Raw genomic sequence first — 113,699 nt, forward strand, 5'->3', positions numbered from 1 at the left:
AACCAAGTTCATGATGTTTTAGGGACAATAAAAGCGTTACATCAGTACAGCAATTGGTATCAAATAATTTTCATTTGTGTGATTTTTGAGCGTATTAAATATTTTGCCTTTCGGTATCAAATGATTTGCCGCGCTATATGACGGACCTTTTTGAACGGGGCATAGAAGCAAGCCGCACTGGCAGCACCGACAAAATGCCAGAAAAGCCCGAGGAGAATTGCGCTATTCATAGAACCCTCTTGTTTTCATTCTAATCAGAGTAGGAGTACGTGTATGAACGCATCACGGGGGATGGTTCGATGGGGCAAGTGTAAAAAGTGAACGAGGGGGAGACCTTCCGCTCCGTGCCCTCACCGGTGTGTCACACGGCAAGATGCAAAAGGTGAATGCCACTGGTGTCACAAAAATTGCCAAAGGAAAGAATGAAATAGCGTTTCAAGTGGAAGGGCGTTTAAGCATTGACGAAGCACGGCACGCTCGGGTTATTCTAACGGTTTGGGATCCCAATCTGGCTGAAAGTAGAGTAAAGCAACGTGAAAATTACAGATGTCAAAACCATCCTGGCGAATCGCTACCTGTTTGTCGAAATTCACACCGATGAAGGTCTTGTCGGCATTGGTGAATCAGGCGGGGGTTTCTGGATGCCTCTATGGGGGCGGTGGAAGCGCTGAAAACCTACCTGATCGGGCAAGATCCGCTGCGTATTGAACACCACTGGCAGTATATGTACCGTTGCTGGCATTTTCGTGGGGCGGCTATCATGGGGGCGATCAGCGCCATCGACATCGCGCTGTGGGATATTGCGGGCAAATTCTACGATACCCCGGTCTACAACTTGCTGGGCGGTCGCTGCCGCGACAAGGCGAGGGTTTATGCCCATGCCGGGGGCAAAACCACGGAAGAGACCATCGCCAACCTGAAAAAGATGAAAGCGCAGGGTTTTACCGCGATTGGACACCTGACACCATTTCTGGATGAGTCGCTCGGCGATCCCTATTTCACCACCCATGCGAAAGAGATTGGCGAAGCCATTGAACGCATTGGTGCTTATCGCGAAGCGGTGGGGAATGACGTTGATCTCTGTATTGAGGTGCATCGCCGTCTGAAACCGCACGATGCTATCGTTTTTGCACAGGGTATTGCGCCTTATCTGCCTTACTTTATTGAAGATCCGATTGGTGCGGATAACTTTGATTCGATGGCGCAGGTGGCGGATAAGATTAACGTGCCGATTGCCACTGGCGAGCGTCTGAACAACCTGCAAGAGTTTGCCATGCTGATTAAGCGCAATGCCGTCTCCTACGTGCGGCCAGACGTGTGCATGTGCGGGGGGGGATTACCGGTGCGAAAAAAATCGCGGCGCTGGCTGAAGCGCACGACCTGATGGTGGTGCCGCATAACCCGCTTAGCCCGGTCTCTACGGCGGCCTGTTTGCAAATTGCGGTGAGCATCCCCAACTTTGCCCTGCTGGAGTATCCCGGTGACAACCAGCCCGCATTGTCGGAGAAGTTTGGCGCAACCGGCGTGGAAAATGGTGTATTGAAGCGCGACGTGGTCAAGAGCATCTTCAAGTGTGTCGACGGTTTTATGGAGATCCCCACCGCGCCGGGTATTGGCATAGAACTGGCGGATAACGTGGCAGAAAAATATCCCTACCGTCGCCGCCCGCTGAAAACTCGTCTTCATGTGGATGGCTCAGTGGTCGATCAGTAAACTGTGCGCTTTGCCGTCGTGTGCATGTTACGCGACGGTGGTTATTCACCTGCTAAAAGAAGAACTATGGAACGTTTTATTGAAAACCTGATGTACACCACGCGCTGGCTGCTGGCCCCGATCTATCTCGGGCTGTTGGCGCTGATGCTTAAATTTTTCCAGGAGGTGTTTCACATTCTGCCCAATGTGTTTGCGTTGGCAGAGGCCGATCTGATCCTGGTGCTGCTGTCGCTGATTGACATGACGCTGGTGGGGGGCCTGTTGGTGATGGTAATGCTTTCTGGCTATGAGAATTTTGTCTCGACGCTGAACATCGATGAGAACCGGGAGAAGCTGAGCTGGCTCGGCAAGATGGACTCCGGCTCGCTCAAGAACAAAGTTGCGGCATCGATCGTCGCCATTTCTTCCATTCATTTGCTGCGCGTGTTTATGGATGCGCGCAACACGCCGGATAACAAGCTGATGTGGTATGTCATTATCCACCTGACGTTTGTGCTGTCGGCGTTTCTTATGGGGTATCTGGATAAAACGACGCGCCATGAGAAGAAGTGATGTTAACGGTACGCCCACTCAGGCGTACCGCTTCACTTACTGTGGCGTAGTGGTTTGCGCCAGCCATTCCGGCAGGTCATTTAATCCCATCGCCTGACGCACCAGTACCGGCTTCACCCCCGGCAGGAGATCTGCCAGCGTCAGGCCGATATCACGCAGCAGTTTTTTCGCTGGGTTCTCTCCGTTAAACAGCTCTCTGAAACCTTGCATGCTGGCCAACATCAGCGCGGCACTGTGCTTGCGCTGGCGTTCATAGCGGCGCAGATAGAGATGTTGCCCGATATCCTTGCCTTGCCCTTGTAAGCGTTTGATTTCTGAGATAAGCGTGGCGACATCCATAAACCCGAGGTTGACGCCCTGCCCGGCGAGCGGGTGGATGGTGTGCGCGGCATCACCCACCAGAGCCAGCCGATGTGCGGCAAAGCTGCGCGCATAGCGCCCGGTTAACGGGTGTGTTTGCCGTGCACTGATTGTGGTGCACAGCCCAAGATGGGTATCAAAGGCGATCGCCAGCTGCTGGTCAAATGCCTCATTGGTCAGCGCCAGCATGGCTTCGGCCTGCAATGGCGGCAGCGACCACACAATCGAGCAGAGGTGTGCATCTGCCAACGGCAGAAACGCCAGAATGCCGTCGCCATGGAACACCTGTCGCGCCACGCCATCGTGCGGACGTTCGGTGCGTACTGTTGCCACTAGTGCGTGATGGCCGTAATCCCAGAAAGTTAGCGGAATATCTGCCTGCTGACGTAGCCAGGAGTGGGCACCGTCTGCGCCGACTACCAGCCGTGCGGTAAGCATGGTGCCATCGTCCAGCGTGATAAATGCGTCGTTCTCGCCCCAGGCCACCTGTTGCAATACCGCAGGTGCTATCAGCGTAATGTCTTTTGCCTGCTCTGCTCGCTGCCACAGAGCGCGTTGGATGACATCGTTTTCGATAATGTGGCCGAGACGGGAAAAGCCATAGGCATCTCCCTCGAAATGGATGTTGCCAAAGCTGTCTTTGTCCCACACGTACATGGCGTTATAGGGGCTGATGCGCTGTGCCTTGATGTCTTGCCAAACATCGAGATGACGCAGCAGGCATTCGCTGGCCGTGTTGATAGCGGAGACGCGCAGTGAATAAGCACCGTCGGCTGCCGTTTGCGGTGGCGTGCGCTGTTCCAGAACGGCAATACGCAGCCCGGAATGTTGTAGCCCACAGGCTAATGCCAGACCGATCATGCCGCCGCCCGCGATAACCACATCAAATGATTGCATAAGCACTATTTCCTGTTGCTTGCATTAACGATCGACCCAGCCCAGCGTGCGGCGCGCAAAGGTATCACGCACGGGCGCAACGGTATTCAAGGTCATCAAACCCAGATTACGGCCCACTTCCAGCGTGGTAAAACTGTTGGCGAACAGGCGCGCCAGACCGTCGGTCAGCGCAATCGTAGCCTGCTGGTCCGGCTCTCGACGCTGTGCGTAGCGGCTCAGCACGCGATAATTGCCGGCGTCTTCCTGATGCGCGGCGGCCTGCGTAAGGGTTTCTGCCAGCGACATCACGTCGCGCAGTCCCAGATTGAAACCCTGACCGGCAATCGGGTGCAGCGTTTGCGCTGCATTGCCCACCAACGCCACGCGATGAGCGATATGGCGCGCCGCCGTCACCAGCCGCAACGGATACGTGTGGCGTTCGCCGATATGGGTTATTGCTCCCAGTCGCCAGCCAAACGCGTGTTGTAGCGCAGCGCGACATTCGGCGTCACTCCAGGCAGCGACCTGTGTCTGGTTCGCCAAGGGGTGGCACCACACCAGCGAACTGCGCCCACCGCGCATCGGCAGCAGTGCCAACGGGCCGTCAGGGGTAAAACGCTCAAAGGCTTTGCCTGCGTGAGGCTGCTGGGTGCGGATGTTGGCAATAACGGCAAACTGCGGATATTCCTCTGTCACCCATTGCATACCACAAGCCTGCGCCAACGCTGAGGACGAGCCGTCTGCCGCCACTAAAAGCTGCCCGCGCAGCGTGCTGCCGTCATCCAGTTGCAGTGTGGCATCTTCTGCGCTGCGCTCAACGTGCACCACCTTGCGCGGGCAGTGCACACGCACGCCCGGCGCATTGTGGAGTAACCGAAACAGGGTTTGCCCAATCTGATGCAGTTCCACCACATAACCCAGCGCGGCGGCTCGGTAGTCGCGGGCCTGCATGTTGACCACGCCTGCGTGGCCGCGATCGCTGACGTGCACCGTGGTGATAGGTTCAGCCTCGCCCACAATGGCTTGCCAGACACCGATACGTTTGAGCTGTTGCACCGTGCCTTCCGCCAGAGCAATGGCGCGCGCGTCGAAGCCGGGATGCGCGCTGTCCAGCGGCGAGTGTGCTTCAACCACCTCGGCGGGAAGGGTGCCGCCGGAAAGGGCGGAAATGGCCAGTGCCAGTGTGGCTCCCGCCATACCACCGCCGACTATCAGGATCGTCATGGCGATTATCTCGCTGCCTGTCGTGCCGCGCTGGCCTGCGCCATCAGCGCTTCAATTTCATCGGCGTCTTTGACCACGCCAGCTGTTAACACCTCGTTACCGCTGTCAGTAATCAGAATATCATCCTCGATGCGGATACCGATGCCGCGATACTCATGGGGCACTTTGGCGTCTGGGGCGATATATAGCCCCGGTTCGACGGTGAGCACCATGCCGGGTTCCAGCAGACGACTGCGATCTGGGGCACCGTAATCGCCGACATCATGCACGTCCAGTCCCAACCAATGGCTGAGACCATGCATGTAGAACGCACGGTGCGCCTGTTCAGCGATCAGCTCATCGACGCTACCTTTCAGCACGCCGAGTTTGACCAGCCCCTCGACCATGATACGGATCACCTGCTCGTTCACTTCGCGAATGCTGACACCTGGCTTGAACAGCACCAGCGCTTTGCGTTGCGAAGCCAGCACAATGTCGTAAATCGCGCGCTGTGGGGCGCTGAATTTCCCGCTAACCGGGAAGGTGCGCGTGATATCGCCGGCATAGCCCTGATATTCACAACCGGCGTCAATCAGTACCAAATCGCCTTCGCGCATTTGCCGCTCGTTCTCGGTGTAGTGCAGAATGCAGCCGTTATCACCGCTGCCGACAATGGTGTTATAGGAGGGGGAGCGTGCGCCGTGGCGGGTAAATTCATGATGAATCTCCCCTTCCAACTGGTACTCGTACATCCCGGGTTCACAGCTTGTCATGGCACGGGTGTGGGCCTTGGCGGTGATCTCTCCGGCCCGGCGCATCAGTTCTATCTCTTTCGGCGATTTAAACAGGCGCATTTCATGCACCCAGGGGCGCCAGTCGGTCAGCGTGGGCGGAGCGATGAGACCCTGACGCGTGCCCCGCCGCAGTGTCTCCAGCGCGTTGAATACCAGACTGTCGGCGTAGTCATACAGCCCTTGTGCATGATAAATCACATCCAGTCCGTTCAGCAGCAGATGCAATTGCGCATTGATGTCGGTAAAGGGCAGGGCGCGATCGACATTCAAGAGCGACGGGGCCGCTTCTTGTCCCAGGCGGCGGCCAAACCAGATTTCCGCCGTGACGTCGCGCACGCGGTTGAACAGCAAGGTATGGTGATGGTGTTCATCGCTCTTTACCAGTAACAGCACCGCTTCCGGCTCGTTAAATCCGGTGAAGTACCAGAAATCGCTGTTTTGGCGGTAAGGATACTCACTGTCAGCGCTGCGCGTTGCCTCTGGCGCAGCGAAAAAGAGGGCTGCGCTGGCCGGTGCCATTTTTTCCAGCAACTGCTGGCGGCGGCGAGTATATTCCTGACAAAAAGCGTCTTGTTGAATCATCACCTGCCCTTGTTTGATACGCCTTCGGTGATTCCCTTCCTGTGCGGGAATCACTGGGGTAATGCCTGATGCACTTAGTGTAGCGTCGGTTTTTTCTTCTCCGGTGCGGTTTGTACCGGACGGTTATACTCGCTGTGGCAGAGAATGGCAGAGACTCTGACGTATTCGATGATTTCTTCCAGCGATTGCGCCAGCTCTTCCTGATCTTCATCTTCGTCATAGCCGAGCTGCGCAATATTGCGTAAATCGTCGATGGCTTCTTTCAGTTCGCCCTGGGCCTTGTTCAAACGTGGCTGAACGACTCCCAGCCCGAGCAGAAAGTGATTGACCCATCCGGCCAGCGCATCGGCACGATCAAATACGCTCACTGCCGTGTTGTCGTCATCCGGCAGCAGCAACTGGAATTCAAAGTCGCTCTCTTCCAGTGCCTCTTTCGTGACCTGATACAGCGTTTGCAGAGGTTGAGACACAAGGTGAGAGAACGCCAAACCATCGTTTGTCAGTTCGTGTAACAGCGTTTTCCAGCTGTCATCATTGTTGCCCCCGCACAGGATACCGCTGATAAGCCCATGCATTTCCGCTGCCGTCAGTGCAACTTGTTGCTGTGTAAGGAGCGTGTCTATGGTTTCATAGCCGGGATACGTGGTTTCTATGGACATGTGCTTTGGTCATCGTTGACGGATTGGTATCGTGTTATGCTACCACCAAGCTCTGCTGCTATGCCAGAAAGGGCTTGTTTCTTCTAAGTTGAGTTATTATAGTGGCGCCCGCGTGAATGGGCTGTTGCCAGCCAGTGATATGAATTTTTTCTGCGGGCGCAGAAAACGAAATGAGGCAGGAAAGGGGCATGTCTGCACAACCAGTAGATATTCAAATCTTTGGCCGTTCGTTAAGAGTCAATTGTCCGCCGGAACAACAGGAAGCGTTGAATCAGGCTGCGGAAGATCTTAACCAGCGGTTGCAGGATCTCAAAGTACGCACACGCGTGACCAACACGGAACAATTGGTGTTTATTGCCGCGCTGAACGTATGCCATGAGCTGGCGCAAGAGCGCCTGAAAACGCGGGATTATGCCGCGAACATGGAGCAGCGGATCCGCATGTTGCAGCAGACCATCGAGCAGGCATTGCTGGAGCAAGGGCGCATCAGTGAGCGCCATGGCACGCCCTTCGAATGAGTCAAGTGGGCGGCATGGCTACGGGTCGCGTTTTGGTTTTTTAAATTGATTTTTGCTAGTTGCCCGATGTTTTTCGCTATAAAGCGTGATAGAGTTATTCACGAGTAAAGAATAAAATTTCTCTGAGGTGTTTGTCTGTGCGGGTCAGTCCCCTGAGCCGATATTTCAAACCAACAGAATGTAACGCTCCGCAGCCGGTGAGCATGCTCGGTTCGTCCGAGAAGCCTTAAGGTTGCGACGGTATGTTCACCTTGAACCAAGGGTTCAAGGGTTACTACCTGCGGCGGCATCTCGGAGATCCCTTCTCTACCTTTCTTTATCCCTCTTATTTGCCTATGAATTCTGCATCTATGCCCATTTCGCCACAGCAACAGCGTCAGGCAATGCGCGATCGCGTGCGTCAGCTGCGTCGTGCGCTCACACCGGAACAGCAAACCCGATTTGCCTGCCAGATTGTCGAACGCGCGTGGGAGCAGCCCGAAGTGCAGCAGGCGCAGCGGATTGCGCTGTTTTTGTCGTTTGATGGCGAGCTGGATACCCAGCCATTGATTGCAAGTCTGTGGCAACAGGGAAAAGCGGTGTATCTGCCGGTGCTGCACCCGTTTTCCCCGGGGCATCTGCTGTTTTTACAGTACGATGCGCAGACGCCACTGGTGAGGAATCGCCTCAAGATCCTTGAGCCGCGTCTGGATGTGCGCCATGTGCTGCCGTTGACCCAGCTCGACGTTCTGTTTACCCCGTTGGTGGCGTTTGATGCGCAGGGGCAACGCCTGGGTATGGGAGGCGGATTTTATGACCGGACGTTGCAGGGCTGGCAGCAGCGGGGGCCATACCCCATTGGGCTGGCCCATGACTGCCAGCAGGTGGATGCCATCCCGAGCGAAGCGTGGGACATTCCCTTACCCGCCATTCTGACACCCTCTCGCCGCTGGCAGTGGTAGCGTGTAGCTAATCTCGCTGGTTGATTACAGTGTCGGTGCATCTGGCCCGCCGGACGTGTGGTGCGATAGCATTTGCTGCACCAGTTCCACACAGCGCAGGAAACGCGAATCATAGTCTGATTCAGTTACGTGTACATAAGCGACGTTGTTCTTCACCAGCATGTTCTTCAGTAGCGTTTGGAACGCGCTACGCGCGGTACTGCTACCCAGGCTACGTAAGCCATCTGCCATCCAGGGCGTATTGTTTTCCAGCAGAATCACCAGATCAAACCGATATTCGTCAATCAGCGCCTGAACAAAGGGGTGCTCGCGTCCTTCATACTGCTTGCAGAATGCCTGGGTCGTGATGAAATCGGTATCGATAAAGGCCACTTTGTTGGCGTATTTAACTGCAAAATCAATATATTGTGCCTGTCCAAGCGCGATTTTGTCGTAGTCGGAATATTGCAGCGCCATCTCATCTTCGCCCAGATGGGAGAAAACGTAATCGCGGCCAAATTCCCAGGCGCTGGTGGTGTTGAAGATATTGGCGAGCTTATTGACCAGCGTTGATTTACCGCTGGATTCACCGCCGAGGATGGCGACAGTGCGCACGAAAAAGGGTTTAACTTCAGTGGGAATGTAATCCCAGTAGCGGAACGGATCGTGACGGATCTGCGCGCCGCTGATATTCATAAATGAGCGTTCCGGGTCAACCAATACCGCATCGATGCCCAAATGTTCTCGATACTGAGGGGCATCTTTTGCTTCGCTGGTGTAGACAAAGTTGGGCTCAATCGCCTTCTCTTGCATAAAGGCTTTGATGCCGCGGCTCCATGCATCCCAGCCGTGCGGATAGGGTTCCATGCCTTCTTCGTTGAAGGCGTGAATACGGATATTTTTCTGATATTTAAAGGTTTGTAGCAGCCAACGCAGACGATCGCTCACGGTGGGCTGCTGCGACATGGCGCTGTGCTCAAACAGTAAACGGTCACGTGATTCATCATAACCCAGGATCACATGCAACTCGTCAACCTGACTACAGGCGCGCTGGATCAGGTAGATATGGCCGGTATGCAGTGGATAAAACTTGCCGAATACCACCCCGATGGTTTTGTCGTGACGGGGAAATTCCAGTTCAAGAAAGCGGTGCAGCGCTTCCAGTTTCTGGGCGCTGGGGTTTTTGATCTTGGCATTCAGCAACTGGCTGAGATAGCCCTTTGTCATGCCGGTTGCATCGGCAACCTGCTGAAGGGTAAACCCTTTCTTGCGGATGGTGGGTTTCAGGTAATCAAAAGATGACATCGTCAGGCACTCTTGGTTTAGCACGTGTGTTTAGCATGCTAAACCAAGATACCACAAGCTTGCCTAACCTGCGCGAATGTTACCGCAGATTGGCGCTACAGATCGTCGAGGATCGCCAGCGCGTCGGTCAGCTTTTTGACGCCAAACACCTGCATGTTGGCGGGTGGGCGCTTTGGCGCATTGGCATGCGGGACGATAGCGCATTTAAAGCCGTGCTTGGCAGCTTCAGAAATGCGCTCCTGACCGCTGGGCACTGGCCTTATCTCGCCAGACAGCCCCACTTCGCCAAACACCACCAGATCTTGCGGCAGTGGCCTGTCGCGCAGACTGGAAACTAGCGATAACAGCAGTGCCAGATCGGCGCTGGTTTCGGTGACTTTTACGCCGCCGACCACGTTAACGAACACATCCTGATCCGCCATTTGCAGCCCGCCGTGGCGGTGTAGCACGGCGAGTAAAAGTGCCAGTCGATTCTGTTCCAGACCGACGGCGACGCGGCGGGGGTTTGCCATCATCGAATGGTCGACCAGCGCCTGAATCTCCACCAGCAGCGGGCGCGTGCCTTCCCACACCACCATAACGGAGCTGCCGGACATGACTTCATCACCCCGGCTAAGAAAAATGGCGGAGGGGTTGCTGACTTCGCGCAATCCCTGCTCCGTCATGGCGAATACACCCAGTTCGTTGACGGCACCGAAACGGTTTTTGTGGCTACGCAGGGTACGAAAACGGGAATCTGCATCACCATCCAACAGCACGGAACAGTCAATGCAGTGCTCCAGCACTTTGGGGCCAGCCAATGAGCCATCTTTAGTGACGTGGCCCACCATCACGATAGCGACACCGCGCGTTTTGGCAAAGCGGGTGAGATAGGCGGCGGTTTCCCTCACCTGCGCCACGCTGCCGGGTGAGGATTGGATATCGGCCAGATGCATCACCTGAATGGAGTCTATCACCATCAGTCTGGGCTGCTCTTGTTCGGCAATCAGGCAAATTTGCTCGATGCTGGTTTCGGACAGCATATTGAGGTGCTGCGTCGGTAGGCCCAAGCGGTGTGCACGCATCGCCACCTGCTGTAGTGACTCCTCCCCGGTGACGTACAGGGTTTTCATCTGTTCGGAGAGTTTGCACAGGGTTTGCAGCAGCAGGGTACTTTTACCTGCGCCAGGGTTGCCGCCGATCAGAATGGCGCTGCCGGGCACCACGCCGCCGCCTAACACGCGGTCGAACTCGCTAAATCCGGTGGAAAAACGTGGTAGCGCTTCCAGGCTGATGTCAGACAGCTTTTGTACGCGGCTGATGCCCTCATGTTCGCCCGCATAGCCGGTACGACGATCGCTGCGGGACGTCGCGGCGGCAGCCAGCCGAACTTCGGTAATGGTGTTCCAGGCGTTGCAGGCGCTACATTGTCCCTGCCAGCGCGGGTAGTCGGCACCACATTCGTTGCAAACGAAGGCGCGTTTAACGGCTTTTGCCACGGTTCACCTCACTGCTGTTAGCGTTTTTCGTGCCGCAGGCTGCCGCTCAGCACGCACATCACGCCGGTTAAATCGGCGTGATGGATGCTGACGGGCGCCTGCTCATTCACTTTGGGCTTGGCATGATAGGCGATGCCGAGTCCAGATGCCTTGATCATCACCAGATCGTTGGCACCGTCACCGATGGCAATGGTCTGCTCTTCGGGGATCTCCAGCTTTTCTGCCAGTTGGCGCAGGGTTTTTGCTTTATATTTGGCATCGACGATCGGACCGACCACTTCTCCGGTCAGTTTGCCGTCGCGCAGGCCCATTTCGTTGGCCACTGCTGCAACCAGGCCGAGTTTCTCTTTCAGATGATCGGCGAAATAGGTAAAGCCGCCGGACGCGATGGCAACGTGCCAGCCTGCTGCCTGCAACTGTTCTACCATGTAGGTCAGTCCCGGCATCAGCGGCAGATTTTTACGCACTTTTTGCAGGATATCTGCATCGGCCCCCTTCAGAGTACCCACGCGTTCGCGCAGACTGGAGGAGAAATCCAGCTCACCGCGCATCGCCAGCTCGGTAATCGCTGCCACCTTTTCTACGGTGCCTGCCAGTTTGGCAATTTCATCAATACACTCAGTCTGGATGGCTGTGGAGTCCATGTCCATCACCAGCAAACCGGGCGCACGCAGCGTCGGGGTGTTGCACATCGGGGCTACATCCATCCCCAGTTCGTGAGCCAGTTTGGTGGCACGTGGCGTGAGCGAACCGGCCAAACGCACTACCTGATAATCTTCAACGTTCCAGGCGCTAACGATCACCATCGCCGCACCGAGCTTGCGCTGGTAGCGTGAGAGCAAATTTTTGTCGAGTACGTCACCGTAGAGCAGCCAGCCGGTGTCCTCTGCACGGTAGTCGAGCGGCATCACTTCATCACCGCTGAGTGATAACGGCAGTCCCGGCCAACAGTTAATCCCGTTTGGGAGATCGCGGTAGGTCTGACTATTCGGCATGGGGCATCCTCTTCTGGCAAAAATAGCGCGTACTGACGCGGGTAAACATAACAGAACATCACTCAGAAAACAGGGCAACAAGCTATCCTATCGTCAGCGCTTCTGGCAACATGAAAGTATGCAAATCGCTCAGGGATTCTCATGGCCCACACCCGGTTAAAATTCCGCTTACATCGTACCGCCATTGTGCTGATCTGCCTGGCGCTGCTGGTTGCCTTGATGCAGGGCGCATCTTATTTTCAGCCTGAGCCATCAAATGGCGCGTTCCGAGCAGGTTGAAGACATTGCGCGCACGCTGGCGCGACAGGTTGCTTTCAGCCTGACGCCTCTGATGGAAAGCAACGATGATAACAGCCAGAAAATCAGCACGATGCTGGCGCAGTTGACGCAAAATAGCCGCATTCTTGACGCAGCACTCTATCAGCAAGACGGTTCGTTGATTGCCCGCACTGGGGAAGAAGTGGTGGTTCGCGATCGGCTGGCGCTGGATGGTAAGCGGGTTGGTAGCTATTTCAACCATCAGATTGTGCAGCCCATCAACGGCAAGGATGGCCCGATCGGTTTTCTGCGCATGACGCTCGATACTCACATATTGGCGACCGAAGCCACAAGCAGGTCGACAATACCACCAATATTTTGCGTCTGATGATTTTGTTGGCGTTGGCGATCGGCATTATTCTGGCCCGTACACTGTTGCAGCACCGCCGTAGCCGCTGGCAGCAATCGCCCTATCTGCTCACCGCCAACACACCGGTGAAAGAAGATGACGTGAGCACGCCAGCGTCCGTGCCGGAGGAGAAAACGGACAAGTCCGAGTCATCGCAATAGATCGATAACGGTGGCCCGTGTTGTTACGTGCTGCCGTAGCCATTTCCCGCCTTTTGGTTCCCCTCTTCGCTTTATTGGTATAATACGTTTCTCATTAGCCTGATGTTTGTCGTATACGTTGCATTTATTTTTGTGATTTAAATCACGCGATCGCCATAGTCATTTTCCCCCATAAAAAAATATTTAATCTTCATCACAGTTTTTGGCACATTGCGGGCGCTTAATTGGTAGGGCATATTTTGTTATGGTAGTGTATGTAGAAAAGAAATGTCTGACTGATTTTGTTTTTTTATTCAATGTTGACGGGGAAAATATGAATTTCATTATTGAGGCGCTGCCCATTATATGGGTGGCTCTGGGTGTCGTTTTGCTGTTAATTTTAAATATGAAATTTAAAATAGTACGCTGGGGCATCTGGCATTAATTATTCTGTTTGGTGCCATTCTGGGTAAATTAATGGTGGATTCCGGTGCCGCGCAGCGGGTTTCATCAACGCTACTGAAAAAATTCGGGCCGCAGAAAGTCCAATGGGCCATCCTGGTGATTGGGTTGATTTTCGGTCTGGCCATGTTCTATGAAGTGGCCTTCTTGATTTTGGTTCCGTTGATTATCAGTATCGCCCGAGAAGCAAAAATCCCTTTCCTGAAGCTGGGTATCACCATGGTCGCCGCCGCAACCACGGCGCATAGCCTTTTCCCGCCTCAGCCCGGCCCCACTGCGCTGGTGACTGCATTCCATGCGGATATGGGGATGGTTTATATTTACGGTATTATCGTTGCCATTACTACCGTGATTTGCTCGGGGATACTTTTACCCAAACTTCTGGGAAATTTGGATCGTCCCATTCCTGAGTTATTAGAATTGCAAAAAGTATTTTCTGATGATGAAATGCCAAGCTTTGCGGTTAGCCTTTTGGTGCCATTGATCCCGGCCATTATTATTACTGGTGTTACGGTGCTGAAGTTGTTTATTGCCAAAAATAGCGTGGTGCTGCCTTTCCTTAATTTTATCGGCAGTGCGCAAATCAGTATGTTGATTGCCGTATTGGTCAGTCTGTTTGCATTTGGCGTTAATCGTGGCAGGAGTATGTCCGATGTCATGAAATCCTATACCGTTGCCATTGAAAAAGTGGCCATGGTGGTCTTTATCATTGGTGCGGGCGGTGCGTTTAAACAAATTATCATGGATGCCGGCGTCGGCGATTATATCGCGGATATGATGCGTAATTCATCGGTATCACCGTTAATCATGGCCTGGTTTATTACCGTGCTGCTGCGTCTTGAGACGGGGGCCGGCACCGTCTCAGCCATCACGGCGGCAGGGATTGTCGGCCCGATGATCACCACATTTAACGTTAACCCGGCGTTGATGGTGCTCGCCACCGCATCCGGGAGTAACACCCTTACGCACGTTAACGATGCCGCTTTCTGGTTGTTCAAAGAGTATTTTGGGCTGTCGATTAAAGACACCTTCAAGACCTGGGGGCTGTTGGAACTGACCAACTCTGTCGTGGGGTTACTGATCGTGCTGCTGCTTTCGCTGGTAGTATAACCCTTTCACGTGTAGTGATTGCCTCAGGCCTGCCAGTGCGGGCCTTTTCTTTGCGTGTCACTTAGCGTTTGCGCGCCACGATAAACAGACGTGGGAACGCCAGCAGGCGTTTGCCGTCGGCGTGTGGCGGGTAGGCGGTTTCTAGATGTTGGCGATATGTCTCAAGGAATGCGGCCTGCTCAGCGTCGTCAAGCGACGCTGAGCAGGCCAGTGGCGCGGAGCCAATCGACAATCGCCTGTGCGTCGTCCATCCGGTGATAGTAGGTGGTGCGCCACACGTCTACCTCGCAACCGGCATCCGCCAGAAGATCATAATAGGCGCTGCTGGTGAGCAGGCGCTGGCGCACACTTGCGGTATCGCCAATTTTATCACTCCAGTTTCCCTGTTCGGCCACAGTGCGCATCAACCGATGGCTGGGTTTGTCCAGGTTATCCGACATCTGCACCGCCAGCATGCCGCCTTGGGCCAACTGCTGTGCCAGGTGCGGAAACAGTTGTGTGTGCTCCGGCACCCATTGCAACGAGGCGTTGGCATAAATCACATCCTGTGGTTGTGCGGGCTGCCAGGTAGCGATATCCGCTTGCACAAACTGTTGTAGCGGCAGGCGCTTGCGCCAGCATGGCTGACGAGCTATCGACGCCGGTCACGGTAGCGTGCGGCCACGCCTGTGTTAACAACTCGGTGCTGTTACCCGGCCCACAGCCCAGATCGCTCACGGTGTTAGGGTTGGGATATGCGATGCGGGCAACCAGCTCCTGTGCCGGGCGGGTGCGTTCGTTGGCAAAGTGTAAATAGAGCTCGGGGTTCCAATCTTTCATCGGTGCTCCTGATCGGTTACTGACAGCGGCAGGGTAAAAAAACAGCATGCCGGATTTCTTCACTCAACGTTTGTGGGCATGCGTTGCCTTTTATTTCCAGCGTGTTGCGCGAATATGAGCCGATTGATTGTGTCTCATCAGCAAATCAGGGAAAATACTCGGCTAATACGCTTTTTTCCACTTTGCCTGACGCGAACATCCCAGTGCTGATGCTCTCGCCGGATGGTTAATATAAGAAACCTGAAAATCATGTCTCCAAGTGAATACGCCCGCGAAGTTGCGAAACGCAGAACGTTCGCAATTATCTCTCACCCCGATGCCGGTAAAACCACCATTACCGAGAAGGTGCTGCTGTTCGGACAGGCCATTCAGACCGCCGGGACGGTGAAGGGGCGCGGCTCGAATCAGCACGCCAAGTCGGACTGGATGGAGATGGAAAAGCAGCGTGGTATCTCCATCACCACGTCAGTGATGCAGTTCTCGTATCGGGATGCGCTGGTCAATCTGCTGGATACCCCGGGGCACGAAGACTTCTCCGAGGATACCTACCGTACCCTGACGGCGGTGGACTGTTGCCTGATGGTGATTGATGCGGCAAAAGGGGTGGAAGATCGTACCCGTAAGCTGATGGAAGTGACTCGTCTGCGTGATACGCTAATCCTGACGTTCATGAACAAGCTTGACCGTGATATCCGCGATCCGATGGAGGTGCTGGATGAGGTCGAGAATGAACTGAAAATCGACTGTGCGCCGATTACCTGGCCGATTGGCTGCGGTAAGCTGTTCAAGGGCGTTTACCATCTGTACAAGGATGAAACCTACCTCTACCAGAGCGGTAAGGGCCACACGATTCAGGAAGTGCGCATCGTCAAAGGGCTGAATAATCCGGATCTGGATAAAGCAGTTGGTGACGATCTGGCAGCGCAACTGCGTGAAGAGCTGGAGCTGGTGCAGGGCGCTTCCCATGAGTTCGATCAGGAAGCGTTTCTGGCGGGTTCTCTGACGCCGGTGTTTTTCGGGACTGCGTTGGGTAACTTCGGTGTCGATCATATGCTGGACGGGCTGGTTGCCTGGGCGCCCGCACCGATGCCGCGCAACACTGATACCCGTACCGTCACGGCGCAGGAAGAGAAATTCACCGGTTTTGTGTTCAAAATTCAGGCGAACATGGACCCGAAACACCGCGACCGCGTCGCCTTTATGCGCGTGGTATCGGGCAAGTATGAAAAGAGCATGAAGCTGCGTCAGGTGCGTACCGGCAAAGAAGTGATCATTTCCGATGCGCTGACCTTTATGGCGGGTGATCGTTCCCATGTGGAAGAGGCATTCCCCGGCGATATCATTGGGTTGCACAACCACGGTACGATCCATATTGGTGATACCTTTACGCAGGGTGAGGATATGAAATTCACCGGTATCCCGAACTTTGCGCCGGAGTTGTTCCGCCGTATCCGTCTGCGCGATCCGCTAAAGCAGAAACAATTGCTCAAAGGGCTGGTACAGCTCTCGGAAGAGGGCGCTGTGCAGGTGTTCCGCCCGCTTGCTAACAACGATTTGATTGTGGGAGCCGTGGGGGTATTGCAGTTTGACGTGGTGGTTGCGCGCCTGAAGTCAGAGTACAATGTGGAAGCCATCTATGAATCGGTCAACGTCTCCACTGCGCGTTGGGTTGAGTGTGCCGATGCGAAGAAATTTGAAGAGTTCAAGCGTAAGAACGAATTGCATCTGGCGCTCGATGGCGGTGACAACCTGGCTTATGTGGCTCCGACCATGGTGAACCTGAATTTGACGCAGGAACGCTACTCGGATGTCACCTTCTTTAAAACCCGCGAACATTGATTTTCTCTCGCGATTGCGTTTTAGACGGTTAAAAAACCGGCGTTTAAAAAGATTCAGGTACGCAGCTCGACTTTTTAGTCACCGGTTTTATTTTATTTATATTTATCAATGAATTCTGTGGATTTCATCTGATATTCCTTCCCCCTTTGATATTCCTTCCTCCTTTTTTCCCACGGACAGATCCGAAATGCCGTCGGAACGGGACTTTTCCTCCCTATTCCGCTAGGAATCGTCGTTCCATGCACTATAGTTAATATCGCGTTAACAATTAGTGAGTTTCACTGCTGGTGATAAATCATGTAGTTCGTTATATCGACTACAGGATATTTGGCAACGTTAAACGCTTGGTTTTTGCTGAGTTGTATTGAGTGCCAACACCCGCGTGATTGATGTCCGCGTGGACCATAGCAAAAGGAAATAATCGATGAAAAACATCCTTAACGCAAAAACGATGATGGCTGTTGTACTGGGAACTCTGCTGACGGCTGGGAATGCACTGGCAGAAGAGACGCTGGGGCAAAAAGTGCAGCAGGCGGCGACAACGACGGGCGCAAAGATTGACAGTTCTCTCCAGAAAGCTTCTGGATATATGGATGACAGCACCATCACCGCCAAGGTGAAGAGTGCCCTAATGGATGATAAGGTGATCGACAGTGGAGACATTTCAGTCTCCACCACCAAAGGTGTGGTTACGCTGACCGGTTTTGTCCCTAGTCAGGCCGTGGCAGCGCAGGCAGTCGCGGTGGCGACCAAAACTGAAGGCGTACAGTCGGTGAGCGACAAATTGCAAATCAAGGATAACGCTACTCAGTCAGTGGGTTCCTATACCGATGATGCGGTCATCACCAGCAGTATCAAAGCCAAACTGCTGGCTGACAAAATCGTGCCGTCACGCCACGTGAAAGTGGAGACTCAGGAAGGGGTCGTGCAACTGAGCGGTAACGTGAAAAACACCGCGCAGTCAGCGCGTGCGGAGAGTATCGCCAAAGCGGTTTCCGGTGTGAAAAGCGTCAAAAATGATCTGACAGTCACCCATTAATGGGCCCGTTGCCCCTTAATGCTCGCGTATTCGGTGGAGGGCAACCTCCACCATCCTCAAGCCAATTAGCACTTGGTGTCGTTAAAAAAATACAGGTGGAAACGCAGCGGTATGCGTAATTAACCTCAGGACGAGCGCCACTCACCCTCATTAAGGTAAGGAGAGCGTATGTTTCGTTGGGGCATCATTTTTCTGGTTATTGCACTGATCGCGGCGGCTCTGGGATTCGGCGGGCTGGCAGGTACGGCGGCGGGCGCAGCTAAAATTGTCTTTCTTGTCGGGATTATCCTGTTCCTGATAAGCCTATTTGCGGGCCGTAAGCGGTCTTAGCCACCCGCACGAAAAATCGCCATTTGTCTGAAATTTTAGTCTGCGCACGGGGTGTTAACGAAAATCAATCTGATCGATAATATTATTGTCATCGTCACCCCGCATACTGTTTGCGATGCTTACTGAACGTTGGTGTGATTACGGTGCGGTTTGTTCGGGAGGTTCGTGATGAATAGCGATATCATGGTAGGTCGATGGAAGCAGTTGAGAGGGAACTTCTGGGCGCTGTGGGCTGAATGGTTTGACAGTGATTGTGCCTGGCTGGAAAGCAACAATGATTATCTTTCCGGCATCTTGCAGGAAGATTACGGACTGCAAGAGGGCGACGAACAATCGGATGCTGGTGTGCAGACGAAAAAAGGTTCGGCAACGCTACATTGAGGCATGGATAATTCCCTCAGGCGCTTTTCCTTTATAGATACCCATTGTCACTTTGATTTTCCGCCTTTGATCGAAAATGAAGTGGCAAGTATTGCGTTCGCCGCTGCGACAGGGGTAACACATATCCTGGTGCCCTCGGTTGAATCCCGCTATTTTGCGCGCATTGTCGCGCTGTCTCAAACACACCCGGCGCTCTATGCCGCCCTTGGTCTGCACCCACTCTATGTTGCCCATCATCAGGACAGCGATCTGGACTTGCTTGAACAGCAGCTACGTCAACGCGATGACAGGCTGGTCGCGGTCGGGGAAATTGGGCTGGATCTGTATATGGCCGAGCCCCGTTTCGAATGCCAATGTGAACTTCTGGAAGCGCAACTGGCGTTGGCGAAGCGCTACGACTTACCGGTGATGCTGCACTCCAGACGCACTCACGATCGTTTGGCGCAGTTGCTGCGCCGTATCGATATGCCGCGCAAAGGCGTCGTGCACGGTTTTGCCGGCAGCGAACAGCAGGCGCTGGCCTTTATCAGGCTGGGTTACTGCATTGGCGTCGGTGGCACCATCACTTATCCGCGCGCAAATAAAACCCGTCAGGCGATTTCTCACCTTCCTCTCGACAGCCTGTTGCTGGAAACCGATGCACCCGATATGCTGCTCAATGGTTTTCAGGGACAACCTAACCGCCCTGAGCGTGCAGCTAATGTGTTTCACACCCTATGTGAGCTGCGTTCTGAGCCGCCTGAAGTCATTGCTGATGCCCTGTATCGCAACACCTGCCGCCTGTTTACCTTGCCTGGCGTTAACGCCAAAGGTGGGGTATCAAACGCCGTTTCTCAAAGTGAGAAATAGCAACGCCTTATCGCTACTCTCGTTAATAGTGCAAAAAATCGACGCTCTGCACCGTTATCGATCTTCCTCTCTGCACCGCTAAATCGCGCGATTGCTCGCAAACACGCTGCTCTCATGGCTGATTGATAGCGATTTATTATTGCTCAATGCCTAATAGCGGCAGTTTCTCGTTTTGAGAAGGCTCCTGTCTTAAATCAGTAACAAGCTGGTAACCCGGTTGGCGTCACTCTTGCAAAAACACCCTGAACCAGGATGAACGATGATCATTGTATTCCTCCTTTTATTCATGGTGTGGAGAATAACATGACGCGTTTACTTGCAAGACGGCTACAACAATATGTGTTAACGGCTGTGCTGATGGGAATGGCTGCCCAAAGTTACGCCGGGAAAGCCAATGATACGTTGGTCTATGCCTCTGACAGTGAGATAGAAAATGTCAGTCCCTATCATAATACCATGCGGGAAGGGGTGATTTTAGCCCGTCTGGTGTGGAGTAACCTGGTTTACCGCGATCCAAAAACCGGCGAATACAAACCGGAACTGGCTACCGATTGGCAGTGGGAATCTCCGACTGCATTACTGATGCATTTATGCAAAGGGGGTCAAATTTCATAATGGCGATGATTTCTCCGCGGATGATGTCGTCTATACCTTCGAACATGTTGCCGGACCGAATACTGACTCGGTCGTGCCGCAAAGCGTCAACTGGATTGCGAGCACCGAAAAGGTGGATGACTACACTGTTCGCCTCCATTTGGCCAAGCCTTTCCCGGCTGAGTTGGAGTACCTTTCCGGCCCTACGCCTATCTTTCCGGCGAAGTATTTTCAGAGCGTGAAGCTGGCGGGCTTTAGCCGTGCGCCGATAGGGACCGGCCCGTATAAGGTGGTGCAGGTGATCCCCGGTCAGGGGGTGACGATGGAAAAAAATCCCGATTACTTCAAAGAGAGCCCCCTTGGTCAGCCCAAGATAGGCAAGCTGAATTTTGTGGTGATCCGCGATCCGGAAACCCGTCTGGCACAGCTGAGGACCGGGCAGATGGATTGGATCTGGCGCGTGCCTTCCGATCAGGTTGAAGCGTTGTCGTCCATGCCAAACCTTGCGGTGAAAAGCGGTGAAACCATGCGCGTAGGCTTTGTGGCGATGAGCATCCACAGCGATTCGCCGGAAGGAAAGCCTTTTCAGGATGTGCGCGTGCGCCAAGCGCATCGATCGTCAAAGTATGGTGACCAACCTGGTGAAAGGCGGCAGTAAGCCAGTTTATACCGCCTGCTTCCGTGAGCAGGTGGCCTGCGATGCCAGCAAGGTGATCAATTACCCGTTTGATCCGCAAAAAGCGAAACAACTGTTGGCGGAAGCGGGTTATCCCAATGGGTTTGATACGGATATCTGGGCCTACCGTGAGCGTGATTACGCGGAAGCCATTATCGGTTATCTGCGTCAGGTTGGTATTCGCGCGCGACTACATTATGTGCAGTTTCCGGTGATGGCGGACGCGTTGATTTCCGGCAAAGCACCGATGGCGTTCAATACCTGGGGCTCGTTTTCGATTAACGATGCCACCGCCTTCACCACGCCCTACTTCGGCGGTAAGGGCAATGACATCTGGAAGGATCCTGAAGTCACCAATACCTTGCTGAAGGCCGATGAAACCATCAACATCCAGGATCGCGCTGCGTTATATGCCACCGCGTTGGGGCGCATTTCGTCTCAGGCTTACATCGCGCCGTTGTTCTCCTACTCAACTCACTATGCCTTTACCTCCGATCTGAATTTTCAGGATTGGCCGGACGAGCTGCCGCGCTTTGCCCTGTCCAGTTGGAAGTAATGCCTGTTACGGGGGAAGCGTTGTGACCAAGAAGGAGCCGCATTATGGCGAGGTACGTTTTTCATCGGCTGCTGGTGGCGCTTGCGGTGTTATTTACCGTGGCCCTGGTGAGTTTCTCTCTATTACATCTTTCCGGCGATCTGGCGGCAGCGATTGCCGGTCCTGAAGCTACGGCAGAGGTGATTGCTCAGATTCGCGTCCGATACGGGTTGGATCGGCCGCTTGCCACGCAGTTTGGCCATTGGCTCTGGGCTGCGCTGCATCTCGATTTCGGACGTTCTTTCTATTTTGAACACACCGTGATGGAGCTGATTGGGCAGCGTATGCCGGTCACCCTGAAATTAGGGGCGGTTTCTTTGCTGCTGGCGCTGTTGGTGGCGCTCCCGCTCGGCGTACTGGCGGCGGTATTCCGTGATTCCTGGGTCGATCGCAGCGCTGTGATGACTGCCGTGCTCGGGCAGGCAATGCCAAATTTTTGGTTTGCGCTGCTGCTGATCCTGATTTTTGCCGTGGGACTAAAGTGGCTGCCGGTAGCCGGTAATGCAACCTGGCAACACTTTGTTTTGCCAGCCATTGCGCTGGGCTACTACGCCATGCCCTCCCTGATGCGGCTTACCCGCTCCGGCATGCTGGACGTGCTGAACGCTGACTATATCCGTACCGCGCGCGCCAAGGGATTGAGTGGTTTTCACGTCATCGTTAAACACGGCTTGCGTAATGCAATTATTCCCGCCGTCGCGCTGGCGATGGTTGAACTGGGCTTTATGCTGGGCGGATCGGTCGTGATTGAATCCGTATTTGCGCTGCAAGGCTTAGGGCAATTGGCGTGGGATTCCATCTCACGCAATGACTTCCCTGTGGTGCGGGCCATCGTACTGATTATCGCGGTGTTCTATATCGTTCTCACCTTTTTGGCGGATGTGCTCAATGCTGCACTCGATCCGCGCTTACGTGCGCGCTAGGGGTAAGCAACATGAAAACATCCACAAAAACATCCGCATTGTGGCTATCGTTTTTTTCGCGAGGTGGCACCGTGACAGTAACGCAAACCGAAACCGGGCAATCTGGGGTATTACCACCACCGGGCCAGTGGCAACGCGCCGTGCGGCGCATCTTGAGCCACCACAGCATGACGCTGGGCGTGGTGATTCTGGGCATTGTGGTGGTGCTGGCGCTGCTGGCACCGTGGATCAGTCCACACGACCCCTATGCTCAGGATGTCAGCCGACGCCTGATCCCGCCAGTCTGGTATGAGAAGGGCAGTTGGGAGCACATTCTGGGCACCGATAAGCTGGGACGAGATTACTTAAGCCGCCTGCTGTTTGGTGCGCGCGTTTCGCTACTGATCGGGTTAGCCGCCGCAGCACTGGCAGGTGTCATTGGCATCACATTGGGTGTGGTCGCAGGCTATTTCGGCGGGCGTGTGGACGCTGTGGTGAGCTATCTGCTGACGGTACGCCTCTCGATGCCGGTGATTTTGGTGGCCTTGGCGATGGCATCGCTGGTGGGTGGTTCGGTAAAAGTGGTGATTCTGCTGCTTGGGTTACTGCTATGGGATCGCTTTCTGATCGTCTCGCGCTCCGTGACGCGCCAGCTGCGGGAAGAGGAGTTTGTCGCTGCGGCAAAAACGCTGGGAGCGTCGTCTGTCTTCATCATGGTGCGGGAAATTCTGCCCAACTTGCTGGGGCCGCTCACCGTAGTGGCAACGCTTGAGATTGTCCACGCCATTCTGCCGGAAGCCACACTCTCCTTTCTGGGGTTAGGGGTGCAGCCGCCGATGCCTTCCTGGGGATTGATGGTGGCGGAAGGTAAGGCCTACATGTTCTTTCAACCCTGGGTGATTTTGATCCCCGGCATTGTGCTGGCGGTAGTGGTGCTGGGCATCAATCTGGTGGGCGCGATATCACTGCCGTAGACGGGCGTAACTGAGGAGGTTGCCATGAGTCAGGATAGCTTGTTGGATGTCAAAGACCTGTGCGTCGATCTTCCCACGGCGCGTGGCACCTTGCACGCCGTGCGCGGTATTGATTTCTCGGTGCGCAAAGGCGAGATGCTGTGTCTGGTAGGTGAGTCTGGGTGTGGTAAATCCATGACCTCGTTGGCCCTGATGGGGCTGCTGCCGCGCAAGGCGGTGCGCAGTGCGACGCACCTGCACTTCAAAGGGCAAGATCTGCAAACGCTGAACAACAAACAGATGTCGGTGATCCGGGGCGATCAGATCGCCATGATCTTTCAAGAACCGATGACGTCGCTTAATCCCTCCTACACGCTGGGTGAGCAGCTGTGCGAGACGCTGCACGCGCACCGCAAGGTGACGCCAACCCAGGCAAGAGCGCGAGCGCTCTATTTAATGGAGCGGGTCGGTATCCCGCAGGCGGGGGACCGTCTGCGGCAGTATCCGCATCAGCTTTCTGGTGGATTGCGTCAACGCATCATGATTGCCATGGCGCTGATGTGCGAGCCAGAACTGATTATCGCCGATGAGCCGACTACGGCGCTGGATGTGACCATTCAGGCGCAGATCCTGCGCATGTTGCGCGAATTGCAGCAAGAACTGGGGACGGCGGTGATTTTCATCACCCACGATCTTGGCGTGGTGGCGCGCATCGCCGATCGCGTCGCAGTGATGTATGCCGGCCAGATTGTTGAGACTGCGCCGGTGCGAGAGCTGTTCGGGCATCCGCAGCATCCCTATACCAAAGGGCTAATGTCGTGCATTCCGGTGCGGGGAAAAACCGTTCCGGGCCAGTTGCTACAAGCGATCCCCGGCGTAGTGCCAAGTCTTATCGGTACGCAGCAAGGCTGTGCGTTTCGCAATCGTTGCCCCAGCGCGCAGGCGTGTTGCAGTGAAAAGCCGCCTTATGTTGCGGTGACGCCGCTGCAGCGCGTGTGTTGTGTGCAGGCACAAGCCTGGGAGGATGTGGCATGAGCGAAACGGTAACGGAGTTTGGCGCGGTACAACCCGCCCCCTACATTCCCGGCAACGACGATCTGGCGCTAGAGCTCTGCGCCCTGAGCCGCGAATTTCGCCTTAATCGCGGGCTGTTTGCGCGGCCCGGTATCTTTAGCGCAGTCAATAACGTCTCTTTGCGTGTGCGGCGCGGTGAAACCCTGGGGCTAGTTGGCAAATCCGGCGGTAAAAGCACGCTGGCAAAGATGCTACTGGGGCTATTGCCTCCGACCTCGGGTAACGTCCTGATTGAAGGGCGCGAAATCGATGCGAGCGATCGCAAAGCGCTGGCAACCCGTATTCAGCCGATTTTTCAGGACCCTTACTCGTCGTTGAACCCGCGCCGCACGGTGGCCGATCGTCCTACGCTGTTTCTGGGATCGCGCGGGGTGTTTATAACGTTGAGCTTCAGGTCAAGCTGCGTGAGAGCGCGCGCCACTCTGGCAACTGGGGTGGGCTATTGGCAAATCCCGGCATCCGTCTGGCCCACGCGTTGAGCAGCATTGTGGATACGCGTGGACGCATTCTGGTGCCGGGGTTGCGTCCAGCGGTGTTCTGCTACGCGATATTACTTTGGGCGCGGGTCCCAACGATCCGGCTATCGATCCTGACTGGAACGAGCCCGGTCTGACGGCGGCAGAGAAGCTCTACAGCTGGAATACCTTTGACGTGCTGGCCTTTACCACCGGTAATCCCGATAAACCGGCCCATGCGATCTCTCCGGTAGCGCGGGCGCATTGCCATATGCGCTATGTACCCGGCAGAGATGTGGATAGTTTTCCGCGTTATTTGCGTGAGCATCTGGATGCGCACGGGTTTGAAGATGTCACGATTGTCACGCCCGATCACTGCTTTACCGCGACCCGTCTCGATCCCAGCGATCCGTGGGTTGCATGGGGCTGCACGGACCTCGGGGAAAAAAGCCTCCATCCTTCCTAACTTTGGCGGCGGCCTGCCGAATGCCTGTTTTTCTGAAACCTTAGGGTTGCTGACGCTATGGGTGCCGCACTCTTACCCGGCCTGTAGCCAGCACGCACCTAACGAGCATTTGCTGCAATCGGTTGCACAGGAAGCGCTGCAACTGATGGCGGGCATGTTGTGGGATCTGACAGAGCAAGGGGCATCAGTGTGTCGTCAGCGAGAGAAGCACTCGGCTACCGCCACCGTTGCTTGAGATTGCCGTCAGGACTGTCGCGCGCGCCGGTTTTCCGGTGCGCGCGTTGCTGTTTTTAAGCGCAGGGGGATCCATGCACAATACCGAGATCCGTTACTTTATGGCCGTCGTGGGCACGGGATCGATGCGTGCCGCCAGCCAGCAACTGTTCGTGGCGGTTTCCGCCATCAGCCGCCATATCCAACGTTTGGAAAAGCGTTTGGGAATGCCGCTGTTTGAACGCAGTGCGCGCGGCATGGCTGATATGAAACTGGCGATCGCCGAACTGGAAGGGCTCAAGTCTCGGTAGCAAACCCCGATTCGTGTGGTGTGTACCGATGGCCTGGCGCTGAATTTGGTGCCGTTGTTGCTGGCGCGCTTTCGCCAGTTGCACCCTGAAGTCAATTTCCACCTGATTGTCGGCAGCGGCCAGCAGGTGCTGGAGTGGGTGCGGCACGGTGAAGGGGACGTGGCCATTAAATTCAGTCTCGCGGCGGAGCCGGGGGTTGAAGTCATCGCGTCATTTCCTGCACCGGTTACGGCATTTATGCATCGAGAACATCCGCTGGCGACGCGCGATTTTGCGTTATCCGATCTGAACGCCTATCCGCTGGTGTTGCCGGATCAGACGGCCACTATCCGACAACTGTTCGATCTTTGCTGCCGAATGAACAGCGTGTTTATCGAACCGGTTTTTACCAGCAACCAATTTTCTGCGGTGTTCGGCTATGTGCATAACGATCGAGATGCGATCGGCATCTGTAGCCATTTTTCGGTGATGGGGCACATGCTGAACGACGATCTTCAGATCCGCTGCGTTAACGTGGAACCTCTGGAACAACGCATGCTGCAAATTCAGACAGAGATCGGGCGTCCTCGAACGGAGTTGCTCGCAAGCTTTTGTCAGTTTCTCAAGCAAACTCTGACGGAAATGGACAGCCAATTGCGGCAGCGCTATGGGATGCCAGAACACTAAAATATAAGGTTAATTATATTTCTTTTATTTTGTTTTTTTGTGGTTTTTAAGTTCATTTAATTTGTTTTAACTGTTTTTATGGATTAAAAATAGAGTAAATAACGCAATTTAAATTCATTGTTAATTTGTTAGTCTGTATTCACGGCGTGAGGATATTTCCCTGAGAAATAGCAATCTCCCGTTTCTCTAATGCCATTTTATTTTGGAGCTTGATGATGAATCTGGAGAAATTTACCCGCTATCCGCTGACTTTCGGTCCCTCTCCTATCACGCCGTTGAAGCGATTTAGCGAACATTTGGGCGATGATGTTGAAATTTATGCCAAGCGTGAAGACTGCAACAGCGGCCTGGCGTTTGGCGGTAATAAAACTCGTAACATTCGAATTAGGCCGTATCGAAGCATGGGCGCTGGCGCAGTTCTGCAAAAGAACAACACATCAAGATTGCGCAAATGTAGCTACATCTTAGAATGAAGCCCACCACATGATGGACGGTGTAAACGCCGTCATGCATGGACTGGCTGAGAAAGGCATTAGCCCTCGTTGAAAGTAAGAAGCCTGACAATTAGGGGTCAGTTTGGATATCGAAAAATATTGTACGGCATACCTGTTTTTTGAACAGGCTTACGTATCGCAGTAGGGTAAACTCCCGCGCAATACCTCGTTTCTCCCGAATTTTGGCTAATGCCATAACCGGGGTTTTACGCCGGAATCGCCGAAAATTTTGTCACGTTTGTCACTAAAATGGAGGCCATTGCTGAGCTGCATGAAGCACACGCAGCACCACCAAGATGTCATTCTCATCGTCAATATGGCAAACCATCACATAGTTCGGACGTACAACAATTTCGCGGGTCCTGCGTACGCGGCCTGCCCTGTAGAGCTTTGGGTTCCGGGCGGCAATTTCTGCCTTAGCTTTGAAAGACTCATCCAGGTCAAGCGCCGCCTGAGGATTGTCTAGTGCTATATAATCAAAGATGTTTTCCCGATCAGCTTCAGCCATCGGTCGCCAGACAATCCTCATCTGTTCCCCATACGCTTGCGCAAGGCTTCACATTTTTCGGCAAATTTGGCCTCCACAGCGTCATGCGGAATACTCGGCCGCGGATCATCGATACTGGCCTGGATCTGTTCACGGAACCAGGCATCATAGGCGGCTGCCTCATGTGCTCGTTTCAGCTCTTCAGCGCGATCGGGCCGCCGGGCAGTATTGATGGCATCGGGAGTATAATTCGACGAATCCACATCGAAACGAGCAATACCGATATCCTTCAGATATGACACCAGTGTTTCAAAACGGCGGAAAAGTCGCACATTGCGACTGCGTTGTGCAGCCAGCGGGCGCTCCAGCATGCCATACCGGACCATGATGGCCCATCCGCCAGGCTGACCGACGATGTGTGCTTCTCGCACGGCACCGGCTTCAACCAGGAGAGATAATGTAGTGTGATCGATGGTTTCTGCTGACATAAAAGTGACCTCGGCAAGAAATGCAGTGCAGTTGATAGATAGCATTATCGCAAACTACTATAATTCGCACAATGACCAACAAAAGTCAGCGGTTTCTGTTTACCATAACGCCACAATTTGGAAGGATGTTAAAAAAAGGGGGGTTTGCAGGGGTCGCCTGACGATCAGATGCTGAGTGCCCTAACAGGGCAATCAGAGGACTAATCTTGGGTTCTGACGTTGGCCAAAACAGCCAGGATATTAACCCGACGTGTTTCATCGTCCACGTCGTAAAGCATATGTTGGCCGAGCAGACTGATACGGCGAACTCCCTCGCCATAGCGTTCATCAGTCTCATATAGGCGGGGATAATCAGCCAGGCGTTCAGTCGAGGCAATCAGGCGATCTGTAACGTGTCTGGCATCCCAGAGAGAGGCATTTTCGGCCAGATACTCAAACAGGGCGGCCATATCTTCGACAGCTCCCGGTCGCCACTCGATTTCATAAGTCATCGCGCAGTTCCTGATAACGTGCCTGTAGCTGCTGGCGTAGCTTCTCAGTACTCATCCCTGGCCGCTTATCGGCACGGGCGGCGGCTACCTTTGCACGTACCCGTTCATCGTATTCAGCCTGTGCCAATTCTTCGTTGGCGAGGCGTTGCAGCAGAGCGGCCTTATCTGCACTACCTTTCGGCAGGATATGGGGCAAACTCTCGGCCAGCTCGCGTAGGAAATTGGCATTTTCGTAGTGCGTGGTGTTATTCATAGTCGGCTACTCCGTTCAGTAGAGGGTAATTATAGGTTTTTTGATGCCACAAGCGTGGGCGTAACGAGTCAGTGTATCAATGCTAGCCCTGGTAATGTTATTTTCCAGGCGAGTGATAACCGGAGGCGTAACCCCCCATCCGTTCAGCAACCTGCGCTTTTGTCAGGTTGTCTTGCTTACGCCATTCCGCAAGCAGCTCCCTGAGCTTCTCTTTACGTTCTTCTATGCCATGCGGCACTATATTCTTCGTCCTGCATCCACTCTTTAGGCAGTTCTTTATTACTTACCAGTTTCATTAAGCACCTCTGCTAATCATGTAACCTCTCACCTCCAAATAACATTAACCTACAGGCTAATTTATCACGAGATAAAATTAACCTGAAAGCTAATTAAGTTGGCAGTTATCGCAGCTACCCAGTGACTGCCTGTTAGTGTTAGTTTTCATTCCACTGAGGAGTTGGCATTTATGCGCGTTAGCGCATGTAAGGCGGCAAGATGAAATAACAGATAGCGCTTATGGTTAGCCGCCGAAACCGATAGAGGATCGAAAGGGATCGCCTATCCAGCCTTTCACCCTGCAAAGCATAACCCACTAAAAGCGATTCAGGTGCTTCTATGCGCGGTCGGAGTGGTTACGGCAAGGCTTTGCCGCAGCCGGGGCGTATCTCCGCGTTGTGAGCGTAGCGAACTACGAGCGTTTGACATCCTCCCCGCCCTAAAGGACGGGGATTCCTACTACGTTTAGGCTGACGCCTGAATCATTTCGGTGGGTTCCTGATTCATTGAGCGGCCTGATTGCACCATCTCTCCACAGGCTAAAACGGCGTGCCCCGCCGCTAAAATGTTACGAGCGCCGTTTATATCGGCATTCTCTGTATATCCACATTCCAGACACTCGAACTGGCTTTGTGACTGGCGGTTTTCTTTCGATACATGACCACAACAGGCACACTTCTGACTGGTGTAGGCCGGATTGATTGCCAGTACCTGACCGCCACGCCAGAGCTGCTTATACTCAAGCTGGCGGCGTAGTTCATACCAGCCCTGCTCCAGTATCGAACGGTTTAAGCCTGATTTTGCCCGGACGTTGCGCCCCGGCTGGCTTACCGTACCCGCTGCCGACTTTGACATGTTAGCAACCTTCAGGTCTTCAATGACGATCATCGCGTGGTTTTTGCTGATTGTCGTGCTGACCTTATGAAAGTAGTCGCGGCGGAGGTTTCCGATACGGGAATGCAGGTTCTGTACTTTGCGCTTTGCCTTCTTCCAGTTATTACTGAACTTCACCTTGCGGCTCATTTCACGCTGGAGTCTGGCGAGTTTCTTCTGGTTAGATTTAAAGCTGTTTACAGGCTCAAAAATAGTGCCATCGGATAGCGTAGCGAGCTTTGCCACTCCCGCATCCAGCCCAACCATTGTTGTTGAGTTATGGGCAGGATCGGCAACCTCATATTCCGTCTGTATGCTGATGTACCATTTGCCGCATAACTGGCTAACTGTGACATTTTTCACTTTGCCAATGATTTCGCGGCTGTTGCGGTAGCGTATCCACCCCAGCTTTGGCAAAAATATACGACTATTGCCCTGATCGAGCTTCACGCCTTGCGGGTAGCGGAATGCATCGTTTTGACCACGCTTTTTGAATCGCGGAAATGCTGCACGCTTCTGGAAGAAATTCTTGTAGCCGCGTTCCAGATCCTTCAGTGACTGCTGTAAGGGCTGCGATGGTGCTTCTTTCAGCCATTGGGTATCAGGTGATGCTTTCCAACCGATGAGCCATGAAGTCATTTTCGTGTAGGGAATGAATTTTCCCCCGGACTCATGATTTTCATTCTAAAGTGCCAGTGCGCGATTAAAAATGAAACGACAAGCTCCAGCGAAGCGCCGCATATCGCGCTCCTGCTGACCATTTGGTCTTAACTGGAATTTGAAGGTTTGAAGTCTTTTCATAACTACCATTATACTTTGGTCTATGACAAAAGAAACCGATATTCGCCGGGGAAGACATTGTCTTTTCTTGATGCATGTCCACTTGGTATTCGTTGCCAAATATCGACGAAAGATATTTGATCTGGATGCCATCGAAAAGCTACGCAGTTACTTTGCCAGTGTATGTGCTGATTTTGATATTGAGTTGGTAGAAATGGACGGCGAATGCGACCACGTGCATTTGCTGATCAACTATCCGCCAAAGTTGGCAATATCTAACCTGGTCAACAGTCTTAAAGGCGTTTCCAGCAGATTACTTCGCCGTGACCGCCCCGATATAGCCCAACACTATTACTACAAAGGTGTTCTGTGGACACCGAGTTATTTTGCAAGTAGTTGCGGTGGTGCGCCGATATCGATCATCCGGCAATACATTGAGCAGCAGCAAACATCAGGTTAGTCGGAAAACCGCGCCTTATATCCCCGCCCTGAAGGACGGGGCTTTACGGCGCACTGGGTAACGATAGAATATTGAGTATCAAGATGAACAAAGCTAGGCAACAAAGCCACCATAAAACACAAGACAAGACAGGATAGTTGTAGCCACTACAAATGTGCACATTTGTAGGCCTCGCCAGCCGCTACACGTGGTTTTTGGAGGAAGGATGAAATTTATCAGTTTTAGAATATCACGTGATAATTATAACAAATTAAAGGATGCAATAATGAAATTAAGTGGAAAAACACCTGCTGCTTTTTTTCTGTTCTTGCAAATAAAATTATTTCTCAACATACGACAGGTGTCGATACTGTCTCCTGTAAAGAATCGACATTATCAAATGTAAGGCAAATCCGTTTATCTGATGAAATGATTAATCAGTTAACACTGCAAGCGGATTCCCGGCACTGGTCCGTGGCTAAAGAAATCAGATTTATGTTAAACCTTGCTATGACTACGGAGCCTGTTCTTCTGGATGAGGAAGTGGAAGAGTTACGCCGGGCAAGAAATGCGGTCAATACGGCGGGTCGTAATCTGGCGGCGATTATTCGTCAACGTCAGTATCATGATGTAAAAGAAACTGAATTATGGGAAGAAGTAAAAAAACTCAATAAGGACGTTGAGGCCTTGAAAAAAGCCGTGCGATAATTGACTAACGCCGCCGTGAATGTACGTAGCGTTAAAATCCGTAATACGCCAAAATGATAAGGTGATTTTATGTCAAAAAGAATAGGTAAAAAATCGGATGATGAATATAAAGCGCGTAAATTACGGGGGCAACAGGAACAGGCCAGACGGACACCTTATAACTTTAAAATGCGCAACGGTGGCGCGAAATATGAAAAAAACATCCAAAGCCGGATGTTGCAGCAGGGGGCGAGTCGTGAGGTAATGGTAAAAATCACCGGCAGCGCTAACCGGCCTCGCGGGGTTAAAAATGAAATAAACTATATTGCACGAGAAGGGGAAATTACCTTGCGTGATAACCATGGCGTGGAATATCACATAGCTGACCGGGAGCAACGAAAAGAAGCGTATGAATCGCTTATCGATGATGAAGATAAAAAGCAGTACACCCATGACCGTTCACCTAATCTGGTGCATAACATGGTGTTTTCATCACCAAAGATAGCGGATGTATCGAAAAAGGATATGCTTAAAGCGGCAGAGGAGACACTAAGAGAAAAATATCCTGAAAACCGCGTTCTGATGGCATACCATACGGATAAAGAACATCATCCACATGTTCATGCATTGCTTCGCATTCCTGATAATGGCGGTAAGCGGATTAATATCCGTAAAAAAAGGCCTGCGTGAGTTACGCGAAACGTTTGCCGGAAACCTACAAAAAATGGGATACAACGTCAAATGTACCCATAAATACGAGTTCGGGAAGAAAGAACAGCTTAAACGTGAGCCTGATCGCCTACGCAATCTGTTTGAAGTGGTTGAGTTCGGTCGGACCAATTACCTGTTTGACCCCAAAAACAAGCAGCAAAACTATATCACGCTGCGCACCTTGAAAAACAAAACAGAGATGACACGATGGGGCAGCAACATTGCTGATGAAATCAAGCGTGAAGGGGTAAAAGTCGGCAGTGTGATAAAAATGCGCAAGGAGGGTGAAACCACAGTAAAAGTGCCGCTGACCGATGGGAAGGGAAATAAACAGGGATGGTCAGATCACAAGCGCAATAACTGGCGCATCGAAAATCAGGGGGCAATGGGAATAAAACCCGCACCGTTTGATAAGTTGAAACCATTGGATACCTCAGAGCAGTTGTTAAAGCAACAGCGCGGTTTTTCGCTGTTTAAACAAAATCAGGAAGCGACGGTTAAACTTCAGGAAAAACAAAAGCTGGGTATTCGCGTTGGGATATTCAAATTTTGATGTGCGAGGATGGCGAGGCTTATCCTTCACGGGTATACTGCATTGATGAAAAAGACACTTTCCTACCACGACGCATTGTTTAAGCAATTCCTCGGTGATATCACCATCGCAAGGGATTTTTTTGCAAATTCATTTACCGGAAAAACTTCGTCAATTGTGTGATTTTAGTACACTGGCAATGGAATCCGGCAGCTTTATTGAGTCAGACCTGCGTAGCCAGTGCTCGGATATGCTCTATTCGGTGCAGACGACAACAGGAATGGGGTATGTCTACACCGTTATCGAGCATCAGAGCCGCCCGGAAAAACTGATGGCGTTTAGGCTTCTAAGATATGCGGTTGCCGCCATGCAGCGGCATCTTGAGCAGGGCAACGACACCTTGCCGGTGGTGATACCGCTGCTGTTTTATCAGGGGAAAACCTCGCCGTATCCCTACAGTACCCATTGGCTTGACTGTTTTTCTGACCCGGAACTGGCAAAGTCGGTTTATATGCAGGCGTTCCCGCTGGTTGATGTGACGGTTATCCCGGATGAGGAGATCGTCACGCATCGGCACGTTGCCCTGATGGAGTTAGTGATGAAGCATATCCGTAACCGCGATATGCTAGAATTAAGTCAGCAGATAGCAGGCTTGCTCAATCAGTGGGTGTTGCAGCCTGAGCTATTTCGAGGATTAATCTGTTATATTGTAGAACGAGGAAATACTTCTGATGCAAAGCAATTTTTGCATCAGATTGCGGAGAAAGCGACTGATTATCGGGAGGTAGTGATGACCATTGCAGAGCAGCTACGGCAAGAGGGCATTGTTCAAGGTCGTGAAGAAGGTATTCATCTAGGCGAACAGCGGGGCATAGAAAAGGGCATAGAAAAAGGTAGGCAAGAATCCGCCAGAACCATTGCTCGCCAGCTTTTAGCCAACGGCGTTGATCGGGCGATTGTCAAAATGTCGACTGGGCTATCTGACGCTGAGATTAATGCGCTGATGGATTAATCGATGTCGAGTAATACTATTTTACCTCGCTCATTTTATGAACGTGATACGCTTTGTGTGGCAAAGGATTTGCTGGGAAAAGTTTTAAAGTTTGCAGACTATCATGGGGTTATCAACGAAGTTGAAGCCTATGTAGGGCAGGATGATCCGGCCTGCCATGCCGCGAGAGGCTGTACGCCCCGAACAGCAGTTATGTTTGGTGCTGCCGGGTTTTCCTATGTTTATCTTATCTACGGTATGTATCATTGCCTGAATATTGTGACTGAGCGTGAAGGATTTCCAGCGGCAGTTTTAATTCGTGGCATCGATTTACATAAACCAACGCGTCTTTCTTTGGATGGGCCGGGTAAAATCTGCAAAAAATTAAATATCACAAAAAATAATAACCAGATTGATTTAACGCAGTGTCATGCGCGAACCTCCGTCATAGTGCGTCAAACGACTGCCTGCCACCGGCGGTTTTTTCAAATAGCGCCCAAGATATTTTTCCGTCTGACGGGCGTTTTTCGTCGGCTTGGCGAAGTACACGTGCCAGTAGTCCTCTCCCTTCTCATTTTTCCCCTGACTCAGGATGAAGCGCTTCCATTCGTCGTAAGTTGAACGGTATTTTTGTACTGGCTACTCAGTCACCAGAAGAAATGGTTAAGCATGAAATTTCTGCTGCCATTATTGAGCAATGTGGCACTCAGATATTTATGGCTAACCCGAAAGCCAAACAATCTGATTATGTGGACAAGCTGAAAGTGCCACAGAGTGTATTTGAAATAGTCAAGGAGTTAGACCCCGGCGCTCGCCAGATGGTGATATTAAAAACGCCATTACGGCGCTGGGAAACCCGACCTTTTATTGCTCTGACAACTCTCGATCTTTCCGGGCTGGGTAAATACACAAAATTACTCAGTGGAAGCCAGGATAATCTAGTTATTTTCGACTCTATATTTGAGTGGTAATTTCGACGCTTATATATCAAAAAGGAAGAGGACTTAATCAGGCAAGAACTACAGTTACAGGGGGGGAATCCTTTTAATTTCAATGCGTTTCTGGAAGAGTTGAATGATAATATCCCTCAGTTTCTTCCGCCAACAGTGAAAGGAAAAACACTAATAAATACATGTGATTACATAAATAATGACATAAAAAACATCATTGACGACGCAGACAAAACAATTCTCATTGGACTAAAAAGGCTTCCAGAAGAAAGTAAACCAAGAGATAAAACCCTCAGAAAGTTATATTTATATATTAACGGCCACGATAATGACATATCAGATTTTATCGAAGCCATAAAAGAAAGAAATATTACACTTGCATGGACAAATGATCCTACAAGAGCAGCCAAAACATTTGCACAACTCCTAACTGATTTTTCACGCATGTAATAATAAGCCGCAATAAATGCGGCTTATTAACTAAATATCAGATGTTAAATGCAACTCTTTTACCAGTCGGTAGCTCTACGTCCAAGCTTAATTTCCCGCCCATTGCCTCGACATAGCGTTTGAGCGTGGCAACTTTGATATCGTTCCCACGTTGCTCAATCTGAGCGATAGCTGGCTGGCGAACGCCCATTGCATCGGCCAGCGTCTTTTGTGATAACTGAAGTTCTTCACGCATTATCTGAAGCCCGACCTCTAAAACCATTTCATCAGTCATTTCTTTAATTTGGGCCTGACTCTCAGGGGAGCGGCCAGCGATTACTTCATCTAAGGTTCTCATTTTTGCTCTCCTTCTCCTGTTTAGCGAGGTGCGCTGAGAATTCATCATCAGCGATGCGTATCATTCTGTCGTAAAACCGTTTGTCATTGCTCTTATCGCCAGCACACAGCACGATAGCCTGGCGAATTGGGTCAAATGCATAAAATGCGCGGATCGGTTTGCCTGAAAACTGTACGCGAAGCTCTTTCATATTCTTGTACTGTGAGCCTTTGATGGTATCAGCATAGGGCCGGGGCAAATCCGGCCCGTACACCTTCAGTTTTCCCAAATCTGCTAACACCTTTTCCTGAAGCGTATCTTCTTGCTCACTCAGCCAGTCATCGAAACGCTGGCTTAAAATCACTGTCCACATTTATCTCTCCATATATAAACTATAGCTTATAGTCTGAGTATATAAGCTACGACTTATAATTTCAAGAAAAACGGCTCTATTTAACATAATGGCCGCTATCGGCACCACGCGAACGGCACTCACGGCAAATCCTCCCCCCTTCCCCTTCAAAAGATCACGTTTTCCCTGTCAAAATAGGCCTACTTTTATGTTCCAAATTTGTTATCAAAATCAAGTTTCCGATTTGGTTCTGATTTCACTGCCAAAGCCTCATTTTAGTAGGTTTCAGGAAAAGATATTACTTAAATGAGTAAATACATATTTTCTCATTTATACATCTTAAAAGGTGGGATAGAGTAGTTACACAAACACTCATAAACATATATGAGTAATTGAGTAAAAGCGAGGGTGCATAATGAAAGTAATTTCTTTTCTGAACCCTAAAGGCGGTAATGGTAAAACAACCAGCGTCATCAATATAGCTACCTGCATTGCGCGAAATAATAAAGTAGCCGTAGTGGATACAGATCCACAGCAAAGCCTGGCGAACTGGAACAAAGCAGAAAAAGCCAATTTTGATATTTTTACAGTTACATCAGAAAAGGACGTGTACACGATAAGGAAAGAGTTAACTGATTACCCTTACGTCATTATTGATGGAACAGGGGCTCTTTCTGTTATAACCGCAGCGGCTGTTATGGTAAGCGATCTGGTTATAATCCCCGTTACGCCGTCACCTCTCGATTTTTCCGCGTCAGGTGCAGTAATCAGCGTTCTGGAAGCACAGGCATATAATCGACCTGTAGAGTGCCGCTTTCTTATCACCCGAAAAATAGAACAAGCCACCATGCTAACTGTTTTACGAGAAAGCATTGCCGCAACAGGGATATTGCCCCCCTAAGAACCGCTATAACTCAACGTCAAAGCTACGTTAAATCGGTTTTGGATGGTGAAACGGTCTTTGACACCAATGACAGCGCAGCGAAAGGGGAAATTGAAGTTCTGGCCGCAGAAATTCTTAAGATAGTTGCATAAAAACACATTTACTCATAAACCTAAATGAGTAAATAAGTATTGGAGTAAGTATATGGCCCTGAGCAAACAGAACACTGGAACCGCCGCATCTAATAAGGTAATGACATTCGGAGAAAACCGCGATCTGGATAAAGTAATAACAACGACACCACCAGTAAGCCAAAAACGCATCAATTTCAATATGCCAGAAGATAAGCATCAGCGTCTCAAAGCAGCTTGCGCCAGAAAAGGCATTTCGATTTCTGACGTTATGAATGAGCTTACTGACGCGTGGCTAAAAGATAATGAGTAATTACTCATTTACTCAAATAATGAGGGAGGGGGTTGATATGAAGAATGGGGACGAGAAAGTAACAGTAAACTGGAGTACCTGATCCCTGAAGCGCTGGAGCAAGGGTGCTACACGTTGGTATCGATTGGCGGTATTCAATCTAACCAAATGCGGCAGGTAGCGGCCGTGGCGGCGCACCTCGGCATGAAGTGCGTGTTGGTTCAGGAGAACTGGGTGAACTATGTGGACGCGGTTTACGATCGGGTGGGTAATATCGAACTCTCGCGTATTATGGGGGCAGATATATGCCTGGATGCCGCCGGATTTGATATCGGTATTCGCCAAAGCTGGCAGCAAGCGATGGAAGAAGCGGCCCAAAACGGTGGAAAACCGTTCCCGTTCCCGGCCGGTTGTTCTGAACACCCATTGGGTGGATTAGGCTTCGTCGGCTTTGCCGAAGAAGTGCGCCAGCAGGAAAAAGAACTGGGCTTTACCTTCGATTATATCGTGGTTTGCTCCGTAACCGGCAGCGCCCAGGCGGGGATGGTGGTGGGCTTTGCCGCCGATGGACGCTCTCGTCGTGTTATCGGGATTGATGCTTCCGCCAAACCGGAACAAACCAAAGCGCAGATCCTGCGTATTGCACAGAACACCGCGAATCTGGTGGAACTGGGCCGCGAGATCACAGAAGAAGATGTGGTGCTGGATACCCGCTATGGTGGGCCGGAGTATGGCTTACCCAATGAAGGCACGCTGGAAGCCATTCGCCTGTGCGCCCGTACGGAAGGGGTGTTGATCGACCCTGTTTATGAAGGAAAATCCATGCACGGGATGATCGATATGGTGCGTCGCGGTGAGTTTCCTAAAGGCTCCAAAGTGCTCTATGCCCATTTGGGAGGCGCTCCGGCGCTGAGCCGCCTACAGCTATATCTTCCGCAACGGTTGATTCTTCTTGCGTAGCTGCTGGCCCGTTTGGGCCAGCATTATCAAAAGGGTAACTGCGTGGTTGAGAGAACCTGACGCAATCCCATAAAGGAACGTATCTGCCGCACTCCAGGCAGGAATAACAATTGCTCAGCATGTAACTTATTAAAACTTTGATTGTCTTTGGTGCGAATCATCAACATGTAATCAAACTCGCCTGTCACCACATGGCATTCCATGCATCCATTGATGTTTTGTGTTGCCAGTTCGAAATCGGCAAACGACTGGGGCATTGAGCGATCCAATACCACGCCGATGATCACCACCATGCCCGCATTGAGCGCCTCTGGGTTCAGTAATGCCACCACGCTTTTTATCAATCCGGCCTGTTTCAGGCGCTCTACCCGGCGTAAGCAGGCCGGAGGGCTAAGGTTGACTTTCTCGGCCAACGCTACGTTTGAGAGCGAGGCATCTTTTTGCAACAGTTGCAGGATGGCGTAATCGAACTTATCGAGATCGGCGGCTTTTTCTTCCACGCTGGCCGGGGAGGACGGTTTGGTTTTCATCGGGTCACCTTGGATTCACAGCGCAGCATAAAATTTTGTATTTTACCTTATATCGTTTAATTAAATCCACCCATTATCATTAATAATATTGAAAGTAAGCGTTGTGGCCTTGCCTAAAACAATATTATTAACACACTACTGTTTCTAAATAACATAAGAAAAAACGATGAAGTAACCAATAGGTGGCTGTGTTGATGTGCACAGGATATGGGAAAAGAACGTGATGAAAATCTCAGTGGTGAGGCGTCGATCATGTCAAAACGTGTTCAAGTGTGACAAAAGATGCGTATTCAGCGTGTGACCACTTTATAATCCGCCTTTGACGTTTTTCGGGCGGTCCAGCCTGAGATGAATAGTCTATCCTTGATTTTCAACAACGCATAAAAGGGAACTTCTTATGCAACTCATTATGAGTCTTATTGGCATGGCTGTGTTGGTGCTGGTCGCCATTTTACTTTCCAGTAATCGCAAGGCCATTCGCCTGCGCACCGTGTTGGGCGCATTTCTACTCCAGATCGGCATTGGTGCGCTGGTGCTCTATGTGCCCCTTGGCCGCAAGGTGTTGGCGGGGATGACCGAAGGGGCTGCCCTGATTATTGGTTACGGCAATGAAGGCGTTTCATTTATCTTTGGCGGCCTGGCCTCCGATAAGATGTTTGAGCTGTTTGGCGGTGGTGGTTTTGTGTTTGCGTTGCGGGTGCTGCCGATTATTGTCTTTTTCTCCTCGTTGATTGCTGTGCTGTATTACATCGGGGTGATGCAATGGGTTATTCGCCGGCTAGGCGGAGCCCTGCAAAAGCTGCTAAAAACGTCACGTACCGAATCGTTCTCGGCGACGGCGAATATCTTTGTCGGCCAGACGGAAGCACCGTTGGTGGTTCGCCCTTACATTGCCTCAATGACGCGCTCGGAGTTGTTTGCGGTCATGTGCGGCGGGTTGGCATCCATTGCTGGGGCGGTGATGGCGGGCTATGCACAGATGGGCGTGCCGCTGGAATATCTGATTGCCGCCTCCTTTATGGCTACACCCGGTGGCTTGCTGTTTGCCAAACTGATCGTGCCAGAGACGGAAAAAACACACGCTCATGAAACCCTGTCAGGTTTCGTGAGCGCAGATGACAAACCGGCCAACGTGATTGACGCGGCGGCCAGTGGGGCAGCTTCCGGGCTGCAATTGGCGCTTAACGTAGGGGCGATGCTGCTGGCTTTTGTGGCGCTGATTGCATTACTCAACGGTGGCATTGGTGGATAGTTTAACTATCCACAGCTCTCTATGGAGCTGATTCTGGGCTGGCTGTTTGCACCCGTAGCATTTCTGATCGGGATACCATGGCAGGAGTCGACCGTGGCGGGCGCTTTTATCGGCCAGAAACTGATTCTTAATGAATTCGTCGCCTATTTGAATTTTAGTCAGCACCTCAAAACGGATGATGCCGTGGCGGCGCTCGGGTTACGGGTGCTTTCGGATCAATCAAAAGCGATTATATCTTTTGCGCTGTGCGGCTTTGCCAATCTGTCATCGATTGCGATTTTGATTGGTGGGCTCGGCAGTATGGCACCAAATCGTCGTCAGGATATTGCGCGTTTTGGGTTGAAAGCCGTTGCTGCGGGAACGCTTTCAAACCTGATGAGTGCGACGATTGCTGGTTTCTTTTTGGCGCTTTAAGGCCTGACCCGCATCAGGGGAGAGTGTACGTTAATGACCATCTCGGCGTTTATCGGCAATATTGAATGGATGACGCTGCCTTTGCCTAACGGTGAAGCTGTGTATCCTGGGTTCTGCGCCTATTGCCGTTTTAACCCAGAGGCTTACCACGATACGCTTTACCACCGCATTAATGTTCCCTTGTCTGCGGAGTTGGCGCGCTCGGTGCTGAAACGGAGCGCTGAATTTCTTGCCGGGCGCTATCTGGCGCGTCACGTGCTGGAAAAACTTGGTATAAACCAATTTACGTTGCTGAGCGGTGAGGATCGCTCTCCGGTGTGGCCTGAAAATCTCTGTGGTTCTTTGAGCCACAATAAAGATAGCGTGCTGTGTGCCATCCATCGTCACAGTGATATGTACCGTGGTGTTGGCGTGGATGTGGAAACATTGATGAGCGATGACCGGGCCGCTTCACTGTGGCCCGGTATTATTGATGAAGAGGAACTTCAATGGCTGCAAAGGCTTGATATGCCGTTTTGCCAGGCGCTGACGCTGAGCTTCTCTGCCAAGGAGAGCCTGTTTAAAGCTATCTATCCTATGGTACAACATTACTTTGATTTTCTGGACGCGCAAATCACCGTGCTCAATCAGGCTCAACAGGTTTTCGAACTGCAATTGCAAACCACGCTAAATCTGGAGTTCCCTGCCGGTCGGCGCTTTAGAGGCGCGTATCGGATGATGGCTGATAAAGTCACAACCTTTCTCTGTCTTGAATCACCGGACATTGTCTGATTAGGAAGGCGATATTCAGGCATGCACTCATAAGAAGTTATAGCTGCCAGATATCTTCGTCGGGGTTAGCGTATCGGCATATTCAACTGAGACATGTCCCAGATACTTCTTGAACGTAAGTGCCTTGGTCTGTCGGAAATTCAGCAGCACATTGGTCAGTGATGATTTAGTCTGTGTTATTTCTCCGATACTGTAGAGGTCAAAGTTATTTAATTGATATATAACATTATTTTTAAATTTTGCTATTCGATGTTGTAGATCTTTCAGCCTTTTCTTTTCTTGAGTGTGATTCTGCGCAACCTTGTTACTCTCGAGTGTGTCTAATTCTTGTTTTAATTCCAATATTTTTTTGGTCACTGCTCGTGATGGTGTATCTTGCGACAAGATCGTGACGTAATTTTTTATTTAAACTGTTTCGGTTTTTATTGGATGCTCTGGTGGTCATTTCTTTCATTGAATCAGAGGATGTTTGTGGATACTCACTATTGTCAAAAACATGTTTAATTTTATTATTCCTTTGATAAGTGGATGGTATTTTTTCCAGTAAATTCCCTTGTAATAAATTAACCTGCTTGTGTAAATTTCGAATCACTTTTAAATGTGTAATCTTATGCATGGGAAGAATGATCTCTTCTTCTTCACGGATAGTTGCTAACATTTTGTCGATCTTTTCTATCAGTCTATGGTTATTTCGTTGCTGTATTGGCTCTTTTTTGCCCGAAATTTTGTTTTTGGGATATGTATGTTTGAAAGCGCTTTTGGTTTTTCTCTTCGAGCTATCACCGCCTTCAATAAGAGCAAGGCGATAACAGAATTGGCCATCATCATTGATAGAATAGGGGGAGAGAATATACTTTTCTCCGGCATAAAAACTGCCTGAGCCAGATAATAACCTTAATACTTTTTGTTTCTCAATCGTTGGTTGAGGTGCTAATTCTGAAGACTTCGTTACTGTTTTATTGTTGAACGAAAATACTGTGGCATTGGTTCCGGCACCACAGGCAATTCTAGGAAATTGAAGACGCATATTTTCAGTGGTATTTATTCCAAACATAGCACGCAGCTCATTAATTTTCATATCTAGGGAAAGTGATGTACCGTATTCGTTAACATGTCTTATATGTGCCGTTTTAAAATTGATGTATTGGCAATAAGGTGATTCTGATTGATCGATAAATGATTCAATTTGGGATGGAGTCAGCTCGAATGAGAAATTTAACTCTTTATTTTATATATTGATAAAATGATATTTTCTTCGAAAGGCATAATAGATAAGAAATCCACGCTGCCCCGATAGAGTAGCTTTGACTCTAAGCCTTGTCCCGTTCCTAACAGTAGAGAACTGGATGTTTTTTTCTTACGGGTAAATGCAAGTTTTATGTTACCAGTCTCTGACTTGGTTAATGTCAAACAATGTGTTTTGGTTATTGATAACATCGCTCCGGCGAACCATCCAGGATGAAAAGGTATCCCACTTTGCAATACGCTAAAAAAAAGAGAGAATTCACTCTCTTTACTCAATAGGATAGCGTCTTTTTCGGCAAGGTTCTGTAACAAATTCGATATTTTCTTTGAACATGTTTTCTCTTTATTGATCATCGCTGGCAGTTTACTGACTAACGGCGTAAGGTCATTTGCTAGATCTTTAATGAGACCTTTAGCTAATACTTCATCTGATGCATTTTTTCCTGCTTTTTTTAACAGGTCTTTAGTGACCGATATGGCTGAATTTATGCCGGGATCTGCACATTTTATTCCTCGGATGAACTTTTGCTTTTTACTTTCTTCTGTTTTGTTTTTATTAGTGGATGAGCGTATTGAATCGATGATTTGAGAAAAAAAGGTGTTAGTGAAGTGCCAAAATTCCCCAGCCTGCTTGAGGAAAATGGCTGCCCACTATAGTATTTCTCATGTATATCCCCTCCCAGGAATGAGTATAGACTTTGAGGCGGTTTATGGCTTATTCTTTTCGCACGAAGCTGCGACATAGCTATATCATTAGGATCAAGATAAAATATTCTAATTTTATATCCTTTTAGTGCTTCTATTTGTAATGTGTTTCTACAACCTTTCACTGAAGTTATTAGATATTTTTTACTGATCGATGTGTTTAATTTATATCCCATGAGGCTGTAATCATATATTTTATTGCCAATTGAGTAAGCACGCAAATATAATTCATTATTTTTTAAATGATAATGAATGGTATTCCCATCCTCTGTTTGCAGTGAAAGCGCCGTCGATAATGGTTCAGATTGTTTTCTATAAGTGACGTTGATTTTTTTTGCCGTTCCTTCAACTGTGTTGATCTCGGTATTTTTATTAAAAGTAATCGTGTAGTAAATGTTTTCACCCATGACCTTTGCTGTAAGTTCACCTAATGCATTGATGTGTAATGAATCAAATGCGATGTTTTTTTTGTCGTTACTTTGACTCATAGTATAATATTTATAATTGTTTTTACTGTTTTTTTATATAAACCGAAGAATAAATTACGGCAATGGCCTTGGATTAATATGAGCTCTCCTTCTTGATTCAAGGTTACTCCAATATCGCAAATAAGCGGCATACGGCAGCTTCCTAGAAAAATATAATTCTTTGCATTGGGCCCATTCATTGAGCTTGGTATCAATGTGACATCCATATCAATTATGTCAGGTAACCACTGATGCCGATCGTGGTTTTTTTGTTAGTGATGATGTTTTTTGCCGAGTGATGAACAAAAGAAATATTCTTAATTAATACATTGGATTTGGCTGAAAAAAATTCAGCAGGGTTTATCGCCCGCTTAGCAATGATTGCGTTTTCTACATTGAGCGGCGAATGCAATAACGTTGTCATAATCAACCTCAGGTTTTACAAATTATTTATCCTAAGAGTTAATTAATGTAGTTCATCAAACATGTTATTAATTTAATAAAACCTCAGATTTAGAAAGTAGATAAAAATCTTAATAGAACTTACATGAAAAATAAACATTTTATTCATCATTTTGTCACATTTACGTTGTGTGTGTTTTGCATAATGATTTCGTATATATGGTTAACAATCAGTCTGTTAAATATATTGTCGAAAATACTATATTAGCAATTTTAAATCAGAAACTATCCTATAAGGATATTTTGTATTTTCCTTGCTGTATTCAAATATAATGCCTTCCAAGATTATTTTTTTACATATCATCTCAAGATTGGTTAAGCACCGAATGTCATGAGTCTTCTCTATCTCCATGTCTGTTTCATTAAGTGATTCAATCACATCAGATATCGTTTTTTCAGTTTTCTGAAAAATATTTTTACCATTGCCATCCTCAAAGGATTTGTTTAGGTATGCTTGCCTGTTGACAATATTTTTACTCACTGATTCCATCAATAATGGGAAGCGGAAAGTAAAAATCATTGTTATTGATGTTTGTCGAAACTATTGGCATTATTTTATTTTCTGCAACGATCCTGGCATGTGGGGAAAATGCCTGCAACTCTACTCTTTTACTGATTTGTTCATTTTCGTCAGGAGAAGTATGACTTTCTCTCGTTTTCTTTATGGATAACATGAATCCAGTGGTATTTCTCGGTGCTACAACATAGTTTCCTGGTTCGTAAACCGTTCCCATTTGTGCTCTAAGCTCAAGCACTCTTGCTTCAATGGCTAATCTGTTAGTGAATTCATTTTTTTATTCACAGATATATTGTTTTTTATCTTCAAGAAAATTAGTTAACTCTCTTTTTTGCCTTCGTTTTACTATAAAGTCTGACAACTCCTCTTTATTGATATGCAATGTTGCATTTTTACTTTTGTCTATTTGGAATACATAAATTAGATTTGATTCAATAGGCAATAGTGTCAAATAATCAATGGTGGAAGTTTTTAATAATGTTTTTTCCAACCATTGACCGGTACCCGCTAAAAAAGCAAACAGTTTGGTTAATTTTTCATCAAACGAACAGGAAACTTCATTGTCATCCATTTTATTAAAACTAATACTAGACTTTTTAGATATTGCAGCAACACCACCAACAAAAAAACCTGGAACAAATGGCGCCCCACCTCTGGCGATACCACAAAATGCAGAGATATCGTTAGACTTAATGAGAGAAAGTCGATCTCCGTTTTTCAGGCTATTCAATATATCTGGTATGGCAATGGAGGGATCCCTTTTATTGATAACAGTATCGGGAAGGTTTTCAATAAGTGCAGTATAGTTATCATTCATGTTAATGATTTTGTCAGATATTTTTTTGTATTTTCGGATAACTTGCAACTGGATGAAACATTTTTTATCGTTGATATTATCGCGCGTATTCCTGGATCGAGGGAATTTACCATTGCGAGAACAAACTCTTTATGTTTATTTTCGTATCGATATTTTTTTGATTTTTGGACGTTTATTCGAAAATTATCTATGATATCGCCAAACAAGGGAATCCATTTACTGCTGAAATTACCACGGCGAGTTGAACTAAAGGGTTGACCAGATTCATAATGTTCGTATAGATCTGCCCCTAACGCTGAGTAAACGCTCTGTGGTGGTTTGTGCGATAAACACTTTGTGCTTATTTTGTTAATTCTATTTTATGCGGGTCTAGATAGACTATCCGTTTTTTTCATTATGAATTGTTTCAAGTTGAAGCACATTTCTTGTTTTTTTACTGAAAGAATATTGTAATTATTGAGAGGTTTTATTTTTACAAAGCAATCATGTTCAAGATTATTAATGCTGTTGTCTTTATCTTTAAATTCGGATAACTTTAATTTGTCATCTTTAAAGCTAAACGTTAATGTAACTCCATCTTTTCTTTCAAATTTCATCTCTTCCTCTATTGATTCATCCGTAGCCTGATGTTTTCAATTGATTCTACTGAAGAATAGGTTTTACTGTTTTTGTCTATATTTATAGCATATTCTTTAGTTGTGCCTTTTATCCTTCCTATCAATTTCCCACTTTCATTTATATGCAACGTATCAAATAAGTAGTCACTACTGTTAGTTATATCGTGAGCACTGTAACAGCAGTATTTTCTTTTCTTAACGTATTTATGATACATACCTAAGACGAGCCCTCTACGTTTGCCCTCGATGAAGAGGAGTTTGTCCAATGTAGCGACCATATCCATCACAAATGATGCTTCTCCACTACCCAGATAAACATAATCTTTTGCATTTATGGTCGATGTATCAGTTGTTATCAACGGGACTAATTTTATATCTACACTCACTTCTTTATCTGCATTGTAAAGTATTGTTTTATAAGATTATTTTAATTTATTAATACGACGAAGATCAAGGATGGAGTTGCGAACATGAGATATATCAGAATGCGCAGTTGGGAACGTGTTTGCTCTCTCTCATTTCTTCACAAACGTCATTGTTGACTTGGTCTAATAGGTTAGATTTTATCTCTGCAATCAACATGCAGTACCTCTACCGATTGAATAAGTGATTTGAATCGAAAACATACTGTAATCGGTAGAGCAGACGTTTACTTTTCAAGTACCGATTGTGTTTTTGTATATTTTAATTTTTTGTTTTTTGTAATAACCGTATGGCATGAATCTACTCGTTTTTGGCGATTTTGAACGTAATGATGGAATGTTTTTGATGATAAACAATTGGATATGGTGGCTTAGTGAAACCCTGGTAGGTAAGGGGGGCGTCGAGCGGAGCACAAAAAGGGTACATAGAAGCGACTAAGCACGGAGAGTTCAAAGGTGAACTCAGTCCCAGAAAAGCAAAAACCCAGCCTATGGCTGGGTTTTCTAAATAAGTGGTGCCCGGACTCGGGAACATTCAGCTTTCTATGTAAGTTGAAATGCAGCATAAATTTTAACCGTGTTGGTTGTCAAGACCCGTGGGTTGACCCTGTTTTTGGGCTTGCAGATCAGAAGTGGGTATCAACTGCATGGTCAGGTGTCCGGCTCGTTCTTTTGGTTCGATTCTCTATGCCTCAATAAAACATAATGACATCTGCGTTACGCATGCTGTATAATTACTATCCAGATGGCAGGCCGGAGGATGACATTATGCCAGCGACTCACAGCGTTTCTGTTAAACGCGAAACATTGAATTTGCGCATCAAGCCCGCGGAACGCGATCTTATTGATCGAGCTGCTAAGGCCAGAGGAAAAAATCGTACTGATTTTGTCCTTGAAGCTGCGCGTGCCGCTGCAGAGGAGGCATTGATCGATCAGCGCATCATTATGGCGGATCCTGAAGCTTATCGGGAATTCCTCACCCGCTTGGATCAGGCTCCCTCGCAGAATGCTGCACTGCGCAAAACCATGCAAACACCTGCGCCGTGGGAGCAGAAAAAATGATTTCCGCCCCGGAGCCACTCCATGCCGAGCATGAACTTTCCTCTTTCAGCTGCGGCGTGGAGTCTATGGACAACTGGCTGAAACAGCGGGCGATGAAAAATCAGATAACGGGCGCATCACGAACTTTCGTTTGCTGCGATGGCTCGAAAGTGCTGGCGTATTACTCACTGGCTTCTAGTGCCGTGGCAACATACTCAGCCCCCGGACGTTTTCGCCGCAATATGCCCGATCCGATCCCGGTCGTGGTGCTGGGCTGGTTAGCAGTAGATACATCATTGCATGGTCAGGATGTTGGTCGGGCGCTGGTGCGTGATGCTGGGTTGCGGGTGATTCAGGTTGCAGAAACGATCGGTATCAGAGGGATGTTAGTTCATGCATTGTCTGATGAGGCTAGGGAGTTTTACCTGCGGGTGGGGTTTGAGCCTTCACCAATAGATCCGATGATGCTGATGGTGACGTTGGGGGATTTGGTGGAGAGCGTTTGATGCTTAATTGGATTCCAGTATAAGCTTGGTTGCGCTAGCTTCTCCGACGTTAGTAGCTAAACAGGTTGGGATTTTATCAATTGGTTTTTCGCATACTGGCGCCGATTAACACTAGAATTGCGCTACGCGACGAACTTACTAAGTAATAAGAAAATCCCTAATCCCTAAGAAATTACGAATTGATGTATTACGTACTGATTATGATGCGGCGTCCAACTCATCTAGGATGCAACGGAATTTCACTTCTAATTCTGCTAATTCCTCGGCGCTGAGTGATTTGTCTTCGTATCCGCTTCTGGTTAGCATGATCAAAGCTCCGGTGAGCCCTCCATTGCTCATTGATTAACTTCTTCGTTTGTTTGCTCTTCCTTTGCCATTCACTGACCGCAAGTTCCTTTTCCTGTTTACGGAACACTGTGTCAGGCTCTGTCTGAAGCGCTCTAATTACGCCCTCATCCATCATGTAATACATCTGCTTGGTTTTCTTGCCGCCCGCAATAACAGATGAAGTGCTAACGTTATGGTGCTGTATAGGAATCAGGAATTTCTTTTCAAGGTCTTCAACAGCAGCAGATAAACGTAATACTTCGTGGTCGGCTTCAACATTATTTCCTGCCGTCGTCAGTTTCTCATTTTTCACCAGCGCGTAAAAAATAACTGCAAGGGAGTCCCGCATTTCATTAATTTTCGCTAGCATCGTAGGCTGTGAAGTGAAGTAAAGATGCTGCCCAAGGCTTTACGGGCAACGGAGGGATGGATATCAAGCATGGCCATAGTGGCCTCCTTCTAACTTACTGTTTAACAACAATAAGACGTTCAGGAAAACCACACGATATGTCACCATAGTACCGGATTTAAGATTTATTAAACTTAAAGTTCTGGCCACGGGTATGCTTATGCGCATAATATTATGGACAGCCTCCTGTACTTTGATGTCACAGCGATGGTCGATGAAGGCGGAGTTCAGATACAAAGTTTGGCGACTGGCTCTGATCTCCGCGTCTCCTTTCACCGTCTTCCTACTCATCACCCAGCCTGAAGATAATCTGCCCTTTCTCCATCTGGGTGTCTGAATCTTGTGAAAGCTGTTTTACTGATGCATCGTCATCTGCCGACAGACGCGGAAAGCCCGGTCGAAGCGTCAGGCGTATGGCACAGGAAGAGAACTCTCCTGCCTTATTTTTTTGTCCTGCCACCGCACCCCCCCTTCCGGGATTTTCTTAATCATCCACATAGAAGACTCGCCGTCGTAAAGGATATCTACACGATCACTAATGTTGATGCCAGTCTCATCCATTACTGAGCGGCTGATGCGGAAGCCAAGCTCTACAGCTCCAGTAGCTCCCTTGCTTTGCGTGACAGTTACGTTATTGCTTTGAGCGATACGTCCAGTCTTTGCTGCGAGATTTGATAATGATACGAAGGCCATTTCAAGCTCTGTTGTTATTTCGGTTTATTTCATTCTACGATCGATCAGATTGTGGATCAAGTCAATCTGTTCTCGTTTGTTTTCTGTGTTTTGGTTTTTTTAGTGAATTTTCGCTCATGCCTAATTTTAATATGTCGCTTATCATTTTTTCTATAGGTGTTTGGCGAGTTTTTGTAGACCACGCCGAGTTTGGTGGTGTTTTTTTCTGTGAGATTTGGTTTTCGTAACACAGTCTCGGATAAACTTGCGTTCATGGTGTTATGGACTCCACATATGTTACGAATCGGCGGCATGGTATATCCAATGCGAGTTCAAAGAGTCGCTATCGAGATCCCGCTTGATTCTCATTGAGCGCTGCATTAGCTATTAACAACTATCGTTTTGTAAGGTAGAGCTCTGCCTTCTCCTTTGTCTACTAAAAGCATCCATCAATTACTTCAAGATGCCATTGGTTATCATTTCATCCCAAGGCTCACGTTCAGTGGCTTGTGGCTTATCGTATCTGACCATAATCGCAGTCAATCGGAGACGGCCCATTGAAGATTAATAAATTATTTATTGAAATAGAGACTAGGTGCTGGTGCTCTCTCTTAAACTAATAGTTCAACGCTGTAGGCCAAGGAATGCTCCATCAAGCAATGCCCCCTATAGATGGGGGCGGTAGCGCTTCCATTGAATGTAATTAATTTGTTGTTTTAATTGCTTTATTGTCATTTCAAAAGGAGGGCGATTAAGCATAACCTCCCAACTCCAACCCCTTCAGCTCCTCAAAGGTATAAACCCGAAAAACATTGCGGTGCTTCGCTTCCAGTGGGATATGCTGATGGCTGACGATGGTGTATTTGACGCTATTGAACAGCAGTTCAATAGCCAGCTTTCTCTGCGGGTCGGGCACGATGTAGAAAACGTAAATCCAGTGTTTTTGAGTGCGAGCCAACAAATGGTGGGTGATAATCGACTGGTAACGGGCTTTGGTTTTCAGACGGCGCTCAGTTTTAACGGCGATGACGGTTCCGTCTGGTAACGTTATCATTCCATCCGGGCGATGCTTAACCTGATATCGATTGCGAAACGTTGAGCCGTTGCCGTTAATCCACCCATAGGCGCCCTTTTTCTCCAGAATGAGTCGTGCCAGTTGGTTATCAAGGTGCTGCTCCAGCATCCAGCCAGTGACTTTCGAGGGCTCAAACCGTGCAGGAAAACCATCATCATCTGGCGTGACGACAATGGCTAATCCGTCATTGGTGATCCCCCACAGAGAGACTTTCATTGTTCTTATACAAAACACCTGTTTTTGAATTAATCCCATGGCGGCGACTTTCTTAAGCAACATATAAAGCGGCTTATGATTTTTAAAATCAAAAAGCAGCATCAGGGTTTTAAAATCACTGTAGGTGTTTTCTTTCAGAAAATTGAGCAGGATCCGGATCTTTTCGCAATGACGCGTGCGGCGTTTACTGTAATCGAAAATAAGCATGCATCCTCCTTCACATTTTACTGGACTGTTCTCTGCTTCGACGTTATCGCCTCATGGCATCGGCTCATATTTCCGCGAATGGCATGGGTCTATGCGATGAGCCGAAAGCGTGGCGCTGTTGAGATGGCCGCAATACGGCCATGTGCCGGAAGGTATACTTCCAGCCCAAACGGCATGCGCCAGTTCATGCGGGCTGGACGCCCTTATTCCCTGGCACATAGGGGTAATGTTGCGGCTGGACGCCGCACCAAAACCCCCAAGGTCAAGGGCCGCACACCGTCGTGCGACGGTGTGCGGGGCAAGCCACTCACAAAAACCGGCATTCTGGGGAATGCCTTTTTGCTCGCTGGGGCGGCAAAATTTTTGCGGCTCCCCCCGGCCTGCTCGGTTCTCCTTAGGGGGAAACGCTCGCCGATAGGTTCGGGCGACGCAAATTAGCAATTTCTGCGAAATTGAATTTTCTCGCCTCACGCCACTTGTTAATTCCTGCGGAGCGCAGGAATTAACAAGCCTAAATTCGTTGTGCTCCGAGGGTATGCAGGGCTGTATTTTCTTCCCCAGTTGAAACCTGTCGTTTGGGGCATGCTAGCGAGAAAGGGAAGGCGTGCCTATAAATAACTCAATATCGAATGTGATGAGTTTTTTGTTATGCAGTTACACCAACAAAAAAGCTCTGCCTGTCGCTACTTACGGCAGAGCTTTGATGGGGAGTGCTACATTTAGCAATTTATCTTGCTGGTCAGCGCTTGCGCGCGTTCTTGCATATCGGTGAGGGCAGGGATAAGCAGACAGATAGCTGTCAGCCCATGCCCTAATTGGCACAAGCTCTCTGGTGTAGATTCGTACACCTCATTCTCGGCAAAGGTAATCAGTGCGTCACCAATAAAATTGAGGCAATGGCAAAGTCCGGCACGCGTTTCAGCACAGTAATAGGCGGCCAGCGACAGTTCATCGTTGTCCATGCTCGAGAAGTCCAGATGAGCCAGTGCGGCACTCATGGCAGAATACAGGCTATCGCACTCCGCCAGTGATTGATAAGGCGTGCACGTGTTACTATCAGCGTCAGCCATAGCATTAGTCTCCTTAATGTTGTGGTCAGAAGCCCAGTGAGTGTTGGCGCACTGCCGGGTTTCGTTTTTCACCATGAATTCGCTTCTGGTGCACATACACGTCAACGTGTTTGAAAAATATTTTCCCTTGTATAGTGTTCGTTCAGTGAAAAAGGAAAACGGCATGCCTACAGGCTCAAAAAACAAGCGTTCGACGTTTCCCGCATGAGCTCATCGAAGCAATCAATGCCAGCGTCGCGCTGGAAAAAGCGAATGATCCTGATGCTAATTTTTCAGCCTGGGTGCTGGATGCTTGCAACAAAAAGTTGGCTGCTTCACGGCATGGCAAGTCGGCTAAATCATAGCGTTACGCGAAGTTACTGACAGAACGGGAATGACAGGGAAAGCGCTCTTTGATGTGAGCCCGTGCTGCAATGGCATGATGCAACGAAATGGCTTCCGACAGGCTTTCTATTCCATAGAAAGCCTGTCGGAAGCCATTGGGGGTAACGCGTTAGCGGCAAGATCAATTCTTCTCTGTGTAACCCCGTGCATAAATATAGGGCGCGACGAAGCCCTTGCGATTTACATCCAGATAATCCGATCACCACTGCATCATTTCGATTCTGGCTTCCAGATGCTCGGCTTTATGCACATAGGCAGCCCGCACGCCGTTGCGCTCTTTGTGGCTCATCTGCCGCTCAATGGCATCCTTTGACCAGCGGCCCGATTCGTTCAGGGCGCTACAGGCCATTGTCCTGAAGCCGTGGCCGCAGACTTCGGTTTTTGTGTCATAGCCGATCACGAGCAGCGCCTTGTTGATGGTGTTTTCGCTCATTGGTTTGGTCAGGAAACGCACGCTGGGGAAAACAAATATGGAACCTCCCGTAAGCGCTTTAATCTGTTTCATTAGAGCGACGGTTTGATGTGACAGCGGCACCAGATGCTCATCCTTCATTTTTGCTCCGCGCTCGGAGAATCTTACACCTTTGATGGCCTCGCGCTGTGCGGGCACGGTCCAGATATAGGCTTTCAGGTTGAATTCATCCCAGCGAGCAAGACGTAACTCACTGGAACGCAGGAAAACATGGAGATTGAGTTCTAGCGCCAAACGGGTCAGCGTCAATCCTTTGTAGTTATCAATCTTCCCCAGCAGTTCTGGTAGGCGTTTCAGCGGTAGGGCGGGGTGATGTTGGACCGCAACCGGGTTCACAACACCATTCAGATCGTAAGCCGGATTATATTTGATCACGCCTTGCTGCACCGCGTGACGCATGATTTTGGTAAGGTGTTGTCGCACCCGTCCGGCGACGTCATGCACGCCTTTATCGTCAATCGCTTTAACCAGTTGTGCCAGATGGCGGGTTTCAACTTGAGCGATATCCATCGCGCCAATGGTGGGAAAAACGTAGCGTTTCAGGCAGGTAAGGATTTTATCAGCGTGGGCTTCTGACCAGAGTTTAAGGCTACTGGAATGCCAGTCAGTGGCGATATTCTGGATTCATCCACCGCAGCCTTTTCTGCTTTGTGAAACAGGGAAGGGCAGACGCCGGATGCCAGCAACTTACGCGCCGCGTCGCGCTTTCACGGGCTGCTGCCAATGAAATCAATGAGTAAGGGCCAAAGGCGAGGCGATTCTCTTTGCCGCCGAAGGTGTAGCGGAAATACCATAGTTTAGAGCCATGAGTAGATACTGTTAGGTAAAGGCCTAATGAATCAGTGAGCTTGTATGATTTTGCGAGATTTTTGGCTGAGCGGATCTTGCTGTCAGTTAACATGGGCGGGTCACTCCGTTCGTCGAACTGAACGACCCTCAATCTGACCCACATTTTTCCGGATACGAACGGATAAGTAGAAATGCATCGAGAAAGATTTTTACGCCACCCTGCTTACATGACAAGCGCATAGAGACTTATAGGAACGCATAGGGAGGCATAAAAAAAGAAGAAGTGGTGCCCGGACTCGGAATCGAACCAAGGACACGGGGATTTTCAATCCCCTGCTCTACCGACTGAGCTATCCGGGCAACGGGGCGCACTAAACCGTATTGGCTGCTTGTCGTCAACGGGTTTGTGCAGGAAAAGCATCAAAATGACATTGATTAACGACTTTTCAGTCAGGATGACGCATTTCTCGGCATTTTGCCATAAATGCTATCAGGTTAGCACACCGTTTTTGCGGCATAACGCAAAACGCAGGACATCCTCTGCCAGACGGCGTGCAGTCGCGATGTCATCCGCGTGGTGTTTTACCATTAAACCGGCTCAGACAGCCTTCAAGAATCAACTCCATTTGCTGAGCCACCATTTCTGGATCATCCGTTTCCAACTGTGTCAGAAGTTCGCGAGTGTATTGAAGTGATGCCTGTTTTTGGCGTTCTGCAATCTGGTGAATGGGATGATGGATATCGGGATAAAAACTGCATGCGGCAATAAACAGGCAGCCGGGATAGCGTTGGTTCAACAGCGCCTCATGCAGTACCTGATAGCGCGCCAGCAGCTTTTCCTTAACGGAGAGCGTTTCATCCAGTAAAAGCTGACGCTGCCAGGTATCAACCTGCTGGCTATGGTGCCGCAGACAATCATAGAGGAGTGCTTCACGATCTGGCCAGAAGGCCGCCATGGCCTCGGTACTGATGTTGTGTTTCTCCGCCAGAGTGTCTAACGTCATGGCGGCAACACCTTGCTGTTCCAGTAAAATCAGCGCGTTTTCAAGCACCTCGTTCCGCTGTAGTTGCATGATATCCCCCTTGATTCAGACTGGGGCAGCCACTGCTTCAGTGACTTATTGCCCCAGTTTTTGCAAATGAGCCCGGAACGCCTCGGCATTCATGAAACCCGTGACGCGTGAGTCGGGAATCTCCCGGCCATTACTGTCAAAAAAGAGTATGGTCGGTAACCCCATAACCTGAAATTTTTTTAGCAATGCATTTTGCTGTGCATTGTTGGCGGTGACATCTGCCTGAAGTAATTGAAACCCTTCCAGAGCCTGTTTTACGCCTGCATCGCTAAAGGTGTATTTCTCAAACTCTTTGCAGGCCACACACCAGTCGGCATATAAATCCAGCATGGCAGGACGCTGACTGCTCGCCAGAGATTGGTTCACCCCTTCCAGATTGTGCACCGCTGTAAATGGCAGCGTTGAGGTATGAACGGCACTTTCGCTGCTCGATGAGGGCATTATCCACTCTTGCAGGGGGCGAGCGCTTGTCAGTGCGGCAATAAAAAGCAGCAGTTGTACCACTCGAATGCCGCGCCAGTGGCTGCGTGTACTCAGTACCAGTAGCCAGGCCAGAAAGGCAAGTGCCAGCAGGCTCCACAGACGCACTCCCCAGATATCTCCTACGATGCGTTCCAGCAGAAAAATCGGCAAGGCGAGGATGACAAAACCAAAGGCGGTTTTGATGTGTTGCATCCAGGGGCCGCTGCGGGGTAAAAAGCGGTTGCTGAACACGATCACGGCGATAAGCGGCAACCCCATACCGAGTGCATAGAGATAAAGGGTTCCGCCACCTGCCATGCTATTACCGCTTTGTGCGATATAGAGAAGGATGGCGCTGAGTGGGGCGGTGGTGCAGGGCGAGCAGATAAGCCCTGCGAGTGCCCCCATACAAAATACGCCACCGAGAGACCCGCTTTGTTGTCGATTGCTCCATTGCGCCAGACGCGTTTGAATGGCTGAAGGCATCTGTAGGTTGTAGAGGCCAAACATCGAAAGCGCGAGTGCGATAAACAGCAGTGACAAGCTGATCAACACAGTCGGATGCTGTAACGCCGCCTGAAAACGCAGCCCTGCTGCTGCGACAACAATACCCAGCAGCGTGTAAGTCAGTGCCATGCCTTGTACATAAGTGAAGGCGAGTAACAGGGTGCGGCGCGATGACAATTGTTGTTTCCGGCCAAGAATCAGCCCGGAAATCAGTGGATACATTGGGAGTACGCAAGGTGTGAAGGCGACACCGATGCCAATCAATAGCGCCCAAAGCGGAGAAAATGGGAGCGGCACTACAGGCGCTGTAGCGGGCGGTGCAGTATTCGTGGGCGTTGCCTGATGGCCTGCGGTCACCTCGCTTAAGGGTATCTCCCGCGTTTCAGGTGGATAGCAAAAACCCGCATCGGCACAACCTTGATAAGTGATGCGCACTGTTGCGCCTGCATTGGCCTGTGTAATAGGGACGGTGACCGTGAGGCTATCGCGAAATATCGCCACTTCGCCAAAAAAATCGTCTTTGTGCGGCAGGCCGGCGGGTAAGGACATGTCACCTAATACTGCTTGGCCGGGAGCCAGATTGATTTTATCTCGATAGAGGTAATAGCCGGGGTGGATTTGCCAGCGTAGCGTCAGCGTCTCTTGCTGTTGCTGAAAATCGAAAGCAAATGCGCGATCCACTGTCAGGAATCGGCTGCTTTGCACCGGTGATGAAGGCGCAAACAGAGATGCCCCTGCGATGTGAGGGCTGAGCAGCGTGCTTAACAGCAGGATCAGCGTAAGGAAGCGGTTAGCCATGTCAGGTAATCTTTGTCGCCATCCGAGATCGGAACCACCAACAGTTCCGGTGTTTGATAAGGGTGTTGTTGTTTCAGGCGTTGCAGCAGCGCATTTTGGTGCAAGAGATCGCTTTTGATCACCAGTTGGACTTCTTTTTGCTGATCGAGCTTACCTTCCCAGACATAGAAAGAGTATGCGCCAGGAAGTAATGTGACACAGGCTGCCAGCCCGGCATTGAGCACGTCAGTCGCCAGCTGTTGTGCACAGCGTTCGTCAGGTGCGGTGCACAGAACAACGATGGCGGTGCAACTCGCCGTATTTTGCATGGTCACCCCATTGAAAGATGGACTGAGGGATACTATACCCTGCTTTGGGGGGCGAGGGGAATGGATGCCGGGCGGCGAACCACCGCCCGTGGTGAATACTGTCGAGGTGTTACAGCACCAGATTCCCCAGGATGAACCCAAAGGTGACCGATAGTGCGATAGCCAGAACGCCTGGAACCAGGAACGCATGGTTGAAGACGTATTTGCCGATGCGGGTTGAACCGGTGTTATCCATTTCCACGGCGGCTAACAACGTGGGATAGGTCGGTAACACGAACAGTGCCGAGACAGCAGCAAAGGATGCTACGGCGGTCACGGGCGTTACTCCCAGCAATAACGCGGCGGGCATTAGCGCTTTAGCTGTCGCAGCCTGTGAGTAGAGCAGGGTAGAGGCAAAAAATAGTACTACCGCCAGCATCCACGGATAATTTTGCAACAATGCTCCCGCCGTGCCTTGAATTTCACTGATGTGTGCTTTTACGAAGGTATCGCCTAACCAGGCCACGCCCATTACGCAGATACAAGCGCTCATGCCGGATTTGAAGGTGCTGGCCGAGAGGATTTTGGCCGTATCCAGCTTACAGGTGATGCATATCAGGGTGGCGACTGTCAGCATAAAGACCACAATGGCCTCGTTGCGCGGCAGCACCGGCTTGGCAATCAGCCCAACGGTATCGCTGATGGCTGTGGCGTAAAGCATCACGGCGACAATACCAGCAACACGGAACGCTTAGCGCCGGGTTTGATTTCCAGTTTGCTGACGCCGCGTAGCACGGTTTTACCGTTTGCCAGCCGAGCCTGATAAATCTCGTCGTCTTTCAGCTCTTTACCTAAAAAGTTGGTCACCACTGCGGTAAGCAACACCACGCACAAGGTCGTGGGGATACAGATTCCGAGCAGAAGCAGATAGCTGACGCCTTTCGGTTCAAGAATGCTGGCAACGAAGACCACGGTGGCGGAAATTGGTGAGGCAGTTATGGCGATTTGCGATGCCACAACGGCGATCGATAACGGGCGGGAAGGACGAATCCCCTGTTCTTTAGCCACTTCCGCAATCACCGGCAACGTAGAAAAGGCCGTGTGGCCGGTACCCGACAACAACGTCATGAAATAGGTGACGACAGGGGCCAAAAAGGTGACGTATTTAGGCTGACGGCGTAGCAGTTTCTCCGCCAGACTCACCAAATAATCCATTCCTCCGGCTACCTGCATGGCAGCAATGGCGGCAATCACCGCCATGATGATTTGAATCACATCGAAGGGAATGGCACCGGGTTTGATTTGAAACACCAGTGTCAGTACCAGAACACCGAGACCGCCAGCGAAACCGATACCGATCCCACCTAATCGTGCTCCGAGGTAAATAGCCAACAGAACGATAATCAACTCAAAGGCAAACATACCATGTTCCTTTTGTTAGATAAGAAATTCTTATGGTTATGGGCAAACCAGAGGCCATTAAAAAAGGCACGCCCGCAAAACGCCGACGTGTCTGTCAGGGGTAACTTTAGCGCGCTGTATTACCTTGCGCGCTGCGTTGACCGAGCAAACGCTTAAGAAGCGTCGTTGTCATCCGTGTAACGTTTGGCCTTATAGGCTGGGTGCATCAGGTTTTGCACAGAGAAAATATCATCCAGTTCGCTTTCGGTCAGCAGGCCGCGCTCCAGCACCACTTCACGCACGCTCTTACCGGTTTCAGCACAAATCTTGCCAACAATGTCGTCATTGTGGTGGCCGATAAACGGATTGAGGTAGGTGACAATACCGATGGAGTTGAAAACGCAGGCTTCACACACCGCTTTGTTGGCCGTAATGCCGTTAACGCATTTTTCCAGCAGGTTGTAGCAGGCGTTGGTGAGGATATGAATTGACTCAAACATCGCCTGGCCGATCACCGGCTCCATCACGTTGAGCTGCAACTGACCGGCTTCAGAAGCCATGGTGACGCAGGTATCGTTACCAATCACCTTGAAGCACACCTGATTCACCACCTCCGGCACCACCGGGTTCACCTTGGCGGGCATGATGGAAGAGCCGGCCTGCAACTCCGGCAGGTTGATTTCATTCAGGCCCGCGCGCGGACCGGAAGAGAGCAGGCGCAGGTCATTACAGATCTTCGACATATTCACCGCCAGACGTTTCAGCGCGCCATGCACCATCACATAAGCGCCGCAGTCGGACGTGGCTTCAATCAAATCCTCGGCGGGCACGCAGGGCAGGCCGCTCACTTCCGCCAGACGTTGAACGGCTAATTGTTGGTAACCGTCCGGTGTATTCAACCGCGTGCCGATGGCGGTCGCGCCCAGATTCACTTCCAGCAGTAATTCGCCGGTGCGCAGCAGGTTTTTGTTCTCTTCGTTAAGCAGCACATAGAAGGCGTGGAACTCCTGGCCCAGTGTCATCGGCACCGCATCCTGCAACTGGGTACGTCCCATTTTCAGGATGGTTTCAAATTCTTTGGCTTTGCGCTCAAAGCCGTCAGCCAATTGAGTAATGGCGTCTACCAGCTTCAGGATGGCACTGTACACTGCAATACGAAAGCCAGTGGGATAGGCATCATTGGTGGACTGGCATTTGTTAAGATGATCGTTGGGGTTGAGGTATTGGTATTCCCCTTTTTGATGGCCCATCAGCTCCAGACCAATATTGGCCGGCACTTCATTGGTATTCATATTGACGGACGTTCCTGCGCCCCCCTGGTACACATCGACCGGGAACTGGTCCATGCATTTGCCGTTGTTCAACACAATCATCACAGGCACGGATGATGGTATCGGCAATCGGCCGAGGGATGGTTTTTAACTCGCGGTTAGCCAGGGCGGCAGCCTTTTTGACCATCACCATGCCACGCACGAACTCAGGGATATCACTGATTTTGTGGTTACTGATGTAGAAATTTTCAATTGCCCGCAGGGTGTGAATGCCATAGTAGGCATCGGCGGGAACTTCACGGTTACCTAACATGTCTTCTTCAATACGGATGTTGTCTGACATGAGAGCTTTCTCTTGAATCCTGCAACTTGATGAGAACGCGTTTTGCTAACAATTTTAGTGTTAACAAAAAAGCGTACTAACAAACAATTGTCATTATCACGATGGTGTTACCACAAAATGTATCACCACAGGCAACAGTCGCAGAACGATTGACCATAACTGCCTCCGCTGGTGTGATGATATATTGTATAGAATCCCAAAAGCGTAGTTTCGATCACTCAATGAAGATGTGTAATTAATAAAGTAAATAAATTGCGATAGTCGTCACAGGTGATTATTTCATCGTGAAATTTTATGCTGATAGGTTGAAAATGCTCGCCCGCGCCTCTACTTATTATAAAAATTATAGGGGTTTATGTTGGATCTCAGGTGATATGTCTTCATGATGACCCGATGAACAACAGATGACGGCAACCAGCCATTGCGGCGGAGGCTGTTCGGGTTTGTTCCCTCGATAACAACCAATTCAATAAATCAGGAAAATCCAGTGCGCTGGTTACCGCTGTTCCTACTCTTTCTTTTTGCCTACATCGAAATTTCGCTGTTTATCCGCGTTGCGGAAGTGCTGGGCGTTGCGGTGACGCTGCTGCTGGTGGTATTCACCTCCTGTATCGGCGTCTCGCTGGTGCGTAATCAAGGCGTAAAAACCTTTATTCAAATGCAGCAGAAAATCGCGGCGGGAGAGAGTCCTGCGGCGGAGATGGTGAAAAGCGTATCGCTGGTGTTGGCGGGTTTTTTGCTGCTGCTGCCCGGTTTTTTCACTGACTTCCTTGGATTGCTGCTGCTGTTGCCCCCGTTGCAAAAGCGTCTGACGGTCAAACTGATGCCCCATCTCCACATTTGGCGCGGCTCTGGTGCTGCACCGTCTGGTGGTAGCGGTAACACCTTCGACGGTGAGTACTACCGTAAAGATGACGATCGCAGAAACATTGAGCAGAAAGACGATCAAGACAAATAATGACGGTGGCATGCTGATCAGTAAATCAATAATAACTACATGTTTTATCTTTTTTTTTTATTTTCTCTCATCAGTATTTCATTACATTCGTAAAAAAATATCTTTTTTTCCCTTGAAGGGAAGCGAATCGTCCCCACTTAGAAATTCACAAGGTGGGTACGAAAGCGTACCCGGTGTTAATCCAAAACTGATATGGACTTTCTCAAAGGAGAGCTATCAATGAAAATTCGTCCATTGCATGACCGCGTAATCGTCAAGCGTAAAGAAGTCGAATCCAAATCTGCTGGCGGTATCGTTCTGACCGGTTCTGCTGCGACCAAATCCACCCGTGGTGAAGTACTGGCTGTCGGTCATGGCCGCATTCTGGAAAATGGCGACGTGAAACCGCTGGATGTGAAAGTTGGCGATATTGTCATTTTTAATGATGGCTATGGCGTGAAGGCCGAGAAGATCGACAACGAAGAAGTCCTGATCATGTCTGAAAGCGACATCCTGGCGATTGTTGAAGCGTAATCATCTGAACTGAAAGAATTTAAGGGAAATACACCATGGCAGCTAAAGACGTAAAATTCGGTAATGACGCGCGCGTAAAAATGCTGCGCGGCGTGAATGTTCTGGCAAACGCAGTAAAAGTGACTCTGGGCCCGAAAGGCCGTAACGTGGTTCTGGACAAATCCTTCGGTGCACCGACCATCACCAAAGATGGTGTGTCCGTAGCGCGTGAAATCGAACTGGAAGACAAGTTCGAAAACATGGGTGCCCAGATGGTAAAAGAAGTTGCCTCCAAAGCGAATGACGCTGCGGGCGACGGCACTACCACTGCAACCGTACTGGCTCAGGCTATTGTAAACGAAGGTCTGAAAGCCGTTGCTGCGGGTATGAACCCGATGGATCTGAAACGCGGTATCGATAAAGCCGTTATCGTCGCTGTTGAAGAACTGAAAAAACTTTCTGTACCTTGCTCTGATACCAAAGCCATTGCTCAGGTGGGTACCATCTCTGCCAACTCCGACGACACTGTGGGTAAACTGATCGCCGAAGCCATGGAAAAAGTGGGCAAAGAAGGCGTTATCACCGTGGAAGAAGGCTCCGGCTTGCAAGATGAATTGGCCGTCGTGGAAGGGATGCAGTTCGATCGCGGTTACCTCTCCCCGTATTTCATCAACAAACCGGAAACTGGTTCTGTTGAGCTGGAAAGCCCGTTCATCCTGCTGGCTGACAAAAAGATCTCCAACATCCGTGAAATGCTGCCGGTGCTGGAAGCCGTTGCCAAAGCAGGCAAACCGCTGCTGATCATCGCAGAAGATGTTGAAGGCGAAGCGCTGGCTACGCTGGTAGTTAACACCATGCGTGGTATCGTTAAAGTTGCTGCCGTGAAGGCACCGGGCTTTGGCGATCGTCGTAAAGCGATGCTGCAAGACATCGCTACCCTGACTGCCGGTACTGTTATCTCTGAAGAGATCGGTCTGGAGCTGGAAAAAGCCACGCTGGAAGATCTGGGTCAGGCAAAACGCGTTGTGATCAACAAAGACACTACCATCATCATCGATGGTGCGGGTGACGAAGTGACTATTCAGGGTCGCGTTGGCCAGATTCGTCAGCAGATCGAAGATGCGACTTCCGATTACGATCGCGAAAAACTACAAGAACGCGTAGCCAAACTGGCGGGCGGCGTTGCAGTTATCAAGGTTGGCGCGGCGACTGAAGTCGAAATGAAAGAGAAGAAAGCACGTGTTGAAGATGCGCTGCACGCAACCCGTGCTGCTGTTGAAGAAGGCGTGGTTGCAGGTGGTGGCGTAGCGCTGATTCGCGTAGCCAATGCCATTCGCGAACTGCAGGCTGAAAACGAAGATCAGAACGTGGGTATCCGTGTTGCGCTGCGCGCCATGGAAGCACCACTGCGTCAAATCGTTGAAAATGCCGGTGAAGAGCCGTCCGTTGTGGCTAACAACGTAAAGGCAGGTGAAGGTAACTACGGTTACAACGCGGCAACAGAAGCCTATGGCAACATGATCGACATGGGTATTCTGGATCCGACCAAAGTCACCCGTTCTGCACTGCAATACGCTGCATCTGTTGCTGGCCTGATGATCACCACCGAATGTATGGTGACCGAGCTGCCGAAAGATGATAAAGCCGACTTAGGCGCTGCTGGCGGTATGGGTGGTATGGGTGGTATGGGTGGTATGATGTAATCAACGCCAGGCATGAGTACACAGTGCTGATGTCTGGATTGATAGCACTCACACGCTTTTAGACCCAACACGAACACTATCTGGTATTTCGCCAGATAGTGTTTTTTTATGCCTCTTCTATGTCGTTTTTCTGAGCAAACGGCGATCAAATTTTGCCAATGCGCTGTCAAAGATTAAAAAAATGTTATCATATTACGCACCCAACGGTGGCTGGGTGTGCCAAGGCGTGACGTTTCTGCGCTACAATAGGTGCCGCGTTATGCTCTTCACCAAACCAGACCAACAATACTGAAATCACTGGCGTGAATGATGAAAGCACGGCATATCGGAGCAGTATCGATGACCATTGTCATGCATTAACCGCCACCATTGGAGTAGGGATATGTCCGATGCAGCGTTAGCATTGCTGCGCACCATAGAATGGTTGCACGCGACCGATTGGTTAAAAGAAACACCGATGGCGTTGCCATCCCCTGTAGATACCTGGTTGACAGAGACCGGTTCAATGACGCAGCGGCTGGAACGACATTGCACACAGTTGACGGTAGTGCCGTACTATAATGACTATGTTACTGCCGACATGCTGGGTGATGAAAAGCGCGAGTTGCCTGACAGCGAGCGTTATTGGTTGCGTGATGTGATTATATACGGTGATGGGCAGCCTTGGTTGGCCGCCAGAACCTTGATTCCTCCTTCAGCGCTTGAGACGTCTGTTTCGGCGCTGACAACGATTGGCGATACACCGCTCGGGCACTATTTGTTCAAGCAGGATTCCCTGCAACGCGATTACATTCATATCGGGCGCTGTGAAAACCTGTGGGCTCGGCGATCCCGTTTGTGTCTGTCAAATCAGCCAATATTGCTGACCGAATTGTTTTTGCCCTCGTCCCCTGTGTATGGTTTTCCAGGTGTTGACGGGGGTAACCGTTAAGGAGAAATAACGTTGGAACGAAGTATGACAGCGGGAAAATGGGGCGCTTACTGTCGGTTAATGCGTATTGATAAACCGATAGGTTCCCTGCTGCTACTCTGGCCAACCCTCTGGGCTTTATGGCTGGCGGGCGGCGGGGTGCCGCAGCCGTGGACGCTGCTGGTTTTTGTCGCGGGCGTATTTCTGATGCGTGCAGCGGGATGTGTGATCAATGATTATGCTGACCGCCATTTTGATGGTCATGTGAAGCGTACCGCGTCTCGCCCGTTACCTAACGGTCTGGTGAGCGAACAATCGGCAAAAGTGCTGTTTGTGGTTCTGGTGCTGATGGCATTCGCTCTGGTGCTGACCCTGAACCGCATGACCATTTGGCTCTCCGTAGCGGCGTTGGCATTAGCATGGATTTACCCCTTTATGAAACGCGTTAGCCGTCTGCCGCAGTTCGTGTTAGGTGCCGCATTTGGCTGGTCAATTCCCATGGCTTATGCTGCTGTAAGCGAATCCCTGCCCGGGAGCGCCTGGATCATGTTTTTGGCCTACATCTGTTGGACTGTGGCGTATGACACGCAATATGCCATGGTCGATCGCGATGATGACCTCAAAATTGGCATTAAATCCACCGCGATTTTGTTTGGGCGCTTTGATACGTTGATCATCGGCTTGTTACAGGCGAGCATGCTGGCGTTGATGGTGGTGTTAGGTATCCAGATGAAGCTGGGCGCGGCATTTTACATCACGGTATTTATGGCGGCTGGCTTGTTCGGTTATCAGCAATGGCTGACATCCGGGCGTGAGCGTGATGCCTGTTTCCGAGCCTTCCACAACAATAACTACGTGGGCATGGTGCTGTTTGCGGGGATCGTGCTGGGGCTGTGAAATGACCCGGCATCACACATCGCATGTGATGATCGCATGTGATGCCGGAGCAAAGCGGCAAGACCTGGTACCGTAGCGTAAAACTACTCTTCTGCCACTTCCTGTTTTTCTTCTTCGGGTTCTGCGCTGGTAGGCGTACTGGCGCTTTCAATCGTCAACCTGACTTCCGGTGTGATCGAATCGCTCAGAATACGGTAGAGCTCCAGCGTATTGCGTGTATCCACGCTGCTGCTATCGCTGATATAGCCTTCCTGACGCAGCGTTGCGACCAGAGTTGAGAACACCGCCTTATCAAAGAACTCTGGTGCGTTAATGCCATGCAGCACAGACAGACGCTGGGCCATATTGCGGCTCTCTTTCTCCAGTGTGCCACGGTTCATTTCCGGGTTAGCACCGAGTAATGCAAGCGGGATGGCGTAGCGTTGCAAGGTTTCCCGCACACCGGCGGCCAGCAGTTGAAGTGTACGGATGCGTGGCGGATTCAGCACCAGCGAGTCTTGCTTGACGACAATCAGCTCCTGGCGCACTAGCTCTGCGGTTAATGTTTCAATGACGGCAGGCAGGGTTTCTTTGCTGAAATGCAGGAACAGTTCGGCTTGAATTAGCGGATAAATCAATAACATCTGACGTGCTAACTCGTCCGGCGTGATCCGCCCACGGTGCATGACAATGCTGGAGATCATGGAGGGCAGCACCAGCAAGTGCTGGATGTTATTGCGGTAATACGTCATCAAGACGGCCTGCTCACGCGGCAGAATAATGATGTCGCCAATGTTGTCTTGTTCGACTTCGAATTTGTTCATTGCCAGTGCGTGTTCCAGCAGCTCTGGCACCGTCCTTTTCGGTGCGGTGACATCTTTGCTGTATGGCACGTTGCGTAACAGTTGTAAATAGCAATCCAACTGCTCATGCATTTGCTCACGCGTCAGTGCGCGCTGACGTGATGCCAGCAGTGCCGTGGAACACAGGTTCATGGCGTTTGCCGCTGCGGCATTGTTAATACGCACCATGATGATATCGGCAATATCCTGCACTGTCGGCGTAAGCCAGGTCGGGCGCTGTGCTTCAATGGGATCGATAGCCTCGCGCCACTGAGGAACATGCTGATTGAGGTAAGGCGTCAGCGACAGCGGCTCGCCGAAATTCACATAGCCTTGCCCCAGATTGCGCAGTTTGCGTAACCCACGCACCATCTGCATGAAACCTTCTTTCTCTTTGGTGGCACCGCGCAGTTCTTTAGCATAGGTGCCGACCTCCATCACATGCTCATAACCCACATAAATGGGCACCAGCGTAATCGGTCGCGTGCCGCCGCGCAGCATCGCCTGAAGGGTCATGGCCAGCGTGCCGGTCTTGGGCTCCAGCAAACGACCGGTTCGCGAACGACCACCTTCCATAAAGTACTCAACGGAATAGCCGCGAGAGAATAGCTCGCCGAGATATTCACGGAAAATGGTGGAGTAGAGCTTGTTGCCTTTGAAGGTACGGCGAATAAAGAAAGCACCCAGACGGCGGAAAATCGGGCCTGCTGGCCAGAAGTTCAGGTTGATGCCTGCCGCAATATGCGGGGGCACCAGACCCTGATGATAAAGCACATAGGAGAGCAGCAGATAGTCCATGTGGCTGCGGTGGCAAGGCACGTAGACCAGTTCATGGCCGTCCTCCGCCAATTGGCGCACCCGCTCGGCATTATGCACGTTGATACCCTGATAAAGCCGGTTCCAGGTCCAACTCAAAATGCGATCGGACAGCCGCACGGCTTCATAGGAGAAGTCAGCAGCGATCTCTTCCATCAGTGCGATGGCATTTTGCTGCGCTTTCTCATGGGAGATTTCCTTGCTGCGCGCCTTATCCTCAACCGCTTTTTTGATCGCCTTCGAGTCCAGCAACTTGTGGAACAGCTCCTGGCGTACTGGCAAACGCGGCCCCACGGCCGCAAGGCGTTGGCGGGCAAAGTGCATGCGAGCGACACGGGCCAGTTTGTGGGCTATGGTTTTGTCAGTGCCGTGTTCGGTTGCCATGTGACGCAGCGACACGATACTGGAAAAGCGTACAAAACTGTCGCGTCCCAGCCAGAGCACGGCGAAAAACTTCTCGACGCCGTTCAGCAGGCGTAGATGCGGTGTGGCACCGTGCTGTCCTTCACGACCCGGAGAGCGGCCAAACATGACAGAAACCGGCACCATCTGCACATCGAGATAGGGATTGTTGCGGTGCAGGTCCAGATAATCGTGGAACAGTTTGATGGATTCCTGCTTCGGTGTGTAATAGCGGAATACGCGCGGGCCATCGTTGATAAACACGTGGCTCGGCAGTGATACACCGTCAATTTCCGTGGGTTCCAGCGGATCGGGCAGATCCAGCGCCTGGCATTTTGCGCGCAGCGTCAGTAAATCCGCCTGTGAGTTATAAGGCAGCACATAAAGAATGGGGCGAGATGGATCAAGCCCTAATTCCGCCACAGGGTCGTTAGGAATTATCTTGCTTTTCACTAACAATTTAAGTGGTAAATTCAGTAAGTTATAGTAAATTTTACGCCAGCCGGACATAACAACCAGAAGCCTCTTGAGTAGCAATGCGCCGCAAGGATACCAGAAAGTACACGGGAGATCTGTGGTGTGAGACAACGGTGTTACGGGAAAATTGCAAAAAATCTCTGATAAACAGGTGAGAAAACATGAACAAGGCTACCGGAGTGACCCGAATTATCAAAGCAACCGGGTATTCCCTCAAAGGGCTGAAACAGGCATGGCAGCACGAAGCCGCGTTTCGGCAAGAGCTTATGCTGCTGGTGGTGGCGTGTTGGTTGCCGGTGTCATTGCTGGAGCGGCTGCTGTTGATCGGCGTGGTGGTGCTGATGGAACTGCTCAACAGCGCGATAGAGGCAGTGGTGGATCGTGTGGGAACGGACTACCACGAGCTGTCGGGGCGTGCAAAGGATAGATATTGGATCGGCTGCGGTGTTTGTGGCCTTGGTCTTTGCGGCCGTTGTCTGGGTAAGCATTCTGTGGCCTCTGGTACTGGGATGATTTCAGCATGATTTCGGGGTAAAGGTCATAAAAACGCAGGTATTTGTCTCTCTGTGATTCCCAAGCTGCGATGACCTGCATATACTCACAGATAAACTGTATAAACAACCAGGGGGCGGGATGAAAGCATTAACTACCAGACAGCAGCAGGTCTATGATCTGATTCGCGATCATATTGCGCAGTCCGGCATGCCGCCAACGCGTGCCGAGATTGCCCAGCAGCTGGGCTTCCGCTCACCTAACGCGGCGGAAGAGCATCTGAAGGCGCTGGCGCGTAAAGGCGTAATTGAAATCGTCTCTGGCGCATCACGCGGGATCCGCTTGTTGATGGAAGACGAAAATGCTGGCCTACCGCTGATTGGTCGCGTTGCTGCCGGTGAACCTCTGCTGGCGCAAGAGCACATCGAGTGCCACCATCAGGTCGATCCGGCGATGTTTAAACCGCACGCAGACTTTTTACTGCGCGTCAGCGGTATGTCGATGAAAGATATCGGTATACTGGACGGTGATTTGCTGGCGGTACATAAAACGCAAGAGGTGCGCAATGGTCAGGTTGTCGTGGCGCGCATTGAAGATGAATTGACCGTTAAGCGCTTGAAACATCAAGGGAACATAGTGCATCTTCTGGCGGAGAATGAGGCATTTTCTCCTATCGTGGTTGATTTACGCGAGCAGAGCTTCACCATTGAAGGACTGGCTGTCGGCGTTATCCGCAACGGCGAGTGGAGCTGACCGCCGTTAGCCGACAGGGCGTTTCTCTCAAGGGAAAGCCTTTGTCGGTGTGGCGTTTCGGGACGTCAGACTCAACGACCAGGTTTCGCATTCTTGATGGGCACTGAATGGTCGTGGTGGCAGTGCCCTTGTTCGCGGCAATCAGCCACTTCCTGGCAGGCTTCACACAGGCCGTGTGCCTCAACCACGCTGTGGCGGAGCGTGAAATTGGCGCTTTGCGCCAACTGCTGAAGGATCGCCTCAATCCCTTCCGTCTGACGTTCCGCAACTTGTCCACAGCGATCGCAAATGAACAGCGCTGAAGTATGGCTATGCTCTTCAATGTGGTGGCACATGACATAGCTGTTGGTGGATTCAACGCGATGGATAAACCCTTGCTCTAGCAGAAAATCGAGTGCGCGGTATACGGTTGGCGGTTTTGCTTGCGGTTTTGCTTGCGGTTCTGAGGCGCGCAGCAGATCCAACAGATCGTAAGCACTGATGGCGCCGTGTTGCTGTGCCATCAGCCGAAGCACTTCGAGTCGCTGTGGCGTAAAGCGTACATTGCGCTGCTGGCAAATGCTTTCCGCCTGGGCAAGGAGTTTGTCTTGGTCGCTTGAATCCATTGGCATGATCCTACCGCATGATGATGAACACTTCTTTCATCTTACCATGTAAGGCGCGGATCGCGCTGTGATAATCCATCAAAGCACCGAGAAAGCGCTTCAGGCGACCAGATCGATAAGCAGCGCGCGTAGTGGGGCTTTGGCACGGATAGTCAGCTGTTTTTCCTGCTGAATGAATGCGCCGTCTCCGCACTGCAATGTTGTTGCTTTCTCTTGCGGCGTCATGGCTTCCATTGCACCGTGAATCACCTGAAAGTAGGCTCGGTTGCCGTTGAGCGTAAAGGTGTGTTGCTCGCCCTCGTCCAATTGCAGATGATGTACCCAAACCTGCTGACGGAGTTGCAGACTGCCGTTTTCACCTTCCGGCGAGGCGAGCAGTTTGATCTTTGAATCGCACAGGGTAAGCCGTTGCAGCGCGCTGTTTTCCCGTGAAGGGCAGGCATTGAACCACAACTGCAAACGTGTCAACGGCGTTTCATCGCTAATGCTGTGTTCGCTATAGCTTACTGCTGGCTGTGCGGCTAATAATAGGACGTCGCCCGCTTTCGCGCGGATATGCCCGCCGTTACTGTCGCGATATTCCGCTTCACCTTGCGAAAGAATATTTAAAATATCGACCTGCGGGTAGGTGCGTGGCTGAAACGTTGATCCAGGCTTAAGCACTTCCTGGTTCAGCACGCGTAGCGAGGCAAAGCCTAATAACTCGGGATCGAAATAATGGCCGAAGGAGAAGGTGTAGCGCGCTTGCAGCCAGCCGTAGTCAGCTTGACCGCACTGTTCCGCTGTTCTGCATATGATCATGGTTCTGCGCCTCAAAAATTATACTAAACAAATAGTAATTGTGTGGACGTTGGATTGTTAGCTAGTTAATCTGGTGGGTATATTCAAAATTCCTGAATGAGTGAATAAATGGCAAAAGAACGGGCATTAACGCTGGAAGCGCTGCGAGTGATGGACGCCATCGATCGCCGTGGCAGCTTTGCAGCGGCGGCGGATGAGCTGGGGCGCGTGCCGTCGGCGCTGAGCTATACCATGCAGAAGCTGGAAGAAGGGCTCGATGTCGTGCTTTTTGATCGCTCAGGGCACCGCACTAAATTTACCAATGTGGGGCGGATGTTGCTCGAAGCGGCAGACAAACTCACCACCGATGCGGAAGCACTGGCTCGTGGTTGGGAAACGCACATCACCATCGTGGTGGAAGCGTTGATCCCCACCGAGAAACTGTTTCCCTTGCTGGATAAGCTGGCGCTAAAGGCCAATACTCAGGTTTTATTGCTGACGGAGGTGCTGGCGGGTGCCTGGGAGCGTCTGGAGCAGGGGCGAACTGATATCGTGATTGCGCCTGACATGCACTTTAGCGCCTCTTCCGAAGTGAATACGCGCAAGCTATACACCATGAACAACGTTTACGTTGCCAGCCCGGATCATCCTATTCATCAGGAACCTGAGCCGCTGTCGGATGTGACGCGCATTAAGTATCGCGGGATTGCCGTAGCGGACACCGCCCGTGAACGGCCGGTATTAACTGTGCAACTGTTGGATAAGCAGCAGCGTTTAACGGTCAGTTCTATCGATGATAAACGTCGTGCGCTGCTGGCTGGGTTGGGTGTCGCCACCATGCCTTACCCGATGGTTGCCAAGGATATCGCCGAAGGACGCCTGCGCGTGGTTAGCCCGGAATATTCCATGGAGAGCCAGATTATTATGGCCTGACGTCGTGACAGCATGGGCGAAGCAAAATTCTGGTTCTTGCGCGAACTGCCCAAAGTGTTGAACCAGGCGTGATGCAACGTTCGCCCCCACACTGTTTGTCGCTCGCTAGTTAATCTTGTCGCGCCCGTGCGGTGCGTCCAGATCGCACTCAGGCCCAATAGAAATAATGCCGTGCGGATTGATCGTCCCATGGCTGCGATAGTAGTGATGGCGGATATGCGCGATGTTCGCGGTGTCCGCAATGCCGGGGATTTGATAAATATCGCGCAGGAAGCCAAACAGATTCGGGTAGTCAGTCAGTCGACGTTTGTCGAACTTGAAATGGGTATGATAAACCGGATCGAAGCGCAGTAACGTCGTCCACAGACGAATATCCTGGTTGCCAGTCAGGTAACGTTGCTGCGCCAGGCGGGTTTCCAGCGAATCCAAAGCGTCAAATACGCTATTGACTGCCTCATCATACGCGCTTTGTGAGGTAGCGAATCCAGCTTTGTACACACCGTTATTAATAGTTGGATAAATCCACTCGTTTAACGCATTGATGTCAGTCTGAAGCGCTGGCGGGTAGTAATCGCCAGGCGTTGCCCCAATGCCATCAAACGCCGAATTGAACATGCGGATAATGTCGGCGGATTCATTGCTGACAATGGTGTGGCGTTCTTTATCCCACAGCACGGGGACAGTAACGCGTCCGCTGTAATCGGCGTTGGCATGCAGATACAGCTGATAGAGAAATTCGTGCTGAGAGAGGGAATCACCAGTGGTGTCGGGAAAATCAATGCCGAAAGTCCAGCCATGATCCAACATCAGTGGATGCACCACGGAGACGCCGATGTGTTCCTGTAGCCCTTTAAGCTGGCGCATGATCAAGGTGCGGTGTGCCCAGGGGCAGGCGAGAGAAACATAGAGGTGATAGCGATTGGGCTGCGCTTCGAATCCGCCTTCGCCCGTGCTGCCCGGTGCGCCATCTGGCGTTATCCAGTGGCGAAATTGTGAGGTGGTACGTTTGAAGTGACCGCCCGTCTTGCTGGTGTCATACCAGGTATCGTGCCATACGCCATCGATCAACTGTCCCATAGGTCCTCCGTTATCAATGTAAAAACCAGGTCGCAGAGAACCGCGCCGCTGGTGCGAGGGTTATGCCTGGTGTTGGCATCAATCTAACGGTATTACCACTTTTTATTCAAAATACGGTCGATGCTGAACGCGCCCGGGCCCGTTACTGTCAGCAGCAGATAGCCTCCTGCGATGATCAGGTTCTTCAGGAACATCAACTGGTTTACGCCTTCTGCAAAGTTAGTGTGAAACAGCAGGGCAGTAAGCAGCGTGAATCCAGCAGTGAAAATCGCCACGGTGCGGGTCAGAAGACCGAACAGCACCGCCAGACCGCCAACCAACTCCAGCAGGATTGTCAGCGGCAGCAGAAAAGTCGGAACGCCCATGGCCTACATATATTGCGCGGTGCCCGCATAAGCATCACCCAGTTTGCCGTAACCCGCCACGATGAACAGGATGGGCATAAAGATGCGAGCGATAAGCAGCGCAGTATTTTCTAAATTTTTCATCATTTGTCTCCAAGGGAAATGGTGTCAGGCAACATGGCTGTATGCCGTTCTATCGCAGGATATCTCTGGGGATATCATCTGCACATCCGGTATGGAGCAAATACTATGAGGGAAATGACTTGGATTCCAGCGAGTTAAATTGTCTGTTTTTTTTCAGAAAATCTGAATATGTACCAACAATCCGCGTTGCTTAGCGAGGAGACAGCGTTTTGTGCAGCAGTTTTAATGTTCCCAGCAGACCAATGCCGCGTCTGGCCCAACGAATCAGCCGGTTAGGGTGGCGTGCGCCATACAGGGCGGCAGCACCAGAAGCAAGAAGCCAGTAGTGACGCCAGGCCATGATGCGCAGCCAGTAGCGATCGTATGAGGCAGTTTTATCCAGCCAAACCCTTCTTTCAGCAACCACATCAATACGCTGTTGTTTTATTTGACGCAAAAGCCGGGCTTTTTCTTCCCGGCGCTGCCGACGATTCATTTATCTTCTTCCTCCAGCAGCGTTCTGTCCGTTAAGAGTTCTTTGAGCGTTGCTTTTAGCAGCGTGGCTCGGCGAGCTTTTAGTAATGTCCACAGGCCAATCACCAGTGCCAGGCCAAGCAGAACGGCGGTGATCCAGGCCAATGCCAACAAACGGTGCTCTGGCTCCAGCCCCCAAATAACGCCCTGTCGTTGTTTTTCGGTCATAACAGTTTATCGGCCATAAAAAATTACCGAACGCCAGTCAATCAGCGGCGTGCGAGCAAAACGCCCAGCACAACCCCTACCGCAGCACCGATACCCACGCAGGTCCACGGGTTCTGCCGAACATAATCATCGGCATAATCGGCAGCTTCTTTGGTCTGGTTAACGATGCGTTCACCGGTTTCACTCAACCGTGAACGTGTGTCTTTCAGCGCGCTTTCCGCTTTACTGCGTAGTTTTTCCAATTCCGCTTTGGATTTATCGCTCGACGAGTTCAAGACTTCTTCCAGGGTATCAGCCAGTGATTTCAACTCATTGCGCAACAGTTCAGATTGTTGGTCTTTAGCCATGATTAACTCCTTTACGATAAATAAGGAATATTAACTATAGCTCAACTTTTACAATTGGAACGGATAAGAGAGAAGAGATAATTCTGATAAGCTGCTATAAGCGCTGAGTAATTCAATAAAACGGGCTCAACGTCTGCCCGTGAACATGTGTTGGGCGGGCACCAAGACAAGCGGAATTTGATGGATTATTGCCCGCTGGCGGCGGCAATCTCCTGCTCGGCTGCACGCAACTCTTGCTGGGCTTCTGCGAGTTTTTTCTGACGTTTTTGGATCTTGTCCGCATCTGCACCGGACTGTTGGCTTTCGCGTAATTCAGCTTCTCGCTCCGCGACTTTTGCTTGTTTCTCAGCCAGATTTTGCTGACGTTTGACACGCAGGTCATCATCCTGACAGTGAGTTTGCACACTGCGCAGCGCAGTTTCCAGACCTTGAATCTGGCCTGTGTTACGGTGCTGACGAGCCTGCGCCAGCTGCTGTTCGATATCATAGGCTTTGGCCGCACAGGTGCCTGCGGGGGGGCCTTTGCGTCGGCGGCATACGCAGTCGTTGCTGAGAACGCCAGGCTTGCGATAAAAATGCCACTAATAGCAGTGAGTTTTTTCATATCATCCTTACCCGAGTGTAGAGGTTTTTTGAGTCAGCTTTTGCCGCCAAAAAGGAACCGGTTTGGGCGGTTGCTGAGTGATGATTTTTGCCTGCGGAAATGAGGAACGAAGCGCCTCACGCGCGGCAGGCAAAGGTCTGTTCCGATGAAGCCAGTCTGACAATCAGGCTGTCCTGCGCAGGAGTAATACTTTTGATAGCGATACCGCGCTCATTGAGACGCTGGTAAACGTAAAAACCATCAGGGAGCGGGGCGCCCTGATGGTGAGGAAAAATGTGCAGCAGCGTTTCATCCTGCTGACGGCCTGGAGTCTGAGTCAGCAGGAGAATCGGCAGCATCACCAGAATCATCATGCGCCAGGTTGCTTTCAGATAACGCCAGCAAAATAACACGTTAGTTCCCTTTTTCTGCATTGTCGGTGCGTTTCTTGCGCCATAAGACTAGCAGTGAACCGAACAGACCGACAAATAATAGCACCAGTGGCAGCATCATCAGGCAAAACATGAGCTCATCTTCGTACTTCATGAAAGCGGGCGTCTTACCTATCGCAAACCCGAGCGAAACCAGAATCAGAACCCACAGCAATCCACTTATCCAGTTGAAAAACTGAAATCGGGCATTGTCCAGCCCTGACAATCCGGCAAGGGCGGGCAGTAGAGTGCGAACAAAAGCCAGAAAACGGCCAATCAGTAGCGCGGACAATCCATGACGGTGGAACAACAAATGTGCGCGCTGGTGGTAGTGCGCGGGGAGATGAGAGAGCCAGCCTTGCACCACTCGGGTATTACCCAGCCATTTCCCTTGAATATAGCTCACCCAACAGCCAAGGCTGGCGGCAGTAGTGAGTAGCGCAATGGTAAAAGGATAATTCATTGTGCCTTTGGCAACCAGCACGCCCACCAATACCAGCAGGCTGTCTCCGGGCAGAAAGGCCGCGGGTAACAGACCATTTTCCAAAAACAGGATCATGAACAGGATAAAATAGAGTGTCCAAACCAGTTTTGGGTCGGCGAGAATATCGAAATTTTGGTGCCAAAGTGCATTAACAAGTTCTTTAATTAATTCCATTCGGTATTCCTAACACAACAGCATGCTACGTGGCCCATCGGCGATGAACTGCACCGACTGCAAGGGTCATTATGTACACCGGCTCGCTATGGTGAGCGCTGTTATAGTAGAACATACCTATGTTCACATATCTCAATGGCTTAATCCTTTTCACTTGACGAACCTGTTTTGTTGCGTCTTGGCGGCAGTAAAGCGGAAAACAGCGGATTAAGCGTAAAAAAGAGCCTCTAACTGTAACAAAAGCCTAAAGGTTGAGATAGGGAATTATCGCAGGAAAATGTGAGATTTATCGCTGCTATTTGAGAGAAAAGGTTTTTTTGCGCCCGATTTTACATTTTCTGACACAAGCGGGTGTTTTCAGAGGTTTTTGCCTCTGTTGAGAGACAGAGGCGACAGGTTTTTTTGTTCGTGTGGTCAGGATTTGTGCACGGTAATCGGCTCAAGATGCACGACTGGATTTTCCGCAAACATACATATAGCGGTCAACGTTGAATTCGAAGTCATCGGTGGTGGCGCGAAACAGCATCTGTTTGGTGTTTTCCAGGTGCTGCCACATCGCCAGTTTGGCGGCGTAGGGATCTTTGCGAATCAGCGCCTTAAGGATTTGATCGTGCTCTTCGCACCAGCTTTCGATTGAGCGGTCGTCAATGTGTTCGTGCAATTTGAGACAATAGGGGTTATGTATCCGCTGGCTCCACATTTTTTCCACGATAGTTGCCATGGCGGAGTTCTGTGTGGCCAGCGCGACCTGAATATGAAACTTCAGATCCCACTCGGAATCACGAAAACGGTCTTCCTGACGCGCATATTCCTGGATCTCCATCAGTTGGACAATGTCCTGACGAGTCACCTGAGTGGCCGCGAATTCAGCAATATTGCTTTCGATTAACTGGCGTGCTTGCAACAGCTCAAACGGTCCGGCGGTGACAAACTCGATATCGCCTCCGCTTGGCACCCGGTGACTTTGCTGATTGGAAATGACATGAATGCCTGAGCCTTTGCGCACCTCGACGTAGCCTTCCACGTCCAGCATGATGATCGCCTCGCGCACTACAGTGCGGCTGACGTTCATCTCTTCTGAAATGTAGCGTTCGGCGGGTAACTTCTCGCCGACAAGATAAACACCACTTTCGATGCGCTGTTTAAGTTCTGCGGCTAACTGTTGGTATAGTCGACGGGGCTCAGTGAGTGCCATATCTTTGCTCTTTAATAGATGACGGTCCGTAAATAGGGATCCTTTCCTTGCGACTTTCCTGCGCCGCAACCTCACCACAAGGGCGAAAAAAGGCTGATAAAACCATCGCGTCGAGATTTATTATACCACTTATTCGTGAAGCCGACCAACATCAAGGTCACAGTTATGCATTATCAGCCTGCAATAAAAACGCCCAATAACCACGGTTATCGGGCATCAAAGCTGGTTAAGCAGCGAGACAGGCAGTGAATTAATGCTGCTGTGCCGTCTCCAGCGTTGCGGCTTCTTCTACTTCTACCGCAGGACGGTTTTGCAGAATAACCCAAATCAGAATGGCACCCAGTACGTCAAAGGCTGCCAGTACGGCAAACAGCGGACCAAAGCCGATAGTATCTGCCAGTGCGCCAACCACCAGCGCGAACAGGGTACTTGCCAGCCAACCGGCACCACCGGTCAACCCGTTGGCGGTAGCGACTTCGTTACGGCCGAACACATCAGAAGAGAGCGTGATCAGTGCGCCGGACAGCGACTGGTGCGCAAATCCGCCCACGCACAGCAGCGTGATGGCGACGTAGGGGCTGGTGAACAGGCCGATAATCCCAGGGCCAATCATCAGTACCGCACCCAGCGTGACCACCATTTTACGAGAAACGATCAAGTTCACTTTGAAATACTTCTGGAACAGCATTGGCATGTAGCCGCCCAGTACGCAACCTAGGTCAGCAAACAGCATCAGCAGCCAGGCGAACATGGCAATTTCTTTCGGGTTGAAGCCATAGACCTTGAACATGAACAGCGGGATCCAGGCATTGATGGTACCCCAGGCCGGTTCAGCAAGAAAACGCGGCAGTGCGATACCCTAGAACTGACGGTTGCGCACGATCTGCCAGGCAGAAATTTTCTTACCGTTATCAGCCTGATGCTGTGATTCTTGACCACTCAGGATGTAATCGCGTTCTTCATCGGTCAGTTTTTTCTGGTCTTTCGGGTGCTTATAAAAAGCGAGCCAGCACAGCGCCCACACCATGCTCAAGGCACTGGTGATGATAAAGGCCATTTCCCAACTGTGCATCACGATCGCCCAAACCACCAGCGGCGGTGCGATCATGGCACCGATCGAGGAGCTTACGTTGAAATAACCCACCGCGACGGAACGCTCTTTGGCCGGAAACCATTCACTGCTCGCTTTCAGGCCCGCAGGGATCATGGCGGCTTCTGCCATGCCTACCAAACCGCGTGAAATGGCCAGACCCTGCCAGCTGTTTGCCATTGCCGTACTGGCACAGAAAATGGCCCACAGGATGGCGAACATGGCATAGCCGACTTTGGTGCCCAACAAGTCCAGTACGTAACCGGCGATGGGTTGCATAACGGTATAGCAGGCGGAATAGGCAGCAATGATGTAGGAGTATTGCTGTGTCGTGATATATAATTGATCTTGCAACGTCGGGGCGGCAACGGCGATAGCATTACGTGTCAGGTAACCGAGGACGGTGCCAATGGTCACCAGCCCGATCATATACCAACGTAGCCCTTTGATTTTACGCATTTGTGTTTTCTCTCCGAGTCAAAAAAATAACACCGTGCCGCTAGCTGTGTGCTAACAACCGGTGTTGTGTTTAGCCAACAAGGTTGGCTAGCGCACCTCCCAGAAGGGCGCAATTGCAGGGTTTCAGTAACGGAGCATGTTTGTGGCGTCATGTGCGCTTACTTTTAGTAAGGCGGCAAGACGCATCGATAAGAGCGCCTTGCTCGCCTTTTGCTCTCTTGAAACTTGCTTTTGATTTGGACCAGGATTTTTTCTCTTGGGAATGGAATAGAGATTGAATACCGGTTCAAGACGGCGCTACAATAATTTATCACTCAACTTTTAAAGTTGAGTGATATCACAAAGCCATTATTTTTTATGCGGAATTGCTAAAATTTGTTCGATATCGGCCCTTGTTGAGAGCTTGTTGCGCGGTGTCCTGACCAATTTGCCAGGCAAGTGAATTTTTGCGATCATGACCTCACTAATGATATGAGATATCAAGCATAATTGGTGTGATATCTTTCAACAAAGGCCAATGTTGTGCCTGAGCGCACGGTGAGGAAGAACAGTATGCCCCAGTTTCTTAGCGAAGATTTTCTGTTAGACAGCGAATTTGCTCGTCGTTTGTATCATGACTATGCGGCTGACCAGCCTATTTTTGATTACCATTGCCACCTGCCGCCTGAGCAAATTGCAGAAAACTATCGCTTTAAAAATTTGTATGACATCTGGTTGAAAGGTGATCACTACAAGTGGCGTGCCATGCGCACCAACGGTGTGCCGGAGCGTCTTTGTACCGGTGATGCCAGTGACTGGGAAAAATTCTCTGCCTGGGCAGAAACGGTGCCACACACCATCGGTAACCCGTTGTACCACTGGACGCATTTGGAACTGCGCCGCCCGTTTGGTGTAACAGGTACGCTGCTGTCGCCGGGCACAGCAAAAGAGATTTGGGATCGCTGTAACGCCCTGCTGGAGCGTGATGAATTTACCGCGCGCGGCATCATGTAGCAGATGAATGTGAAGATGGTCGGCACCACCGACGATCCGATTGACGATCTGCGTCATCACAAAGCTATCGCTGCTGATGGCAGCTTCAACGTGAAAGTACTGCCGAGCTGGCGTCCAGACAAGGCCTTCAACATCGAGTTGGCCACCTTCAATGACTACATGGCGAAACTGGGCGAAGTGTCTGATACCGATATTCGTCGTTTCAGCGATTTGCAGGCCGCGCTGACCAAACGTTTGGATCACTTTGCCGCTCACGGCTGTAAGGTTTCTGACCACGCTTTGCCGAAGCCGATGAAGCGACGTTTGATGGCATTCTGTCTCGTCGTCTGGGTGGGGCAGCACTTAGCGATCTGGAAGTGGCGCAGTTTAAAACCGCAGTGTCGGTATGGCTGGGTGCAGCAGTACCACATTGGTGCGTTGCGTAACAACAACCTGCGTCAGTTTAGACTGCTGGGGCCGGACGTGGATTTTGACTCCATCAATGACCGTCCGCTGGCACAAGAACTGTCTCGCCTGCTGAGCAAGCAGAATGAAGAAAATCTGCTGCCGAAAACTATTCTGTACTGCCTGAACCCGCGCGATAACGAAGTGCTGGGCACCATGATCGGTAACTTCCAGGGTGAAGATATGCCGGGCAAAATGCAGTTCGGTTCTGGCTGGTGGTTCAACGACCAGAAAGATGGCATGCAGCGTCAAATGACACAGCTGGCGCAGTTGGGCCTACTGAGCCGCTTTGTTGGCATGTTGACCGACAGCCGCAGCTTCCTGTCTTACACTCGCCATGAGTATTTCCGTCGTATCCTGTGCCAGATGATCGGTCGCTGGGTAGAAGACGGCGAAGCACCGGCAGATATCAACCTGCTGGGTGACATGGTGAAAAACATTTGTTTCGATAACGCTAAAAACTATTTCGCCATCGAATTATAAGACCGTGGGCAAGGTGACAGGGCGGTAACAACCTGACCCCGATCGCACTTCCTGTCCTGAGGTAGCTTCTTAATGCAAACATTGAATCGTCGTGACTTCCCTGGTCGTCAGCACCCTGATCGTATCATCCAATTCGGTGAGGGTAACTTTTTGCGCGCGTTCGTTGACTGGCAGTTGGATTTGCTGAACGAACATACCGATCTGGATGCGGGTGTGGTGATCGTTCGTCCGATTGATATCGATTTTCCGCCTTCATTAGATACTCAGGATGGATTGTATACCACGATCATTCGCGGTTTGAATGAGCGGGGCGAAGCAGTGCGTGAACCGCGCCTGCTCCGTTCTGTTAACCGTGAAATCAACATTTACCGTCAGTTTGACGAATATCTGGCGCTGGTACACGATGCCAATATTCGCTTCGTGTTCTCCAACACTACCGAAGCGAGCATCAGCTATCACGCTGAAGATCGTTTGACCGATACGCCGCCTGTAAGCTATCCGGCAAAACTGACACGCCTGCTGTTCGAGCGTTTCAACCATTTCAACGGCGCTGCCGACAAAGGTTGGGTGCTGCTGCCGTGTGAACTTATCGATTATAACGGCGTTGCACTGAAAGAACTGGTGCTGCGCAGTGGGAATTGCCGCAGGCCTTTGTGACCTGGCTCAACGAACATAACACCTTCTGCTCCACGCTGGTTGACCGTATTGTAACGGGGTATCCGCGTGCCGAAGTGGAAGCACTGCAACAAGAAATGGGCTACCAGGATACCTTCTGGGATACCGCTGAATACTTCTACCTGTTTGTGATTCAAGGGCCGCAATGGCTGGAGCAGGAACTGCGTCTTGACAAACTGGACCTGAATATCCGCATTGTTGACGATATCAAGCCCTACAAAGAGCGCAAAGTCGCCATTCTGAACGGTGCGCACACCGCGCTGGTGCCTGTTGCCTGGATACCGTGGGTGAATCCATGAATGACGCGCAAATCAGTAGCTTTGTGGAAAAAACCATTGCCGAAGAGATCGTCCCGGTGCTGGATCTGCCGCACGATGAGCTGACTTCTTTTGAACAAGCGGTGCTGAGCCGTTTCCGTAACCCGTTTATTCAGCACCAGCTGTTATCCGTTGCCTTGAACGGCATGACAAAATTCCGCACCCGTATTCTGCCGCAACTGCTTACCTATCGTGAGCAAAAAGGGGAATTGCCTGCGCGCCTGACTTTTGCGTTGGCCGCACTGATCGCCTTCTATCGCGGCGATCGCAACGGGGAAGCCTATCCGCTGCAAGATGACGCTCACTGGCTGGAACGCTATAGCACCCTGTGGCACAGCGTCAACGATCGCACCACCTCGCTGCAAACGCTGGTTACCACCGTTCTCGGCGATGCGGATCACTGGGAGCAGGATATGACGAAGGTGCCGGGATTGGTAGAACAGGTTACGCAGCAACTGCAAGCGATCGTTGAGAGCGGCAGTAGAAGGGTATTGTTAATGGCTGAAGATTTATCGATGCAAAGCATCATCAAAATCCACGTACTGGATAATGTGGCCGTTGCTTTGCGTGATGTTGCTCAAGGTGAAACGGTAGAGGCAGGTGGCGTCACGGTGACGCTGCCGCAGCCGGTCGCGCGCGGACACAAATTTGCGCTTTACGACATTGCGCCGGGCGAGATGATTGTGAAATACGGCTTGCCGATTGGCCATGCGTTAGTGGCTATCGCGCCGGGGCAGCATATTCATTCGCAGAATGCCAAGACCAATCTGAGCGATCTGGATGAGTATCAGTACCAGCCGGAATTCATGACGCTGCCGGAACAGATGGCAGATCGTGAGGTTCAGATCTATCGTCGTAAAAATGGCGATGTCGGGGTGAGTAATGAACTGTGGATCCTGCCGACTGTAGGCTGTGTTAACGGCATTGCGCGTCAGATTCAGACCCGGTTCCTGAAAGAAACCAATAATGCTGAGGGGATTGACGGGGTTTACCTGTTTACCCATCCGTTTGGTTGCTCACAGTTAGGACAAGACCACGAAAACACCCGTACCATGCTGCAAAACATGGTGCGCCACCCCAATGCCGGGGCCGTGTTGGTGATTGACCTTGGCTGTGAAAACAATCAGGTAGATGCCTTTCGCACCACGTTAGGTGAATATGACGCAGAACGTGTCACGTTCATGATCTGCCAACAGCAGGATGATGAAGTGGAAGCGGGGCTGGAGCGTCTGCATGCCTTGTATCAAGCGATGCGTAACGACAAACGCGTCCCGGGCAAGCTGAGCGAGCTCAAGTTTGGTCTGGAATGCGGCGGCTCGGATGGCTTGTCAGGCATTACCGCTAACCCGTTGCTGGGACGTTTCTCGGATTACATGATCGCGAACGGTGGCACCACCGTGTTGACAGAAGTACCAGAAATGTTCGGCGCAGAACGTATTCTGATGAGCCGCTGCCGCGATGAAGCGACGTTTGAAAAAACAGTCCACATGGTCAATGACTTCAAACAGTACTTTATCGAGCACAACCAGCCGATTTATGAGAATCCCTCGCCGGGTAACAAGGCCGGTGGTATCACCACGCTGGAAGAGAAATCACTCGGCTGTACCCAGATAGCGGGGCAGAGCAAAGTGGTGGATGTGCTTAAATATGGCGAGCGTTTGCATACACCGGGGTTAAACCTGCTCAGCGCGCACCGGGTAACGATGCTGTGGCAACCAGTGCCCTGGCGGGAGCCGGCTGTCATATGGTATTGTTCAGTACCGGTCGTGGGACGCCTTACGGCGGCTTTGTACTACGGTGAAACTGGCAACCAACAGCGAATTGGCACAGAAGAAACCGCACTGGATCGACTTTGATGCTGGTCGTCTGATTCATGGGGTGGAAATGGACGATCTGCTGACCCAATTTGTGGACATGATCGTGCAAATTGCTGATGGTAAGAAGCTGGCGAAAAACGAGATCAATGATTTCCGCGAACTGGCGATATTTAAAAGTGGCGTAACGTTGTAAAACCTCCTGCTTTTAATTAAAATGAAACGGCGTTCTATTTATTTGCGCCGTTTCATCTATTTTCACCACTCCTTTTCCCAAGGCACAGATCATGACGAGCTATTGGTTTGCTCAGGCAGTGGGGGCGATTGCCTTCCTGGTGGGGATTACCGTATTTTTTTACCGTGACGATCGCAAATTCAAACTACAGCTTTCCCTCTACAGCGCCATTATCGGTATCCATTTCTTTTTGATGGGGGCTAATGCTGCGGGCGCCAGCGTACTGCTTAATGCCGGACGAACGGTGATTGCCACGCGCACCCACAACCTTGTTGTGATGTTTGCCTTTATTATTCTGACGCTGGTGTTTGGGCTTTCCGGCCTTAAGCATGCGGTTGAACTGCTGCCGATCATTGGTACGCTGATCAGTACTTGGGCGCTGTTCCGCACCAGCGGATTGACGACACGCTGCGTCATCTGGTGTGCGACTCTATACTGGGTGATACATAACGTGTGGCTTGGCTCAATCGGTGGTTCGCTGATTGAAGGCACGTTTCTGGTTCTGAATGGTTACAATATCATTCGTTTTTGGCGCATGCAGAAACGAGGACTGGACCCTTTCCGGGCTGAAACATAGTCCCGTTAATGTCGGCATCCACCCGTATTCCCTCACCTTCAGGCTGAAGATGAGGGAAACGCGTTGTCTTACAGCAGATTTAGCCGCTCTTTCTCCGCCAGCTTGGCATCTTCCGCATCACACACCGCCGCAGTAAAGATCACATCCGTGGAGGAGTTAACCGCAGTTTCCACCGAGTCTTGGATCACACCGATGATAAAGCCGACGGCAACTACCTGCATGGCAACGTCGTTGGCGATGCCAAACATGCTGCACGCCAGCGGGATCAACAGCAGCGATCCACCTGCAACACCGGAAGCGCCACAGGCGCAAATGGCAGCGACCACGCTGAGCAGCAGAGCGGTAGGCATATCGACGTGGATCCCCAGCGTATGCGCGGCAGCCAACGTCAGGATGGTGATGGTCACCGCTGCTCCCGCCATATTAATGGTCGCTCCCAGCGGGATGGCGACGGAATAGGTGTCTTCATCCAGATTCAGCTTGCGGCACAGCTCCATATTCACTGGGATGTTCGCGGCAGAACTGCGCGTGAAAAAGGCGGTAATACCGCTTTCACGCAGGCAGGTCAGCACCAGCGGATACGGGTTGCGGCGAATTTTCCAGAATACAATCAGTGGATTGATGATAAACATCACGATCAGCATGCCGCCGACCAGCACAGTTAGCAGATGAGCATAACCCCACAGTGCGTCAAAGCCAGTTTCTGCCAGCGTAGAGGAAACCAGGCCAAAAATCCCTAGCGGCGCAAAACGAATAACGGTGCGCACCAGTAGCGTAACCGCATCCGATGCATCGTTGATAAAGGCTTTGGTGGAAGGTGACGCGTGACGAAATGCGATACCAAGACCGACTGCCCACACCAGAATACCGATATAGTTAGCGTTGATCAGCGCATGAATCGGGTTAGCAACCACGCTCATCAGTAACCCCTTCAGCACCTCAACAATACCCGCTGGCGGCACGATATCGGCAGACTGTGCACTCAAAGTGAGCGTGGTGGGGAACAAAAAGCCCAACACCACAGCGACCAGAGCGACCGAAAAGGTGCCGATGCCATAGAGGATCAGGATGGGGCGAATATTGGTTTTTTGTCCTTGCTGATGATTGGTGATGGAGGCCATCACCAGAACCAGCACCAATACAGGAGCGACAGCTTTCAATCCTCCAACGAACAATGTACCCAGCAGACCGACGGCAAGGGCGGCGGAGGGGGATAACAATGCGAGGATAATACCTAGAGCCAGCCCGACAACGATTTGTTGCACCAGGCTGCCTCGCACTATATAGCGGAAAACAGCAGAGTAAGTATTTTTCATAAAATAGACGGTGTTCCCGTTCCGTAACATTATAAGGGTTGTGTGGTAGCACGTTGCAGGATGAAAACCTCTGGATAATGCAATGGGTTTTTTTTCATAACCTATAACAAAGTGTTTGCGCAGAGCAGTATAGGGAAAAGAGTCATTAAAAAAAGTAATGGCACACAATTTTGTGAGGCGGGTCGCCCATAAATCGCCTCCTTTACGGAGGCGATAAGCGGCTTAGCGATCAGCGCGCTGATTAACCCACAGGTTAATCAGCATGGTAATGACCAGAATACTGGCCACGACGTCCAGAGAGATGGCGATAGGGATATGGAACAGATCGATCAGCATCATTTTGGTGCCAATAAACACCAGAATAAAGGCCAGACCATACTTGAGCAGTGAGAATTTCTCTGCCACACCGGCCAGCAGAAAATACATGGCGCGCAGACCCAGAATAGCAAACAGGTTGGATGTCAGCACAATGAACGGGTCAGTGGTGACGGCAAAAATCGCCGGGATGCTGTCAACGGCGAAGATAACATCGCTGATTTCAACCAGAATCAAGACTAAAAACAGCGGGGTGGCATACAGAATGCCGTTACGCCGCAAGAAGAAACGTTCGTTTTCAATGGTGTCCGTCATACGCAGATGCCCGCGCAGCCAGCGTACTAACGGTTTGTCGCCGAGATCGCCGCCGTCGTCTTTGGCAAATGCCATTTTCAGGCCGGTGAAGAGCAGGAATGCGCCGAATACGTAGAGCAGCCACTGGAACTGGGTAACCAGCCAACTTCCGCCGAACACCATAAGTGTACGCAGTATGATGGCTCCCAACACACCATAAACCGGCACACGTCGCTGATACTGAGCGGGAACGGAGAAATAGCTGAACAGCATCAACCAGACGAAGACGTTATCGACGGCGAGGGCTTTTTCGATCAGGTAGCCGGTAAGGAAAGCAAGTGCTTGCGTGTTGGCGATTTCCACGCCGAGCGTGCCTCTCAGATACCACCAGAATCCGGCGTTGAAGGCGAGCGACAGCGTAACCCAGATCAATGACCAGGCGGCAGCCTGGCGAAATGTCATGGTGATGGCACCCTTACGCCCTTGATAGAGCAGGTCTACCGCCAGCATGGCGATAACGATGACAGCGAAGCTGCCCCATAACCACGGCGTACCGATGAAGTTCATTAACAGGTTCCTTGCAACAAAAATTAACACCGTCAGGCCTCATTTTTATCTGGCACAGTGGTCGGCCAGGTAAAAGAACGACATGTATCGGAAGACACAGGTCGTTTGGTCACTCTCGTTGCAAATGTACCTCGCCTTCCGGCAAGGTCTCACTTACAACGCCAATGCGGAATTCTCATTAGCATTGCCCGGTAACCGGAAGCGGATGCCGACATACTTTGTAGTAGCTCAGGCATAAGACTTCGTAATGACGATCGACCGGCGGAAAAGTTACTCCCCTTTGCATCAGTAAAGATAGGTGAAAAGTCGATCCAGGTCAAATTCTGCGTGCACCTTTACACCGGCCCTGTTACCGTTCCCCGGAAAGTGAGGTGCCGTCAGTCTGGCTGTCGGCGGGAAACACCACGCCGGTTTTTTGGCGGCGAATTTCCGTTTGCAAGCGTGCCACGGTGAGTGAGCGCGCCAGAAAGGCGTGATTGACATCGCGCTGAGCAACCAACGAGGCGAAGGTTTCCACTTCATACAGCATGCTGTTGATATGCTGCGGCTGTGATAAATCGATGCGTTGGCCGTTGCGCGGCATCAGGCACACCTGCTGACATTCCGACAGCCTGTCAATGACCAGTGAGCCTTCTTCTCCCTGAATTTCACTGGGAATGGCGCTTTGGCTCACCTTGGAATGTGCAATGATGACGTCAAAATCCCCGTAATTCAGCACTACGCTGCCGTGCCCATCCACACCGCTTTCCAGTAGGGTTGCGCTGGCTTGAACGCTGTGTGGTTCTCCCCACAGGCTGGCAGCGAAAGCCAGGCAGTAGTAGCCGATATCCATGATGGAGCCGTTGGAAAACGCCGGATTGAAGGTATTCGGATTCTCTCCCGCCAGATAAGGCTGGTAACGGGATGAATATTGGCAGTAGTTCAGAAATACTTTACGCAAACGACCAATACGTGCGAGACCTTGCATCACCACAGTGAAATTGGGCAGGCTGGCGGTTTTGAACGCTTCAAACAACACCACCTGGTTCGATTGCGCACAGGCGATCATTCTCTGTGCCTGCGCGTGGTTTGATGCCAGCGGCTTTTCACAAACGACATGCTTGCCATGCTGGAGAAACAGAATGGATTGTTCTGCATGCAGGCTGTTTGGGCTCGCGATTAAACTGCGCAACCTTTATGACGCGGGAGAGGCCGATGAGCCAACTGGAACTGGAAACGCACACGCTCACGTTGGTGCGCTACCCAAAAACGTCTGAGAATTCTACCTTGCAGGCCTGGGAAGCGGCAGACGCATTTTTGCTTAACGAAATTTCTGCCATGGAGCTTGCTTGCACCTGGCCCTGTGGTAATTCTGAACGACGCATTCGGTGCTCTGGCATGTGGTTTACAGTCACATGGTCCGATCTGCGTTAGCGACAGCTATCTGAGCCAACTGGCCACGCGACATAATCTGGCGCTCAATGGCTATGCGCCAGAAACCTTGCAAGACAGCCTGACGTCATTACCCGATGTACCGTCGCTGGTGGTTTTAAAAGTGCCGAAAACGCTGGCGATGCTGGAGCATCAGCTCCGTATGCTGCGCACGGTTGTCGCGCCTCACACGCGGATCATCGCTGGGGCGAAGGCGCGTGATATCCACACCTCCACGTTGCAACTGTTTGAAAAGATTATTGGCCCTAGACGCGCCTCGCTGGCGTGGAAAAAGGCGCGCCTGATTCACTGTGAAGTGGCGCAAATCAACGTAGGTGAGTATTCACCAACCGTTGAATGGGAACTGGAGGGCTATGGTTACCGTATCCATAACCATGCCAACGTGTTTTCACGCGGTAGTCTGGATATTGGTACGCGCTTCTTCATGCAGCATCTTCCGCGTGATGTGGAAGGCAAGATAGTGGATTTGGGCTGCGGCAACGGGGTTGTCGGGCTGGTGGCCTTGGCGCAAAACCCGTCGGCGCTGGTCAATTTTATTGACGAATCCCATATGGCGCTGGCTTCCAGCCGCCTGAGCGTAGAGATAAACCGTCCGCAAGATCTGCCTCGCGCCAGTTTTGTGGTAAATAACTCGCTGGCCGGTATTGCGCCTGACTCACTGCAAGCCGTGCTGTGTAACCCGCCGTTCCACCAACAGCAGGCGATCACCGATCATCTGGCCTGGAATATGTTCAGCGATGCGCGTCGTTGTCTGGCACACGGTGGGGAGCTACACATCGTAGGTAACCGCCATCTCAACTACTACCCGAAGCTGAAACACCTGTTTGGTAACTGCGAGCAGTTGGCGGGCAACGACAAGTTTGTGGTGTTGCGTGCGGTGAAGCTGGCATCGCCTCGCTGAGTGGGCGCTTGAGCCACCGATTACAGCGTTAGCGCCAGTCGGGTCGCCTGATCGATAGCCCGTCGAGCATCCAGTTCGGCAGCGACATCTGCGCCGCCAATCAGATGCACGGCACACCCGATAGCCTGCAAGGGGGCATAGAGCTCGCGTCGTGAGTCTTGCCCCGCACAGACGATGATCGTATCCGCGGCGATGCATCTCTCCTGGCCTTCATGAAGGATATGCAGCCCCGCATCGTCAATACGTTGTACTGCACGCGGTTCATAAAGGTCACTCCATGGCGTAGCAATTGCGCCCGGTGTATCCAGCCGGTGGTTTTTCCGAGATGCTCACCCAGTTTTCCCGCCTTGCGTTGCAGCAGCACAATCTCATGCTGATGTAGCGTGTTAGTAGATAGCTCGCTGGAAAATGGCAGCACGCCGCCACGTTTATCAAGCGATCGATACCCCACTCGGCATAGAAATCCGCTTGTGGTGGTGCGCTTAGGTAATGGGCAACACCAATACCGCCAGCACCGATAATTGCCACTCGTTTACCAATGGGAACCTTATCGCGCAGCACCTGTAAATAGCTGACTACGCTTGGGTGGTCAATGCCGGGGATATCCGGTGCGCGCGGGGTGATACCGCATGCCAGGATAACCGTATCAAAGGCTTTAAGATCTTCTACTGTGGCTTTTGTGTTGAGGGGTACTAATACGTGAGTGAGTACCAACATACGGCGGTAATAGTGCAATGTCTCCGCGAACTCCTGCTTTCCCGGGATCTGCCGGGCCAGATTAAATTGGCCGCCTATGTTACTGTCCGCTTCGAACAGCGTAACCCTGTGGCCACGCTGTGCTGCGTTAATGGCAAAAGCCAGCCCTGCGGGGCCGGCCCCGACGACGACAATGTGCTGTGGCTGGGCCGAGGGGATTACGGGCAGTGCTGTTTCGTGGCAGGCTCGAAGGTTGACCAGACATGAAGTCAGTTTGCCAACAAAAATGCGATCGAGGCAGGCCTGATTGCAACCGATGCAGGTATTTATCTCATCGCCGCGGCCCGTTGCTGCTTTTTCAAGAAAGTGCGCATCTGCCAGAAAGGGGCGTGCCATGGAAACCATATCGGCGCAGCCCTGTGCCAGCATCTGTTCTGCCTGTGCCGGATCGTTAATGCGGTTGGTGGTGATGAGCGGTATGCTGACTGTGCCCATCAGGCGTTGGGTTACCCAGCCAAAGGCCCCACGTGGCACCAGCGTTGCGATGGTGGGGATGCGTGCCTCGTGCCAGCCAATTCCAGTATTGAGCAGTGTGACTCCTACGGCTTCCACCAGATCAAGCATGGACAGGCGATAGATGATAATAAAATTTGGGCCAGCTACACGGCGTACCGCGCGCACGATCTCCAATGCGAAACGGCGGCGATTTTGCTCGCTGCCACCCCAGTCGTCTTGCCGCTGGTTAGTGCGTTCGACCAGAAACTGATTAATCAGATACCCTTCTGAACCCATGATTTCCACACCGTCATAGCCGGCCTGTTGGGCCAGCGCCACACAGCGGGCAAAATCTGAGATAGTTTGCAAAATCTCTTCATCGGTCATGGCGTGAGGACGGAAAGGGTTGATCGGTGCCTGAAGAGCGGAAGGAGCGATAGGGTCGGGCTGATAGCTGTAGCGCCCGGCATGCAGAATTTGCAGTGCAATCTTTCCTCCTGCCTGATGCACGGCATCGGTGATGGCAATATGGTGAGATAGCTGTGCTTCACGCTCAAGCGTCGCGCCGCCTGCCACCACGGCCCCTTTTTCATTGGGCGCGATACCGCCGGTTACAATCAGTGCTACACCACCCTGTGCGCGTTCGCGATAAAATGCCGCCAGCAGCGCGGTGCCCTGCGGATGCTCTTCCAAACCTGTGTGCATCGAGCCCATGATTACGCGATTTTTTAACGTGGTGAAGCCCAAATCGAGTGGCGAAAAAAGCGTTGGATAGGTGTGCATGATGCTCTCCACAGAAACCGGGCAAGAAACTGGTCAGATGAGTTTGCTGTAGCGAATGTTAGACTTTATGTGAAATAAATGTTGTTTTAATGTGATTTTTGTCATTCCCCACGACAGCCTTGACCAGGTGAACGGCATGTCAGAAGGTTTGTTGTCCGCGCAGACAATCATTATAATTCGCGGGATACGGGTGCTAAGGAATCGTTATGTGGGTGGATGAGTGGGAACCGGCACTGGAAAGCGCGCTTACCGATTTAGAACGCTGTGTCAGGTTGCAGCAGCTCACGCAGTCCCAACAGCGGGAAGCGGAGCTGTGCGCGCAGATCGAAAGGCTGGTCATTCAGTTGAACTCAATGGATGCATCGCCGGAACGTAATCCCCTGGTGCAGCGCATTAAAATGATTGGCGCCTATATTGACGCCTTGGCGAAGGATGCCTCCGCCTTTAGTCGTTCACTTCCTTGAGTCGTTTGATTCATCCTGTTTTTTTCCACTGGTGTTGATGCTCGGTGAGCAAGCGGCAGCATGTTGCCGCTTGCGTGACGCAGTATGACTTACAGTAGCGTCAAGGTTACGTCGATATTGCCGCGTGTGGCGTTAGAGTACGGGCACACGATATGGGCTTTTTCTACCAGTGCTTGCGCCGTTTCGCGCGCCAAACCCGGCAGATCAATTTTTAATTCTACTTCAATGGCAAATCCGGTTGGTGCGGCACCGATACCGACGCTGCCCTCGATGGTGGCAGCAGCAGGCAGTGCGATTTTTTCTTTGCTGGCCACGAATTTCAGCGCACCAAGAAAGCAAGCGGAGTAACCTGCGGCAAAAAGCTGTTCCGGATTTGTCCCTTCACCGCCCGCGCCGCCCAGCTCGCGTGGCGTAGTCAATTTGACGCTTAACTGCTGATCGGATGATTCGGCGCGGCCATCACGTCCGCCAGTGGCTTTTGCGTGAGCAACATACAGTACTTTTTCAATGGACATGGTGTAACTCCTACAGGTTATTTTTTATTTCGATATTAAATCGCGTGCTATTTAAATGGTCAAAATAAAACGTCGAGCTAAGCGGCTATCAAAGATTCTCGATCAGTCTGGCACACAGGTATTCTAACTGCTGCTTCATTGCCTTCAGGGTGGTGTCATCACACTGGGTTGTGCACCGCATGCTTTCCAGTATGGCTCGCGCTTTTTGTTGCAATACGTTGCCTTCTTCCGTCAGCCGAATCAGCACCTGGCGCTCGTCTTCTGCTTCTGCGCTGCGCGTTCTGCTGACCAACCCGGATTGCTGCAATCGTTTGAGCAACGGCGTTAGCGTGGCAGAATCCAGATAGAGCCGTTCACCCAGTTCCGACACCGTAAGCCCGTCGCGCTCCCACAGCACCAGCATGACAAGATACTGGGGATAGGTGAGCGACAGTGCTGCCAGCTGTTTTCTGTAGACTTTATTCATTGCCAGATTGGCAGAATAGAGTGCGAAACAGAGCTGTCCGTCAAGCTGATAGGCCTGCGCTGGCAATGATGTTGGTACTGGTTGCGTTTTCTTATGAATCATAATCTATATAGACAAATATTAAATAGCAAGCTATTTAAGTGTGAAATAATTGTTTTTTTTGATAATTTATTTAATTAATTTTATATTTTTAGTGTTAACTAGACTACAGGTGTCTTAACGTTTTCCTTGCAGGGTTTACATACTCTCTCCGCATTCTCCACATTTGAGGCAATTGTGGAGACGGAACTTGCAGAGGTTTACCCTTACGCTAATTAACTCGAAGTTGCACTGTCTATACTCAACACCGTCAAGACGACAATCGTCGTTAACGAGTAATCTGGAAAGAGAGAGATAGCACTATGCGTAAACTGACAGCGATTCTGGTGGCATCTTCATTGACGTTTGGCGCGGCGGGTATTGCGCATGCGAATGACGCTCCTAAAGGCCATGGTCATGAAGCCCGGATGATGAAGGGTGAACGCGGCGGCCCTCGTACTGGCATGCATGAAGAGTGGATGCTTAAAGATCTCAACCTGACTGAGGAGCAGAAAAAGCAGGTCGGGGACATCATTCGCGATGCGAGCGATAATATGCGCAAAGTGATGCATGATGAGCACCGCGCAATGCGTGATGTGATTGCCGCAGACACTTTTGATATGGCGAAGGCCCAGGCGCAGGTAAACAAGCAGGATGAAATTCATAAAGCGCGCATGGTAAGCCGCCTGGAGACGCAGAACAAGATCTATAACGTTCTGACGCCGGAGCAGAAAAAGCAGTTCAACGAGAATTTCGAAAACCGCATAAATCACAAGATGCCAGAGCCAGCCGAGAAGGCGACGGCTAAGTAATCCAACGTTTTTATTCCGACAACCGCCTTACTCGTCGTGCCATCCTGTTTATTGGGTGGCTGATGAGAAGGTGGTTTTTTTGCGTCGGATCATCACCGGTTGGTTTACGCTGTCAGTGTGCTAGTAGCGTAAGCCACTCGTTACGGGTTAGTTTGCGATAAAAGGGCGTATGCGCTCCTTAACGAAGTGCAAAAGTGCCTGCTCGTCCATTGATTCGGCCTCTTGGCCGGGTAATCTCCCCAGCCACTGTCATAGAGTTGGTAATAGAGGTTGTTCAGATAGCTTGCTGTTTTTGAAAAAAAACGTGGGCCAAAGTCAAAAAAGTGCTGAGAAAACAGTAACAAATCTCCTTCTATGTCCTCGGCGTTTGGGTTGTTTAACAACGACCACATTTGTATCTTCAGCTAGACTAAGGCGCTGACATCTACGCTGGGCCTTTTTATTTTTTCTCATACAGATAGCGATCGAGATAGCTGTTTATCTCGTCATAATCAAGTTTTACATCCAGGCAAAACGAAGCGATGATAAGCAGCGTTTCGGAATCATTACAAAAAAGTACTTCCTTTTCAGCTCAATCGATCAGTGCCTTATAATGTTTCTCCCGGTATATCGGTTCAAGCAGGGGTTCAAACTCATACAAGCACAATAAATCATGTAAGGTGTAGGGGTATGTTAACGCATCCATGCCTTCATCCTTTTAAAAACGCTTTAATGACTCATCAGCGCGATGAGCGCAATCAATGCGGGAATTGCCTGAGCATAGAGGATTTTCCGGCTCACGGTGAGGGCACCATACATCCCTGCAGCCAGAACGCAGATGCAGATCAGGAAAAATATTTTGAACTGAAAACCCGTCTCCCCAAGCCATAATCCCCAGAGTAACCCTGCGGCTAAAAAGCCATTATACAAACCCTGATTCGCGGCCATCGTCTTTGTGTCACGAGCAAAATCAGTGCTCAGGTTAAAGGCTTTACGGCCCTTATCCGTGTTCCACAAAAATATTTCGAGGATGAGGATGTAAATATGTATCGCTGCAACAAGGGCAATCAAGATGTTTGCCAGCATAGTCAAGCCTTATCGAAACAGTGAAATAGGGTAGTAAAGTATAGGTGAAGTGGATATGTAATGAGTAAGTATTGTTAAATAGTTTGCACATTTGCCAATTCACGCTGTTATGGCATATATGTGATCATGCCTCCTTTGCGTGTGCTTACGTGGTGCGGATATTTTCATCACACAATTGCCAATCATGACTATTTGGTTATAATAAAAAGACCAAATGGAGATGTTGCTATGAAAACATTTGAACTGAACACTGCTACTCAGCGTCCAGAAAATCTCTGGAGCGTTGCTGGATTTGATAGCGCAGATGGCGTGGCTCTTGTGGGTCAGATTGACAAAGGCCTGGAAGGGGATATCGCTAATCGCGTTGCCAAATGGGCGCACATCAGCCAGACCGATTTTCGGAAAATGACGGGGATCCCCAGTACAACATTCAATCGCGGTCTGAAAGCGCGCTTTACCCCAGACCAGAGTGAGCGCATTGTCCGGATTATTCGCATCATCAATCGCGCCGTGGAATTGTTCGAGGGCGACAGAGTTGCTGCGCAGAAATGGCTCCATCAACCTAATCGGGCATTAGAATGGAAGGTGCTAGCTGATCTGATTGCGTCGGAAACCGGCGCCTATGAGGTAATGAACCTGATAACCCGTATAGAGCACGGGGTTTATTCTTGATCCTCTACCGTCTGACCAAGACAAAATACCTGTCCGAAGCCTGGACAGGGTATGGTGCAAAACTGGCCGGGGGGCGCTGGAACAGTCTGGCACCGCTATGTGCTATGTGTCAGAAACCGCTTCCCTTACGATCCTCGAAACGCTGGTACACATTGATTCCGTACAGCTTATCGATATCTATACGTTACTCAGCATCGATGTTCCTGATGGTTTACTGCTGCAAGCGAAAATGTCTGCGCTACCAGAACAGTGGAATGCCGAAAAAGCGCCCCCGGAACTGGTCCTCTATGATGATGCATGGATTAAGTCAGGGCAATCTGTTGGATTGCGCTGTTCCCAGCGCGCTCAGCCCTGTAGAATTTAACTATTTGCTAAACCCGGAGCATCCCGATTTTCCCGCTATTGTGAAAATGGCGGTTAATATCCCGTTTAAATTTGACACCAGACTCAAGCCGTAACTTGAACGACATGTCTCTTTGCCACGTCAGGGTTGCGTGTGGTGAGGCGGCAATGCAGTCCGCGTCCTGTTCATAACACGACACGCTTTGGTGCATGTTTCTCCATGAGTTCAATCACCCAATCGATAAACACCCGAAGCTTGGCACTTAAATACCTGTTTGGGGGAAAAGCCAAATAAAGTGGCATTGGGCTAAATTGCCACTGTTTGAACAGCGGGTACAATTCACCACGGGCCTCGTGCTCCTTTGCCATATACGTAAAATAATGCCAAGCCTGCGGTAAGGTAGGCATTACCATCGTCAACCGCAAGCTTATAACGACCTTTTACTCTGACTGTATCGCCATTATGGCGCGCTTCCAGCTCAGGAATCTTTCCTGTGCGTGAATTCAGATAACCGACAAGGTAATGCTCTGATTTCTCCAACTGATACGGATGGGTGGGGAGGATCCCCGAGCGAACCAGGTAATTGGGAGCGGCATAGGCTTCGATCGTCAAATCCCCCACATGGCGGGCAATAAGCGATTGTTCCGTGATGTTGCCGCCACGAATCACACAATCTACATTCTCTCTGATCAGGTCTACCTGGCGATCGCTGACACCGAGATCAATCTGAATATCCGGATATTGTGCGTAAAATTCAGGCAAGGCTGGCACTAGAATCATGCGAGCCAGTGGGCTGGGAACGTCAACTCGGAGCCTGCCTCTGGGCGTGGATACGGCGTTGGAGAGGCTGGTTTCCGCATCATCCATGTCGGCAAGCAGACGAACGGCACACTCTTAATAAACCGCGCCATCGGCTGTCACAATTTCACTTTTCTCGTGGTTCTGTTGAGTAACTTGACGCGCAATCGGGTTTCGAGTTGCTGGACTAACTGCGTAACCGTGGTTTTATTCATCCGTAACGTTTCGGCTGCTTTGGTAAAGCTGCCCGACTCAATCACCCCGAATAAAAGCCTGCATTGTGTCAAAGCGATCCATCTTGTTGCCCCATGCGTCTTTGATTGTTTGTATTTTACAAATAATGCAGATAGGTTTTACGCGTTTATCTTACCGTCACTATGCCTCTAGACTTCTGCTACACACAAGTAATCCATCTTGAAACGCGCTATTCAGAGGTATGCCATGGCAATTCGCAATGTTGTTTTTCCTGAAGGACGGCAAGATCTTTATAACCGCAATCGGTATTCTCCTGCGGTGAGAGCCAATGGCTTTTTATTCGTGTCAGGGCAGGTGGGCAGCCGAGAGGATGGTTCACCTGAACCGGATTTAACAACGCAGGTAAAACGAGCATTTGAGAATTTGAATGCTGTATTGTCTGCCGCTGGATGTACGTTTGACGACGTCGTGGATGTGACCGTGTTTGTCGTCGATCCCGAGTCGAATCTGGAAACCATCTGGAGCGCGTAGTACCGGAATTTTGGGGAGAAGCACCTTATCCGGAACTGACAGGCATTGGTGTGTCTTGGCTTTCTGGCTTTCGATTTGAAATCAAGGTGATTGCCAAGTTACCGTAAACACCAGAGCTGTATTGAGTGATGTTCTTACATATTGGCTAATGCGGTTAGTCGGTAAAAACACCAGTGACACTTTATAGCCATTTTGAAGGCGGACAACAAAAAAGCCACCTCGCAAGAAGTGGCTTAATCGTATGATTTTAAAGCTAAAATTCGGTGGCCCCTGTTGGGTTTGAACCAACGACCAAGCGATTATGAGTCGCCTGCTCTAACCACTGAGCTAAGGGGCCATATGGGCGTGAATTATACGGTAACATGGCGGGGCAGGTCTAGAGCAACATTGCCCGTATGCTGGTTTTGTATGCAGCTTAGCCCGTTGTTATTGTTATAAATACAATAAAAAAGCCCTCAATATTGAGGGCTTTTTCCTATTTCCATTTAGATGATGTTAATCATCCAGGAAACTGCGCAGCACTTCGGAACGGCTCGGGTGGCGCAGTTTACGCAGTGCCTTGGCTTCAATCTGACGAATACGTTCACGTGTTACGTCAAACTGCTTGCCCACCTCTTCCAACGTGTGGTCGGTGTTCATATCGATACCGAAACGCATACGCAGTACTTTGGCTTCACGCGCTGTCAGGCCAGCCAGCACATCGTGAGTGGCTGAACGCAGGCTCTCCGAGGTTGCGGAGTCCAGCGGCAGTTCCAGCGTTGTATCCTCGATGAAATCTCCCAGATGCGAATCTTCATCATCACCGATCGGTGTTTCCATGGAGATCGGCTCTTTGGCGATCTTCAGCACTTTGCGGATCTTGTCTTTCGGCATCAGCATGCGCTCGGCCAGTTCTTCTGGCGTCGGCTCACGGCCCATTTCCTGCAACATCTGACGCGAAATACGGTTCAGCTTGTTAATCGTTTCGATCATGTGAACAGGAATACGGATGGTGCGCGCCTGATCGGCGATAGAACGCGTGATCGCCTGACGGATCCACCAGGTGGCGTACGTTGAGAACTTATAGCCACGACGGTATTCAAACTTGTCTACGGCCTTCATCAGACCGATGTTGCCTTCCTGAATCAGATCCAGGAATTGCAGACCGCGGTTGGTGTATTTCTTGGCGATAGAAATCACTAGACGCAGGTTCGCCTCGACCATCTCTTTCTTGGCACGACGCGCCTTGGCTTCACCGATCGACATGCGACGGTTGATATCCTTCACCTGCTCGATAGTCAAGCCGGTTTCTTCTTCGATCTGGTGCAGTTTCTGCAAGCTGCGCTGCACGTCTTCTTCCACTTCGACCAGTTTCTCGCTCCAGGGCTTATTCATTGCCTTGGCGGCGGAGAACCAGGTGTCATTGGTTTCATTACCGGTGAACAGCGTGACGAAGTTTTTCTTCGGCATTTTGCACTGTTCAACGCAGAGTTTCATGATCAGGCGCTCTTGCGTACGCACGCGATCCATCATGGAGCGCACGCTGTTGACCAGGAAATCGAACTGTTTTGGCACCAGACGGAACTGCTTGAAAATGTCTGAAAGCTTCAGGATCTCTTCCGCTGCCTTGGAGTGGTTACGTCCATGGGCTTTGATCGTCTGACGCGTAACTTCGTACTGCCCGCGCAGCTCGGTAAATTTCTGACGTGCCAGCTCCGGGTCGATGCTGTTATCTTCTTCAGCATCATCGTCGTCTTCGTTCTCGTCGTCGTCATCCATCTCTTCGCTGGATAATTCCGATCCCACATGGGTTGCGGTAGGCGCGAGCTCTTCTTCTGCGTTAGGATCGACAAACCCGGTGATCAGATCGGACAGACGGCTCTCTTCGGCCTCGACGCGATCGTACTGTTCTAACAGGTACGTGATAGCTTCAGGGTATTCGGCAATGGAACACTGAACCTGGTTGATACCGTCTTCGATTCGTTTGGCGATGTCGATTTCACCCTCACGGGTGAGCAACTCAACGGTTCCCATTTCACGCATGTACATGCGCACCGGATCGGTGGTACGGCCAATCTCGGACTCTACGCTTGAGAGCACCTGAGCAGCAGCTTCGGCAGCATCTTCATCGGTGTCGGCTGTCGTTTCTGCCAACAACAGGTCATCCGCATCCGGCGCTTCTTCCATCACCTGGATGCCCATGTCATTAATCATCTGGATGATGTCTTCGATCTGGTCGGAATCGATGATATCTTCCGGCAGATGGTCATTGACCTCAGCATAGGTCAGGTAGCCTTGCTCCTTACCACGGGTGACAAGTAGCTTCAGCTGTGACTGCGGGTTTTGCTCCATAAGACGGTATCCACACTTCAGAGTATTAGGTTGGTGTCGGTCGGCATAATTATACCGGTCACCTTGCACGTTGCAGGTGCATTCCGCCTGCCTGCACGTCGAAAGCTAGTGGGTTATAGCCAACAATAACATTCGGGGTATTTCTTCTTCTCGCCGCAGCCCCTTCTAGCGGCTTTGGCAGGGCTTTACCCTGCTGGTTATCGGCAATTAAGCCGCTGTAATCAGTTCTTTCTGGTAAGCGCCTGATTCAACATGTGCACCTCGTTACGTTCTTCTGCGGTCAATCCCCGCAAACGCGATTGTGCTATCAGTGATTCCAGCCGCTCCTCTAACATATGGTTATATAGGGTAGTCAAGGTATCGATAAACGTCTCTTCTACCTTGTCCTCAACGATCATGTGGTTCCACGTTGCCATGGTTTCAAGCTGTGGGCCCGATTTATTCTCCCGATAAAGCTCCAGAAGCTGCCCCGTTGTCAGACCGGGCTGTGCCTGGCACGTTTTCACCAGCTCAATAAACAACGGCACGCCGGGCATCTTCGATGACACCAGCCCATCAGGTGCAGTTACCAATGCCGCCAACTGCGGATTTTGTACCAGCAACCCTATTAGTATACGCATAGTTGTGCGTTTTAGTTGGGGCGGCTGGTAGGGCTGCGCCTGTTCTGCCGTTTTGGGCAGCAGTTTATCCAGTTGGTGATCGTCAAGAATCCCCAGTTTGTTGCCGAGCTGTTGACGTAGATACAACCGCAGGGTTTCTCCTGGCACCTGACCAATCAGCGGCAATGTATCTCTTCCGAGCTTGGTACGCCCCTCAGGAGAACTCATGTCCACCTGCTGTTGCAGGGTATCAAACAGGAACGTGGAGAGCGGCAGCGCCTGCTCCATCCGCTGTTCAAATGCCTGTTTACCCTCTTTGCGCACCAAAGTATCCGGATCCTCCCCGTCAGGGAGAAACATAAAGCGCAACTGGCGGCCATCATTCAAATAGGGTAGCGCCGTTTCCAGAGCGCGCCAGGCCGCATCCCGACCCGCCCGGTCACCGTCATAGCAGCAAATAACCTGATCGGTAACGCGGAACATCATCTGAATATGATCTGCCGTCGTTGAGGTGCCCAGCGATGCCACGGCATAATCAATGCCGAATTGTGCCAGCGCTACCACGTCCATATAACCTTCAACCACAAGAAGACGTTTTAGTTCCGTGTGATTTTGTTGCGCTTCGTAAAGACCATACAGCTGGCGGCCTTTATGAAAAATTTCGGTTTCCGGCGAGTTCAGGTATTTGGGCAAACCGTCCCCCAGCACGCGTCCGCCAAAGGCGATCACGCGGCCGCGCTTATCGCGGATAGGGAACATGACGCGCTCACGGAAGCGGTCATAGGTACGTCTTTGCTCGTTTTTGACCAGCATTCCCGCATCGCTCAGGGTTTCACGATCTTCGTCGTGGCGGCCAAAGCGCTTTAATACGTTATCCCACCCAGCAGGGGCGAAGCCGATGGCGAAATGGCGAATCACTTCCGCACTCAGGCCACGCTGGGCCAGATATTGCTGGGCGGGTGTTGCCGCCGGCTGGTTTAACGCTTGCTGATAAAACTCACTCAGCTGTCCCATCAGTTCATACAGGCTTTGACGCTGGTGACGCTCAAGCGCCGTAGTGCCAGTACCCGATTCATAAGGCACTTCCAAACTGTGCATGGATGCCAATTCTTCAATACTTTCAACGAACTCAAGACGATCAAAGTTCATTAAAAAGTTGATGGCATTGCCGTGAGCGCCGCAGCCGAAACAATGGTAAAACTGCTTATCACCATTTACGGTGAAAGAGGGGGTTTTCTCATGATGAAACGGACAGCACGCGTGAAAGTTCTTGCCCTGCTTCTTAAGCTTCACGCGCGCGTCAATAAGATCGACGATGTCGGTGCGTGCAAGCAGGTCATTGATAAAGACGCGTGAAATTCGTCCAGCCATAAGCCCCTGTTTTTAATACAAATAAACGATAACTTATAAACGACAACAAGCCGCGCTTCCTTTCGGAAAGCACGGCCTTCGTATGCAACTGCTAAGTCTGCGGATTAAACACGCGGTGGAGGCACAAAGCCTCCAGAAATTAATACAGACGAGTGCGGCGTGCGTTTTCTCGAGCCAGTTTCTTCGCGTGACGTTTCACTGCGGAAGCTTTAGCGCGTTTACGTTCGGTAGTCGGTTTTTCATAGAATTCACGACGACGAACTTCAGCCAGAACACCCGCTTTTTCACAGGAACGTTTGAAGCGACGCAGAGCTACGTCGAACGGCTCGTTTTCACGTACTTTAATTACCGGCATGTGCCTCTCACCTTAATAATTTCGGTATGTGCTGGCCTTGTGCCAACCTTTTCAAAATGGTGCTAAATTCTACTGCAAACGTGATGCGCTTGTAAAGCATTGCGGCGATCATAAAACATCCAGCGCGCGCAGAGCAGAAAACCGAAACCGTTAATGGTAGACTATTCGTTATATGAAGCAAGTGGCAAGTGGATGTCAGCTTGCGTGGCAATGAACGTTAGGTAGAGCGATGCGCATATTGGGTATTGAGACCTCCTGTGATGAAACCGGGGTGGCGATTTATGACACGGACGCTGGGTTATTGGCTAACCAACTGTATAGCCAGGTAAAACTGCATGTGGATTATGGTGGTGTCGTGCCGGAACTGGCATCACGCGATCACGTGCGCAAGACGGTTCCCTTGATTCAGGCGGCGCTGAAAGAGGCGGGTCTGGCGTCATCGGATATCGACGGCGTGGCCTACACCGCCGGGCCAGGGCTCGTGGGCGCATTGCTGGTTGGCGCAACGGTCGGGAGAGCATTGGCGTTTGCCTGGGGCGTGCCTGCCATTCCTGTTCACCACATGGAAGGCCATTTGCTGGCCCCGATGCTGGAAGAAAATCCGCCGGAATTTCCCTTTGTGGCGCTGCTGGTCTCTGGTGGCCACACGCAGTTGATCAGCGTCACCGGTATTGGTGAGTACCGCTTGCTGGGGGAATCTATCGACGATGCGGCCGGTGAGGCCTTCGATAAAACCGCAAAACTGCTGGGGCTGGATTACCCTGGGGGGCCGATGCTGTCCAAACTGGCGCAACAAGGGGATGCCTCACGTTTTACCTTTCCTCGCCCGATGACCGACAGACAAGGGCTGGATTTTAGTTTTTCCGGTTTGAAAACCTTTGCTGCCAATACCATTCGTGCCAATGGTAACGATGATCAAACCCGTGCTGACATTGCGCGTGCGTTTGAAGATGCAGTGGTTGATACTCTGGCGATAAAATGCCGCCGGGCGCTGGATGACACCGGATTTAAACGTCTTGTTATGGCTGGCGGGGTCAGTGCCAACCGCACGCTGCGCGCGCTCCTGGCAGACATGATGACGAAACGAGGCGGTGCGGTGTTTTATGCGCGGCCTGAGTTTTGTACCGATAATGGCGCGATGATTGCCTATGCAGGCAGTGTTCGGCTGTTGCACAACGAGAATCAGGAACTGGGTGTGAGCGTGCGTCCACGCTGGCCATTGGCGGAGTTACCTGCGGTTTAACCAGACATGCGCCTGATATTGCAAGCATCAGGCGCGGATAAGCCGATCGCGATGGATGGTTACAGTTCCTGTTCGAACAGCACCAAAATGGCGTCAAATAACTGTTTGACGCTAAAGCCGCGAGCCGGCGTGGTGAAGATGGTGTCATCCCCGGCAATGGTGCCAAGAATTCCTTCTGATTTCCCCAGAGAATCCAGCAACCGAGCGATCAACTGCGCGGCCCCTGGGCTGGTATGAATAACGACAACCGCATCGTTGTAATCCACATCCAGCACCAAATTTTTCAGAGGACTGGTGGTGGTGGGGACACCCAGTTCCGCTGGCAGGCAATAAACCATTTCCATTTTGGCGTTACGTGTGCGTACTGCCCCAAACTTGGTCAGCATTCGCGATACTTTTGATTGGTTTATATTTTCAAAACCGTCGTCTTGCAACGCCAACACGATCTCGCTTTGAGAACTAAACTTCTCTTCCTTTAGCAGCGCTTTGAACGCTTTAACCAAATCTTCCTGTTTTGTCGAGTTACGCATTCTGCACCGTTCGTTGTGATCATGGATGTGCGTATTATGCAGTTGGGTGAATTTTTATGCAATATGGGCGCTTAAAGAAGTGACTCAGAACTATTCAGATCGATAACTGCGCTAAAATGTTTAAATGACGTAAGGTATGAAAAAAAATGCGTGGTTAGTCACATAAAAGTAAATCAAATGTTATCAAAATGGGGCTGTTTAGCGGCTGCGGTTCGGTGTAATGTAGCCCCCACCGCAATGAACGTGATACGCGCTGCATTATTTACTCACTTACTTATAACTTTACTTACCTTACAAATCACTCGGCAGATTTTGATTTATTATTAATGACATAGTTTTTCCTTTTTCATGACCTGATGTTGAGGTAACGGCACGGCCGGCGCTCGTTCGGTAAGCCGTTTGAACCTCCTGATTTTATTGGTATCTGGTGGTTTATTGCACAAATTCACGGCATTTTTACTTTTACGATAATAAGGAGTTTAGGATGAAAGTTGCAGTTCTCGGAGCAGCAGGCGGTATCGGTCAGGCTCTCGCGCTCCTGCTCAAAACCCAGCTTCCTTCAGGTTCAGAATTATCCCTTTATGACATTGCTCCGGTAACACCGGGTGTCGCTGTTGATCTGAGCCATATCCCTACAGCAGTATCTATCAAAGGCTTTTGTGGTGAAGACGCCACCCCTGCACTGGTTGGCGCGGACATCGTTCTAATCTCGGCCGGTGTCGCTCGTAAGCCAGGCATGGACCGTTCCGACCTGTTCAACGTGAATGCGGGGATCGTGCGTAATCTGGTTGAACAGATTGCCCGCACCAGCCCGAAAGCCTGCATTGGTATCATTACCAACCCGGTTAACACAACGGTGGTGATTGCGGCGGATGTGCTGAAAAAAGCTGGCGTGTACGACAAGAACAAGCTGTTTGGCGTAACCACGCTGGATATTATCCGCTCCAACACCTTTGTGGCGGAATTGAAAGGCAAGCAGACACAAGATGTTGAAGTCCCGGTGATTGGTGGGCACTCTGGTGTGACGATCCTGCCATTGTTGTCGCAAATTCCTGGCGTAACGTTCAGCGAGCAGGAAGTGGCCGATCTCACTAAACGCATCCAGAATGCCGGTACTGAAGTGGTTGAAGCCAAAGCCGGTGGTGGATCGGCGACTCTTTCCATGGGTCAGGCGGCGGCGCGTTTTGGGCTGTCTCTGGTTCGCGCCCTGCAAGGAGAATCAGGTGTGGTGGAATGCGCTTATGTGGAAGGTGACGGCGAGCATGCCCGTTTCTTTGCACAACCGCTGTTACTGGGCAAATCAGGTATTGTTGAGCGTAAAGCCATTGGCGTACTGAGCCCGTTTGAAAAACAGGTTCTGGATAACATGCTGGGTACCCTGAGACAGGATATCGAGTTGGGTGAATCCTTTGTAAGTGGTTCAGCACGCGGCTAATCGGTATTTCAACGTCCGATCGTGATAAGCTGGAGAGAAGGTGCTCCGGCTTTTTTGTGTCAGAATTCTTGGTGAGGGTCGTCAGGTCGGATAAGTTTTTTACTATCGATCAGTGTGTTACTCTTCGGGTCGTAATAACGACTGGGCCATATTTCAGCGGGGTGAATGTCGATTGCCTCGGCGATGAGCCATTCACCTTTGGGCCAGGGGCGTGATATCGCATTGGCCAGAGTGGAAGAACTTAATCCCGCCTCCCGTGAGACAGCAGCCAGCGTGGTCCCCTTTTTACGGAGTGCGGCGATGATATCGGCAGGGTGCCAGTCGTGTTTCCTTACGCTCATGCATCTTTCCTTCTTGCTACAAGATAATGGTCAATTGGTGGTATAAATAACGCTCGTCAGTTAATCGCGTGGGGTGCGCGACCGGAATTAGGAAAAAATACAACATATTATTTCTAATAATTTCCTTAACATTATTCCTAATAAATTAAATTTTGTAATGCATCGCACTATCAGGATGAAAGGCTATGAAAAAAGAGTGGTTCACCACTGCTGAATTGCTGGGGATGGCTGGATTGCCTAAAACACGGCAAGGCGTAAACAAACGTGCCCGGGAAGACGGGTGGGAAAAACGTCGTCACAAAGGTGTTCAGGGGCGTGGCGTTGAATACTCACTCTACAGCTTGCCAGAACTGGTGCAGCACTCGCTCTCACTGCAAGAAACCCCCTCATCCTATGCGGTACGTCAGGCCGATATGCTGGCTGTCTGGATTCAAATCTATCAACAGTGTTCCGAGCAAGAAAGAGAGGCGCTTGTCGCGTATATCTTGCGTCACGGTATGGCCTCCGTATTGTGTCAATTAGGGATATCCACGTCAGCAAACCCGGCGTCTGACGATCCATCCCTTGTTTGATCCTCTGTTGATGCCATCTTTTGCGGGTGATATACGCCTCGTTTGTCTGCCACTGTTTTTCCCTTCGTTTGTTCAGTTCCCGTTTCAACGTTAACGCGTGTTTTAGGCCAATATATAACACCTAACAGCTGATTTAATCGGTAACGGTTACCTGTTATTTGGAAATGTAGTGTTGTTTATATGTCTGTAATTGGAAACTAGGCGGCAAGGTATGTTTAGCCGATCGCCTACTTGCCGTGCGTTAATGCCGTCTATGGAGGATGTTACGAATGGAAAAGCATGGTTGACGCCCCAAGAGTTACTGGGCGTTACTGGTCTGCCAAAATCGAGACAGGGTCCCAACAAACGCGCCAGAGAAGAGGGCTGGGAAAAACGTAAAAGAAAAGGCAAGGCGTGCAGGGCCGAGCCGCCGAATATGAGCTGGATAGTTTACCGCAAGAGGTGCGCAAACGGCTTCAACTGCGGGAAATGGCGGAAATACCGCCACCGCCACCGCCACCGCCACCGCCACCGCCACCGCCACCGGCATACGCGACGCTTGCCAAGCCACTGCTGGCTTCCTGGATTCAAATATTTGAAAAACTTTCAGTACGCGAAGCAGGAAGCGCTAATCGATTTTGTTTTGCGTGAAGGGGCAATTGCCATGTTGTCGCGCCTCGAGATCGCAAGCGATCCCTGTTCATCGACAACATAGCGCCAAGACGTATTAATAATCGCGTTGAACAGCAATATGTGCCAGACCTTCCAGTGCCTCGCGGAAGGGCGTCGGCGGCAGTGCCTGAAGCGCTGAAATGGCTTTATCAGCCTCCTGCTCTGCGCGCTGGCGGGTGTATTCCAACGAGCCGCACTGTTGCATGGCAGCAAGCACCGGCTCCAGCAAATGGCGGCCATTACCTTCTTCGATAGCTTTGCGGATCATCGCGCATTGCTCACTGTTGCCGTTACGCATGGCGTGCAGTAACGGCAACGTGGGTTTGCCTTCGTTCAGATCGTCCCCGGTATTTTTGCCTAAGGTTTTACCGTCCGCACTGTAATCCAGCAGATCGTCAATCAACTGGAATGCCGTACCAAGATAGCGTCCATATTCCTGTAACGCTTTTTCCTGCGCGTCGGTAGCACCGGCTAAAATCGCGGAGGCTTGCGCTGCGGCCTCAAACAGGCGCGCAGTCTTGCTGTAGATGACGCGCATGTAGCTCTCTTCCGTGATATCCGGATCGTTACAGTTCATCAGTTGCAGCACTTCACCTTCTGCAATGACATTAACCGCTTCAGACATCAGCGCCAGCACACGCAGCGATCCCAGGCCGGTCATCATCTGAAACGCGCGGGTATAGATGAAATCGCCAACCAGTACACTGGCCGCATTACCGAAGGCGGCATTGACCGTTTCCTTGCCATGACGCATATCTGATTCATCCACCACATCGTCATGCAGCAGTGTGGCGGTGTGAATAAATTCTATCAGGGCCGCGACCGTAACATGCTTGTCGCCTTCATAAGCGAGCGTGCGGGCGGCCAGTACAGCGATCATCGGACGGATGCGTTTTCCGCCACCACCGATAATGTAATTGCCGATCTGGTTGATAAGTACAACATCGGAATTGAGTTGTGCCAGAATAACGCCATTGACGTCGTTCATATCATGGGCAGCTAATGCTGTGATCTGTTCTAGATTCATATCTGTGCCAGTGCTTTCTTATATACGCTGTGGTTAGGGTCGGTTCCATACCGGCTTCAATGGTTACTGTGGACTGATTGTACTTGAAAAATGGTACAGATAAATGGTCGCGAAGATCCTGTACTCTTTTTCTTCAATTCCCTCGAATCTGCACTTGTCATCGGTAGGTTTTTTGCGTAGAATTAGCACCCCATTGTGAATATTTATAGCATGCTCGAATAATCAATATGAGTACGCGGAAAGCGGAGTTTTATATGTACGCGGTTTTCCAAAGTGGTGGCAAACAACACCGAGTAAGCGAAGGTCAAACCGTTCGCTTGGAAAAGCTGGACATCGCAACTGGTGAAGTTGGTGAAGTTGGTGAAGTTGTTGAATTTGACCAAGTTCTGATGGTTGCTAATGGTGAAGAAATCAAAATCGGCGTTCCTTTCGTCGATGGTGGCAAGATCAAGGCAGAAGTTGTTGCCCATGGTCGCGGTGAGAAAGTGACGATCGTTAAGTTCTGTCGCCGTAAACACTACCGTAAGCAAGCGGGCCACCGTCAGTGGTTCACTGACGTGAAAATTACTGGCATCAGCGCTTAAGACTTAGGAGAGCGGATTAAATGGCACACAAAAAAGCTGGCGGCTCGACTCGTAACGGCCGTGATTCCAATGCACAACGTCTGGGCGTAAAACGTTTTGGCGGTGAAAGTGTTCTGGCTGGCAACATCATCGTTCGTCAACGTGGCACCAAGTTCCACGCGGGCACCAACGTTGGTTGCGGTAAAGACCACACTCTGTTTGCTTTGGCTGACGGTAAAGTCCAGTTCGAAGTTAAAGGCCCTGAGAACCGTAAATACATCAGCATCGTTGCTGAGTAATTTTTCGCGTCAGGTCTGGCAGATATAAAGCCCCGCAATTTATTGCGGGGCTTTTTACATTTCCATCCCCAATCACCATCCGCAACAAACTGAGAGAACCATGCAGATGAAACAGCAGGCTGGCATTGGGCTGAGCCTGGCCTTGACGGCGGCAGTATGCTGGGGTGCACTGCCCATTGCCATGAAGCAGGTGCTTGTTGTCATGGAACCCTATACCGTGGTGTGGTATCGGTTTTTTATTGCCTCGATAGGATTGGGGATCATTCTTTTCTCGCGACGTCAGTTGCCGCCGCTGCGTATTTTTCGTCATCGACGCTGGTGGGTACTGCTGCTGATTGCCACGGGCGGGTTGTTGGGTAACTTTGTGCTGTTCAGTTCCTCGCTCAAGTTCTTAAGCCCGACGACATCGCAAGTAATTGGACAGCTTTCCCCAGTGGGAATGATGTTCGCCAGCGTGCTTATCTTGAAAGAGAAAATGCGTGGCACACAGATTATCGGTGCCGCGATGTTGCTGTGCGGTATGCTGCTGTTTTTCAACGCCAGTCTGATCGAAATTTTTACCCGACTGACGGATTATACCCTCGGTGTATTGTTGGGGATGGGAGCCGCCACGGTGTGGGTAAGCTATGGCGTGGCACAAAAAGTATTGCTGCGCCGCTTAACGTCTCAGCAGATCCTGCTGCTGCTGTATGTCCTGTATGTCCTGTATGTCCTGTATGTCCTGTATGTCCTGTATGTCCTGTATGTCCTGTATGTCCTGTATGTCCTGTATGTCCTGTATGTCCTGTGTGTGCTGTGTATTACTCCTTGGGCGCAGTCAGAGACCATCTTTCAGCTTACTCGCTGGCAATTGATTTGCCTGCTTTTCTGCGGGGCGAATACCCTGATTGGCTATGGCGCATTGGCCGAAGCGATGGCGCGATGGCGCGTTGGCAGGCCGCGCAGGTGAGTACCATTATTACGTTGACGCCGCTCTTTACGCTGCTGTTCTCTGACTTGCTGGCGATCCTTTGGCCGTTGTATTTTGCCACCCCAGCGTTAAATCTTGTTGGCTATATCAGCGCATTTGTTGTGGTCTCCGGAGCGATGTTCTCCGCGATTGGACACCTTCTTATTCCCAGGAAGAAAACGCGATAACGTCATTCTGGTGCAAAAGTAATGCGCGGTGGCGTATTGGTGGTACCTGGTACTATCTTTTTCGAGTAGGCTGTTTATTTTTAATACAGATGAAATCAACGCAGGAAGCGGGTAAAATGCCGCTCCCTTGCGAGGCGAGTTCTGTTATATTCCGTTTTTTGCATGATGCGCTGCTGTGATTCACGCGTCATGCCATGAAAGCATCACGCCAAAGAGAACCAATAATGCCCTGATGCATAAAGTCTGATGGCGAGTGATCTCTATAGGTTGTTGCGGAGAGAGTAAATGAAGTTTGTAGATGAAGCCACCATTTTGGTGGTGGCTGGAGACGGTGGTAACGGCTGTGTTAGCTTCCGTCGTGAAAAATATATTCCTAATGGCGGCCCGGACGGCGGTGACGGCGGTGACGGCGGTGACGTGTATCTGCTGGCGGATGAAAACCTGAACACGCTGATCGATTTTCGTTTTGAAAAATCGTACCGCGCCGAGCGCGGTCAGAATGGACAAAGCCGTGATTGTACCGGTAAGCGCGGTAAAGACATCACTATCAAGGTGCCGATCGGTACGCGCGTGCTGGACGAAAGCACCGGAGAGGTGCTGGGCGACATGACGCGCCACGAGCAGCGCCTGATGGCCGCCAAAGGCGGCTGGCACGGGCTGGGAAACACCCGTTTTAAATCATCGGTCAACCGCGCACCGCGCCAGAAAACCAGCGGTACAGCAGGTGAAGAGCGTTCTCTGATGCTGGAACTGCTGCTGCTGGCCGATGTTGGGATGCTGGGGTTGCCGAACGCCGGTAAATCGACGTTTATTCGTGCGGTGTCCGCAGCCAAGCCGAAAGTGGCAGATTACCCTTTCACCACGTTGGTGCCGAGCCTTGGCGTGGCGCGCATGGACAGCGAGAAAAGCTTCGTGGTGGCCGATATTCCTGGGCTTATCGAAGGTGCCTCCGAAGGGGCTGGCCTGGGCATCCGTTTTCTCAAACATCTGGAACGCTGCTGCGTGCTGCTGCACCTGATCGATCTTGCCCCGATCGACGAATCGGATCCGGTAGAAAATGCCAAGGTCATCGTCAATGAGTTGCAGCAATACAGTGCTTCTCTGGCAGAAAAACCGCGTTGGCTGGTGTTCAACAAGGTGGATCTGATTGAGAAAGAGGAAGCGGAGCTGCGTGCTAAAGCGATCGCCGATGCGTTAGGCTGGGAAGGTAAATACTACCTGATCTCTGCTGCTAACCGCGCTGGCGTCAACGCACTGTGCTGGGATGTGATGAGCTTCCTGGAAACACAGCCGAAGGCAATGGCTATCGAAGAGAAAGCGCCAGAAAAAGTCGAGTTCATGTGGGATGACTACCACCGTGAACAGCTGGCAGCGGTGGAAAATGAAGCCGAAGAAGAGTGGGATGACGACTGGGATGAAGATGACGACGAAGGCGTCGAGATCATCTACCAGAAGTAATCTTCACACAACGATCCTCTTTTGACAGAGGATCGTCATATGGAGCACGATCCCAATGGGATCGTGCTTTTTTACATCAGTTGCTCTGATAAAGATCCTTATACAAGCGACTTTCAAAGCGGGCCAGCGGCATGCGGCGGGCGCGCTGGTCTTCTGGCGGCACCGCATAGCCCGACAGGAACTGCACGAAAGCCATGCGCTGGCCGCTGGCGGTGGTGATAAAGCCAGCAAGGTTATAAACGCCTTGCAGCGCGCCCGTTTTCGCGGAAACCTTGCCGTCTACGTCCGCTTCGCTTCATGCAGCCCGGCCCGGTACTGCAACGTGCCGTTGTAACCTGCCAAAGGCAGCATCTCAATGAATTTCAATTCGTTATCGTGCTGAGCGATGTATTGCAGAGCTTGCATCATCGTGGCGGGGGGAAATCAGGTTATGGCGCGACAGGCCTGAGCCGTCAACGACAATACTGTTGCCCAAATCGACGCCTGCTTTTTGCCTTAATACTTGGTGCACGGCATCCGCGCCGGCACGCCAGGTACCTGGCACGCTGAAGCGCTCATGTCCGATGGTGCGAAAGACGGTATCCGCAATCATGTTATCTGATTTTTTCAGCATGACCGTGAGAAGGTCATGTAACGGTGCGGATTGCGTCTGGGCTAGCACAGTGCCTGCTGGGCCTGACAGTGTCTGGCGGCGTAGGCTACCTGTGATTCGGATATTCGCCTGCAACAGCTCATCTTTGACGATGGCTCCGGCGTAGCTGGCACCGTCCTGAATGGCAAAGGCCAGCGGCAACGGCTCGACTCGCTGCATCAGGCACAGGCAGCCCGTGAGCGTGAAACGGTTTAATTCGCCCGGCACCACGTCCAGTTCGCAATATTGAGCGTCAGAGGAGCCCTTGGCTAACGTACGCACTTCGCTAAACATCTGCACCGGGTAGTAAGACGCGACGCGAATAAACGCGTTGTCACCCGCTTTGGGGACACTGTAGAGGGAGACTGAAAAACAGTTGCGATCGACAATGGCCGCTCCCGGGGGGCACTAAAACACTGTGTCATGTCATTCCACGGCCAGCCGGGCGCTTTATCATGGCTGGAGAACACCGAGGTGTCGATCATGACATCACCAGCGATCTCCTGTACGCCGCGTTTTTTCAACTCAGCGACCATATTACGGATCTGCTGGCGCTTCAACGTGGGGTCACCGCTAAAACGCACCACCAGATTACCGTGTAATTTTCCGCCACTCACTGTACCACGGCTTTCCAGCGTGGTGACGAAACGGTAATCTGGGCCCAATTGCAGCAAGGCGGCCAGGGCCGTCAAGACCTTCTGGGTACTGGCGGGTAACGCCATCTGTTCACTGTTGTAAGCCACTGCGGGGCTGCTGGCACCCACTTTCTGTGCCAAAAACGTCAAATTAGCGCCATCCGGCAGGTATTGAATGTGATCGTTAATGCTTGCCGAGTGAGCCGGTAAAACAGCACTCTGTAGCACAACCGCACAGGCAAGTCCGGAAAAAGTCGATAAAAAACGCATAATCTCAGCTTACAACAGGGTAACGTGGGGTCATACTACGGCGCAATGCGGTCTAAAGTAAACGATGACCCTTACGGAACTCTGGGTTAAAATACGTATCAAAATGCAAAATCGCTCCTGACCTGAAACCTTGTTCCGGGTCAGGTTACTTTTGTTTATCGCCAGGGAGCGCTGGCACACCGACCGTCTGTCGCATCGTTCGTTGAAGCGTCAGGATGACGATAATGAAAGTCTTACAAGTTTCTTAGAGGTTTGAAGATATGAAACAATTTCCGATGACATTGCGTGGTGCGGAAAAACTGCGTGAAGAGCTGGAATACTTGAAAGGCACTCGCCGTCCAGAAATTATTGCGGCGATTGCTGAAGCCCGCGAACACGGCGATTTGAAAGAAAACGCCGAATATCACGCAGCGCGTGAACAGCAGGGTTTTTGTGAAGGACGCATTCAGGAAATTGAAGCCAAGCTGTCCAATGCACAAGTGATCGATGTGACAAAAATGCCGGCCAGTGGGCGTGTGATTTTTGGTGCTACCGTGTCAGTGATGAACCTGGACACTGAAGAAGAGCAGACCTATCGCATCGTGGGTGATGACGAAGCGGACTTTAAACAGAACCTGATTTCTGTGAATTCGCCGATTGTCCGTGGGCTGATTGGCAAAGAGCAAGATGATGTGGTGACGATCAGAACGCCTGGCGGTCTGGTTGAATACGAGATCCTGAAGGTCGAATACCTGTAATTTCGCCGATTAAATCGGCAAATTGTGTAAAGAAAAGCAAAAGGCCGCATGCGGCCTTTTCTCTAACGAACGGGCATGGCACCTTTTCGTTAAATGTGAAACACGGTGATATAATTGGTTACTTGGGTAACACAATTTTACGTTCTTTCGTCGGGCGATACAGCACCAGCGCATGGCCGATAACCTGAACGTTGCAGGTACCGGTTTCGTGGATAATCGCCTCAATAATCAATGCTTTAGTATCCAGATCTTCAGTTGCAATTTTAACTTTGATCAGCTCATGATGTTTTAGCGACTGCTTGATTTCGGCCAGAACACCTTCGGTAAGGCCATTATTACCCAGCATAACTACCGGTTTTAGCGGGTGAGCCAGGCTTTTTAAGTGCTGTTTTTGTTTGTTGCTTAGATTCATGTGTCTTTTGCTTAGGTTGGGATTGAAAACGGGTCATTCTACCGCCATCTCACCATTATAACCAATTTGGTGATGTTGATGGGCCGATCTTTAGCAGTGTCGGTTATGAGCAATACCGGTTGTAAATGGCAAACGGGTTGTTAATGGCAAGTTGGCTGTAAATGACAAAGAGTTGGAAAGTCGATGGCAAATAAAAAGCGTTCTGCAAGCTCCAGTCGCTGGCTGCAGGAACACTTTAGCGATAAATATGTCCAGCAGGCGCAGAAAAAGGGGCTACGCTCCCGCGCTTGGTTTAAACTGGATGAAATACAGCGCACCGACAAACTGTTCAAACCAGGTATGACCGTGGTGGATCTGGGGGCGACTCCTGGTGGGTGGTCTCAATACGTGGTGACGCAGATCGGCAATGCGGGCAGGATCATCGCTTGCGATATTTTACCGATGGATCCTATCGTTGGTGTCGATTTCCTTCAAGGCGATTTTCGTGATGAATTAGTGCTTAACGCCTTGATGGAGCGGGTAGGGGATAATAAAGTTCAGGTTGTAATGTCAGACATGGCACCCAACATGAGCGGAACCCCTGCTGTGGATATTCCAAGGGCCATGTATCTGGTGGAGTTGGCGTTGGAAATGTGTCGGGATGTTCTGGCACCGGGCGGAAGTTTCTTGGTGAAGGTCTTTCAGGGAGATGGCTTTGATGAGTATCTGCGACAAATTCGCTCCCTGTTCACAACAGTGAAGATTCGTAAGCCTGATGCTTCACGCGCGCGTTCTCGTGAAGTGTACATTGTAGCGATAGGGCGTAAACTGTAGTACCCTAACGCTGTTTTTTAACACAGTTGTAATATGAGGTTAATCCATTGAGTGACATGGCTAAAAACCTGATTCTCTGGCTCGTCATCGCAGTGGTGCTGATGT

At 50.7% G+C, this 113,699-nt stretch carries 96 protein-coding genes, 2 tRNA genes, 1 other RNA gene and 38 pseudogenes (1 of these 137 running past the window's edge); 70 read left to right on the forward strand and 67 right to left on the reverse strand.

Annotation, left to right across the window (positions count from 1 at the left end):
• Positions 1-137: 137 nt before the first annotated feature.
• Positions 138-230, reverse strand: a pseudogene (locus ACMZI0_RS18025) (L-rhamnose/proton symporter RhaT); the annotation flags it as partial.
• Between the two features lie 303 nt (positions 231-533).
• On the opposite strand from ACMZI0_RS18025, the gene ACMZI0_RS18030 reads away from it, so the two are divergent.
• The 4 genes from ACMZI0_RS18030 (at position 534) to ACMZI0_RS18045 (ending at position 2,265) form a co-directional block, all read left to right on the forward strand.
• Positions 534-671 carry a hypothetical protein gene (locus ACMZI0_RS18030; RefSeq protein WP_415673995.1) on the forward strand — a complete coding sequence of 46 codons (138 nt, stop codon included), beginning with the start codon at positions 534-536 and terminating at the stop codon, positions 669-671.
• Positions 650-1,384, forward strand: a complete 735-nt coding sequence (locus ACMZI0_RS18035; protein ID WP_415673996.1) for a mandelate racemase/muconate lactonizing enzyme family protein — start codon at positions 650-652, stop codon at positions 1,382-1,384. The genes ACMZI0_RS18030 and ACMZI0_RS18035 overlap by 22 nt, the downstream gene beginning before the upstream one ends.
• On the forward strand, positions 1,324-1,713 hold the full coding sequence (locus ACMZI0_RS18040) for an enolase C-terminal domain-like protein (protein ID WP_415673997.1): 390 nt from the start codon (positions 1,324-1,326) through the stop codon (positions 1,711-1,713). Before ACMZI0_RS18035 ends, ACMZI0_RS18040 begins: the two co-directional genes overlap by 61 nt.
• Positions 1,714-1,779: 66 nt before the next feature.
• A complete protein-coding gene (locus ACMZI0_RS18045) occupies positions 1,780-2,265 on the forward strand; it encodes a TIGR00645 family protein (RefSeq protein ID WP_415673998.1) in 486 nt (161 codons plus the stop codon).
• 36 nt (positions 2,266-2,301) lie between these two features.
• Here ACMZI0_RS18045 and ubiI read toward each other — a convergent pair whose 3' ends face one another.
• The 4 genes from ubiI to ACMZI0_RS18065 all read right to left on the reverse strand — a co-directional run bounded on the left by ubiI (position 2,302) and on the right by ACMZI0_RS18065 (position 6,739).
• Complete coding sequence (gene ubiI, locus ACMZI0_RS18050) at positions 2,302-3,522, reverse strand: FAD-dependent 2-octaprenylphenol hydroxylase (RefSeq protein WP_415673999.1); 1,221 nt, start codon at positions 3,520-3,522, stop codon at positions 2,302-2,304.
• Positions 3,523-3,546: 24 nt separating this feature from the next.
• The gene (gene ubiH, locus ACMZI0_RS18055) at positions 3,547-4,725 is read right to left on the reverse strand and encodes a 2-octaprenyl-6-methoxyphenyl hydroxylase (protein ID WP_415674000.1); all 1,179 of its coding nucleotides are present in this window, start codon (positions 4,723-4,725) and stop codon (positions 3,547-3,549) included.
• A 5-nt stretch (positions 4,726-4,730) separates the two neighbouring features.
• Complete coding sequence (gene pepP, locus ACMZI0_RS18060) at positions 4,731-6,080, reverse strand: Xaa-Pro aminopeptidase (protein WP_415674151.1); 1,350 nt, start codon at positions 6,078-6,080, stop codon at positions 4,731-4,733.
• 74 nt (positions 6,081-6,154) lie between these two features.
• Complete coding sequence (locus ACMZI0_RS18065) at positions 6,155-6,739, reverse strand: YecA family protein (protein WP_415674001.1); 585 nt, start codon at positions 6,737-6,739, stop codon at positions 6,155-6,157.
• 188 nt (positions 6,740-6,927) lie between these two features.
• Between ACMZI0_RS18065 and zapA the strand changes: the two genes are divergently transcribed.
• The 3 genes from zapA to ACMZI0_RS18080 all read left to right on the forward strand — a co-directional run bounded on the left by zapA (position 6,928) and on the right by ACMZI0_RS18080 (position 8,198).
• Positions 6,928-7,257, forward strand: coding sequence for a cell division protein ZapA (gene zapA, locus ACMZI0_RS18070; protein WP_415674002.1), 330 nt, complete (start codon positions 6,928-6,930; stop codon positions 7,255-7,257).
• Between the two features lie 116 nt (positions 7,258-7,373).
• A non-coding RNA gene (gene ssrS, locus ACMZI0_RS18075) (6S RNA) lies at positions 7,374-7,559 on the forward strand.
• A gap of 48 nt (positions 7,560-7,607) precedes the next feature.
• Positions 7,608-8,198 carry a 5-formyltetrahydrofolate cyclo-ligase gene (locus ACMZI0_RS18080; protein WP_415674003.1) on the forward strand — a complete coding sequence of 197 codons (591 nt, stop codon included), beginning with the start codon at positions 7,608-7,610 and terminating at the stop codon, positions 8,196-8,198.
• 24 nt (positions 8,199-8,222) lie between these two features.
• Here the strand turns inward: ACMZI0_RS18080 and nadR are convergent, their stop codons facing one another.
• From nadR to serB, 3 genes are all read right to left on the reverse strand, one after another.
• Positions 8,223-9,482: a multifunctional transcriptional regulator/nicotinamide-nucleotide adenylyltransferase/ribosylnicotinamide kinase NadR gene (nadR, locus tag ACMZI0_RS18085; RefSeq protein ID WP_415674004.1), complete on the reverse strand. Its 1,260-nt coding sequence runs from the start codon at positions 9,480-9,482 to the stop codon at positions 8,223-8,225.
• A gap of 95 nt (positions 9,483-9,577) precedes the next feature.
• The gene (gene radA, locus ACMZI0_RS18090; RefSeq protein WP_415674005.1) at positions 9,578-10,960 is read right to left on the reverse strand and encodes a DNA repair protein RadA; all 1,383 of its coding nucleotides are present in this window, start codon (positions 10,958-10,960) and stop codon (positions 9,578-9,580) included.
• Between the two features lie 17 nt (positions 10,961-10,977).
• Positions 10,978-11,955 (reverse strand): phosphoserine phosphatase, encoded by a 978-nt coding sequence (serB, locus tag ACMZI0_RS18095; RefSeq protein WP_415674006.1) that lies wholly within the window; start codon positions 11,953-11,955, stop codon positions 10,978-10,980.
• Positions 11,956-12,096: 141 nt separating this feature from the next.
• On the opposite strand from serB, the pseudogene ACMZI0_RS18100 reads away from it, so the two are divergent.
• A pseudogene (locus ACMZI0_RS18100) lies at positions 12,097-12,783 on the forward strand (YtjB family periplasmic protein).
• A gap of 325 nt (positions 12,784-13,108) precedes the next feature.
• Positions 13,109-14,334: pseudogene (locus ACMZI0_RS18105) on the forward strand (gluconate:H+ symporter).
• Between the two features lie 61 nt (positions 14,335-14,395).
• Here the strand turns inward: ACMZI0_RS18105 and tam are convergent.
• Positions 14,396-15,153, reverse strand: a pseudogene (tam, locus tag ACMZI0_RS18110) (trans-aconitate 2-methyltransferase).
• A 249-nt stretch (positions 15,154-15,402) separates the two neighbouring features.
• Here tam and prfC point away from each other — a divergent pair.
• From prfC to ACMZI0_RS18190, 16 genes and pseudogenes are all read left to right on the forward strand, one after another.
• On the forward strand, positions 15,403-16,992 hold the full coding sequence (gene prfC / locus ACMZI0_RS18115) for a peptide chain release factor 3 (RefSeq protein ID WP_415674007.1): 1,590 nt from the start codon (positions 15,403-15,405) through the stop codon (positions 16,990-16,992).
• A 424-nt stretch (positions 16,993-17,416) separates the two neighbouring features.
• Positions 17,417-18,031, forward strand: a complete 615-nt coding sequence (osmY, locus tag ACMZI0_RS18120) for a molecular chaperone OsmY (protein WP_415674008.1) — start codon at positions 17,417-17,419, stop codon at positions 18,029-18,031.
• A gap of 168 nt (positions 18,032-18,199) precedes the next feature.
• Complete coding sequence (locus tag ACMZI0_RS18125; RefSeq protein ID WP_415674009.1) at positions 18,200-18,361, forward strand: DUF1328 domain-containing protein; 162 nt, start codon at positions 18,200-18,202, stop codon at positions 18,359-18,361.
• Between the two features lie 168 nt (positions 18,362-18,529).
• Positions 18,530-18,742 carry a CsbD family protein gene (locus ACMZI0_RS18130; protein WP_415674010.1) on the forward strand — a complete coding sequence of 71 codons (213 nt, stop codon included), beginning with the start codon at positions 18,530-18,532 and terminating at the stop codon, positions 18,740-18,742.
• Positions 18,743-18,745: 3 nt separating this feature from the next.
• Entirely contained in the window at positions 18,746-19,591 is an 846-nt protein-coding gene (locus ACMZI0_RS18135; protein WP_415674011.1) for a TatD family hydrolase, read from the forward strand.
• A gap of 303 nt (positions 19,592-19,894) precedes the next feature.
• Positions 19,895-20,206 (forward strand): hypothetical protein, encoded by a 312-nt coding sequence (locus ACMZI0_RS18140; RefSeq protein WP_415674012.1) that lies wholly within the window; start codon positions 19,895-19,897, stop codon positions 20,204-20,206.
• On the forward strand, positions 20,178-20,843 hold the full coding sequence (locus tag ACMZI0_RS18145; protein ID WP_415674152.1) for an ABC transporter substrate-binding protein: 666 nt from the start codon (positions 20,178-20,180) through the stop codon (positions 20,841-20,843). The genes ACMZI0_RS18140 and ACMZI0_RS18145 overlap by 29 nt, the downstream gene beginning before the upstream one ends.
• On the forward strand, positions 20,776-21,417 hold the full coding sequence (locus ACMZI0_RS18150) for an ABC transporter substrate-binding protein (RefSeq protein ID WP_415674013.1): 642 nt from the start codon (positions 20,776-20,778) through the stop codon (positions 21,415-21,417). The genes ACMZI0_RS18145 and ACMZI0_RS18150 overlap by 68 nt, the downstream gene beginning before the upstream one ends.
• 44 nt (positions 21,418-21,461) lie before the next feature.
• Positions 21,462-22,379 (forward strand): ABC transporter permease, encoded by a 918-nt coding sequence (locus ACMZI0_RS18155; protein ID WP_415674014.1) that lies wholly within the window; start codon positions 21,462-21,464, stop codon positions 22,377-22,379.
• A 71-nt stretch (positions 22,380-22,450) separates the two neighbouring features.
• Positions 22,451-23,332 (forward strand): ABC transporter permease, encoded by an 882-nt coding sequence (locus ACMZI0_RS18160; protein ID WP_415674015.1) that lies wholly within the window; start codon positions 22,451-22,453, stop codon positions 23,330-23,332.
• 24 nt (positions 23,333-23,356) lie between these two features.
• Complete coding sequence (locus ACMZI0_RS18165) at positions 23,357-24,346, forward strand: ABC transporter ATP-binding protein (RefSeq protein WP_415674016.1); 990 nt, start codon at positions 23,357-23,359, stop codon at positions 24,344-24,346.
• Positions 24,343-24,726, forward strand: a pseudogene (locus ACMZI0_RS18170) (ATP-binding cassette domain-containing protein); the annotation flags it as partial. The gene ACMZI0_RS18165 and the pseudogene ACMZI0_RS18170, both read left to right, overlap by 4 nt.
• A 214-nt stretch (positions 24,727-24,940) precedes the next feature.
• Positions 24,941-25,306 carry a hypothetical protein gene (locus ACMZI0_RS18175; protein ID WP_415674017.1) on the forward strand — a complete coding sequence of 122 codons (366 nt, stop codon included), beginning with the start codon at positions 24,941-24,943 and terminating at the stop codon, positions 25,304-25,306.
• A 46-nt stretch (positions 25,307-25,352) separates the two neighbouring features.
• Positions 25,353-25,541: a hypothetical protein gene (locus tag ACMZI0_RS18180; protein WP_415674018.1), complete on the forward strand. Its 189-nt coding sequence runs from the start codon at positions 25,353-25,355 to the stop codon at positions 25,539-25,541.
• A 73-nt stretch (positions 25,542-25,614) separates the two neighbouring features.
• Positions 25,615-26,496 (forward strand): annotated as a pseudogene (locus ACMZI0_RS18185) (LysR family transcriptional regulator).
• Positions 26,497-26,711: 215 nt separating this feature from the next.
• Positions 26,712-26,876, forward strand: a pseudogene (locus ACMZI0_RS18190) (aminocyclopropane-1-carboxylate deaminase/D-cysteine desulfhydrase family protein); the annotation flags it as partial.
• A 358-nt stretch (positions 26,877-27,234) separates the two neighbouring features.
• On the opposite strand, the gene ACMZI0_RS18195 reads toward ACMZI0_RS18190, so the two are convergent.
• The 6 genes and pseudogenes from ACMZI0_RS18195 to ACMZI0_RS18220 form a co-directional block, all read right to left on the reverse strand.
• Positions 27,235-27,519: a type II toxin-antitoxin system RelE/ParE family toxin gene (locus ACMZI0_RS18195; RefSeq protein ID WP_415674019.1), complete on the reverse strand. Its 285-nt coding sequence runs from the start codon at positions 27,517-27,519 to the stop codon at positions 27,235-27,237.
• Positions 27,516-27,965, reverse strand: a complete 450-nt coding sequence (locus tag ACMZI0_RS18200; protein ID WP_415674020.1) for a hypothetical protein — start codon at positions 27,963-27,965, stop codon at positions 27,516-27,518. Before ACMZI0_RS18200 ends, ACMZI0_RS18195 begins: the two co-directional genes overlap by 4 nt.
• Before the next feature lie 192 nt (positions 27,966-28,157).
• A pseudogene (locus tag ACMZI0_RS18205) lies at positions 28,158-28,456 on the reverse strand (type II toxin-antitoxin system RelE/ParE family toxin).
• Positions 28,446-28,709, reverse strand: coding sequence for a plasmid stabilization protein (locus ACMZI0_RS18210; RefSeq protein ID WP_415674021.1), 264 nt, complete (start codon positions 28,707-28,709; stop codon positions 28,446-28,448). The pseudogene ACMZI0_RS18205 and the gene ACMZI0_RS18210 overlap by 11 nt, the downstream one beginning before the upstream one ends.
• 15 nt (positions 28,710-28,724) lie before the next feature.
• A pseudogene (locus ACMZI0_RS18215) lies at positions 28,725-29,005 on the reverse strand (helix-turn-helix domain-containing protein).
• A gap of 445 nt (positions 29,006-29,450) precedes the next feature.
• Positions 29,451-30,659 (reverse strand): annotated as a pseudogene (locus ACMZI0_RS18220) (RNA-guided endonuclease InsQ/TnpB family protein).
• Positions 30,660-30,681: 22 nt separating this feature from the next.
• Here ACMZI0_RS18220 and tnpA point away from each other — a divergent pair.
• From tnpA to ACMZI0_RS18250, 6 genes and pseudogenes are all read left to right on the forward strand, one after another.
• Positions 30,682-31,098 carry an IS200/IS605 family transposase gene (gene tnpA / locus ACMZI0_RS18225; RefSeq protein WP_415674022.1) on the forward strand — a complete coding sequence of 139 codons (417 nt, stop codon included), beginning with the start codon at positions 30,682-30,684 and terminating at the stop codon, positions 31,096-31,098.
• A 453-nt stretch (positions 31,099-31,551) separates the two neighbouring features.
• The gene (locus ACMZI0_RS18230; RefSeq protein WP_415674023.1) at positions 31,552-31,785 is read left to right on the forward strand and encodes a hypothetical protein; all 234 of its coding nucleotides are present in this window, start codon (positions 31,552-31,554) and stop codon (positions 31,783-31,785) included.
• Between the two features lie 69 nt (positions 31,786-31,854).
• Positions 31,855-32,454: a MobP1 family relaxase gene (gene mobP1 / locus ACMZI0_RS18235; RefSeq protein ID WP_415674024.1), complete on the forward strand. Its 600-nt coding sequence runs from the start codon at positions 31,855-31,857 to the stop codon at positions 32,452-32,454.
• Between the two features lie 34 nt (positions 32,455-32,488).
• Complete coding sequence (locus tag ACMZI0_RS18240) at positions 32,489-33,028, forward strand: hypothetical protein (RefSeq protein ID WP_415674025.1); 540 nt, start codon at positions 32,489-32,491, stop codon at positions 33,026-33,028.
• A 45-nt stretch (positions 33,029-33,073) separates the two neighbouring features.
• Positions 33,074-34,019 (forward strand): annotated as a pseudogene (locus ACMZI0_RS18245) (Rpn family recombination-promoting nuclease/putative transposase).
• A gap of 3 nt (positions 34,020-34,022) precedes the next feature.
• Positions 34,023-34,442: pseudogene (locus ACMZI0_RS18250) on the forward strand (DNA-3-methyladenine glycosylase); the annotation flags it as partial.
• Here ACMZI0_RS18250 and ACMZI0_RS18255 read toward each other — a convergent pair.
• Positions 34,416-34,547, reverse strand: a complete 132-nt coding sequence (locus ACMZI0_RS18255) for a transposase (RefSeq protein WP_415674153.1) — start codon at positions 34,545-34,547, stop codon at positions 34,416-34,418. The pseudogene ACMZI0_RS18250 and the gene ACMZI0_RS18255 overlap by 27 nt on opposite strands.
• Positions 34,548-34,609: 62 nt before the next feature.
• Here ACMZI0_RS18255 and ACMZI0_RS18260 point away from each other — a divergent pair.
• Positions 34,610-34,969, forward strand: a pseudogene (locus ACMZI0_RS18260) (ATPase); the annotation flags it as partial.
• Positions 34,970-35,068: 99 nt separating this feature from the next.
• Entirely contained in the window at positions 35,069-35,398 is a 330-nt protein-coding gene (locus tag ACMZI0_RS18265; RefSeq protein WP_415674026.1) for a hypothetical protein, read from the forward strand.
• A 37-nt stretch (positions 35,399-35,435) separates the two neighbouring features.
• Here the strand turns inward: ACMZI0_RS18265 and ACMZI0_RS18270 are convergent, their stop codons facing one another.
• Both ACMZI0_RS18270 and ACMZI0_RS18275 read right to left on the reverse strand, forming a co-directional pair.
• A complete protein-coding gene (locus ACMZI0_RS18270; RefSeq protein ID WP_415674027.1) occupies positions 35,436-35,735 on the reverse strand; it encodes a helix-turn-helix domain-containing protein in 300 nt (99 codons plus the stop codon).
• Positions 35,719-36,087, reverse strand: a complete 369-nt coding sequence (locus ACMZI0_RS18275) for a type II toxin-antitoxin system RelE/ParE family toxin (RefSeq protein ID WP_415674028.1) — start codon at positions 36,085-36,087, stop codon at positions 35,719-35,721. The genes ACMZI0_RS18270 and ACMZI0_RS18275 overlap by 17 nt, the downstream gene beginning before the upstream one ends.
• A 394-nt stretch (positions 36,088-36,481) precedes the next feature.
• Here ACMZI0_RS18275 and ACMZI0_RS18280 point away from each other — a divergent pair.
• The 3 genes and pseudogenes from ACMZI0_RS18280 to ACMZI0_RS18290 form a co-directional block, all read left to right on the forward strand.
• Positions 36,482-37,101 (forward strand): annotated as a pseudogene (locus ACMZI0_RS18280) (AAA family ATPase).
• 52 nt (positions 37,102-37,153) lie between these two features.
• Positions 37,154-37,393 carry a plasmid partition protein ParG gene (locus tag ACMZI0_RS18285; protein WP_415674029.1) on the forward strand — a complete coding sequence of 80 codons (240 nt, stop codon included), beginning with the start codon at positions 37,154-37,156 and terminating at the stop codon, positions 37,391-37,393.
• A gap of 63 nt (positions 37,394-37,456) precedes the next feature.
• Positions 37,457-38,318: pseudogene (locus ACMZI0_RS18290) on the forward strand (1-aminocyclopropane-1-carboxylate deaminase); the annotation flags it as partial.
• 40 nt (positions 38,319-38,358) lie between these two features.
• On the opposite strand, the gene ACMZI0_RS18295 reads toward ACMZI0_RS18290, so the two are convergent.
• Positions 38,359-38,862, reverse strand: a complete 504-nt coding sequence (locus ACMZI0_RS18295; RefSeq protein ID WP_415674030.1) for an Lrp/AsnC family transcriptional regulator — start codon at positions 38,860-38,862, stop codon at positions 38,359-38,361.
• Positions 38,863-39,259: 397 nt separating this feature from the next.
• On the opposite strand from ACMZI0_RS18295, the pseudogene ACMZI0_RS18300 reads away from it, so the two are divergent.
• Together ACMZI0_RS18300 and ACMZI0_RS18305 are read left to right on the forward strand one after the other, a co-directional pair.
• Positions 39,260-40,528, forward strand: a pseudogene (locus ACMZI0_RS18300) (NupC/NupG family nucleoside CNT transporter).
• Between the two features lie 33 nt (positions 40,529-40,561).
• Complete coding sequence (locus ACMZI0_RS18305) at positions 40,562-41,299, forward strand: 4'-phosphopantetheinyl transferase family protein (RefSeq protein ID WP_415674031.1); 738 nt, start codon at positions 40,562-40,564, stop codon at positions 41,297-41,299.
• A gap of 304 nt (positions 41,300-41,603) precedes the next feature.
• On the opposite strand, the gene ACMZI0_RS18310 is transcribed toward ACMZI0_RS18305, so the two are convergent.
• The 7 genes from ACMZI0_RS18310 to ACMZI0_RS18340 form a co-directional block, all read right to left on the reverse strand.
• Complete coding sequence (locus ACMZI0_RS18310; RefSeq protein WP_415674032.1) at positions 41,604-42,377, reverse strand: hypothetical protein; 774 nt, start codon at positions 42,375-42,377, stop codon at positions 41,604-41,606.
• Positions 42,378-42,514: 137 nt separating this feature from the next.
• Positions 42,515-42,898 carry a hypothetical protein gene (locus ACMZI0_RS18315; RefSeq protein ID WP_415674033.1) on the reverse strand — a complete coding sequence of 128 codons (384 nt, stop codon included), beginning with the start codon at positions 42,896-42,898 and terminating at the stop codon, positions 42,515-42,517.
• A 152-nt stretch (positions 42,899-43,050) separates the two neighbouring features.
• Entirely contained in the window at positions 43,051-43,737 is a 687-nt protein-coding gene (locus ACMZI0_RS18320) for a hypothetical protein (RefSeq protein WP_415674034.1), read from the reverse strand.
• A gap of 211 nt (positions 43,738-43,948) precedes the next feature.
• The gene (locus tag ACMZI0_RS18325; RefSeq protein ID WP_415674035.1) at positions 43,949-44,140 is read right to left on the reverse strand and encodes a hypothetical protein; all 192 of its coding nucleotides are present in this window, start codon (positions 44,138-44,140) and stop codon (positions 43,949-43,951) included.
• A 237-nt stretch (positions 44,141-44,377) separates the two neighbouring features.
• Positions 44,378-44,659: a hypothetical protein gene (locus ACMZI0_RS18330; protein WP_415674036.1), complete on the reverse strand. Its 282-nt coding sequence runs from the start codon at positions 44,657-44,659 to the stop codon at positions 44,378-44,380.
• Positions 44,652-44,933, reverse strand: a complete 282-nt coding sequence (locus ACMZI0_RS18335; protein WP_415674037.1) for a hypothetical protein — start codon at positions 44,931-44,933, stop codon at positions 44,652-44,654. Before ACMZI0_RS18335 ends, ACMZI0_RS18330 begins: the two co-directional genes overlap by 8 nt.
• Positions 44,934-44,972: 39 nt before the next feature.
• A complete protein-coding gene (locus tag ACMZI0_RS18340; RefSeq protein WP_415674038.1) occupies positions 44,973-45,512 on the reverse strand; it encodes a hypothetical protein in 540 nt (179 codons plus the stop codon).
• A gap of 1,807 nt (positions 45,513-47,319) precedes the next feature.
• Between ACMZI0_RS18340 and ACMZI0_RS18345 the strand changes: the two genes are divergently transcribed.
• Positions 47,320-47,613 carry a DUF1778 domain-containing protein gene (locus ACMZI0_RS18345; protein WP_415674039.1) on the forward strand — a complete coding sequence of 98 codons (294 nt, stop codon included), beginning with the start codon at positions 47,320-47,322 and terminating at the stop codon, positions 47,611-47,613.
• Entirely contained in the window at positions 47,610-48,098 is a 489-nt protein-coding gene (locus ACMZI0_RS18350) for a GNAT family N-acetyltransferase (protein WP_415674040.1), read from the forward strand. The genes ACMZI0_RS18345 and ACMZI0_RS18350 overlap by 4 nt, the downstream gene beginning before the upstream one ends.
• A 217-nt stretch (positions 48,099-48,315) precedes the next feature.
• On the opposite strand, the gene ACMZI0_RS18355 is transcribed toward ACMZI0_RS18350, so the two are convergent.
• From ACMZI0_RS18355 to ACMZI0_RS18370, 4 genes are all read right to left on the reverse strand, one after another.
• On the reverse strand, positions 48,316-48,795 hold the full coding sequence (locus ACMZI0_RS18355; RefSeq protein WP_415674041.1) for a hypothetical protein: 480 nt from the start codon (positions 48,793-48,795) through the stop codon (positions 48,316-48,318).
• A 444-nt stretch (positions 48,796-49,239) separates the two neighbouring features.
• Positions 49,240-49,527 carry a hypothetical protein gene (locus tag ACMZI0_RS18360; protein ID WP_415674042.1) on the reverse strand — a complete coding sequence of 96 codons (288 nt, stop codon included), beginning with the start codon at positions 49,525-49,527 and terminating at the stop codon, positions 49,240-49,242.
• 730 nt (positions 49,528-50,257) lie between these two features.
• Positions 50,258-51,004 carry a MobC family replication-relaxation protein gene (mobC, locus tag ACMZI0_RS18365; protein ID WP_415674043.1) on the reverse strand — a complete coding sequence of 249 codons (747 nt, stop codon included), beginning with the start codon at positions 51,002-51,004 and terminating at the stop codon, positions 50,258-50,260.
• Between the two features lie 719 nt (positions 51,005-51,723).
• A complete protein-coding gene (locus tag ACMZI0_RS18370) occupies positions 51,724-52,074 on the reverse strand; it encodes a hypothetical protein (protein WP_415674044.1) in 351 nt (116 codons plus the stop codon).
• A 163-nt stretch (positions 52,075-52,237) separates the two neighbouring features.
• On the opposite strand from ACMZI0_RS18370, the pseudogene ACMZI0_RS18375 reads away from it, so the two are divergent.
• Positions 52,238-52,418 (forward strand): annotated as a pseudogene (locus tag ACMZI0_RS18375) (YlcI/YnfO family protein).
• A gap of 161 nt (positions 52,419-52,579) precedes the next feature.
• On the opposite strand, the pseudogene ACMZI0_RS18380 reads toward ACMZI0_RS18375, so the two are convergent.
• From ACMZI0_RS18380 to aspA, 7 genes and pseudogenes are all read right to left on the reverse strand, one after another.
• Positions 52,580-53,831: pseudogene (locus tag ACMZI0_RS18380) on the reverse strand (tyrosine-type recombinase/integrase).
• 172 nt (positions 53,832-54,003) lie between these two features.
• A tRNA-Phe gene (locus ACMZI0_RS18385) sits at positions 54,004-54,079 on the reverse strand.
• Between the two features lie 130 nt (positions 54,080-54,209).
• Positions 54,210-54,792 (reverse strand): annotated as a pseudogene (locus ACMZI0_RS18390) (transcriptional regulator).
• 45 nt (positions 54,793-54,837) lie between these two features.
• Positions 54,838-56,559 carry a protein-disulfide reductase DsbD gene (locus ACMZI0_RS18395; RefSeq protein WP_415674045.1) on the reverse strand — a complete coding sequence of 574 codons (1,722 nt, stop codon included), beginning with the start codon at positions 56,557-56,559 and terminating at the stop codon, positions 54,838-54,840.
• Positions 56,535-56,867, reverse strand: a complete 333-nt coding sequence (gene cutA, locus ACMZI0_RS18400) for a divalent cation tolerance protein CutA (RefSeq protein ID WP_415674046.1) — start codon at positions 56,865-56,867, stop codon at positions 56,535-56,537. Before cutA ends, ACMZI0_RS18395 begins: the two co-directional genes overlap by 25 nt.
• A 109-nt stretch (positions 56,868-56,976) precedes the next feature.
• Positions 56,977-58,268: pseudogene (locus ACMZI0_RS18405) on the reverse strand (anaerobic C4-dicarboxylate transporter).
• Between the two features lie 152 nt (positions 58,269-58,420).
• Positions 58,421-59,861: pseudogene (gene aspA / locus ACMZI0_RS18410) on the reverse strand (aspartate ammonia-lyase).
• A 487-nt stretch (positions 59,862-60,348) separates the two neighbouring features.
• Here aspA and ACMZI0_RS18415 point away from each other — a divergent pair.
• The 5 genes from ACMZI0_RS18415 (at position 60,349) to ubiA (ending at position 64,821) form a co-directional block, all read left to right on the forward strand.
• Positions 60,349-60,819, forward strand: coding sequence for an FxsA family protein (locus tag ACMZI0_RS18415; RefSeq protein WP_415674047.1), 471 nt, complete (start codon positions 60,349-60,351; stop codon positions 60,817-60,819).
• Positions 60,820-61,038: 219 nt separating this feature from the next.
• Positions 61,039-61,332, forward strand: a complete 294-nt coding sequence (locus tag ACMZI0_RS18420; RefSeq protein ID WP_415674048.1) for a co-chaperone GroES — start codon at positions 61,039-61,041, stop codon at positions 61,330-61,332.
• Positions 61,333-61,367: 35 nt separating this feature from the next.
• Positions 61,368-63,014 (forward strand): chaperonin GroEL, encoded by a 1,647-nt coding sequence (gene groL / locus ACMZI0_RS18425; protein WP_415674049.1) that lies wholly within the window; start codon positions 61,368-61,370, stop codon positions 63,012-63,014.
• 382 nt (positions 63,015-63,396) lie between these two features.
• On the forward strand, positions 63,397-63,945 hold the full coding sequence (gene ubiC / locus ACMZI0_RS18430) for a chorismate lyase (RefSeq protein WP_415674050.1): 549 nt from the start codon (positions 63,397-63,399) through the stop codon (positions 63,943-63,945).
• A gap of 12 nt (positions 63,946-63,957) precedes the next feature.
• The gene (gene ubiA, locus ACMZI0_RS18435) at positions 63,958-64,821 is read left to right on the forward strand and encodes a 4-hydroxybenzoate octaprenyltransferase (protein ID WP_415674051.1); all 864 of its coding nucleotides are present in this window, start codon (positions 63,958-63,960) and stop codon (positions 64,819-64,821) included.
• An 83-nt stretch (positions 64,822-64,904) separates the two neighbouring features.
• Here ubiA and plsB read toward each other — a convergent pair whose 3' ends face one another.
• Entirely contained in the window at positions 64,905-67,370 is a 2,466-nt protein-coding gene (gene plsB, locus ACMZI0_RS18440) for a glycerol-3-phosphate 1-O-acyltransferase PlsB (RefSeq protein ID WP_415674052.1), read from the reverse strand.
• 128 nt (positions 67,371-67,498) lie between these two features.
• Here plsB and ACMZI0_RS18445 point away from each other — a divergent pair.
• Together ACMZI0_RS18445 and lexA are read left to right on the forward strand one after the other, a co-directional pair.
• Positions 67,499-67,850 (forward strand): annotated as a pseudogene (locus ACMZI0_RS18445) (diacylglycerol kinase).
• Positions 67,851-67,970: 120 nt separating this feature from the next.
• On the forward strand, positions 67,971-68,582 hold the full coding sequence (gene lexA / locus ACMZI0_RS18450; RefSeq protein ID WP_415674053.1) for a transcriptional repressor LexA: 612 nt from the start codon (positions 67,971-67,973) through the stop codon (positions 68,580-68,582).
• A 71-nt stretch (positions 68,583-68,653) separates the two neighbouring features.
• Here lexA and zur read toward each other — a convergent pair whose 3' ends face one another.
• Together zur and ACMZI0_RS18460 are read right to left on the reverse strand one after the other, a co-directional pair.
• Positions 68,654-69,187, reverse strand: coding sequence for a zinc uptake transcriptional repressor Zur (zur, locus tag ACMZI0_RS18455; RefSeq protein WP_415674054.1), 534 nt, complete (start codon positions 69,185-69,187; stop codon positions 68,654-68,656).
• A gap of 99 nt (positions 69,188-69,286) precedes the next feature.
• The gene (locus ACMZI0_RS18460; RefSeq protein WP_415674055.1) at positions 69,287-69,988 is read right to left on the reverse strand and encodes a pirin family protein; all 702 of its coding nucleotides are present in this window, start codon (positions 69,986-69,988) and stop codon (positions 69,287-69,289) included.
• A gap of 108 nt (positions 69,989-70,096) precedes the next feature.
• Between ACMZI0_RS18460 and ACMZI0_RS18465 the strand changes: the two are divergent.
• A pseudogene (locus ACMZI0_RS18465) lies at positions 70,097-70,972 on the forward strand (LysR family transcriptional regulator).
• A 33-nt stretch (positions 70,973-71,005) separates the two neighbouring features.
• Here the strand turns inward: ACMZI0_RS18465 and ACMZI0_RS18470 are convergent.
• From ACMZI0_RS18470 to ACMZI0_RS18515, 10 genes and pseudogenes are all read right to left on the reverse strand, one after another.
• Positions 71,006-71,977 (reverse strand): glutathione S-transferase family protein, encoded by a 972-nt coding sequence (locus ACMZI0_RS18470; RefSeq protein ID WP_415674056.1) that lies wholly within the window; start codon positions 71,975-71,977, stop codon positions 71,006-71,008.
• Between the two features lie 92 nt (positions 71,978-72,069).
• Positions 72,070-72,465: pseudogene (locus ACMZI0_RS18475) on the reverse strand (DoxX family protein).
• Positions 72,466-72,655: 190 nt separating this feature from the next.
• Positions 72,656-72,940, reverse strand: coding sequence for a YqjK-like family protein (locus ACMZI0_RS18480; RefSeq protein WP_415674057.1), 285 nt, complete (start codon positions 72,938-72,940; stop codon positions 72,656-72,658).
• Complete coding sequence (locus ACMZI0_RS18485; RefSeq protein ID WP_415674058.1) at positions 72,937-73,146, reverse strand: hypothetical protein; 210 nt, start codon at positions 73,144-73,146, stop codon at positions 72,937-72,939. The genes ACMZI0_RS18480 and ACMZI0_RS18485 overlap by 4 nt, the downstream gene beginning before the upstream one ends.
• Before the next feature lie 41 nt (positions 73,147-73,187).
• Positions 73,188-73,493: a DUF883 family protein gene (locus ACMZI0_RS18490; protein ID WP_415674059.1), complete on the reverse strand. Its 306-nt coding sequence runs from the start codon at positions 73,491-73,493 to the stop codon at positions 73,188-73,190.
• Positions 73,494-73,678: 185 nt separating this feature from the next.
• Positions 73,679-73,996, reverse strand: a pseudogene (locus ACMZI0_RS18495) (DUF1090 domain-containing protein); the annotation flags it as partial.
• A 217-nt stretch (positions 73,997-74,213) separates the two neighbouring features.
• Positions 74,214-74,489: an EnvZ/OmpR regulon moderator MzrA gene (mzrA, locus tag ACMZI0_RS18500; RefSeq protein ID WP_415674060.1), complete on the reverse strand. Its 276-nt coding sequence runs from the start codon at positions 74,487-74,489 to the stop codon at positions 74,214-74,216.
• Position 74,490: 1 nt separating this feature from the next.
• A complete protein-coding gene (locus ACMZI0_RS18505) occupies positions 74,491-75,165 on the reverse strand; it encodes a DedA family protein (RefSeq protein ID WP_415674061.1) in 675 nt (224 codons plus the stop codon).
• A gap of 414 nt (positions 75,166-75,579) precedes the next feature.
• Positions 75,580-76,360 (reverse strand): annotated as a pseudogene (gene exuR / locus ACMZI0_RS18510) (transcriptional regulator ExuR).
• A gap of 250 nt (positions 76,361-76,610) precedes the next feature.
• Positions 76,611-77,909, reverse strand: a pseudogene (locus ACMZI0_RS18515) (MFS transporter).
• 552 nt (positions 77,910-78,461) lie between these two features.
• On the opposite strand from ACMZI0_RS18515, the pseudogene ACMZI0_RS18520 reads away from it, so the two are divergent.
• From ACMZI0_RS18520 to ACMZI0_RS18535, 4 genes and pseudogenes are all read left to right on the forward strand, one after another.
• A pseudogene (locus ACMZI0_RS18520) lies at positions 78,462-79,829 on the forward strand (glucuronate isomerase).
• Positions 79,830-79,901: 72 nt separating this feature from the next.
• Positions 79,902-81,306 (forward strand): annotated as a pseudogene (locus ACMZI0_RS18525) (tagaturonate reductase); the annotation flags it as partial.
• A gap of 30 nt (positions 81,307-81,336) precedes the next feature.
• A pseudogene (locus ACMZI0_RS18530) lies at positions 81,337-82,831 on the forward strand (UxaA family hydrolase).
• Positions 82,832-82,922: 91 nt separating this feature from the next.
• Positions 82,923-83,447, forward strand: coding sequence for a YgjV family protein (locus ACMZI0_RS18535; protein WP_415674062.1), 525 nt, complete (start codon positions 82,923-82,925; stop codon positions 83,445-83,447).
• 68 nt (positions 83,448-83,515) lie between these two features.
• Here the strand turns inward: ACMZI0_RS18535 and sstT are convergent, their stop codons facing one another.
• The 3 genes and pseudogenes from sstT to ACMZI0_RS18550 form a co-directional block, all read right to left on the reverse strand.
• Positions 83,516-84,763: a serine/threonine transporter SstT gene (gene sstT / locus ACMZI0_RS18540; protein WP_415674063.1), complete on the reverse strand. Its 1,248-nt coding sequence runs from the start codon at positions 84,761-84,763 to the stop codon at positions 83,516-83,518.
• A 222-nt stretch (positions 84,764-84,985) separates the two neighbouring features.
• Complete coding sequence (locus ACMZI0_RS18545; protein WP_415674064.1) at positions 84,986-85,939, reverse strand: TerC family protein; 954 nt, start codon at positions 85,937-85,939, stop codon at positions 84,986-84,988.
• Positions 85,940-86,288: 349 nt separating this feature from the next.
• Positions 86,289-87,098: pseudogene (locus ACMZI0_RS18550) on the reverse strand (Gfo/Idh/MocA family protein); the annotation flags it as partial.
• A 35-nt stretch (positions 87,099-87,133) separates the two neighbouring features.
• Here ACMZI0_RS18550 and rlmG point away from each other — a divergent pair.
• A pseudogene (gene rlmG, locus ACMZI0_RS18555) lies at positions 87,134-88,271 on the forward strand (23S rRNA (guanine(1835)-N(2))-methyltransferase RlmG).
• A 20-nt stretch (positions 88,272-88,291) separates the two neighbouring features.
• Here the strand turns inward: rlmG and ACMZI0_RS18560 are convergent.
• A pseudogene (locus ACMZI0_RS18560) lies at positions 88,292-90,245 on the reverse strand (FAD-dependent oxidoreductase).
• Between the two features lie 206 nt (positions 90,246-90,451).
• On the opposite strand from ACMZI0_RS18560, the gene ACMZI0_RS18565 reads away from it, so the two are divergent.
• Positions 90,452-90,709, forward strand: coding sequence for a hypothetical protein (locus ACMZI0_RS18565; protein ID WP_415674065.1), 258 nt, complete (start codon positions 90,452-90,454; stop codon positions 90,707-90,709).
• Positions 90,710-90,798: 89 nt separating this feature from the next.
• On the opposite strand, the gene ACMZI0_RS18570 is transcribed toward ACMZI0_RS18565, so the two are convergent.
• Together ACMZI0_RS18570 and ACMZI0_RS18575 are read right to left on the reverse strand one after the other, a co-directional pair.
• The gene (locus tag ACMZI0_RS18570; RefSeq protein WP_415674066.1) at positions 90,799-91,224 is read right to left on the reverse strand and encodes an organic hydroperoxide resistance protein; all 426 of its coding nucleotides are present in this window, start codon (positions 91,222-91,224) and stop codon (positions 90,799-90,801) included.
• Positions 91,225-91,312: 88 nt separating this feature from the next.
• Positions 91,313-91,792 carry a MarR family winged helix-turn-helix transcriptional regulator gene (locus ACMZI0_RS18575; RefSeq protein ID WP_415674067.1) on the reverse strand — a complete coding sequence of 160 codons (480 nt, stop codon included), beginning with the start codon at positions 91,790-91,792 and terminating at the stop codon, positions 91,313-91,315.
• Between the two features lie 299 nt (positions 91,793-92,091).
• Between ACMZI0_RS18575 and spy the strand changes: the two genes are divergently transcribed.
• Positions 92,092-92,580 (forward strand): ATP-independent periplasmic protein-refolding chaperone Spy, encoded by a 489-nt coding sequence (spy, locus tag ACMZI0_RS18580; RefSeq protein WP_415674068.1) that lies wholly within the window; start codon positions 92,092-92,094, stop codon positions 92,578-92,580.
• Positions 92,581-93,288: 708 nt separating this feature from the next.
• Here the strand turns inward: spy and ACMZI0_RS18585 are convergent.
• Positions 93,289-93,645: a DUF1304 domain-containing protein gene (locus tag ACMZI0_RS18585; protein WP_415674069.1), complete on the reverse strand. Its 357-nt coding sequence runs from the start codon at positions 93,643-93,645 to the stop codon at positions 93,289-93,291.
• A gap of 228 nt (positions 93,646-93,873) precedes the next feature.
• Here ACMZI0_RS18585 and ACMZI0_RS18590 point away from each other — a divergent pair, with 228 nt between their 5' ends.
• Together ACMZI0_RS18590 and ACMZI0_RS18595 are read left to right on the forward strand one after the other, a co-directional pair.
• Positions 93,874-94,317 carry an antitoxin Xre/MbcA/ParS toxin-binding domain-containing protein gene (locus tag ACMZI0_RS18590; RefSeq protein ID WP_415674070.1) on the forward strand — a complete coding sequence of 148 codons (444 nt, stop codon included), beginning with the start codon at positions 93,874-93,876 and terminating at the stop codon, positions 94,315-94,317.
• A pseudogene (locus ACMZI0_RS18595) lies at positions 94,314-94,775 on the forward strand (RES family NAD+ phosphorylase). The gene ACMZI0_RS18590 and the pseudogene ACMZI0_RS18595 overlap by 4 nt, the downstream one beginning before the upstream one ends.
• Before the next feature lie 70 nt (positions 94,776-94,845).
• Here the strand turns inward: ACMZI0_RS18595 and ACMZI0_RS18600 are convergent.
• Positions 94,846-95,755: pseudogene (locus ACMZI0_RS18600) on the reverse strand (LysR substrate-binding domain-containing protein).
• A 144-nt stretch (positions 95,756-95,899) separates the two neighbouring features.
• On the opposite strand from ACMZI0_RS18600, the pseudogene ACMZI0_RS18605 reads away from it, so the two are divergent.
• Positions 95,900-96,291 (forward strand): annotated as a pseudogene (locus tag ACMZI0_RS18605) (Rid family hydrolase).
• 157 nt (positions 96,292-96,448) lie between these two features.
• Here ACMZI0_RS18605 and ACMZI0_RS18610 read toward each other — a convergent pair.
• The 4 genes from ACMZI0_RS18610 to rpsU form a co-directional block, all read right to left on the reverse strand.
• Positions 96,449-96,521: transfer RNA gene (locus ACMZI0_RS18610), tRNA-Ile, on the reverse strand.
• Between the two features lie 158 nt (positions 96,522-96,679).
• On the reverse strand, positions 96,680-98,515 hold the full coding sequence (rpoD, locus tag ACMZI0_RS18615; RefSeq protein ID WP_415674071.1) for an RNA polymerase sigma factor RpoD: 1,836 nt from the start codon (positions 98,513-98,515) through the stop codon (positions 96,680-96,682).
• A gap of 221 nt (positions 98,516-98,736) precedes the next feature.
• Entirely contained in the window at positions 98,737-100,485 is a 1,749-nt protein-coding gene (dnaG, locus tag ACMZI0_RS18620) for a DNA primase (protein ID WP_415674072.1), read from the reverse strand.
• A gap of 139 nt (positions 100,486-100,624) precedes the next feature.
• On the reverse strand, positions 100,625-100,840 hold the full coding sequence (gene rpsU, locus ACMZI0_RS18625) for a 30S ribosomal protein S21 (RefSeq protein ID WP_001144069.1): 216 nt from the start codon (positions 100,838-100,840) through the stop codon (positions 100,625-100,627).
• Positions 100,841-101,069: 229 nt separating this feature from the next.
• On the opposite strand from rpsU, the gene tsaD reads away from it, so the two are divergent.
• A complete protein-coding gene (tsaD, locus tag ACMZI0_RS18630; RefSeq protein WP_415674073.1) occupies positions 101,070-102,083 on the forward strand; it encodes a tRNA (adenosine(37)-N6)-threonylcarbamoyltransferase complex transferase subunit TsaD in 1,014 nt (337 codons plus the stop codon).
• A gap of 59 nt (positions 102,084-102,142) precedes the next feature.
• Here the strand turns inward: tsaD and argR are convergent, their stop codons facing one another.
• Positions 102,143-102,613, reverse strand: a complete 471-nt coding sequence (gene argR, locus ACMZI0_RS18635; RefSeq protein ID WP_415674074.1) for a transcriptional regulator ArgR — start codon at positions 102,611-102,613, stop codon at positions 102,143-102,145.
• 484 nt (positions 102,614-103,097) lie between these two features.
• Here argR and mdh point away from each other — a divergent pair, with 484 nt between their 5' ends.
• Positions 103,098-104,048, forward strand: coding sequence for a malate dehydrogenase (gene mdh / locus ACMZI0_RS18640; RefSeq protein ID WP_415674075.1), 951 nt, complete (start codon positions 103,098-103,100; stop codon positions 104,046-104,048).
• A gap of 59 nt (positions 104,049-104,107) precedes the next feature.
• Here mdh and ACMZI0_RS18645 read toward each other — a convergent pair whose 3' ends face one another.
• On the reverse strand, positions 104,108-104,389 hold the full coding sequence (locus tag ACMZI0_RS18645; protein ID WP_415674076.1) for a helix-turn-helix domain-containing protein: 282 nt from the start codon (positions 104,387-104,389) through the stop codon (positions 104,108-104,110).
• 185 nt (positions 104,390-104,574) lie between these two features.
• On the opposite strand from ACMZI0_RS18645, the gene ACMZI0_RS18650 reads away from it, so the two are divergent.
• Positions 104,575-104,961, forward strand: a complete 387-nt coding sequence (locus tag ACMZI0_RS18650) for a DNA-binding protein (RefSeq protein WP_415674077.1) — start codon at positions 104,575-104,577, stop codon at positions 104,959-104,961.
• 244 nt (positions 104,962-105,205) lie between these two features.
• The gene (locus tag ACMZI0_RS18655) at positions 105,206-105,655 is read left to right on the forward strand and encodes a YfeC-like transcriptional regulator (protein ID WP_415674078.1); all 450 of its coding nucleotides are present in this window, start codon (positions 105,206-105,208) and stop codon (positions 105,653-105,655) included.
• Positions 105,656-105,667: 12 nt separating this feature from the next.
• On the opposite strand, the gene ispB is transcribed toward ACMZI0_RS18655, so the two are convergent.
• Positions 105,668-106,639 carry an octaprenyl diphosphate synthase gene (gene ispB, locus ACMZI0_RS18660; RefSeq protein ID WP_415674079.1) on the reverse strand — a complete coding sequence of 324 codons (972 nt, stop codon included), beginning with the start codon at positions 106,637-106,639 and terminating at the stop codon, positions 105,668-105,670.
• Between the two features lie 254 nt (positions 106,640-106,893).
• Here ispB and rplU point away from each other — a divergent pair, with 254 nt between their 5' ends.
• The 4 genes and pseudogenes from rplU to cgtA all read left to right on the forward strand — a co-directional run bounded on the left by rplU (position 106,894) and on the right by cgtA (position 110,096).
• Positions 106,894-107,223 carry a 50S ribosomal protein L21 gene (rplU, locus tag ACMZI0_RS18665; protein ID WP_415674080.1) on the forward strand — a complete coding sequence of 110 codons (330 nt, stop codon included), beginning with the start codon at positions 106,894-106,896 and terminating at the stop codon, positions 107,221-107,223.
• A 20-nt stretch (positions 107,224-107,243) separates the two neighbouring features.
• Complete coding sequence (gene rpmA, locus ACMZI0_RS18670) at positions 107,244-107,501, forward strand: 50S ribosomal protein L27 (protein ID WP_415674081.1); 258 nt, start codon at positions 107,244-107,246, stop codon at positions 107,499-107,501.
• A 100-nt stretch (positions 107,502-107,601) separates the two neighbouring features.
• Positions 107,602-108,638: pseudogene (locus ACMZI0_RS18675) on the forward strand (DMT family transporter).
• A gap of 285 nt (positions 108,639-108,923) precedes the next feature.
• Positions 108,924-110,096 carry an Obg family GTPase CgtA gene (gene cgtA, locus ACMZI0_RS18680; protein ID WP_415674082.1) on the forward strand — a complete coding sequence of 391 codons (1,173 nt, stop codon included), beginning with the start codon at positions 108,924-108,926 and terminating at the stop codon, positions 110,094-110,096.
• A 76-nt stretch (positions 110,097-110,172) separates the two neighbouring features.
• Here cgtA and dacB read toward each other — a convergent pair.
• Positions 110,173-111,632: pseudogene (gene dacB, locus ACMZI0_RS18685) on the reverse strand (serine-type D-Ala-D-Ala carboxypeptidase).
• Between the two features lie 260 nt (positions 111,633-111,892).
• Here dacB and greA point away from each other — a divergent pair.
• Entirely contained in the window at positions 111,893-112,369 is a 477-nt protein-coding gene (greA, locus tag ACMZI0_RS18690) for a transcription elongation factor GreA (RefSeq protein ID WP_415674083.1), read from the forward strand.
• A gap of 118 nt (positions 112,370-112,487) precedes the next feature.
• Here the strand turns inward: greA and yhbY are convergent, their stop codons facing one another.
• Positions 112,488-112,781: a ribosome assembly RNA-binding protein YhbY gene (gene yhbY / locus ACMZI0_RS18695; RefSeq protein ID WP_415674084.1), complete on the reverse strand. Its 294-nt coding sequence runs from the start codon at positions 112,779-112,781 to the stop codon at positions 112,488-112,490.
• Between the two features lie 183 nt (positions 112,782-112,964).
• On the opposite strand from yhbY, the gene rlmE reads away from it, so the two are divergent.
• Together rlmE and ftsH are read left to right on the forward strand one after the other, a co-directional pair.
• On the forward strand, positions 112,965-113,594 hold the full coding sequence (gene rlmE / locus ACMZI0_RS18700) for a 23S rRNA (uridine(2552)-2'-O)-methyltransferase RlmE (RefSeq protein ID WP_415674085.1): 630 nt from the start codon (positions 112,965-112,967) through the stop codon (positions 113,592-113,594).
• 47 nt (positions 113,595-113,641) lie between these two features.
• Positions 113,642-113,699 carry the 5' end (the start) of an ATP-dependent zinc metalloprotease FtsH gene (ftsH, locus tag ACMZI0_RS18705; RefSeq protein WP_415674086.1) on the forward strand. It continues 1,835 nt past the right edge of the window, so 58 of the gene's 1,893 nt are visible here — the first part of the coding sequence; it begins with the start codon at positions 113,642-113,644; its stop codon lies off the right edge, out of view.

Source organism: Symbiopectobacterium sp., from assembly GCF_047692315.1.
In the GTDB taxonomy this organism is placed as follows: domain Bacteria; phylum Pseudomonadota; class Gammaproteobacteria; order Enterobacterales; family Enterobacteriaceae; genus Symbiopectobacterium.

Excerpts from the sequence above, each read along its gene's own strand:
- ACMZI0_RS18035 (WP_415673996.1), top strand. The coding sequence starts at position 650 with ATGGGGGCGGTGGAAGCGCTGAAAACCTACCTGATCGGGCAAGATCCG.
- ACMZI0_RS18045 (WP_415673998.1), top strand. The coding sequence starts at position 1,780 with ATGGAACGTTTTATTGAAAACCTGATGTACACCACGCGCTGGCTGCTG.
- ubiI (WP_415673999.1), bottom strand. The coding sequence starts at position 3,522 with ATGCAATCATTTGATGTGGTTATCGCGGGCGGCGGCATGATCGGTCTG.
- ubiH (WP_415674000.1), bottom strand. The coding sequence starts at position 4,725 with ATGACGATCCTGATAGTCGGCGGTGGTATGGCGGGAGCCACACTGGCA.
- pepP (WP_415674151.1), bottom strand. The coding sequence starts at position 6,080 with ATGATTCAACAAGACGCTTTTTGTCAGGAATATACTCGCCGCCGCCAG.
- ACMZI0_RS18065 (WP_415674001.1), bottom strand. The coding sequence starts at position 6,739 with ATGTCCATAGAAACCACGTATCCCGGCTATGAAACCATAGACACGCTC.
- zapA (WP_415674002.1), top strand. The coding sequence starts at position 6,928 with ATGTCTGCACAACCAGTAGATATTCAAATCTTTGGCCGTTCGTTAAGA.
- ACMZI0_RS18080 (WP_415674003.1), top strand. The coding sequence starts at position 7,608 with ATGCCCATTTCGCCACAGCAACAGCGTCAGGCAATGCGCGATCGCGTG.
- nadR (WP_415674004.1), bottom strand. The coding sequence starts at position 9,482 with ATGTCATCTTTTGATTACCTGAAACCCACCATCCGCAAGAAAGGGTTT.
- serB (WP_415674006.1), bottom strand. The coding sequence starts at position 11,955 with ATGCCGAATAGTCAGACCTACCGCGATCTCCCAAACGGGATTAACTGT.
- prfC (WP_415674007.1), top strand. The coding sequence starts at position 15,403 with ATGTCTCCAAGTGAATACGCCCGCGAAGTTGCGAAACGCAGAACGTTC.
- osmY (WP_415674008.1), top strand. The coding sequence starts at position 17,417 with ATGAAAAACATCCTTAACGCAAAAACGATGATGGCTGTTGTACTGGGA.
- ACMZI0_RS18125 (WP_415674009.1), top strand. The coding sequence starts at position 18,200 with ATGTTTCGTTGGGGCATCATTTTTCTGGTTATTGCACTGATCGCGGCG.
- ACMZI0_RS18130 (WP_415674010.1), top strand. The coding sequence starts at position 18,530 with ATGAATAGCGATATCATGGTAGGTCGATGGAAGCAGTTGAGAGGGAAC.
- ACMZI0_RS18135 (WP_415674011.1), top strand. The coding sequence starts at position 18,746 with ATGGATAATTCCCTCAGGCGCTTTTCCTTTATAGATACCCATTGTCAC.
- ACMZI0_RS18140 (WP_415674012.1), top strand. The coding sequence starts at position 19,895 with ATGACGCGTTTACTTGCAAGACGGCTACAACAATATGTGTTAACGGCT.
- ACMZI0_RS18150 (WP_415674013.1), top strand. The coding sequence starts at position 20,776 with ATGTGCGCGTGCGCCAAGCGCATCGATCGTCAAAGTATGGTGACCAAC.
- ACMZI0_RS18155 (WP_415674014.1), top strand. The coding sequence starts at position 21,462 with ATGGCGAGGTACGTTTTTCATCGGCTGCTGGTGGCGCTTGCGGTGTTA.
- ACMZI0_RS18165 (WP_415674016.1), top strand. The coding sequence starts at position 23,357 with ATGAGTCAGGATAGCTTGTTGGATGTCAAAGACCTGTGCGTCGATCTT.
- ACMZI0_RS18195 (WP_415674019.1), bottom strand. The coding sequence starts at position 27,519 with ATGAGGATTGTCTGGCGACCGATGGCTGAAGCTGATCGGGAAAACATC.
- ACMZI0_RS18200 (WP_415674020.1), bottom strand. The coding sequence starts at position 27,965 with ATGTCAGCAGAAACCATCGATCACACTACATTATCTCTCCTGGTTGAA.
- ACMZI0_RS18210 (WP_415674021.1), bottom strand. The coding sequence starts at position 28,709 with ATGAATAACACCACGCACTACGAAAATGCCAATTTCCTACGCGAGCTG.
- tnpA (WP_415674022.1), top strand. The coding sequence starts at position 30,682 with ATGACAAAAGAAACCGATATTCGCCGGGGAAGACATTGTCTTTTCTTG.
- mobP1 (WP_415674024.1), top strand. The coding sequence starts at position 31,855 with ATGTCAAAAAGAATAGGTAAAAAATCGGATGATGAATATAAAGCGCGT.
- ACMZI0_RS18240 (WP_415674025.1), top strand. The coding sequence starts at position 32,489 with ATGGGATACAACGTCAAATGTACCCATAAATACGAGTTCGGGAAGAAA.
- ACMZI0_RS18270 (WP_415674027.1), bottom strand. The coding sequence starts at position 35,735 with ATGAGAACCTTAGATGAAGTAATCGCTGGCCGCTCCCCTGAGAGTCAG.
- ACMZI0_RS18275 (WP_415674028.1), bottom strand. The coding sequence starts at position 36,087 with ATGTGGACAGTGATTTTAAGCCAGCGTTTCGATGACTGGCTGAGTGAG.
- ACMZI0_RS18285 (WP_415674029.1), top strand. The coding sequence starts at position 37,154 with ATGGCCCTGAGCAAACAGAACACTGGAACCGCCGCATCTAATAAGGTA.
- ACMZI0_RS18295 (WP_415674030.1), bottom strand. The coding sequence starts at position 38,862 with ATGAAAACCAAACCGTCCTCCCCGGCCAGCGTGGAAGAAAAAGCCGCC.
- ACMZI0_RS18305 (WP_415674031.1), top strand. The coding sequence starts at position 40,562 with ATGACCATCTCGGCGTTTATCGGCAATATTGAATGGATGACGCTGCCT.
- ACMZI0_RS18310 (WP_415674032.1), bottom strand. The coding sequence starts at position 42,377 with ATGAAAATTAATGAGCTGCGTGCTATGTTTGGAATAAATACCACTGAA.
- ACMZI0_RS18315 (WP_415674033.1), bottom strand. The coding sequence starts at position 42,898 with ATGATCAATAAAGAGAAAACATGTTCAAAGAAAATATCGAATTTGTTA.
- ACMZI0_RS18320 (WP_415674034.1), bottom strand. The coding sequence starts at position 43,737 with ATGAGTCAAAGTAACGACAAAAAAAACATCGCATTTGATTCATTACAC.
- ACMZI0_RS18325 (WP_415674035.1), bottom strand. The coding sequence starts at position 44,140 with ATGACAACGTTATTGCATTCGCCGCTCAATGTAGAAAACGCAATCATT.
- ACMZI0_RS18340 (WP_415674038.1), bottom strand. The coding sequence starts at position 45,512 with ATGAATGATAACTATACTGCACTTATTGAAAACCTTCCCGATACTGTT.
- ACMZI0_RS18345 (WP_415674039.1), top strand. The coding sequence starts at position 47,320 with ATGCCAGCGACTCACAGCGTTTCTGTTAAACGCGAAACATTGAATTTG.
- ACMZI0_RS18350 (WP_415674040.1), top strand. The coding sequence starts at position 47,610 with ATGATTTCCGCCCCGGAGCCACTCCATGCCGAGCATGAACTTTCCTCT.
- ACMZI0_RS18355 (WP_415674041.1), bottom strand. The coding sequence starts at position 48,795 with ATGCTAGCGAAAATTAATGAAATGCGGGACTCCCTTGCAGTTATTTTT.
- ACMZI0_RS18360 (WP_415674042.1), bottom strand. The coding sequence starts at position 49,527 with ATGGCCTTCGTATCATTATCAAATCTCGCAGCAAAGACTGGACGTATC.
- mobC (WP_415674043.1), bottom strand. The coding sequence starts at position 51,004 with ATGCTTATTTTCGATTACAGTAAACGCCGCACGCGTCATTGCGAAAAG.
- ACMZI0_RS18370 (WP_415674044.1), bottom strand. The coding sequence starts at position 52,074 with ATGGCTGACGCTGATAGTAACACGTGCACGCCTTATCAATCACTGGCG.
- ACMZI0_RS18395 (WP_415674045.1), bottom strand. The coding sequence starts at position 56,559 with ATGGCTAACCGCTTCCTTACGCTGATCCTGCTGTTAAGCACGCTGCTC.
- cutA (WP_415674046.1), bottom strand. The coding sequence starts at position 56,867 with ATGCAAAATACGGCGAGTTGCACCGCCATCGTTGTTCTGTGCACCGCA.
- ACMZI0_RS18420 (WP_415674048.1), top strand. The coding sequence starts at position 61,039 with ATGAAAATTCGTCCATTGCATGACCGCGTAATCGTCAAGCGTAAAGAA.
- groL (WP_415674049.1), top strand. The coding sequence starts at position 61,368 with ATGGCAGCTAAAGACGTAAAATTCGGTAATGACGCGCGCGTAAAAATG.
- ubiC (WP_415674050.1), top strand. The coding sequence starts at position 63,397 with ATGTCCGATGCAGCGTTAGCATTGCTGCGCACCATAGAATGGTTGCAC.
- plsB (WP_415674052.1), bottom strand. The coding sequence starts at position 67,370 with ATGTCCGGCTGGCGTAAAATTTACTATAACTTACTGAATTTACCACTT.
- lexA (WP_415674053.1), top strand. The coding sequence starts at position 67,971 with ATGAAAGCATTAACTACCAGACAGCAGCAGGTCTATGATCTGATTCGC.
- zur (WP_415674054.1), bottom strand. The coding sequence starts at position 69,187 with ATGGATTCAAGCGACCAAGACAAACTCCTTGCCCAGGCGGAAAGCATT.
- ACMZI0_RS18460 (WP_415674055.1), bottom strand. The coding sequence starts at position 69,988 with ATGATCATATGCAGAACAGCGGAACAGTGCGGTCAAGCTGACTACGGC.
- ACMZI0_RS18470 (WP_415674056.1), bottom strand. The coding sequence starts at position 71,977 with ATGGGACAGTTGATCGATGGCGTATGGCACGATACCTGGTATGACACC.
- ACMZI0_RS18480 (WP_415674057.1), bottom strand. The coding sequence starts at position 72,940 with ATGAATCGTCGGCAGCGCCGGGAAGAAAAAGCCCGGCTTTTGCGTCAA.
- ACMZI0_RS18485 (WP_415674058.1), bottom strand. The coding sequence starts at position 73,146 with ATGACCGAAAAACAACGACAGGGCGTTATTTGGGGGCTGGAGCCAGAG.
- ACMZI0_RS18490 (WP_415674059.1), bottom strand. The coding sequence starts at position 73,493 with ATGGCTAAAGACCAACAATCTGAACTGTTGCGCAATGAGTTGAAATCA.
- ACMZI0_RS18505 (WP_415674061.1), bottom strand. The coding sequence starts at position 75,165 with ATGGAATTAATTAAAGAACTTGTTAATGCACTTTGGCACCAAAATTTC.
- ACMZI0_RS18535 (WP_415674062.1), top strand. The coding sequence starts at position 82,923 with ATGACGAGCTATTGGTTTGCTCAGGCAGTGGGGGCGATTGCCTTCCTG.
- sstT (WP_415674063.1), bottom strand. The coding sequence starts at position 84,763 with ATGAAAAATACTTACTCTGCTGTTTTCCGCTATATAGTGCGAGGCAGC.
- ACMZI0_RS18545 (WP_415674064.1), bottom strand. The coding sequence starts at position 85,939 with ATGAACTTCATCGGTACGCCGTGGTTATGGGGCAGCTTCGCTGTCATC.
- ACMZI0_RS18565 (WP_415674065.1), top strand. The coding sequence starts at position 90,452 with ATGTGGGTGGATGAGTGGGAACCGGCACTGGAAAGCGCGCTTACCGAT.
- ACMZI0_RS18570 (WP_415674066.1), bottom strand. The coding sequence starts at position 91,224 with ATGTCCATTGAAAAAGTACTGTATGTTGCTCACGCAAAAGCCACTGGC.
- ACMZI0_RS18575 (WP_415674067.1), bottom strand. The coding sequence starts at position 91,792 with ATGATTCATAAGAAAACGCAACCAGTACCAACATCATTGCCAGCGCAG.
- spy (WP_415674068.1), top strand. The coding sequence starts at position 92,092 with ATGCGTAAACTGACAGCGATTCTGGTGGCATCTTCATTGACGTTTGGC.
- ACMZI0_RS18585 (WP_415674069.1), bottom strand. The coding sequence starts at position 93,645 with ATGCTGGCAAACATCTTGATTGCCCTTGTTGCAGCGATACATATTTAC.
- ACMZI0_RS18590 (WP_415674070.1), top strand. The coding sequence starts at position 93,874 with ATGAAAACATTTGAACTGAACACTGCTACTCAGCGTCCAGAAAATCTC.
- rpoD (WP_415674071.1), bottom strand. The coding sequence starts at position 98,515 with ATGGAGCAAAACCCGCAGTCACAGCTGAAGCTACTTGTCACCCGTGGT.
- dnaG (WP_415674072.1), bottom strand. The coding sequence starts at position 100,485 with ATGGCTGGACGAATTTCACGCGTCTTTATCAATGACCTGCTTGCACGC.
- rpsU (WP_001144069.1), bottom strand. The coding sequence starts at position 100,840 with ATGCCGGTAATTAAAGTACGTGAAAACGAGCCGTTCGACGTAGCTCTG.
- tsaD (WP_415674073.1), top strand. The coding sequence starts at position 101,070 with ATGCGCATATTGGGTATTGAGACCTCCTGTGATGAAACCGGGGTGGCG.
- argR (WP_415674074.1), bottom strand. The coding sequence starts at position 102,613 with ATGCGTAACTCGACAAAACAGGAAGATTTGGTTAAAGCGTTCAAAGCG.
- mdh (WP_415674075.1), top strand. The coding sequence starts at position 103,098 with ATGAAAGTTGCAGTTCTCGGAGCAGCAGGCGGTATCGGTCAGGCTCTC.
- ACMZI0_RS18645 (WP_415674076.1), bottom strand. The coding sequence starts at position 104,389 with ATGAGCGTAAGGAAACACGACTGGCACCCTGCCGATATCATCGCCGCA.
- ACMZI0_RS18650 (WP_415674077.1), top strand. The coding sequence starts at position 104,575 with ATGAAAAAAGAGTGGTTCACCACTGCTGAATTGCTGGGGATGGCTGGA.
- ACMZI0_RS18655 (WP_415674078.1), top strand. The coding sequence starts at position 105,206 with ATGCCGTCTATGGAGGATGTTACGAATGGAAAAGCATGGTTGACGCCC.
- ispB (WP_415674079.1), bottom strand. The coding sequence starts at position 106,639 with ATGAATCTAGAACAGATCACAGCATTAGCTGCCCATGATATGAACGAC.
- rplU (WP_415674080.1), top strand. The coding sequence starts at position 106,894 with ATGTACGCGGTTTTCCAAAGTGGTGGCAAACAACACCGAGTAAGCGAA.
- rpmA (WP_415674081.1), top strand. The coding sequence starts at position 107,244 with ATGGCACACAAAAAAGCTGGCGGCTCGACTCGTAACGGCCGTGATTCC.
- cgtA (WP_415674082.1), top strand. The coding sequence starts at position 108,924 with ATGAAGTTTGTAGATGAAGCCACCATTTTGGTGGTGGCTGGAGACGGT.
- greA (WP_415674083.1), top strand. The coding sequence starts at position 111,893 with ATGAAACAATTTCCGATGACATTGCGTGGTGCGGAAAAACTGCGTGAA.
- yhbY (WP_415674084.1), bottom strand. The coding sequence starts at position 112,781 with ATGAATCTAAGCAACAAACAAAAACAGCACTTAAAAAGCCTGGCTCAC.
- rlmE (WP_415674085.1), top strand. The coding sequence starts at position 112,965 with ATGGCAAATAAAAAGCGTTCTGCAAGCTCCAGTCGCTGGCTGCAGGAA.